This is a genomic window from Jiangella asiatica, from assembly GCF_004349065.1.
GTDB classification, from domain to species: domain Bacteria; phylum Actinomycetota; class Actinomycetes; order Jiangellales; family Jiangellaceae; genus Jiangella; species Jiangella asiatica.
Map to the genome: position 1 here is coordinate 1 of NZ_SMKZ01000004.1, position 115,343 is coordinate 115,343.

Here is a 115,343-nt window from a genome sequence, read left to right on the forward strand (position 1 = left end):
CACCGCGCCCCACCGCCCCCCATCCGGCCCTCGGGTCACCACGCCGGACGATCACAAGCCAACGAGGCGCTATGTCCGTAATGACTGATGCGCAGAGTCGGGAGTGGACATAGGCTCTGCGGGTAAGTGACAAGACCCGGCGCTGATCGGAACCTGAGCATCGAGTCGCACGTCGCACACTGCGAGACTGGTAGCGGGAATTCCGCGATCGGCCGAGGCACGTACGCCGACGAGGTCGGGGATCGAATGGAGGAAACGTGCCTGATTCGTTGACCCAGGGCAGGCATCCGCAGCCGGCCGACCACGTGTCGGAGCTCGCCCTGACCGACCTCGCCGACACCGCCGCCCGCATCCAGTCGGCCATCGGCTCGGTCGTGGAGGGCAAGCCGGAGGTCATCAAGCTCGCGCTGACCGTCCTGCTCGCCGAGGGCCACATCCTCATCGAGGACGTGCCCGGCGTCGGCAAGACCATGCTCGCCAAGTCCGTCGCGCGCGCCATCGACTGCACGGTGCGCCGCATCCAGTTCACGCCCGACCTGATGCCCAGCGACGTCACCGGTGTCTCCGTCTTCAACCAGGAGACCCGCGAGTTCGAGTTCAAGCCCGGCGGCGTCTTCGCCAACGTCGTCGTCGGCGACGAGATCAACCGCGCCTCGCCGAAGACGCAGTCCGCGCTGCTGGAGTGCATGGAGGAGCGGCAGGTCACCGTCGACGGCACCACCTACCAGCTCGAGGCGCCGTTCATGGTGGTGGCCACCCAGAACCCCATCGAGATGGAGGGCACCTACCCGCTGCCGGAGGCCCAGCGCGACCGCTTCATGATGCGGCTGTCCATGGGCTACCCCTCCACCCGCGACGAGATCGAGATGATCGACACGCACGGTGCCACGAGCGCGCTGGACCCGCTGGAGCCGGTCACCGACGCCGCGCACGTGCACAAGCTGGTCCGGCTGGTCCGCGGCGTCTACGTCGCCGATCCCATCAAGGAGTACGCCGTCGCCCTGACCAGCGCCACCCGCACCTCCCCCGACCTGCGCCTGGGCGCCTCGCCACGGGCGACGCTCCACCTCATCCGCGCGGCCAAGGCCTGGGCGGGTCTGGACGGGCGCGAGTACGTCCTGCCCGACGACCTCCAGGCGCTCGCCGTCCCGGTGCTCAGCCACCGGCTGCTGCCCACCGCCGAGGCGCAGATCGGCCGCCGTGACGCCGCCGGCATCGTGGCCGACCTCGTCCAGCGCGTGCCGCAGCCGGAACCGCGTCGATAGACCTACGGAGTCCTAGGTGAGCGATGCGCTGTCGGGCCTGACCCGCCGCGGCTGGGCCTTTCTGGCCGTCGGCGGCGGTGCGATCATCGCCGCCGTCCTGGCCGGACAGCGTGACGTGCTCCGTGCCGGCATCCTGCTGGTCGTGGTCCCGGCCATCAGCCTGGTGGTCGCACTGCGCAGCCGGGTGCGGCTGGCGGCGTCCCGGTCGATCGCGCCGCCTCGCGTATCGGTGGGCGAGCGGGCCACCGTCCACCTGGAGCTGGCCAACTCCGCCCGCATCCCCACCGGCGTCCTGCTGGTCGAGGACAGCATCCCGTTCACGCTCGGCGCACGGCCGCGGTTCGTGCTCGACCACGTGTGGTCGCGCTTCCGCCGCGACGTCACGTATGCCATCGACCCCGTCGTGCGCGGACGCTACAAGGTCGGCCCGCTCACGGTCCGGGTCACCGACCCGTTCGGCATGGTCGAGCTCAAACGCGCGTTCAGCGACGTCGGCACCCTGATCGTCACGCCGACGGTGCACCAGCTGCCCACGGTGCGGCTGGTCGGCGAGTGGAGCGGCAGCGGCGAGAGCCGGCCGCGGGCCATCGCCGCCGCCGGCGAGGAGGACGCCACCATCCGCGCCTACCGCATCGGCGACGACATGCGCCGCGTGCACTGGCGGGCCACCGCCCACCACGGCGACCTCATGGTCCGGCGCGAGGAGCAGCCCTGGCAGAGCCGGGCCACCATCCTCCTCGACACGCGCACCGCCGGCCACACCGGCGAGGGCATCGACTCCTCGCTGGAGTGGAGCGTCACGGCGGCGGCTTCCATCGGCGTCCACCTGGCCGAGCGCGGGTACGCCGTACGGCTGGCCACCGACCACGGCAGTTCGGTGTCCACGTCGTGGCACGACCCCGCCAGCGGTCCGGGCGACGCGAAGGTCTCGTTGCTGGACGCCCTGGCGGTGGTGCAGCCGCAGCGCGACGCCTCCGTCGGTCGCTGGCCGGACATCCTCAGTGGTGCGGAGTCGGCCACAGGGCTGCTGGTCGGCGTGTTCGGCCGGCTCGGCGAGCAGGAGGCGCGGGTCGTCGCGGCGCTGCGCCACGGCTCCACCGCCGCGCTCGCCGTCGTCCTCGACGTCGTGTCGTGGACCTCGCTCGGCGAGCACAGCCGCGAGCAGGTCCGTCTCGCCTCGAGCGTCCAGGTGCTGCGCAGCGCCGGCTGGAACGTCATCGTCGCCCGGCGTGGCGAGCACCTGTCCGCGCTGTGGGAGCGGCTGGGGCTGCAGCGGCCGGCAGCCGGCCCGGCGGCCGCCGCCGCCGACCCGACCGCGGGCGGCGGCTCGAAGGCGGGCGTGCCATGAGCGACGGGCGGACGCGGCGGTCCGTGGGGCGGGCCGGCGCCAGGGAGCGACCTGACAACCTGAACCGGGAAGGTGGGTAGCCGAATGTCGTCGCTGAGCTCGCGCGGGCGGTTGACGACCGTCGCCGCGGTCGCGTCCGTCCTATCGGTGCTGCCGCTGTTCGACATCACCGTCACTCGCGACTGGATCGTGGCCGCGACCATCGCCGTCGTCTTCGTCGCCGGCACCGGGTACATCCTGCGCAGGGTCGACGTGCCGGGTGTGCTCGTCCCGGTCGCGCAGCTCGCGGTCCTGGTGCTGTGGCTCGGCGTCCTCGTCGCCAGCGACGTCGCGATGCTCGGCTTCATACCCACCACCGACTGGGCCACCCGGCTCGTCGACGTGTTCCGCGAAGGCGTCGACGTCACCAACGCCTACGTCGCGCCGGTCCCGGTGCCGCGCGGCATCCTGCTCCTGCTGGTCGGCGGCGCCGGCCTGGTGGCCCTGCTGGTCGACGCCATCGCCGTCTGGCTGCGGCGGGTCCCGCTGGCCGGTGTGCCGTTGGCCGCGTGCTACGCCGTCACCGCGTCGGTCCTGGTCGACGGGCTCGACTGGTACTGGTTCATCCCGCCGGCCGCCGGCTTCCTGGCGCTGCTGGTCTCCGAGGGCCGTACCCGCGTGGCCGGGTGGGGCCGGTCCGCCACGCCGTCGGCGGCGCACAGCGGCATCCCCGAGACCGACTCGCTGGCCCGCAACGGCCGCCGGGTCGGCGCCGTCGCCCTTGCCGTCGCCGTCGCCGTACCGGGCCTCGCACCGGTGCTCACCGAAGGACTGCTCGGGCCCGGCCAAGGTGGCGGCAACGGCGGCGGGCAGACCATCCGCACCGACAACCCCATCGTCGACCTGCAGCGCAACCTGCAGCGCCGCGAGAACGTCGAGGTGCTCCGATACCGCAGCTCCGCCGACGAGCCCAACTACATCCGCATCGTCACGCTCGACGTGTTCGACGGCGAGGAGTGGAAGACCTCCGACCGGCCGGTGCCCGACTCCGTCGAGAACGGGCTGCCGTGGCCGCAGGGACTGCAGGAGGCCGAGTACCCCGTCGTCGACTACGACATCCGGGTCACCGAGAACCTCAGCTCCAGCTGGCTGCCGCTCCCCTACCCCACCCAGGCCATCGACATCGAGGGCGACTGGCGCTACCACGCGGAGACGCTTGACGTCGTCACCAACAGCGGCGACGTGCGGGCCCGCGAGTACTCCGCGCGCAGCCTGGCGCCCGAGCCCACCGTCGAGGCGCTGCGCTCGGCCGGCAGCCCCAACAGCGCGGTCGAGTCCTCTCTCGACCTGCCAGAGGAACTGCCCGAGATGGTCACCGACCTCGCCGACGAGGTCACCGAGGGCGCCACCGACGACTTCAGCCGCGCGGCCGCCCTGCAGGAGTGGTTCCGCGGCCCATCCGGCGGCTTCGTCTACGACATCGAGGCGCAGCCGGGACACTCGGCCACGGCGCTCGAGGACTTCCTGACCGAGCGGCGCGGCTACTGCGAGCAGTTCGCCGCGACCATGGCCATCATGGCCCGCTACCTCGGCATCCCGTCGCGGGTGGCGGTCGGCTTCACCCCTGGTGACTACCAGGGCGACGCCACCTGGCTGGTCCGCGCGCACGACATGCACGCCTGGCCGGAGCTGTACTTCGAGGGCCTGGGCTGGGTGCGTTTCGAGCCCACGCCCGCCTCGCGCTCCGGTGCGGCGCCGGACTGGACGGTCGTGCCGAGCGCCGACGACCCCAACACGCCGGCACCCGACCCGAGCCAGCCGTCGACGCAGCCGTCGCTGTCCGCGCCGGACGTGCCTCGCGAGGACGACACCGCCGGCGGCACCACGCTTCCCGGCGACGAGCCGCCGTCGCAGTGGCCGCTGGTACTCCTGGGTGTGCTGGCCGCGGCGGCGCTGATCGCCGCCCCGTCGCTGTACGCCAGGTTCGGCCGCGAGCTGCGCTGGCGCCAGGCCGGCGACGACCCCGCACTGACCGCCGAGGCCGCCTGGGCGGACCTGCGCGAGACCGTCCGTGAGGCCGGCCTGCCTTGGGACCCGGCCGCGACGCCTCGCGCCGCGGCCCGCGCCCTGGCCGAATCCGCATCGCTGGGGCAGGAGGACCGAGCGTTGCTGGACCACCTGGTCGGCGCGATCGAACAGGCCCGCTACGCCCGTCAGGCACAGCCGGTGGAGTCGCTGCGCGCGGACACCGCCCTGGTGCGACGCTCGATCACGCGCTCGGCGGATATGACCCAGCGAATCCGGGCACTCCTGGTACCGACCCGGTTGCGCGACGCGGCCGCGGCGGCCAACCAGACCCTGCTGGACGGCTTCGACTGGCTCGACGCCACCAGTGAGCGGCTGCGCGAGTCCGCACTGGCCGTCGGCCGCCGCCGCCCCTGACAGCTGTCGTAGTCGGCGCGCGCGGCGAGAGAGGTTGGGGCTTGGGGGTGCCGCGACATGCACGCGGGACGACCCGGACAGACGAAGTACGACTCCCCCGAAGCAGAAGGCCCCGGTGGTCGGGCCTTACTGGCCGAAGCCGCGCTCGCGGCGATTGCGCCAGCGCTGCTCCATGCGCTCCATGAAGGAACCGTTGTTCTTGGGCGCCTTGGGGCGCCGCTGCCGCCGGGGCGAACCGGGGCTGATATTGGGGACGTCGGGCGCGGCGTCGGCCGGCGGCACCCGCCGCCAGGATGTCACCGCGTAGAACGCCGAAGCGAGCATGACGAGGAATCCCGCCACGCCGAGTGCGATCACCTGGGTCACGGCGCCCGTCATGAGCATGACGACGCCAACCACGAAGACGAAGCCGGCCAGAACCGCGCGCCGCCGGTACCTACGCCGCAGATCCGCGCCGCGCATCGCGGTGGCGAACTTCGGATCCTCGGCGAGGAGCGCCTGCTCCATCTGCTCGAGCAGCCGCTGCTCATGATCGGAGAGTGGCACCGTTCCCCTCCAATGAACACGGAACTGTATGGGCACCTGCTGTAAGGACCAGCATATGCGGAGCAGGCCACGGACGAAAGCCAGGCGTTCGGCCGAAGCCGGGCGATGTCGTGCGCACCACACCGACCGCCAGATCGCTGCCCCGTTGGCTGGTCATCGACTCCTTACCCATCCCATCGAATCACAGACGGGGCCGGTTGGCCGGTGAGTTGGGCGAGGAGGTGTCACGAAGGGTCCAGCGGCTCGTCAGGCGGCCGGTTTCCGTGCCACGACGTGCAGGGCGGCGGCGACGGCGCGGAAGGCGGGGTGAGCGACGGCGGCCGCCTCGAGGTCGGCGAGGGCCGCGGCATCGGCCGGGTCGTCGACGACGGCGCCGGCGATGAGGTCGGTGAGGAATCGCACACCGTGCACGTCCAGCACCTCGAGCCCGCCGCCGGTGAGCAGCGCCGCGAGCCCAGGCTCGTCGAAGCGCCGCGGCAGCGGGTCGGAAGCGCCCCAGCGGCCGTCGGGGTCGTCGAGCAGCCGGCGGGCGTCGGCCAGATGGCCGGCCAGCGCCTTCGCGAGCACCGCCGCGTACCGCTGGGCGACGACGACGCTGGCCACGCCGCCCGGCCGGAGACAGGCCGCCAGACCCTCCACGGCGGCCGGTGGGTCATCGACGACCTCGAGGACGCCGTGGCAGACGACGACGTCGGCACTGGCCTGGCCGGCCACGGCCACCAGCCCGGCCGCGTCGCCCTGCAGGCCCGTGATCTGCACGCCCACCCCGGCGTCGGCGGCCCGGCGGGCCAGCGTGGCCAGCGCGTTCGGGCTGGGGTCGACGACGGTGACCCGGTGACCGATGCGGGCCAGCGGCACCGCGAACACACCGCTGCCGCCGCCGAGGTCGACGATGTCGAGCTCGCGCCGGCCGGTGGACGAGCTCAGCTCGGCCAGCGCCTGGTACAGCTGCGTCCAGATCGCCTCGGTGCGCGGGTTGCGCCGGACTCGCTCACTCACGCGTGGCTCGACCGGGCCCAGAGGTTGAGGCCGGCCTCGACGGCGTAGCGGTCGATCTCGGCGAGCTCGGACTCGGTGAAGTCGAGCCGCTCCAGCGAACCGAGGCTGTCCAGCAGCTGGTCGACGGTGCGGGCGCCGATGAGCACCGACGTCACCCGCTCGTCGCGCAGCGCCCACGACAGCGCCAGCTGCGCCAGAGTCTGCCCGCGCGCCTCGGCGATCGCGTTCAGCGCGCGCAGCCGCTGCACGACGTCGTCGGTGATGAGCTCCGGCGAGAACGAGCCGCCGCGCGCGGCCCGGGAGTCCTCGGGAACTCCGTCGATGTACTTGGCGGTGAGCAGCCCCTGCGCCAGCGGCGAGAAGGCGACGACACCCAGTCCGTGCTCGGCGACGGTGTCGAGCAGCCCGCCCTCGATCCAGCGGTTGAACATCGAGTACGAGGGCTGGTGGACGGCCAGCGGCGTGCCCAGCTGCTTCATGATCTGGACCGCCTCGGCCGTGCGCTCCGGCGAGTACGACGAGATGCCTGCGTACAGGGCCCGCCCGGAGCGCACGGCGGTGTCCAGCGCGCCCATCGTCTCCTCGAGCGGCGTGTCCGGGTCGAAGCGGTGGGAGTAGAAGATGTCGACGTAGTCCAGGCCCATGCGCTGCAGCGAGGCGTCCAGGCTGGCCAGCAGGTACTTGCGCGAGCCCCACTCGCCGTACGGGCCGGGCCACATGTCGTAGCCGGCCTTCGTGGAGACGATCAGCTCGTCGCGGTACGGCCGGAAGTCCTCGGTGAAGATGCGGCCGAAGTTCTTCTCCGCCGACCCCGGCGGCGGTCCGTAGTTGTTGGCCAGGTCGATGTGGGTGATCCCGCGGTCGAACGCGGTGCGCAGGATCGCCCGCTGGGTGGCCAGCGGCGACTCGTCGCCGAAGTTCTGCCACAGCCCCAGCGACACCGCCGGCAGCTTGAGCCCGGTCCGGCCGCTGCGGCGGTACGCGACGCCGTCGTACCGGCTCTCGTCGGCCAGGTACGGGGCACCGGCGTGGAGGTTCTTGGGAGGACGCTCAGCCATGCCGCGAACCTATCGCCTGCGGGCACCGGCTCCCACATCCGCCCGGGTGGGTGTGGGAGCCTGTCGGTCGTGCCCACCCCTCGACCCACCGGCAGACCGCGGCCCGAGCAGTACGCCGGCCAGCACGACATCGAGTCCGGCACCGCCGAGCTCGTCGCCGACCGGTCCGACCCCGGTGGCTGGTCGGTCCTGGTCAACGGCGCGAACAGCTCGTATGTCCACGTCGACGACCCCACCCGGCTGGACTTCGAGTACATGCAGTGGATCGGCACCGTCCTCGACGCCATCGGCGTGGACGGCGCGCCGATCAGCGCCGTCCAGGTCGGTGGCGCCGGCTGCACCCTGGCCCGATACGTCGCGGCGACCCGGCCCGGCTCCCGGCAGACGGTGTTCGAGGTCGACGCCGCGCTGGCGACGCTGATGCGGCAGGCGTTCGATCTCAAGTCCGTGCCAGGGCTGCGGCTGCGTGCCATGGACGGCCTGGTCGGGCTGCGCCGGCTGGACCCACGGCGCGCGGACGTGGTGATCCGGGACGCCTTCGACGGCGACCGGGTTCCGCCGCACCTGACGACGGTGCGCTTCTACCGGGAGGTGGCCCGGGTCCTGACCCCCGGCGGTGTCTACGTCGGCAACATCGCCGACACCGCCCAAGTCCGTGAGTCGCGGGTCGAGGCGGCGTCGGCGCTCGAGGTGTTCACGCACGTCGCGCTGGTGGCCGAGCCGACGCAGCTGCGCGGGCGCCGGTACGGCAACGTCGTCGTCGTGGCGTCGAACGCGCGGATCCCCGACGACGCCCTGGTGCGGCGCCTGGCCGGGGGCGCCGTGCGGGCCCGCTATGTGCCGACGGAGCGGGTCCGCGAGCTCGTCGCCGGTGTCAAACCCCGGCACGACGGGTCATGACGGCTCAGCGCAACGGGTCGAACGGCGCCAACGCCGCCGCGCGTTCACCGGTCGCCAAATACGACGCCAGCAGCATCCCGGTGGCCGGGCCGAGGGTGACGCCCCACATCCCGTGTCCGCCGGCGACGACGACCCGCGGGCTACGGGTGGGCCCGACGAGCGGCAACCCGTCGACGGTGCACGGGCGCGACCCGACCCACTCGTCGCGACGGTCGTCGAGCTCGACGCCGCGGACCAGCGGCCGGACGGCGTCGACGATGGAGGCGATGCGGCGCGGGTCGAGGGGGTCCTCGGGCCGGCGGAACTCCATCATCCCGGCCAGCCGCAGCCGTCCGGCCAGCGGCGTGCAGGCCACCCGCTGCGCCGGCAGGTACATCGGCCCGGTGGGCGCCCGCGAGACCGCGACGCTGAAGCTGTAGCCGCGTCCGGCCTGGACGACGGCCCGCACGCCGAACGGCCTGGCCAACGCACCGAGCCGGGCGCCGGTGGCCAGCACGACTGCATCGAACCGCTGCGGCCCGGCCGCGCCGGACACGACGACCCCGACGCCGTCCTCATGCACCCGCGTCACCTCGAGGCCGGTCAGGACGGTGCCCCCGCGGGCCCGTACGCTCTTGGCCAGCGCGGCGGTGAAGTGCGCCGGGTCGACGTAGCGCTGACCACCGATCAGGACCGCCGCGCCGATCGCATCGGACAGCAGCGGCACCCGTGCCGTCGCCTCGGCGCCGCTGACCATCGCGGCGGACACGTCGAGCCCATTCGCCCGCAGCGCGTCGACCTCGTGCAGCAAGGTCTGTGCTTCGGCCGGGGTCCGATAGGCGGCGACCAGCGGCGCGGCGTCCAGGACCGGCGAGTCCACGCCGCCCTTCATCAGCACGTCGTAGCCCTGGTACGCCGTGCGGCTCAGTTCGGCCAGCGACGACGCGGCCCGCCGCCAGCGCGCCGTCGTGCAGTTGCGCACGAACCGGGCAAGGAAGCGCAGCAACCCCAGATCGGCCCGCGGTGGCACATAGACCGGCGACGACGGCAGCAGCGCAGCACGCAGGCCGTACCGCAGCACCGCGGGCTCCGGCAGCGGCGCGGCCAGCCCCGGTGTCACCCACCCGGCGTTGCCCCAGGACGCCCCCGCGGCCACACCCGTGCTGTCGAGCACCGTCACCACGGCCCCGTGCTCCTGCAGGAACCACGCGGTGGACAGGCCGACTATGCCGGCGCCGACGACGGCGACCCGGTCCGGCCTCGTGCGACTCACCGGCCCTCCTCCGGTGTGAGCAGGTGGCATCGCGCGAACCCGTCGCCGACGGGGTACGCGGCAGGCTCCACCTCGTCGCAGACGGGGCCGATACGCACCGGGCAGCGGGTGTGGAACGGGCAGCCCGACGGCGGATCCTCCGGTCGCGGCGGGTCGCCCTGGAGCACGATCCGCGAGCGCCGCTCCGCCAGCCGGACCGCGGGGGCCGCGGACTCCAGCGCCTGCGCGTAGGGGTGTCGCGGCGTGGCGAACACGCGCTCGGTGGCACCTGACTCCATCACCTGGCCGAGGTAGAGCACGGCCACCCGCTCGCAGAAGAACCGGACAACGCCGAGGTCGTGGCTGATGAACAGGAACGCGGTGCCGAGCTCGTCGCGCAGGTCCTTCAGCAGGTTGAGGATCTGCGCCTGCACCGAGACGTCGAGGGCGCTGACCGGCTCGTCGGCGACGATGAGCCGAGGGCCGGCCGCGATGGCCCGAGCGATGCCGACGCGCTGGCACTGCCCGCCGGAGAGCTGGTGCGGGTACAGCTCGGCCACCCGGGCAGGCAGCCCGACGCGGTCGAGCAGGCGGGCCACCTCGGCGCGCCGGGCGGGCAGCCCATGGGTGCGCAGCGGCTCGGCGATGGTGCGGTGGATCGGCAGCCGCGGGTTCAGCGAGGCCCGCGGGTCCTGGAAGATCATTTGCACGTCCCGGGACAGCGCCCGGCGCCGCCGCTCGGAGGCGTCGGCGACCTCGCGGCCCAGCAGCCGCAGCGACCCGGCCGTCGGTCGGATCAGCCCGGCCACGATCCGGGCGAGGGTGGACTTGCCGCTGCCGCTCTCGCCGACGAGTCCGACCGAGGCGCCGGCGTCTACGGTGAGGTCGACGCCGCGCAGTGCCTGCACCTCGCCCTGTCCGCCGCGCAGCCGGAAGGTCCGGGTCAGCCCGGCCGCCGCCAGCACCGGTTCGGCCGGACCGGCCGAACCGGCCGAACCGGCTACCGCCGAGGCGCCCGCCGTCTCCCTCATCGTGTGCCCTCCGCCTGACCGGTCAGCCCGCTGCGCGCGTCCGGCAGCTCGCCGATCCGCAGGCAGGCCGCCTGCCCGCCGTCCGGGAGCGGTGCCAGCCGTGGATCGGTGGTACGACACGCGTCGACGGCGTACGGGCAACGAGGAGCGAAGCGGCAACCCGCCGGCATGGCGTCGGTTCCCGGCACGCTGCCCGGTACTGTTGCCAGCCGGTCCGCACCCTGGCCCATCGTGGCCAGGCAGTCGACCAGCGCCCGGGTGTAGGGGTGGTCGGGCCGCTCGAGCACCCGGCGCACCGTCCCGGTCTCCACGACTCGGCCGGCGTACATCACGTAGACGCGCTCGCAGAACTCCGCGACCAGACCGAGGTCGTGCGAGATGAACAGCATCGCCATGTCTTCGTCGTGGACCAGGTCACGCAACAGGTCCATGATCTGCGCCTGGACGGTGGTGTCGAGCGCGGTGGTGGGTTCGTCGGCCACCAGCAGCTTCGGCCGGCACGACAACGCCATCGCGATCAGCACCCGCTGGCGCATCCCGCCGGACAGCTCGAACGGGTAGGACCCGGCCACGCGGTCCGGCGCCGGGATGCCGACCCGCTCCAGCAGCTCCAGCACCCGCGAGCGCCGGCCCCGCCGGTGGAGGGCGGTGTGCACTCGCAGCACGTCCTCCAACTGCCGGCCGACCGGCATCACCGGGTTCAGGGCGGTCAGCGGGTCCTGGAAGATCATCGCGACGTCGCGGCCACGCAGTGGCCGCAACCGGTCGCCGTCGGCGAGGTCGTGCGCGGCGCCGTCCAGCGTGACCGTGCCGCGCGCGGCCAGCCCGGGCGCGAGCAGGCCGAGGAGCGAGTACGCCGTCACCGACTTGCCGCATCCGCTCTCCCCCACCAGTGCGACGGCCTCGCCGGGCGCCACCTCGACGTCGATGCCGTCGACGGCCCGCAGCGCGGGGTTCGAGCGGAGCGAGACGACAAGGTCGTCCAGCGCGAGCAGCGGTGCCGTCATCGCGACCTCCGCGGGTCGGCGACGTCGCGCAGCCCGTCGCCGGCGAACAGCAGCGCCATCAGCAACACCGCAATCGCCACGCCGGGCGCGATGGCCAGCATCGGTGCCTCCAGAGTGTAGTTCGCGCCCTCGGCGAGCATGTTGCCCAGGGACGCCGACGGCGGCTGGACGCCCAGCCCGACGAAGCTCAGCCCGGCCTCGCCGACGATCGCGAATGCGAAGATCAGCGTGAGCTGCACCGTCGTCGCGCCCAGCACGTTGGGCAGCACGTGCCGCAGCACGATGCGCCACGGCCGCACCCCGGTGACCCGGGCGCTCTCCACGTACTCCTCCTGCCGGACCTGCAGTACGACGCTGCGCACCACCCGAGCCAGGTACGGCGAGTACCCGACGATCAGCGCGATGACGGTGCTGCGCAGGCCCGCGCCCATTGCCGCGATCAGACCCAGCGCCAGGACCAGCGACGGCAGCGCGAGCCCGATGTCGATGGCGCGGGCGACGACGACGTCCAGGGCGCCGCGCGCGTACCCGGCCAGCAGGCCCACCGGCAGCCCGATGAGCGCCACCCCGAAAGTCGTCAGCACGCCGATCACCAGCGACGAGCGCAGCGCGTAGAACAGCCGGCTGAGCTGGTCGCGGCCGAAGTCGTCAGTGCCGAGCAGGTGGCCGCCGCCGGATGGCTGCAGCGTGTGGCGCAGGTCCTGCGCGTTCGGGTCGAACGGCGCGATCAGCGGTGCGGCCAGCGCCGCCAGCACGAACAGCGCGACGATCGTCCACGCGACCTTCTGACCGGTGGTCGCGAGCAGGCGGCGCTGGAACGACGCCCGCGGCGCGGCCACCGTCTCGGCGGCACCCGGCCCCGCGGTTTCAGGCCCTGCCACGCGATCGCCTCACTCTCGGGTCCACCAGCGCGTAGATGACGTCCATGAGCAGGTTGACCACCACGAAGATCACGACGATGACGAGGATGCAGGCCTGCACGACCGGGTAGTCCCGGGACAGCACGCCCTGCACGATCAGCCGGCCCATGCCGGGCAGCGCGAACGCGTTCTCGACCAGCAGCGCGCCGCTCATCAGGGCGCCGGCCTGGATGCCCATGATCGTCAGCGTCGGCAGGAACGCGTTGCGCAGTGCGTAGCGCCCGAACACTCGCCATTCCGGTATCCCGAATGCCCGCGCCGTGCGCACGTAGTCCGAGCCGAGGGTTTCGACCAGCCCGGCCCGGTTGGTCTCGAAGACCAGCGCGGCGAACCCGGCACCCAGCGCCACCGCGGGCAGGATCATGTGCACGACGTGGTCCACCAGGCTCTCCGACGCCGGCACGTAGCCGAAGATCGGCAGGTAGCCCTGGAACACGATGATCAGCAGCAGCGCCAGCCAGAAGCTCGGCACCGCGATGCCGGTCGAGCCGACCAGCCGGGCCGCCCGGTCCGCGGCCGCACCCTGCCAGCGGGCCGCGGCCACGCTGACCGGGATGGCCAGCGCGACGGCCAGCCAGAACGAGTACGCCGACAGCTGTGCGGTCACCACCAGCCGGTCACCCAGCAGGTCCGACACCGTTTCGCCGAGAACCAGGGAGGTGCCGAAGTCGCCGCGGGCTGCCGCGGTGATCCAGTCCCAGTACTGCACCGGCAGCGGGTCGTCCAGGCCAAGCTCCCGGCGCGTCATCGCTATCTGCTCCTCGGTGACGCTGCCCCCGGGACCGGCCAGGATGCGCGCCGGGTCGCCGGGGATCAGCCGCATCAGCAGGAAGACCGCCGACGTCGCGCCGACGGCGACCACCACGGCCTGCAGGAGGCTGAGCGCGACCCGGCCGGCCAACCGGCCGGACCGCGCCACCGGACCGTCTCGTCGCCGCGCGGCCCGCCGGCCACCATCGGCCGCCGGCACCGTCAGCTGGACAGCCAACACCCCTCCGCAGCGTGCGTGCCGCCTGCATAGAACGTCAGCCCCTTGACGTTCTGGCTGGCCGCGATGATCTCCTTCGGCCAGACGGTGAACGCGGCGTGGGCGTTCTCGGCGACGTTGCGGGCGATGTCGTGGTACATCTCGGCGCGGATGCCGGGGTCGGCCTCGACCCGGGCCTGGTCGAGCAGGGAGTCCAGCTCCGGGTCGGCCAAGCCGAAGACATTGAGGTCGCCGCCGGAGTGCACCATCGGGTAGATAACCTCGTCGGGGTCGACGGTGCGGGTGGTCTGCCCGCTGTTGAACATCGTGAAGTCCTTTGCCGTGTAGATGAGGTCGGCCCAGGATCCGAAGTCCTGCTTCTCCAACTGGACGTCGAGCCCGATCTCCTTCAGCTGCGCCGTCATGGCGTCGGCCTCCGAGCCCCAGGGGTCTTGCGTGAACGAGTCGAACCGCACGCCCGCGCCGAAGTCGAACCCGGCGCGCCGCAGCATCTCGCGCGCCTCGTCGGGCGAGTAGCTCTGCGCGACGACGTCGGACAGGTCCTCGTACGCCGCGCCGATGGCCGGCGAGAACGGGCCGCTGGCAGGCTCGGCGTAGCCGTTGTAGACACCCTGGGCGATGCCCTCCCGGTCCAGCGCCGCGGAGACGCCGCGGCGCACGTCGACGTTGTCGAACGGGGCCCGGCCCTGGTTGAACGTCAGGTAGTTGAACGTGTTGCCGACGAACTCGTGGATGACGACGCTCCGGTCGCGGGTGACCTGGTTGACCTGTGCCGGCACCACTCCGATGATGTCGAACTCGCCGTTCAGGAACGCCTGGATCTGGGTGCTGGTGGTGGGGATGATCGTGAACGTGATGGCGTCGAGGTAGTTGGTCTCGGCCCAGTAGCCGTCGAAGCGCTCCAGCACGATGCGATCGCCCGGCCGGTACTCGCGGAACACGTAGGGACCGGTGCCGACGGAGGCCTTGAACGGGTCGCTCTCCGCGTACTGCTCGACAGCGGTCGGCGACATCATCATCACCCGGCCACGGCGCAGCGAGGCGAGAAACGTCGCGGCCGGCTGCGCGAGCGTGAACTCCACCTGGTGGCTGCCGAGGACCGCCACCGACTCCAGGAACGGCGGCAGGTTGACCGCGGTGGAGTCCGGGGCCAGCAGCCGGTCGAAGTTGGCCTTGACCGCGGCGGCGTCGAACGGCGTGCCGTCGTGGAACTCCACGTCGCGGCGCAGCTCCAGCACGTACCGAGTGGGTCCGGACTGCTCCCACGACTCGGCCAGCTGCGGGACGATCTCGCCGTCGATCACCTCGACCAGCCCGTTGTAGGCCAGCGTCGAGATGCCCGCCGTGCCCACGGAGCCGGCCGCCTGGGTGCCCATGTCGAAGGCCGGCGCGATCGGTTCCTGGGTGAGCGGGATGCGCAGCTCGCCGCCGCGCTGCGGTGGGCCCTCGTCCGCGGGCACCCCGGACCTCGGCGAACCCGACTCGGCGCCCCGGCCGCACCCGGTCAGCGCGAGCGCGCCGGCGGCGGCCCCCGCGGCCAGGACCTGCCGTCTCGTGAGCGTGTGCTGGACCATCGGCGCCCCTCCTCGACACGTGCTCGACCCTTGCTCGGATGGGTTAGGTGTAATACCTTACGCCTAACATGTCAACGCCTTCACACAGGATTTACGGTGTACGCACCGGGACGGCCCCGGCGACGACCAGCGACTTCGGCAGAGGCGGTAGATGGCCACCGACACTCCTTCCCACGTGCACGTTCCGCAGTTCGACGTGCTACCGCGGACCAAGCTGCGCGACGCCGCAGCGGGCCAGATCAAGGCGCAGATCATCGCCGGCACCCTGGAGCCCGGGGAGCTCTACTCGATCAGCACCATCTCCGAGCAGCTGCGCGTGTCGGCGACTCCGGTCCGCGAGGCCGTGCTCGACCTGGCGAAGGACGGGCTGGTCGAGATGGTCCGCAACCGCGGCTTCCGGGTGCGGGTGCTCAGCGACAAGGACCTCGACGACATCGTCGAGCTGCGCCTGGTGCTCGAGATCCCGGCCATGGAGCGGCTGGCTGCGATGCGGCCGGCACCGCCGGTCGAGCCGCTGCGTCCGATGGCACGCGATCTGGTCCGCCTGGCAATCGAGGGCGACATGGTCGGCTTCGTCGCGGTGGACCGCCAGTTCCACCTCGCCGTCACCAGCCTGCTGGGAAACGAGCGCTACGTGAGCATGGTCGCCCTGCTGCGCGACCAGATGCGGCTGCTCGGCCTGTCAGGGCTCGAGGGCGACAGCGAGCTGGTCGCGTCCGCCCGCGAGCACGAGCAACTGCTCGACCTCATCGCCGCCGGCGACGTCCCCGGCACCCGGGCGCTGATGACGAAGCACCTGCAACACGCTCGAGGCCTGTGGGCCGGGCGCCCGGAGGACCCGGCCGATGCCTGACACCGTCGCCAGCACACGGCACCTCGATCCGCCGGCGGTGCGCGCCGGGCTGAGCATGGGCGAAGCCGTCGACGCCCTCGGCCCGGCCCTGGCGGCGGCCACGCGGGGCGAGATCGACCAGCCGCCGCGGCTAGTCCTCGACGACGGCAGGGTGCTGGTGATGGCCGCCACCCACGGCGGCACCGGCGACACCGTCGTCAAGACGGTCAGCGTCACGCTCGAGCACGGCGGCGCGGCTCCGGCCATCGTCGGCATCGTGCTCTGGCTGGACGGCGCCACCGGTCACGCCGCGTTCACCGCCGACGGCGCCGAGGTCACCGCGCTGCGCACCGGCGCGGTGTCCGGCCTGGCCACGTCACTGCTCGCGGCGGCCGACGCCCACCGGCTGACGGTGCTCGGCTCGGGGCGGCAGGCCGCCGCGCAGGTCGAGGCGATGCTGGCGGTCCGGCCCATCGACGACGTGACGGTGTTCAGCCGCACGCCGGCGCACGCCGTCGACTTCGCCGCCCGGCTGCTCCGACGCGCACCGCAGCTCACGGTGCGGACCGCCGACGACGCCGACACCGCGGTGGCCTCGGCCGACATCGTGTGCTGCGCCACCTCGTCGCGCGAGCCACTGTTCCGGACGTCGTCGCTGCCGGCCACCGTGCACGTCAACGCCGTCGGCTCCTTCCGCGCCGACATGAGCGAGCTGCCGCCGGACCTGCTGGCCGCCGCGTCCGCCGTCGTCGTCGACGACGTCGCCGGCTGCCTGGCGGAGTCCGGTGAGGTCGCCGCGGCGCTGCGTGACGGCCTGGACGCAGCCGCGCTACGCCCGCTGGGTGAGCTGGCGGCGGCCGGGTCGCCCGCCGGTGTGCCCCGGCGCACCGGGCGCACTGTGTTCAAGTCCGTCGGCTGTGCGGTCCTCGACTGGGCCATCGCCGCCCGACTGGCCGCCCGAACTCCCGCTCCGCTGTCCTGACCCCTGCCCCCGTACGGAGGTGTGCATGCCCGCGCGAGACCTGCACGACACCGCCGTCGTGGTCGACGGCACCTGTCCCGGCTATTACTGGATGCAGAACGTCGATGCGTGGCGCGCGGGAGGGGTCACCTGCTGCGTCGTCACCGTCGTCGCGTTCGAGGACGTCCGGCAGGCCGCCACCGCCATCGCCGGGCTCTTCCGGTTCCTGCGCGAGCGACGCGACCAGTTGGTGCTCGCCACCACCGTCGACGACATCCGTGCGGCCAAGGCGGCCGGCGAGCTGGCCGTCGTCCTGCAGTTCCAGGGCACCAGCGCGCTGGGCTACGAGGTCGACCTCGTCGAGTACTACTGGCGGCTGGGGGTGCGGGTCGTCCAGCTCACCTACAACCAGCGGGGACCGGTCGGCGACGGCTGCGAGGAACCCGGCGACGCTGGGCTGAGCGCGTTCGGCCGCAAAGTCGTGGCTGAGCTGAACCGGCTCGGCATGCTCGTGGACGTGTCGCACACCGGCGAGCGGACCAGCCTGGACGCCGTCGAGGTGTCGACCGCGCCGGTCGTGGCGTCGCACTCGAACCCGGCCGCGCTGCACCCGAGCGCACGCAACATCTCCGACGAGCTGATCGAGGCGCTGGCGGCCAGCGGCGGCCTGGTCGGCATCAACGGGTTCTCCGCGTTCCTCGGCGACGCCGACGGTGACGGCCCCGGCCTGGACAGGTTCGTCGACCACCTCGTCTACGTCGCGGACCTCGTCGGCATCGAGCACGTCGCTCTCGGGTTGGACTACACCATCCGCGACGCGCCGCGAGAGCTGTATGACCAGTACGTCCGCGACGGCATGTGGTCCGCCGACACCTATCCCCCGCCGCCATGGTCGTTCCCGAGCGGACTGGACACCGCCGCGGAGTTCCCCAAGCTCACCGAGCGCCTGCTCGAGCGCGGCTTCGGCGAGGCCGACGTCCGGGCGGTGCTCGGGGAGAACTGGTTGCGGGTGTTCGGCACGGTCTGGGGTTCCGGAGCCACTCAGGAGACACGATGAGCCACGTCATGAAGGAGATCGCGGCGGTGCTGGGCCGGGCCGGCACCAGCGCCGCGCTGCACGCGCGCCCGGTCGACGGGCCGGGCGAGGTGGCGCTGAACGCCGATTCCGTCAGCGTCGCCGCGTCCACCTACAAGATCTCCGTCCTGCTCGAGCTGGCCTGCCAAGCCGCCGAGGGCACGCTGTCGCTGACGTCGCGGCTGCGGGTACCGGCCGACCGGCGTAGCCTCGGCCCCACCGGCATCTCGGCCATGCTCGACGACGTCGAGCTCTCGCTGCGCGACCTGGCGCTGTTGATGATGCAGATCAGCGACAACACCGCCACGGACGTGGTCCAGGAGCTCGTCGGCACCGACCGGATCGCTGCCCGGCTGGCGGCACTCGGGCTGACGGGTACGTCGTTCCCGCACGACTGCGCCAGGCTCGTCGGCGACGTCCTGGACGACCTCGGCGCCTACCCGGACGAGCTGAGCCGCGACGAGTTGCGCCGCGCGCTCGACGCCAGCCCGTCCATCGCCGGCACAACCGGCAATATCACCACGCCGCGCGACATGACCACGCTCGTCAGCGCGATCTGGCGGGACGAGGCGGGCCCCGCCCAGGCGTGCGAGGAGGTCCGCCGGGTCATGCTCCAGCAGTACGCACCACACCGGCTGTCCACGGCGTACCGCGACGGGCCGGTGATCGCAGGAAAGACCGGGACGTTCCACGGCGGCATCCGCAACGAGGTCGGCGTCGTCGACTTCGGCGGCGGCGAGCGGTACGCCGTCGCCGTCTACCTGCGACAACACGAATACGATGTGCGTGACGGGCGCGCCGATGCCGCCATCGGCGAGGTCGCCCGGCTGGCCATCGACCACCTGCGAGGCGCGGCATGAGCGCGGAAGTGCTCCGGCTGGCCGAGCTGTCCTGGCCCCAGGTCCAGGCCGCGCTGGACGGCGGCTGCCGGACCGCGCTGTTCGCCGCCGGCTCGACCGAGCAGCACGGGCCGCACCTGCCGCTGCTGGCCGACACCCTGCTCGGCGACGCGCTCGTGCGGCGGCTGGCGCCACGGCTGGGCGACGTCGTCGTCGGGCCGACGGTGCCGTTCGGGGTCTCCATCCACCACATGGGCTTTCCCGGCACGGTGACGCTGGACACCGAGACATTCCAGGCGGTCGTGCTGCAGTACGTACGCAGCCTGGCCGCCCACGGGTTCGAGACGGTTCTGGTGGTGCCGAGCCATGGCGGCAACTTCAAGCCCTTGGCCCGGCTGCTGGAGTTCACCGGCGGTGTCGTCGACGGCGCCCGCTTCGTCCCGTACACCGACCTGCTCGCGTTCATCGCGGAGCTGGAGCGGGTCGGACGCGACGAGGGCATCCCGCCGGAGGTCAGCGGGTCGCACGCCGGCGAGTCCGAGACGTCGATCGTGCTGGCCGAGCGGCCGGAGCTGGTCGACATGAGCGTCGCCGCAGCCGGCTTCGACGGACTGTTCGACGACGAGACCGCTCGACGGCTGTTCGCCGGCGGCACCGCGGCACTGTCGGCGAACGGGATCCTCGGCGACGCCCGGCCCGCCGACCCCGCCCGCGGCGCCCGCTACCTCGACGCCCTGACCGACCTGCTGGAATCGTACTTCGCGCCGCTATTGGAGGGCCGACCGTGAAGACGACGTACGACCACATCGTCATCGGGGCCGGCGCGCTGGGCTCAGCCGCCGCCTACCGGCTGGCTCGCGGCGGGCATACGGACGTGCTCGTGCTGGAGCAGTACGAGCTCGGCCACACCCGCGGCGCCTCGGAGGACCACTCGCGGATCATCCGGCACACGTACCACTCCACCCTCTACACCGCGCTGACCCCGGCCGCGTACGACGCGTGGGACGAGGTCGAGGACGAGTCCGGCGTGCAGGTGGTGTTCCGGGTCGGCGGGCTGGACCTCGCCGTCATCGGCACCCCCGGCGAGAACGAGCTCGACGCGTACCGGGCGTCTCTCGAGCCGCTGGCCGACCGTGGCGTCACCTGGGAGGACCTCGACGCCACGGCGATCCGGACCCGCTGGCCGCAGTGGCGCATCGACGACGATGTCCGTGGCCTGTTCCAGCCCGACGGCGGCATCCTCGACGTCCGCAAGGCGACGGCCGCGCACATAGCGCTCGCCCGGGCCCGCGGCGTGGAGTTCAGCCCGGGCACGACGGTGCTGAAGCTTTCGACGTCGGACTCCCACGTCACCGTCTCGACCAGCCGGGGCGAGTTCACCGCCGGGTCGGTGGTGCTGTGCGCGGCGTCGTGGGCGCCGGTCCTGCTGTCGGGCCTCGACGTCGACTGGCCGATCACTCTCAGCCAGGAGCAGGTCAGCTACTTCGCCACCCCGAACCTGCGCGACTTCGCCGCGGACCGGTTCCCGATGTGGATCTGGCACGGCGACCCGTTCTTCTACGGCTTCCCCGTCTACGGCGAGGTCGCGGTGAAGGCCGCCCGCGACATGAGCGGCCGGTTCGTCACCCAGGAGACCCGCAGCTGGGACCCGTCACCGGAGGAGACGTCGCTGGTGGAGCGGTTCCTGAGCGAGAGGCTGCCCGGTGCCGTCGGTCCGGAGCTGCTCAGCAAGACGTGCGTCTACGACATGCCGCCGGACCGCGAGTTCATCCTGGACCGGGTGCCCGGCCACCCACGGATCGTCGCGGCCATCGGCGCCGGCCACGCCGCGAAGTTCGCCAGCCTGCTCGGCGAGATCCTGGCGTCGCTGGCCACGACCGGCAGCACCGAGCACCCGATCGAGGCGTTCCGCGCGGACCGGCCGGCCCTGACCGACCCGTCGTACGTGCCCTCCTTCCGGCTGGCCGGTGAGGCGTCGTGAGCGCCCGGTACGCGGCGCTGCTGCGCTGGGCGTACGACGGAGAGGTGTTCGGCGCGGGGTTCCTGCGGTCGCTGGTCGCCGGGCCCGCCCACGAGGCGAAGCGGGCGCAGCTCGAGGCGCTGCTGGAGCTGGAGACGCGGACGCTGGAGCTCGTGGCGCCGGTCGCGGTACGGACGCTGGGCGCGGTCGACGACACCGCGACGCTGGAACGCGCCTCGTCCTACGCCGCGCGGGTGGCGTCGGGGTCATGGGACGCGTTCCTCTCCGAGCTCGAGGACGGCGCCGACCGAACACTGCCGCGGTTCGAGGAACTGGTCGCGGTCAGCCCGGCCGTGGAGCGTGGGTTGTTCGAGCGGCTGGTCGAACACGAACGGGTGGTCGGCGAGTTCGCCAGGCTGGACCGGGCCGGCGCGACGGCGGCGGCGCTCGCGGTCGTCTCGGAGCACCTGGCATGACGGCGCCGGCACAGGCCGCGGGCGAGGCGGTGACCGGACCCCTGCGCTGTCACGCCCGGCCTCTCTCGGATCTGATCGCGTCACGCTGACGCCGACTGTTGCCACCAGCGTGACCCCGGTCCGACCTGGACTGACTCCCGCACCGCCCATCGGAACCCCTGGGTCCCGGCTGCCAGTCCAGCTCGCAGGCGGCGGGCGCCGCCGACCCTCCCCACCGTTCCGTCTCTTTCGATCTCGACGGGTAACGCTGCCGCAACAGTTGTCAGCAGCGTCACCCCAGCGCGCCGCGTGGCCCGCCCCAGCACCCACACCACATCGTCGCTCCCGAGCACCGACAACGCAGAACTTCTTGACAATTTTTCTTGTCGGTGACAGGCTCGTGCTCACCCACACCGGAACTCACGACAAGGACCACGGCCATGACCGCCTTCGCCGCCACCACCACCCACCCGACCGTCACGCCTCAGGCCGCGTCCGCCGGCCGTTCCCCGCGCCGGCTGCTCGCCGCCGGTGTCGTTGCGGGTCCGCTCTACGTCGCGACCGTGGCCGCTCAGTACTTCGTCCGCGACGGCTACGACCCGACGCGGCATGCGGCCAGCGTCCTGGCCAACGGCGAGCACGGCTGGGTGCAGATCGCGAACTTCGCGGTCGCCGCCCTCCTGACCATCGCGGCCGCGATCGGGATGCGCCGGTCCGGCCGAGCAGGCACATGGACGCCGCGGCTGGTGGGCGCGTTCGGCGCCTCGCTGGTGGGCGCCACGGTGTTCGTCGCCGACCCGGTCGAGGGCTTCCCGGCCGGCACCACAGCCGAGGCCGCGACGACGGTGAGCTGGCACGGCATGGCGCACCTGGGCGTCGGCACTGTCGGCTTCAGCTGCCTTGCCGTCGCCGCCATCGCCCTGGGCCGCCGGCTGCGCCGGAACGGTCAGCGCGCGGCCGGTACGTACGCCGTCGCCAGCGGCCTGCTGATCGTCGCCGGCTTCGTGGCGGTGTCGGGCAGCGGCGGCGCCAGCTGGGGCGTCGCCGCCTTCACCGCCGGCATTCTTGCCGGGTGGGCCTGGCTCGCCGTCACCTGCACCCGCCTCGCGCGGTGAGTGCACGTCCGAAGGCGCGACGCGGCCGCCGAGGATCGATCCCTCGGCGGCCGCGTCGTTGTCTGCGTGGTGTGGCGTCAGCTGCAGCCGCTGGTGGAGCCGCAGCCCTCGCAGACGTAGCAGCTACCCGCCGGGCGCATCTTCGTGCCGCAAGTGAAGCAGAGCGGCGCGTCGGTGCTGGTGCCCTGGATGACCTCGAGCAGCTCGGCCGAGGTGTGCGCCTCGACCGGGGCGGGGCGGGCCGAGGCGGCCGCCGCGGACTCCGTCGCCGCCGGCTTGGACGACTCCGGCTGCTGCACGACCGGGGCGGACTGCCGCAGCGTGTCGACGTCGACGTCGTCGTCCGGCGTGTACTCGCCGGTGTCGAGCTGGCGGGCCCGCTCCGTCGCCGTGTAGATGCCCAGCGCCGCGCGTGACTCGAACGGCAGGTGGTCCAGAGCGAGCCGGCGGAAGATGTAGTCGACCACGCTCTGCGCCATGCGCACGTCCGGGTCGTCGGTCATGCCCGACGGCTCGAACCGCATGTTGGTGAACTTCTCGACGTAGGTCTCCAGCGGCACGCCGTACTGCAGCGCGATGGAGATGGCGATCGAGAAGGCGTCCATGATGCCGGCCAGCGTGGAGCCCTGCTTGCCGAGCTTCAGGAAGACCTCGCCGAGGCCGTCGTCGGGGTAGGAACCGGCGGTCATGTAACCCTCGGCGCCGCCGACGGTGAACGACGTGGTGCGGCTCGGCCGGGTCTTCGGGAGCCGCTGACGGGTCGGCCGGTACTCGACGACGACCTCGCTGGCGGCCTTCTCCTTGTCCGCGGTCTTCGCCTTGGCGTCGGACAGCGGCTGGCCCACCTTGCAGTTGTCGCGGTAGACGGCCAGCGCCTTGAGGCCCAGCTTCCAGCCCTGGAGGTAGATCTCCTCGATCTCCTCGACGGTGGCCGACTCCGGCATGTTCACCGTCTTGGAGATGGCGCCGGACAGGAACGGCTGGACGGCGGCCATCATCCGCACGTGGCCCATCGGCTCGATGGCTCGCGGCTGCCCCGCGGCGCAGTCGAACACCTCGTAGTGCTCGGGCTTCAGGCCGGGTGCGTCGACGACGTTGCCGTGCTCGGCGATGTACTCGACGATCGCCTCGATGGTCTCGGTGGCGTAGCCGAGCTTCTCCAGCGCCCGCGGCACCGTCAGGTTGACGATCTGCATGGAGCCGCCGCCGACCAGCTTCTTGAACTTGACCAGCGAGAAGTCGGGCTCGATGCCGGTGGTGTCGCAGTCCATCATGAAGCCGATGGTGCCGGTGGGCGCCAGCAGCGAGGCCTGGGCGTTGCGCCAGCCGTTCCTCTCGCCGATCTTGTTGCCCTCGGCCCACACCTTCGTGGCCAGGCTGCGCACGTCGCCGTCGAGCGAGTGGACGGTGCGCAGGTCGTCGTTGGCGGCGGCGTGCTTGCGCATGACCCGGGCATGCGCCTCGGCGTTGCGCGCGAACCCGTCGTACGGCCCAACGACGCCGGCCAGCTCGGCCGAGCGCTTGTAGGCCGCACCGGTCATCAGGGAGGTGATGGCCGCGGCGAGCGCGCGCCCGCCCTCGGAGTCGTAAGCCAGGCCGGACGCCATCAGCAGCGCGCCGAGGTTGGCGTAGCCGATGCCCAGCTGCCGGTAGGCGCGGGTGGTCTCGGTGATCGCCTCGGTCGGGAAGTCGGCGAACGTGATCGAGATGTCCATCGCGGTGATGATCAGCTCGACCGCCTTGGCGAACGTGGCGCTGTCGAAGCTCCCGTCCTCCTTGAGGAACTTCATCAGGTTGAGGCTGGCCAGGTTGCAGCTGGAGTTGTCCAGGCTCATGTACTCCGAGCACGGGTTGGACGCGGTGATGCGGCCGGTCTCGGGGTTGGTGTGCCAGTCGTTGATGGTGCCGTCGTACTGGATGCCGGGGTCGGCGCACTCCCAGGCCGCCTGCGCCATGCCGCGGAACAGCTTGCGGGCGTCGATGGTCTCGATGACCTCGCCGGTCATGCGGGCACGCAGGCCGAACTCGCCGCCGGACTCGACCGCGCGCATGTACTCGTCGGAGACGCGCACGGAGTTGTTGGCGTTCTGGTACTGCACCGAGACGATGTCGGAGCCACCGAGGTCCATGTCGAAGCCGGCGTCACGCAGCGCGCGGATCTTGTCCTCCTCGCGCGCCTTCGTCTGGATGAACTCCTCGACGTCGGGGTGGTCGACATCCAGGACCACCATCTTCGCGGCACGCCGGGTGGCACCGCCGGACTTGATGGTTCCCGCCGAGGCGTCGGCGCCACGCATGAAGCTGACCGGGCCGGACGCCGTCCCGCCGGAGGAGAGCAGCTCCTTGCTGGAGCGGATGCGCGAGAGGTTCAGACCGGCGCCGGAGCCGCCCTTGAAGATCATGCCCTCTTCGCGGTACCAGTTCAGGATCGACTCCATGGAGTCGTCGACGGAGAGGATGAAGCAGGCCGACACCTGCTGCGGCGACTTCGTGCCGACGTTGAACCACACCGGGGAGTTGAAGCTGAACACCTGGTGCAGCAGCATCCAGGTGAGCTCGTGCTCGAAGACCTCGGCGTCCTCGGGGGTGGCGAAGTAGCCCTCGTCCTCGCCGGTGGTCCGGTACTTCCTCACCACCCGGTCGATGAGCTGGCGCAGGCTCCACTCGCGCACGTCGGTGCCCACAGCGCCGCGGAAGTACTTGGTGGTGACGATGGTGGACGCGTTGAGCGACCAGAAGTCGGGGAACTCCACGCCCTTCTGCTCGAAGACGGTCTCGCCCGTCTTCCAGTTCTGCTGGACGACGTCGCGCCGCTCCCAGGTGACCTCGTCGTACGGGTGCACGCCGGCAGTGGTGTAGATGCGCCCGACGCTCAGCCCTCGGGCCTTCTTCGACCTACCGGCCGGCTTGCTCCCGGCCCCTCGGCTCGGCCCGCTCACCGTCTCAGTCATGAACCTTCCTCACTTCCCCCGGCTTACCCGGCTCTCCCCCGGGCTGTCACTTCACTTCGTTCTGGCTGTACCTGTGATGCGTGGTGCGCGCGGTGGGCCGCGGCCCGTCACTGTCCGGCCTACGGTTCGGCGACGGTCAGCGTGGCGTCGGTCCGGTGCTCGCCGTCGCCGGCATCGGCGGGGTCCCGCCGGGCCTGCTCGCGATCGGCCCGCAGCGCGGCGATCTCGTTCTCGAAGTCGTCGAGGCTCTCGAAGTCGCGGTACACGCTGGCGAAGCGCAGGTACGCGACCTCGTCCAGCTCGCGCAGCGGGGTCAGGATGGCCAGACCCACCTCGCGGCTCGGGATCTCGGCACCTCCCGCCGCACGGAACTGCTCCTCGACCCGCTGGGCCAGCCGGGCCAGGGCGTCTTCACCGACACCTCGGCCCTGGCACGCCCGGCGCACCCCGGCGACGACCTTCTCGCGGCTGAACGGCTCGGTCACCCCTGAACGCTTCACTACCGCGAGCGTCAACTGCTCGACGGTGGTGAATCTGCGCTCACAGGCCAGGCACTGCCGCCGACGACGAATGACCGTGCCCTCGTCAGCGGTGCGGCTGTCCACCACACGACTGTCGGCGTGGCGGCAGAACGGACAGTGCACGCGCAGTCCCCCTTTCACGTGAGCCTGTGGACGAGATGGGGACAACCTGTGCACTCTCGACCACAACCTGTGGACAGCTTACAGCCGTGTAACTACTAGATATAGGGGTACGGTACGTCGGCCAACGGCGGTCCGCAACCGACATGACGACACTCGGTAAGGCCCGTTCCAAAGCCGCAGGTCACCACCCACGTCGATCACGGACGCCGGCGAGTCGCGAGAGGGTTTCGCGCAGAGCTGAACGCCGGGCCCGGCAGGCGGCGCGCCCTCGGAGTGCCCGCACGCGGCTCGACGGTGCCCGCACGTCACGAGAACCTTCCCGCTTCACCCACCGGGGCGCCGTCGCACTGCCCCTTGACGCGCGAAGCCACGCCATGAATCAAGACAACCGGACACGGCCGTACCTGCACATCACCAGGACTTCTAGCCCCTCACCAGGGACGCAAGCATGGTGACGCACCAGAAGTCCTAGTGATGTCGCCCATCGCATTTCTGCGACAGCATGCATCACGCCACCGAACCGCCGACCATTCCCGGCCGCCCCGATGGTCCTCCTCGAGGCGCAGGCGCGGGTCGCCCTGGTGCGTCCAGGTGCTCATGGCAAAAGCGCCGGGCACGGCGGTGTGTAAACGCCGGCAGCGGCGCGCTCGGCGCGACGCGCGGGCAACGCTCACCTGGGCCAACGGGCCCGCCCGGGGCTGACACAGGCAGGCAGCCCTCACTCGGGGCGATCCGCACTCGAGCACGGCGCTTGCTGGGCGGCGGAGGGACGCGGAGGCGGGGCGTCCCGGTATGCCCGGCAGGCCGCGGACGTCAGTGGGCGGCGGGCACGCGGAGGGTGTCGCCGGGGCGGATGTCGGTGGCCGAGCTGAGCCCGTTGAGCTCCATGATGGCCGCGACGGTCTCGCGCGGGTCGGCGGACGGGGCGATCTCGCTCGCGAGGGCCCATAGAGTGTCGCCGGCCTGGACGGCGACGGTGGTGGTGTCGGCGGCGGCCGGCGCCGCGCCGTCCCAGGGCCGGACGAACGCCATGGCGCCGGCGACGATCAGCACCAGCCAGGCCAGCCCCACCACGACGCGCCCGCGGCGGGTGAGCCGCGCACCATGCAGGCTCGGCTCGGACGAACCGGCGCACGCCGCCGGCACCGGGCGGTCCGTGGGCCGCCGGCGCGCGACGTGGCGCCTGGGCGCTTCGTCGACGCGCTCGGGCTCGATCACCACCCGCGCTCGCCCCTCGAACACCGGGATGTACGTCGTGCTCGCCATGTCAGCCTCCGGTCGAAGTCCGCACAACCGTTCGATAGAACGACTGTACGAATGGTTGTACACCCCGCCACTGACAAAGTCGAGACACGTTCGAACAGATGTTTGATCGTGTCGCTCCCGCCGGCTAGTCTGACCTCTGTAACCCGACCGTGCGGGGCGTTTTCGAACGAATGCCGGATCTCCCGCGCGTCATGACTCGACCTGGAGGTGGCGTGGTGGCCAATCAGGAGGACCCGGAGCGCGAAGGCGCGTCGGTCCATACGTTCCCGGAGACGCACGTGCATCCGGCCGACCTGACCGTGCGGCAGCGCAAGGTGCTGGAGGTCATCCGCGAGTCGGTCGGCCGCCGCGGCTACCCGCCCAGCATGCGCGAGATCGGCCAGGCCGCCGGCCTCTCCAGCCCATCCAGCGTGGCCCACCAGCTGGGCGTGCTCGAGGCCAAGGGCTACATCCGGCGCGACCCCCACCGCCCGCGCGCCCTCGAGGTGCTGCCCCCCGGCACCGCGCCCGGCGACTTCACCCGCGCGCACGAGCCGGAGGACGAGGCGTCGCTGCCCACGCCGTCGTACGTGCCGATGGTCGGGCGCATCGCCGCCGGCGGCCCGGTGCTCGCCGAGCAGGCGGTCGAGGACGTGTTCCCGCTCCCCCGCGAGCTCGTCGGCGAGGGGACGCTGTTCATGCTGCGGGTCGCCGGCGACTCCATGGTCGACGCCGCCATCTGCGACGGCGACTGGGTGGTCGTGCGCCAGCAGCCGGTGGCCGAGCAGGGCGAGATCGTCGCGGCCATGATCGACGGCGAGGCGACGGTCAAGACGTACAAGCAGCGCGACGGCCACATCTGGCTGCTCCCGCACAACCCCGCATACGAGCCCATCCCCGGCGACGACGCGGTCGTCCTCGGCCGCGTGGTCGCGGTCATGCGGCGCATCTAGCCCGACCCGGCCAGGCGCGTCAGCGCCCCGTTCACCACCGACCGGTCGGTGGTGAACCACATCGGCGGCAGCGACGCGCGCAGGTAGCTGCCGTACCGTGCGGTCACGAGGCGCGGGTCGAGAACGGCCACCACGCCGCGGTCGGTCGAGCGGCGGATCAGCCGGCCGGAGCCCTGCGCGAGCAGCAGCGCGGCGTGGTTGGCGGCCACCGTCATGAAGCCGTTGCCGCCGGCCTTCTCCACCGCTCGCTGCCGCGCCGAGGCCAGCGGCTCGTCCGGCCGCGGGAACGGGATGCGGTCGATCACCACCAGCTGGCAGGCCCCGCCCGGCACGTCGACGCCCTGCCACAGCGACAGCGTGCCGAAAAGGCTGGTCCGCTCGTCCGCGGCGAAATTGCGCAGCAGCGTCGCCACCACGTCGTCGCCCTGGCACAGCACCGGCATGGCGGGCAGCCGCTTGCGTACCGCCTCCGCGGCCTCGGTGGCCGCCCGCCGCGACGAGAACAACCCCAGCGTCCGGCCACCGGCCGCCGACATCAGCTCGACCAGCGCGTCCACCGCCTCCGGCCGCAGCCCGTCGCGGCCCGGCGTGGGCAGGTCGCGCGCGACGTAGAGGATGGCCTGCTTGCCGTAGTCGAACGGCGAGCCGACGTCCAGGGACCGCCACTGCGGCGCCTGCTCTCCCATCAGCCCGAACGCGCCGGCCGCGGCATCGAACGAGCCGCCGAGCTCCAGCGTCGCCGACGTCGCGACGACGGTGTTCTCGCCGAACAACCGCTCGCGCAGCAGCCCGGCCACCGACAGCGGGGCCACCCGCAGCGACCGGCCGCCGCGGTCGCGGTCCTCGACCCACACGACGTCGTGCTCGCTGCCAGCGACCATGCGCTCGGCCGTGCCGTACACGTCGTCGACCATGGTCTTGACTGCCCGGCGCGCGGCCTCGGCGTCGGCGGCGCGCTCCTCCCGCGCGCTGGCGGCGAACCCCGACTGCACCGCGCGGGCGGCGTCGCGCAGCTCGACCAGCGCCGTCAGCAGCCGCTCGGGCAGCGCGTCCAGCCGCCCGACCGGCGCGTCCAGCAGGGCCTGGCGCAGGTGCTCGCCCGCGGCGCGCAGCTCCTCGGCGTCGCCGTCGTCGACGTGCGAGCGCGACCGCACGGCCGTCCGGTCGACTACGCCCGGCCACAGGTCGGCGGTGGCGACGCTGGTGACCCGGGCGGCCAGCTCGTGCGCCTCGTCGACCACGACGACTTCGTGGTCGGGCAGCACCGGCAGGCCCTCGAGCGCATCGATGGCGAGCAGCGCGTGGTTGGTGACGACGACGTCCGCGCCGTCGGAGCGTGCCCTGGCCACCTCGGCGAAGCACTCCTGGCCGTACGGGCAGCGCGACGCACCCAGGCACTCGCGCGACGACACCGACACCTGCGCCCACGCGCGGTCGCTGACGCCGGGCTCGAGGCGGTCGCGGTCGCCGGAGCCACCGGAGGCGGCCTGCGACTCCGCCCACTCCCGCGCCCGCAGCACCTCCGCGCCCAGCGGCCCGGCCGACATCTCCTCCAGCGGCACCAGCTCGCCCTGGTCGTCCGGCGCGCCCTCACGGACCCGGTGCAGGCACGCGTAGTTGGCCCGGCCCTTGAGGGTGGCCCAGGTGGGCAGCCGGCGCAGCAGGGGTTCGGCGGCGCGGGCCAGCGCCGGCAGGTCGCGGTCGACCAGCTGCGCCTGCAGCGCGAGGGTGGCGGTGGCGATGATGACGGGTCCGTCGGTGGCGTCGGCGTGCAGCAGCGCGGGCACCAGATAGGCCAGCGACTTCCCGGTGCCGGTGCCGGCCTGGACCAGCAGGTGGTCGCCGTCGGCGACGGCTTGGGCGACGGCCTCGGCCATCTCGACCTGACCAGGGCGTTGGGTGCCGCCGACGGCCGCCACGGCTGCGCTGAGAAGCTTCTCCACCGTCACGTCGCCCTCGCCCACCGGCCCGAGACTACACGCATCGGAGATCGCCCGGCCCTTGTCCACAGGCCGCTGTTCGGGGATGTCCGGCCGCCATGATGGAATGCGGAGATGACGTATGCCGCCGTGCCGCTGATCCCCCGTGACGTGCTCTTCGGCAACCCCGAGCGCATGCTGCCCACGCTGTCGCCCGACGGTTCCCGTCTCGGGTTCGTCGCGCCGGACGAGGGCGTCCTCAACGTCTGGGTCGGCCCGGCCGACGACCCGTCCGCCGCCCGGCCCGTGACCCACGACCGGCACCGCGGCGTGCGCACGTTCATGTTCTGCCATGACGACCACACGCTGGTGTACCTGCAGGACACCGACGGCGACGAGGACTGGCGGCTCTACGCGCTGGACCTCGAGACCGCTGAGGTCACGTTGATCACGCCGCAGTCCGGCGTCACCGCGGGTGTCCTGGAGCACAACCGCTGGCACCCGACGTCCATGCTCGTCGCGCTCAACGCCGGCAACCCGCAGCTGCACGACGTGTACCGCCTCGACCTCGCCACGCGCGAGCTGGTGAAGGTCGAGACCAACCCCGGCTACGCGGGCTGGCTCGTGGACGCCGACCAGAACATCCGCGGCGGCGTCGCCATGACCGAGGAGGGTGGCGCGGTCATCTACCGACGCACCGACGGCGGTGCCGACGAGCCGTGGCTCGAGGTCGGCCCGGACGACGTGGTCACCACGGACGTCGCCGGGTTCAGCCGCGACGGCAAGACGGCGTACCTGCTCTCCAGCTCCGGCGTGAACGCGGCCCGGCTGCTGAAGGTCGACCTCGCCACCGGCGAGGAGACGGTCCTGGCCGAGGACTCCGAGTACGACGTCGCCGGCGTCGCCCGGCACCCGGAGACGCTCGAGCCCCAGGCCGTGACGTTCATCAAAGAGCGCAAGGTGTGGTCCTACCTCGACCCGGAATTCGGTGCCGAAGTCGACCGGTTGCGCGAGCGGCTGCACGGCGAGGTCGGCATCTCCCGCCCGGTCCGCGGCGACCGCACCTGGCTGGTCCACGACGTCCTGTCCGACGGCCCGATCCGCTACTACCGCTACGAGCGCGACTCCGGCGACCTCACGTTCCTCTTCTCGCACCGGCCGGACCTCGAGCAGTACGAGCTGGCCGAGATGGAGCCGTTCTCCTACACCGCGCGCGACGGCCTCACGGTCCACGGATACGTGACGTTCCCGCCCGGCGTCGCGCGCGAGTCGCTGCCGGCGGTGCTCAACGTCCACGGCGGCCCATGGGCCCGCGACACCTGGGGCTACGACCCCGAGGCACAGTGGTTCGCCAACCGCGGCTACGTCTGCGTGCAGGTCAACTTCCGCGGCTCCACCGGCTACGGCAAGGCGTTCGGCAACGCCGGCAACAAGCAGTGGGGCCGGGCCATGCACACCGACCTCCTCGACGCCGTCGACCACCTGGTCGGGCGCGGCCTGATCGACAAGGACCGCGTCGGCATCTACGGCGGGTCGTACGGCGGCTACGCGGCGCTGGCCGGCGCGGCCTTCACCCCGGACGTGTTCCGCTGTGCCGTCGACATCGTCGGGCCGTCGAACCTGCTCACGCTGCTGTCGTCGGTCCCGGAGTACTGGAAGCCGCAGATCGCGCTCATGCACACGCGGGTGGGCAACCCGGAGACCGAGCGCGACATGTTGTGGGAGCGCTCGCCGCTGTCGAAGGTCGACCAGATCACCATCCCGGTGCTGGTGGCGCAGGGCAAGAACGACCCCAGGGTCAAGATCGCCGAGGCTGAGCAGATCGTCGCCGCCCTGGTCGAGAAGGGCCTGGACCACGAGTACCTGCTGTTCGAGGACGAGGGCCACGGCCTGGCCAAGCCGGAGAACCGTGAGCGCTTCTACGCCGCCGCGGAGGCCTTCCTCGCCACCCACCTGGGAGGACGTACCCAGGCCTGAGCCGACGGCCCGTGACGTCGTTGCCGACTACTGGGTGGCGACGGCGTACGGCTCCAGCACCGCGGCCAGGCGCTCCGGCACGCGGGCGCGCACCCGGGTGCCGGCGGCCTCGTGCTCGATGGAGAGCACCTCGCCAACGGTGTGCACCCGCGCGACCAGCTCGCCGTGCTGGTACGGGACCAGGACGTCGACCTCGACCGGTGGCTGCGGCAGCTCGTTCTCGATGACCGACCGCAGCTTGTCGATGCCCTCGCCGGTGCGCGCGGACACCACGACGGCGTGCGGCTCGTTGCGCAGCAGGCGCGCCACCACGAGCGGGTCGGCGGCGTCGGCCTTGTTGACCGCGACGATCTCACGTACGCCACCGGCGCCGATGTCCGCCAGCACGGCTCGGACGGCGCTGAGCTGACCCTCGGGGTCGGGGTGCGAGCCGTCGACCACGTGCACGACGAGGTCGGCGTCGGCGACCTCCTCGAGGGTGGAGCGGAACGACTCGACCAGCTCGTGCGGCAGGTGCCGGACGAACCCGACGGTGTCGGCCAGCGTGTAGACGCGGCCCTCGGAGGTCTGTGCCCGCCGCACGGTCGGGTCCAGGGTGGCGAACAGGGCGTCCTCGACGAGTACGCCGGCACCGGTGAGCCGGTTGAGCAGCGACGACTTGCCCGCGTTGGTGTAGCCGGCGATGGAGACGGCCGGGACGGCGTTGCGCCGGCGGCCCGCGCGCTTGGTGTCGCGCGCGGTGCGCATGCCGGCGAGGTCGCGGCGGAGCTTGGCCATCCGGGTGCGGATGCGCCGCCGGTCGGTCTCGAGCTTCGTCTCACCGGGACCACGGGTGCCGACGCCGCCACCCGCGCCGCCGGCGCGACCGCCGGCCTGCCGGGACAGGCTCGCGCCCCACCCGCGCAGCCGCTGGGACAGGTACTCCAGCTGGGCCAGCTCGACTTGCGCCTTGCCCTCACGGCTCTTCGCGTGCTGGGCGAAGATGTCGAGGATCACCATGGTGCGGTCGACGACCTTGATGCCGACCTTGTCCTCCAGGTTGCGCAGCTGGGAGGCCGACAGCTCGCCGTCGACGACGACGGTGTCGGCGCCGGTGGTGAGCACGACATCGCGCAGCTCCTGGACCTTTCCGGAGCCGATGAACGTGGCGGGGTCTGGCTTCAGGCGGCGCTGTACCAGCCCTTCCAGCACCTGGGAGCCGGCCGTCTCGGCCAGCGCCGCCAGCTCGGCGAGGGAGTTCTCGGCGTCGACGAAGGACCCGCCGGGCCAGACGCCGACCAGCACGACCCGTTCGAGGCGCAGCCGCCGGTACTCGACCTCGGTGATGTCCTCGAGCTCGGTGGACAGCCCCGCGACCCGGCGCAGCGAGTGCCGATCATCCAGGTCGAAGTCCCCGGTCGTGGCGTCGTCGTCCACCAGGCCGTCGTGCTCCGGCAGGTCGTCCAGCCGGTCGGCGTCTTCGTAGGGGTTGTATGCGTGACCTGGACTGATGGTCGTCCTCCTGCCTTCACGGTGCGAATGTTCGCGTGCAGCCAGGATGACATGGATGCCGCTGTGCGGTCATCCGAGTTTCTGGTGCTCGCGAGCTCTACGATCGACCGTAGCTCGATCCGGTCGACGCTGCCCATCTGAGCTTCGCGGCCGCACGCAGCGTGGCCGCACGCCGGCCCGCCTTGCCGGTGGAGCGCACCTGCGCTCGCCGAGCTGCCTCCTGGAGCACGGCTTCGCGTCGTTGCCTCTGCGTTCCGCCCATCACACCGCCTCCCATCGGGGCGCGGCCGGCCTCGTTGCCGCCACGCTCACAACGTTAGGCCCCGCTCCCCGGCGATCGCGTCGACCGCGAGACTGACGTCGTGCTCGTCCTACTGAAGGAGACGTCCCCCAGAGGTGTCAGGATGCTGTGACGTGCGTCACACCGTCAACGTCGCCGGTCAGAGGTTCACCCGGCCACGCAGACCGAGCACGGCCGGGCCGGTGAGCAACAGCTCGCCGTCGGGGCGCTCGGTGACAGCGAGCTGCCCGCCGGGCACGTCGACGACGTAGCGCGCGCCGACGCCGGCCCCGTCGCGGCGCATCGCCACCCACGCCGCCGCGCAGACGCCGGTGCCGCAGGAGCGGGTCTCGCCGACCCCGCGCTCCCACACGCGCAGCGCGATGTGCTTGCGGCCGCGGTCGGCGACGAACTCGACGTTGGCCGACTCGGGGAACAGCGACGGCGGTCGCAGCTCCGGCGGCTCGACCAGGCGGCCGGGCTCGGCGAGGTCGTCGACGAAGACGACGGCATGCGGGTTCGGCACCCAGACCGGCGTGGCCTCCCACGTCCGGCCACCGGCGGCGACGAACGACAGCTGGCGGGTGGCCGCCGGCTTGGCGTGCCCCATCTCCACGGTGAGGGTGCCGTCGGGCTCGCCGTGGACGGTGCGCACCCCGCCGCGAGTGGCCAGCGCCAGCACCGGGCCCTCGACCAGGCGCTCCTCCCAGAGGTAGCGGGCCATGACGCGCACGCCGTTGCCGCACATCTCCGCGACGGACCCGTCGGCGTTGCGGTAGTCCATGAACCACTCGGCGTCGTCGGCGAGCCCACCGAACTCCGCCATCGTCTCGGTGCGGGTGACCCGGATGACGCCGTCGGCGCCGATCCCGGCGTGCCGGTCGGTCAGGCGGCGCACGACCTGCTCGTCGAGGCGGCCGGCGAGTGCGCCGTCGGCGTCGGGCACCAGCACGAAGTCGTTCTCGGTGCCGTGTCCCTTGATGAAGCTGATGCTCACGGGTGTCTCCGGGTCGGGCCGGCGGCTGTCGCGCCGGCGAGGTCACGACCGCCGATGGTAGGACAGCGCGCGATCGACCAGGTCGCCGGCATCGAACGGCAGCCACGCGACCCGCTCGTCCTTGCCGAACCAGGCGTGCTGGCGGCGCGCGAACCGCCGCGTGGCCTGCACCGTCTCCGTCCGGGCCGCCTCCTCGGTCGAGTCGCCGTCGAGAAAGGACAGCACCTGCGCGTAGCCCAGGGCCCGGCTGGCGGTGGGCCCGTCGCGCAGCCGCCCGCCTGCCAGTCGTCGCACCTCGTCGACCAGCCCGCGCTCCCACATGATGTCGACCCGGCGCTCGATGCGCGCGTCGAGCACGTCGCGCGGCACGTCCAGACCGAGCTGGAGGACGGGGTCGTAGGCGTAGCGCCGCGGCGGCAGCGTCGCGGCGAACGGCCGGCCGGTGAGCTCGATGACCTCCAGCGCCCGTACCACCCGCCGCCCGTTCGTCGGCAGGATGGCCGCGGCGGCGACGGGGTCGCGGACCGCCAGGCGGCTGTGCAGCTCGGGCGCGCCCACCTCGGCCAGCTCCGCCTCCAGCCGGCGGCGGACGACGGGGTCGGTGCCCGGGAACTCGAACTCGTCCAGCACCGCACGCACGTACAACGCGCTGCCGCCGACCAGCACCGGGACCACACCCCGTCGCCGGCAGTCGTCGATGGCGTCGCGGGCCAGCCGCTGGAACTCCGCGACGGTGGCCGGCTCGGTGACGTCGTAGATGTCGAGCAGGTGGTGCGGGACGCCGCGGCGCTCGGCGGGGGTGAGCTTCGCGGTGCCGATGTCCATGCCGCGGTAGAGCTGCATGGAGTCGGCGTTGACCACCTCGCCGCCCAGCCGCAGCGCCAGCTCGACGGCCAGGTCGCTCTTGCCGGCGGCCGTGGGCCCGACGACGGCGAGAACGGGGGTGTCACTGCCGGTCCGCACGGGTGCAAGTCTCCCACCGCCGCGGGAATGGGCACCGCGCGGCCCGCCGCCGCGCCGCCCTCAAGCCGCCGAACGTGCCGGGCCGAGGTCCAGACGGCCGACGATCTCGCGGGTCGCCGTGGACCGGTTCAGCGTGTAGAAGTGCACACCCGGCACGCCCTCGGCGAGCAGCCGTTCACAGGTCCGGGTCGTCATGTCCATGCCGGCTGCTCGGAACCCGGACGGGTCGTCGTCATACCGGGCGAGCCAGCCGGTCAGCTCCGGCGGCGCCGCCACTCCGGACAGCTCGACCGACTTCGTCAGCGTCCGCTTCGTCGTCAGGGGCATCACCCCTGGCAGCAGTGGCACGTCGCACCCACGCGCGGCGAGCCGGTCCCGCAGCCGCAGGAACTGCTCCGGCTCGAAGCAGATCTGCGCCACCGCGAACCTCGCCCCCGCCCGGATCTTCTCCACGAGCCGCTGGGTATCGGTGTCGAGGTCCGTGGAGTCCGGGTGTCCGTGCGGGAACGCCGCGACCCCGACGCAGAACGAGCCGAGCCCACCGACCAGGCGCACCATCTCCTCGGCATGGGTGATGCCGTCGGGGTGGGGTTCCCACACGCCGGCCGGTCCGCCCGGCGGGTCGCCCCGGATGGCCAGCACATTGCGGATGCCGTTCCCGGCGTACCAGCCGACCACGTTGCGTAGCTCCGCCCGCGAGTGGCCGACCCCGGTGAGGTGGGCGACCGGCACGAGGGTCGTCTCACCGGCGATGCGGGCGGTGGTCCGGATGGTTCGCCCCCGGCTGGAGCCCCCGGCGCCGTACGTCACCGACACGAAGGCCGGGTCCAGGGGTTCGAGCTGGCGGATCGCCGTCCACAACACCGCTTCTTCGGCGTCGTCGCGCGGCGGGAAGAACTCGACGGAGAAGACCGGCCGGCGTTCGGCGAGTCGGTCGAGCACGGTCGTCACGGCGTCACGTCCAGATCTCTCGGCGCCGCGGGTCAGTAGCGGTAGTGGTCGCTCTTGTACGGCCCCTCGACCGGCACGCCGAGGTAGTCCGCCTGGTCCTTGGTCATCTCGGTGAGCTTGCCGCCCAGCGCTTCCAGGTGGATGCGCGCGACCTTCTCGTCGAGGTGCTTGGGCAGCACGTACACCTGGCGTCCGTACTGCTCGGGCTTGGTGAACAGCTCGACCTGCGCGATGGTCTGGTCGGAGAACGAGTTGGACATGACGAACGACGGGTGCCCGGTCGCGTTGCCGAGGTTCAACAGCCGCCCCTCAGACAGGACGATGATCGAGTGCCCGTCGGGGAAGGTCCACTCGTCGACCTGCGGCTTGATGGTGGTGCGATCGACGCCGGGGTACCGCCCGAGCTCGGCCATCTGGATCTCGTTGTCGAAGTGACCGATGTTGCCGACGATCGCCTGGTGCTTCATCCGCGTCATGTGCCCGATCGTGATCACGTCCTTGTTGCCGGTGGTCGTGATGATGATGTCGGCGCGGTCGACGGCGTCGTCGAGGGTCGTGACCTCGTAGCCGTCCATGGCCGCCTGGAGGGCGCAGATGGGGTCGATCTCGGTGACGATCACCCGGGCGCCCTGGCCGCGCAGCGACTCCGCGCTGCCTTTGCCGACGTCACCGTAACCACACACGACGACGGTCTTGCCGCCGATCAGCACGTCGGTCGCGCGGTTGATGCCGTCGATCAGCGAGTGCCGGCACCCGTACTTGTTGTCGAACTTGGACTTGGTGACCGCGTCGTTGACGTTGATGGCCGGGAACAGCAGCTCGCCGGCCTCGGCGAGCTGGTAGAGGCGGTGCACGCCGGTGGTCGTCTCCTCGGTGACGCCACGGATGCCGGCCGCCACCATCGTCCACTTGGACGGGTCGGCCGCTACGGAGGTGCGCAACAGGTCGAGGACCACCGCCCACTCCGCCGAGTCCGTGTCGCTCGCCGACGGCACCGCGCCGGCCTTCTCGTACTCCGCCCCCTTGTGCACCAGCAGTGTCGCGTCACCACCGTCGTCGAGGATCATGTTCGGGCCCTCGAGCTCCGGCCACGTCAGCATTCGTTCGGTGCAGTGCCAGTACTCCTCCAGCGTCTCGCCCTTCCAGGCGAAGACGGGGACGCCCGCAGGAGCCGCCGGCGTGCCGGTGGGACCGACGACGACGGCCGCGGCGGCGTGGTCCTGGGTGGAGAAGATGTTGCACGACGCCCACCGCACCTCGGCGCCCAGCACGACCAGCGTCTCGATGAGCACCGCGGTCTGCACGGTCATGTGCAGCGAACCGGAGACCCGGGCACCCAGAAGGGGCTTGCTCTCGGCGTATTCGCGGCGCAACGCCATCAGGCCGGGCATCTCGTGCTCGGCCAGCCGGATCTCGTGCCGGCCGAACTCGGCGAGGCCCAGGTCGGCGACGGCGAAGTCGATGCCGTTGACGGTCTGGAAGTAGTTCGTGGTCATGTCCGCACCCACACTCCTCGTATCGATCAGGTGTTGAAGTAGCTGGCCTCGGGGTGGTGCACCACCAAGGCGTCGGTCGACTGTTCCGGGTGCAGTTGGTGTTCCTCCGACAGCCGGACCCCGATCCGGTCGGGCTCGAGCAGGGCGACGATCTTCTCCCGGTCGCTCAGGTCGGGGCAGGCCCCGTAGCCCAGCGAGTACCGCGCGCCCCGGTAGCCGAGCCGGAAGAAGTCCGTGACGTCGTCGGCGTCCTCGGCCGCGACCGCCACGCCACCGGCGAAGCGCAGCTCCTGGCGGACCCGCCGGTGCCAGTACTCGGCCAGCGCCTCGGTGAGCTGGACCCCCAGCCCGTGCACCTCCAGGTAGTCGCGGTACGAGTCCGCGGCGAACAGCTCGTTGGCGAAGTCGGCGATCGGCTGGCCCATCGTCACCAGCTGCAGCGGCAGGACGTCCACCGTGCTGTGCCGGACCGCGAGCTCGCGCGAACGGTAGTAGTCGGCCAGGCACAGCCGCCGGTCCCGCCGCTGCCGCGGGAAGCTGAAGCGGTAGCGCTCCCCCGCCTCCGGGGCCGGCGCGTCCAGCACGATCAGGTCGTCCCCGTCGGAGACGCAGGGGAAGTACCCGTACACGACCGCCGCGTGCGCGATCACGCCGCGAGTGGTCAGCTCGTCCAGCCAGTACCGCAGCCGCGGCCGGCCCTCGGTCTCGACGAGCTCCTCGTAGCTGGGCCCCTGACCGCCCTTCGCGCCGCGCAGCCCCCACTGCCCGAGGAAGGTCGCACGCTCGTCGAGCAGCGCAGCGTAATCGGCCAGCGCGACACCACGCACCACCTTCGTGCCCCAGAACGGCGGGGTGGGTACCGCGACGTCGGCGGCGACGTCGGACCTGCCGCCGGGCGGCGCGTCGCCGTCCCGCTGAGCTCGGCGGGCTTCGGCGAGCTTCTTCGACCGTTCCCGGCGGGCGCGTCGCTCGGCGCGTTTGGCCTCGGCGGCCGGATCGGCCTCGACGACCCCGCCCTGCTTGCGCTTCATGATGGAGTCCATGAGCCGCAGCCCTTCGAACGCGTCGCGAGCGTAGCTGACCTCCCCCTTGTAGACCTCGGCGAGATCGTCCTCGACGTACGTGCGGTTCAGCGCCGCGCCGCCCAGCAGCACCGGCCAGCTCTCGGCCACGCCGCGGGCGTTCATCTCCTCCAGGTTCTCCTTCATGATCACCGTGGACTTCACCAACAGCCCGGACATGCCGATGGCGTCGGCCCGGTGCTCGCCGGCCGCGTCGATGATCGCGCCGATCGGCTGCTTGATCCCGAGGTTGACCACCTGGTAACCGTTGTTCGACAGGATGATGTCGACGAGGTTCTTGCCGATGTCGTGGACGTCGCCCTTGACGGTGGCCAAGACGAGCTTGCCCTTGCCACCGGCATCGTCCTTGTCCATGTGTGGTTCCAGGTGCGCCACGGCGGCCTTCATCACCTCGGCCGACTGCAGGACGAAGGGCAGTTGCATCTGCCCGGACCCGAACAGCTCGCCGACGGTCTTCATGCCGGACAGCAACGTGTCGTTGATGATCTCGAGAGCAGGACGGGTCGACAACGCCTCGTCGAGGTCCGTTTCGAGCCCGTTGCGTTCCCCGTCGACGATGCGCCGCTCCAGCCGCTCTCCCAGTGGCAACGCGGCCAGCTCCTCGGCGCGGGTCTCCCGGTTCGACGACGCCGACGCGCCCTCGAACAGCTCCATGAACCGCTGCAGCGGGTCGTACCCGTCGCGGCGGCGGTCGTAGACGAGGTCCAGGGCCACCTCGCGCTGCTCGTCCGGGATCCGCGACATCGGCAGGATCTTCGAGGCGTGCACGATGGCCGTCGTCAGGCCGGCCCCGACGCATTCGTTCAGGAAGACGGAGTTGAGCACCTGCCGGGCGGCCGGGTTGAGCCCGAACGACACGTTCGACACCCCCAGCGTCGTCTGTACGGCCGGATATCGCGACGTCAGCTGCCGGATCGCCTCGATGGTCTCGACGGCGTCGCGGCGGACCTCCTCCTGCCCGGTCGAGATCGGGAACGTCAGGGTGTCGACGATGATGTCCTCGACACTCAGGCCCCAGTTCGTGGTGAGGTCGTTGATCAGGCGGACCGCGACCCGGACCTTCCAGTCGGCGGTGCGCGCCTGCCCCTCCTCGTCGATGCACAGCGCGACGACGGCGGCGCCGTGTTCGCCGGCGACGCGCATCGCCCGCTGGAACCTCGAGGCCGGCCCGTCGCCGTCCTCGTAGTTCACCGAGTTGATCACGCAACGGCCACCGATGCGCTCCAGTCCGGCCTGGATCACCGCCGGCTCGGTGGAGTCGAGCATGATCGGCAGCGTCGACGCCGTGGCCAGCCGGTACGCCAACGTGTCCATGTCCGTGGCACCGTCCCGCCCGACGTAGTCGACGCACAGGTCGATCAGGTGGGCGCCCTCCCGGGTCTGCGTCCGGGCGATCTCGACGCAGTCGTCCCACTGCTCCGCGGCCATGGCCTCACGGAACGCCTTTGAGCCGTTGGCGTTGGTCCGTTCCCCGATCATCAGCACGCTCGCGTCCTGGCGGAACGGCACGGCCTGATACATCGAGGCCACTCCGGCCTCCCGGTCGGGCGTGCGCTCGGCCGGACGCAGCTCGCTCACCGCGTCGACCACCGCGCGCAGGTGCTCCGGCGTCGTGCCGCAACAGCCGCCCACAAGGCTCGCGCCGTAGTCGCCGACGAATCCGGCCAACGCCTCGGCCAGCTCGTCCGGCCCAAGGGGGTACACCGCGCCGTTCGGGCCGAGCTCCGGCAGGCCGGCGTTCGGCATCACCGACAGCGGCACCCGGGCGTGCTGGGACAAGTACCTCAGGTGTTCGCCCATCTCGGCCGGGCCGGTCGCGCAGTTCATGCCGATCAGGTCGATGCCCAGCGGCTCCAGCGCCGTCACGGCCGCCCCGATCTCGCTGCCGACGAGCATGGTCCCGGTGGTCTCGACGGTTACCTGGGCGATGATCGGCACCGCATGCCCGGCGGCGCGCATCGCCCGCTTCGCGCCCAGGATCGCGGCCTTTGTCTGCAGCAGGTCCTGGCTGGTCTCCACGAGGACGACGTCGATGCCACCGGCCAGCATGCCGGCCACCTGCTCGGCGTAGGCGTCGCGGAGGTGCGCGTAGCGGACGTGCCCGAGCGTCGGCAGCTTCGTGCCCGGCCCGATCGATCCGAGCACGAAGCGCGGCCGCTCGGGAGTGGAGAACTCGTCGGCGGCCTCCCGCGCCAGCCGGGCACCTGCTTCGGCGAGCTCCCCGATCCGCTCGGCGATGTCGTACTCGGCCAGATTGGCCCAGTTGGCGCCGAACGTGTTCGTCTCGACCAGGTCCGACCCGGCCTCGAAGTAGGCGCGGTGCACCGACCGGACCACCTCGGGACGGGTGACGTTGAGGATCTCGTTGCACCCCTCCAGACCGGCGAAGTCGTCCAGGCTCAGGTCGTGGGCCTGCAGCATCGTGCCCATCGCACCGTCGGCCACGAGGACCCGGCGGTCCAGGGCGTCCAGGAAGGTGTCGGCGGACACGCCGTCTCCTCTCATGCGCCCGCCGGCAGGAACGGCTGGACCTGCGCCGCCGCGTCCTCGCCGTAGGCATCGGCCATGCGGCGCACGAAGACCGCCCGATCCAGCCGATACTCCTGCGGACCGCGTGCCTCCAGCACGATCGTGGCCAGCAGGCAGCCCGTCCGCATCGCCTGATCGGGCGCGACGCCCCACGAGATCGCGGCGAAGAAGCCGGCCCGGAACGCGTCGCCGATGCCGGTCGGATCGAGCTCCCGCTTGGCCGGCACACACGGCACCGTCACCGGTGCCGTCCCCGTCGTCTCCAGCCGCGCGCCGCCGCTGCCCAGCGTCGTCATCCAGCTGCCGACACGCGCCAGGACCTGCTCGTGGGACCAACCGGTCTTCTCCATCAGCAGGCCGGCCTCGTACTCGTTGGTGAACAGGTATCGCGCGCCGGGCACCAGCGAGGCCACCTCGTCACCGCTCATCCGGGCGATCTGCTGGGAGAAGTCCGCCGTGAACGGCAGCCCCAGCTCCCGGCACTGTTCGGTGTGCCGGACCATGCCCTCCGGGTCGCTGGCTCCGATGATCACGTGGTCGATCCCGCCGTCACGAGCGGCGACCTCGGCCAGGTCGATCTCACGGGTCTCGGCCATCGCGCCGGTGTAGAACGAGGCGATCTGGTTGTTCATGCTGTCCGACGTGCACAGGTAGCGCGCGGTGTGTCGCTCATCCGACACACGGACGGACGCGGTGTCCACGCCGTTCTCCTCCAACCAGGCGCGGTACTCCTCGAAGTCCTGGCCGACGGCACCGACCAGCACCGGCCGCAGACCCAGGGAGCCCAACCCGTAGGCGATGTTGGCCGCGACACCACCGCGGCGGACATCGAGGCGGTCGATGAGGAACGACAGGGACACCTGGTCGAGGCGGTCGGCGACGAGCTGGTCGGTGAACCTGCCGGGGAACACCATCAGGTAGTCGGTGGCGATCGATCCAGTCACAGCGAAACGCATGGGGCCTCCTCGGCTGCTGGGAACGGTGCGGACAGCGGTCAGAGGCGAGCCGCCACCCGCAACTCGTCCACCCGGTCCGTCCGCTCCCACGGAAGATCCAGGTCGGCTCGGCCGAAATGCCCGTACGAAGCCGTCGGCGCGTAGATCGGTCGCAGCAGGTCGAGGTCACGGATGATCGCCGCTGGGCGCAGGTCGAACACCTCCTCGACGGCCAGCTGGATCTTGGCAGGGTCCACCGCCTCCGTGCCGAACGTCTCGACGAACAGGCCCACCGGTGCCGCCTTGCCGATGGCGTAGGCCACCTGTACCTCGATACGCGCGGCCAGCCCGGCCGCCACCGCGTTCTTGGCCACCCAGCGCATCGCGTACGCGGCGGAGCGGTCCACCTTGGACGGGTCCTTGCCGGAGAAGGCGCCACCGCCGTGACGAGCCATCCCGCCGTAGGTGTCGACGATGATCTTCCGACCGGTCAGGCCGGCGTCGCCGACCGGACCGCCCACCACGAACCGGCCGGTCGGATTGACCAGCAGCCGGGCGTCGCCGACGTCGAGATCGACACCCTCCAGCACCGGCGCCATCACCTGCTCGCGAATATCCACGGCAAGCATCCGGTCCAGGTCGATGTCAGCGGCGTGCTGACTGGACACGACGACGGTGTCCAGCCGCACCGCCCGCTCGTCCTGGTACTCGACCGTGACCTGTGTCTTGCCGTCCGGGCGCAGGTACGGCAGCGTGCCGTCCTTGCGCGCCGTCGCCAGCCGGCGCGACAGCCGGTGCGCCAGCGCGATGGGTAGCGGCATCAGCTCGGGCGTGTCCGAGCACGCGTAGCCGAACATCAGCCCTTGGTCGCCCGCGCCCTGGCCGTCGATCGCATCGGTGGCGCCCTCGACCCGTGCTTCGTGCGCGGTGTCGACACCTTGCGCGATGTCGGCGGACTGCGCGTCGATCGCGACGTTCACCCCGCAGGACTCCCCGTCGAACCCCTTGACCGACGAGTCGTAGCCGATCTCGAGGATCCGATCGCGCACGATCGCCGGGATGTCGACGTAGCTGGTCGTCGTCACCTCGCCGGCCACGTGCACCTGACCGGTCGTGATCAGGGTCTCGACGGCCACCCGCGAGCGCGGGTCCTGCTCGAGCATCGCGTCCAGGATGGAGTCGCTGATCGCGTCCGCCATCTTGTCCGGATGGCCTTCGGTCACCGACTCACTCGTGAACAGACGTCGAAAGGTCATCTCTCAGCTCTTCTCACATCGTGGCCACCCGCTGGTGGCGGGCGGGCCGTCATGGGCAGGCGATGACACGCCGCGGGCGCGACGGCACGGCGGCGGTTGGTGGTTGAGCGACGCTGGGTGCGATCACACCCGCGCGACGAAGATCCCCCACGTGAGGTGCCCGGCCAGGCCGCCGTCGACCCAGTGCCGCAGGCCGGCCTTCATCCGGGTCAGGTACTCGTCGCTGACCAGGCCCCGCAGGTCTGGCCCGCGCCGTTCGGTCTCTTCGAGGACCCGCCGGTAGTGCCGGGCCAGGTCGGGCGTGCGATCGTGGAACTCCACGCTCGTCATGCCCAGCCGGTCCAGCTGGCTGGTGTAATACCGCGGCGAGGCCATGGACTCCAGGTGCAAGCGCCGCAGGATCGGGGCGAGCGCGTCGGGCGCGGCGTCGTCGGCACTCATCGGGTCGGTGAAGACGAGGACACCACCGGGCTTGAGCACGCGGCTGGCCTCGTCCAGGACCCGGGCCCGGTCGCCGCTGTGCAAGAACGCGTCCTGCGACCAGACCAGGCCGAACGAGCGGTCCTCGAACGGAAGGTCCTCGAACGATCCGTCGACGACGTCGACGAGGTCGTCCAGGCCCTGCTGACGGTTCAACCGCCGGTTGCGCTGGTTCTCGATCTCGCTCAGGTTCAGGCACGTGACCCTGCAGCCGAACGTCCGGGCCAGGTACCGGGCGGCGCCTCCGAAACCGGCACCGACGTCCAGGACCCTGGTGCCGGGGCCGACATCGACCAGCTCGGCCATCGTCGAGACGGTCCGCCTACTGGCCGTCGCGATGTCCTCGGCGGCGTCGTCATAGGTACCGACGTGTATGTCCTCGCCGCCCCAGATGGTGGCGTAGAAGTTGTCCGCGTCCGCGGAGTTGTAGTAGTCGCGGGCGGTGTGCACCGCCGACGAGTACATATCCGCCAATTCCTCGTCGGGTCGATAGTGCTTCTCGGCGACGTGGATGTAGAAGTCCGGCCGGTCGTCGGCGTAGGTCTGTTGGAAATCGCCGTAGGTGTCGACCTTCTGGAACCCGACCTCGCGCATCAACCGACGCACGTAGTCCTTTCGCAGCGGAAACATGTTCAGGTGGTACTCCGAGCCGTCGGAGAAGCGGTACCGGAACCGCGCCAGCCCTTCGTCGACGTGCTCGGGTTCGGCCGAGACGTCCTCGCCGCAGTAGTAGAAGGTGTGCTTGCTGGCGAAGCCGTCGTCGAGGATGGCGTCGTAGTTGCGCTGGTCGAGGATCAGTACGCCGTCGTGCTTGAGCATGGCGTAGAACTCCGCGAGCGCCTTGCGCCGGTCACGCTCGGAGAACAGGTGTGTGAACGAGTTGCCCAGGCACACGATCGCGTCGTACTCGCCGTGGACGTCACGGTTCAGCCAGCGCCAGTCGGCGTGCACGACCCGCAGGATGTGGCCGCCGTGGGACAGCCCGTTCGCGAACGCCTTGGCCAGCATCTGTGGGCTGCCATCCGCGCTGACGGTCTCGAACCCCTCTTCCAGCAGCCGCACCGAGTGGAAGCCGGTACCGGTGGCCACGTCCAAAACCTTGCGCACTCCCCGTGATCGGAGCTGGTCGATGAAGAAGCTGCCCTCGCTCTCGTAGCGTCTCTTCCAGTCGATCAGCTCATCCCATTTCTCGACGAAGCTGGTGACGTATTCTGCGGTGTAATGGTCGGTGGCGCGGACCTCGAGTGGATCGTTGCCGAAGTCCTGGCCGGGAGAGCACTCCGTACTCGACAAGGTCGTGGTATTCCGTCGGTCGCCGATCTGGTCACTTTCGGGCATGCAAAACTCCCACCAGTTTCTTGAGCGGCAAGTTCTCGAGACATCACCAACGCGCCATTGCGCCGGTATCGGCCCGCCAACACGTCGGAAATCCGCAGATCAAGCGCACGGCGCCGCGGGCGCCTGACGCGCCACACATCGACCCGACAATCGTCGACGACTCACTGGGGCCCAGCATCGGCACGTGCCCCGCTATTACGCCGCGGGCCGCCGTGCCTGCATCCAAGCTAGGGGGTTTGAATCGATATGGCAAGATCTCGGCAATCTTCACCGCTGACCAGCGGATTCATCGAGAGTTATCGCGAATTCGCGGACTATGATCACGCGAGCCACGGGGATGTGAAACCACCGTCCAGCCCATGCTGTATGGTTGGTTTGTTATCCAGGATTCATCCGGTGCCATTCCACTGTCGTCGCGTACAGCGACCGGCCCGGCCACGAGAATGCCGGAACGCGTTGCGTGGGCCATCCGAGCGGAGTAAGAAGGCGATCGGGTGCTCATCGCGCCGCACGGGGCGGCCGAGACGGCCCACTGTCACGAGGGGAAGTGCCGAACATGGGCTTCGACGAGATCAAGAACAAGATCACCGGCGCTGTGTCGGGCAACGCCGACAAGGTCGGCGACGGCGTCGACAAGGCGACCGACTTCATCGACGAGAAGACCGGCGGCAAGTACAGCGAGCACCTCGAGACCGCCGACGACAAGGCCCGCGACCTCCTGGAGGGCCTGGACGGCGACAAGGATCAGAACAACCCGGCCTGACGCGCCGCCAGCACGACCGTGGGAGCGACGCGCGCCTCAGCCGTGCCGCTCCCACACCCCTACCACGTAGCCGACGCCGTAGGGCGCCTCGTCGTACAGGACGTCGGCGTCGAACAGCTCGTCCGCGGCCGCGCCGGCCAGCACGCGCAGCGGATTGACCCCGCTCGAACCGACCGCAGCACCCAGCTCGCTGTCCAGTGCGAGCAGCTGCTGCGGGTCGCCGTCCAGGACCGCCCTCGCGACCGCGGCGTCGAACCCGGCGGCCTTCTCGCGGACCTGCGGCGGTGAGGTGTCGGCCCGCAGGGCGGACCCGTCGGCCATGACCAGCAGCGCGACGCGGTCGGCTTGACCGGCCAACCGCTCCCCCAGCCCGACGCAGTCCGCCGCCGAGCCGTCCGCGGCCACCGTCGCCGCGACCACCGTGCCGTCCCAGCCGTCGCGCTCCAGCAGCCACGCGCCCACGCACAACGACAGCGGCAGTACAGCACCGTCCGCCGCGGGCGGGCCACCACCCGGCAGCGCGACCTCGCGGTCGACGCCGTACGGCGCCAGGCTGCCGGCGCGCGGCGCGTCGCTCGTCGTCGTCGCACCGGTACCCACCACGACCAGCGTGTCCGGACTACCGGCGCGCAGCGCCTCGACCGCCGACCAGCAGGCCGAACGCAGCTGGTCGAGGCGGGCGTCGCGCGCGGGACCGAGGCCCGCCACCAGCAGCGGCGGATGGGGGCAGATGGCCGCGGAGATCAGCACAGGGCTCAGACTACGCGCAGCTCCCACTCGTCATGGGCGGCGGAAACGTGGTCGAATGACGCATATGTTCGACGCCGACCACAGCCTCCGCCTCGTCACGGCCGGGGTTGTCCTGCTGATCGGCATCGGCTGCTCGATCGCCTGGCTGCCCGCCACGCGACGCGACCCGGCAGGGCTGCCGTCGCGCGTGTTCGCCACCGTCGGCACGATCATGGCCATCGCCGACTGGGGTGGCGTCGGCAGCGTCCTGGGCATCTCACTGGCCGCGATGGGGGTGCTCGTCGGCTGGGAGGGCCAGCCGCCGCCGGAACTGCCCCGGCCACGCCGCGGCGGGCTGGTCACGGCCGCCGTCGTCGCCGGTGTCGCGACACTGGCGACCTTCGACGGGTGGGGCCCGCTCGAGCGGTTGCCGGAGGAGCTGCGCGCGGTGGCGACGCTCGTCGTCGCCGTCACCGGTGCGCTGGCCGCCCTGGCCATCGCCGACCGCTCCCGCATAGGTCTGCGTGAGGCGATCCGGCGCCGGTTCACACCGCTCCCCAAGCCCACGCCCTGATGCACACCGGACTCTTGACCGCCTCACCAACGTCCCGGTAACGTCGCCCAACACGAGGAAAGCGTTTTCCACTGGAGGCGCCATGCCCGCTGCCCCTGCGACGGCCCGGCTCGACGCGATAGAGCCCCGAGCGTGCTCGTGCGGGTCCACCCGCCGGGCGTTCGTCGACGTCGAGCCCGGTACCGCGAGCGTCCACCTCCTGGACGTCGACGCCGCGGTCACCCACTACCACCGCAAGGCCACGGAGATCTACGTCGTGCTCGAGGGCGAGGGGCGGGTGGAGCTCGACGGACGGTCCCACCTGGCCGGTCCGCTCAGCGCGTTCCTGATCCCGCCGGGTTGCCGGCACCGGGCCGTCGGCGAGCTGCGCGCACTCGTCATCGCCATCCCCGCCGCCGACGACACGGATGAGTACTTCGATGTCTGATCTTGCTTCCCACCCCGGGACCACGACCGCCTCCCCCGACGGCGACCACGACGACGAGCGGCCGGACCGGCGCCGCGCGGCCGAGCGGGCCCGCCAGGTGCTCTCCGCCACCTGGCGCCCCGGCCTGATCCTGGTGCTCCTGTGGGTCGGCTGGTGGATCGTCACCGCCGCCGAGGTCTTCCCCGCCTACCTGGTGCCGACGCCCGGCGACGTCTGGGCGACGCTGATCGAGGACTGGGAGATGCTCGCCGAGCACACCTGGGTGACCACCTACGAGACGGTGGTCGGCTTCGTCCTTGCCGCCGTGATCGGGATGCTCGCGGCCGTGCTCATCGTGTACTCGCCGACGCTGGAGAAGGCGCTCTACCCGCTCATCCTGTTCGCCCAGGTCATTCCGAAGATCGCGATTGCGCCGATCCTCGTCGTCTGGTTCGGGTTCGGGCCCATGCCCAAGGTGATCCTCGCCGTCCTGATCGCGTTCTTCCCGGTCGTGGTGTCCGGGGTGGCCGGGCTGCGCTCCACCGACCCCGAGCTGCTGGACCTCTCCGCGACCATGGGGGCCAGCCGCTGGAAGACGTTCCGCAAGATCAGGTTCCCCGGTGCGTTGCCGCACCTGCTGTCCGGCCTCAAGGTCGCCGTCACGCTGGCCGTGGTCGGCGCCGTCGTCGGCGAGTTCGTCGGCGCCGACGAGGGACTCGGCTACGTCTTACTGCTGGCCAGCGGCAACCTCAACTCCGCCCTGCTGTTCGCCGACCTGATCCTCATGTCCGCGCTCGGCGTGGTCCTCTTCATCCTCGTCGAGGCGGCCGAGGCGCTGCTCATCCCCTGGCACGCCAGCCGGCGCCAGGGCGTCCCACTGACCACCTCCTGACCGCGTCCGCCCCGTCTACATCCGCCCCGACACGTCCGCCATGAAAGGTGCCGCATCATGCGACGCAGCTTGTTGACCACCTCGGCGGTGGCCCTTCTCGTCCTCACCGCCTGCGGCGACGACGACCCGACCGCGTCCACCGGCGACGGTGAGATCACCGAGGTGACCCTGACCCTGAACTGGGTGCCCTACGGCGAGCACGCGCCGTTCTACTACGGCGTGGCCGAGGGCATCTACGAGGAGGAGGGCATCGACCTGGAGATCCGGCCGGGCAGCGGCTCGGGCACCACCGTGCAGCAGGTCGCCCAGTCACAGACCGACTTCGGCTGGGCCGACACGCCGCCGCTGCTCAACGGCATCACCGAGGGCATGCCGATCAAGAGCGTCGGCGTCTTCCTGCAGACCGGGCCGGCGTCGGTGGAGTTCTTCAGCGAGCAGGGCATCACCGAGCCGGCCGACCTCGTGGACAAGGTCGTCGCCGGCACCCCGGGCGACGCGATGTACGCGACGTTCCCCGCCTGGCTGGAGCTCAACGGCGTCAACCCCGAGGACGTCGAGGTGGTCAACGTCGACCCCGCAGGCAAGATCGCCGCGCTGGTCGAGGGCCGCGCCGACGCCATCATGGGCTTCTTCCACGACCAGGCGCCCACCATCGAGGACATCAGCGGCAAGCCCGTCGACGCCCTGCTCTACACCGACTGGGGCATGAACCTGCTGGGCACCGGCATCGTCGCGCACCAGAACACCATCGACGACGACCCCGAGCTGGTCGAGGCGTTCGTCCGGGCCACCGCGCGCTCGTGGGAGGCCGCCGCGGAGAACCCCGACGCCGCCGCGGCCGCCATGGAGGAAGGCGCCGACGAGACGCCGCCGGCGCAGGTGCTGCGCGCCCAGCTCGACGAGAGCATCGGGCTGCTCCGGCTGGACGAGGCCGGCGCGCCGGGCGTCAACAGCGAGGAACAGTGGCAGGAGACGATCGACCTGCTCTCCGAGCACGCCGAGCTCTCCGACCCGGGCGACCCGTCGACGTACTGGGACTCCTCGTTCAGCACGACGCAGTGACGACGGGGTTGAGGGCGACGTAGTGAGGGGAACGATGTCGGACACCATGACGACGAGCGCATCCGGGCAGCCCGCGGCGGCCGCCACCGAGACCACCATCGACATCCGCAACCTCAGCTGCACGTTCAGCTCGAAGCGGAAGCGGACGACGGCGCTGTCGGACGTGTCGCTGCGGGTACGGGCCGGAGAGTTCGTGAGCATCGTCGGCCCGTCCGGGTGCGGCAAGTCGACCCTGCTCAAGATCGTCGCCGGGCTGATGCCGCCGAGCGACGGCGAGGTCCACCTGCTCGGCACGGCGGTCACCGAGCCGCAGCGCGAGATCGGCTTCGCCTTCCAGCGGGCCGCGCTGCTGGAGTGGCGCGGCGTGCGGGCCAACATCCTGCTCCAGGCCGAGATGCGCGGCATGGACAAGCGACGCGCCGCCGAGCGGGCCGACCACCTCATCGAGCTGACCGGCCTCACCGGCTTCGAGACCGCGCTGCCCCACGAGCTCTCCGGCGGCATGCAGCAGCGGGTGGCGCTGTGCCGGGCGCTGCTGCACGAGCCGCCGGTGCTGCTCATGGACGAACCGTTCGGTGCCCTCGACGCGCTCACCCGCGAGCACATGAACGTCGAGATGCACCGCATCTGGCGCGAGACCGGCACCACCGTCGTCCTCGTCACCCACTCCATCGCCGAGGCCGTCTACCTCGGCCAGCGAGTGGTCGTGATGACGCCGCGACCGGGCCGGATCGACCGGGTGTACGACGTCGACCTGCCGGCGCAGCGCGACTACGGCGCCACCATGTCCAGCCCGGCGTTCGAGACGCTGGCGCGGGAGATCCGGACACTGCTCGGGGCCAGCGGCCACCACGGATGACGGCGGGCGGGCCGGCGCCGGGACCGGCGGGGTCAGCGGCGGAACGGCGGTGGTGGAACACCGCCGGCGCGTGGCTGGCCATCGGCACGTCGCCGGCGGCGCTGGTGCTCGGCGCCGGCGTGGCCGACCGGCACGACGGGCCGATGCCGCTGGTGGCGCTGCTGGCCGGTGGCGTGGCGATGACGGTCCTGCTCATCCTGCAGGGCCGGTTCGGGCTGCGTCCGCCGCACGGCGACGGCTGGGCGCTGGCCGACGTCCTCGACGCCTACCTCCCGCGGAGCGGCCGCACCCTCGTCGCGCTCATGATGGCACTGGCGATGGCCGGCTGGCTCGGGTTCAACGCGGGACTGGGCGGCGCCGCGCTGGCCTCCGTGGTGGGCACGCCGCGCTGGCTCGGCGTGGTGGTGCTCGGGCTGCCGCTGATGGCGCTCGCACTGGCCGGGCAGCACCGCTGGAACGCCCTGGCCATGGTGACGACGGCGGCCGCGCTGGCGCTCGTGGTCATGATCGCCGCCCGCGGCTCACCGGGCGACCAGCCGCCGGTGACCGCCGAGCTGGGGCAGGCCGGGCCCCTCCTCGCCGACGTCGCGGTCTTCGTCGGCTACGTGTCGGTGTTCGCTTTGCGCGCCCCGGACTTCACCGCCGGGCTGCGTGGCCGCTCCGACCTGTGGGCCTGCGCCGGCATCCTGGTGCTGCCGACGCTGGTCGCGGCCGCGGCCGGCACGACGATCGCCCTGCACAGCGGCTCGTCGGACCTCGTCGCCCACCTGCGGACCTCACAGGTCGGCACGGTGCTGGTGGTCGTGGCGGTGGTGGCGCCGTGCCTGACCGCGTTCCACTCCGGCGGTCTGGCGCTGCGTTCGGTCAGCGGGCTGTCCGGCCGGGCGGCGATGGTTCTGGTGGGTTCGGCGGGGCTGGTGCTCGCGGTCGGCGGGTTCGAGTCCGCGCTGCTCCCCTGGCTCACGGTCCTCGCCGCCGTGCTGCCGCCGCTGGTGGTGCCGCTGACCTGGGAGGCCTGGGCCCGACGGCGCCGGCATCGCGCACCGCGCCCCGTCATCTGGTCGATGTGGCTGCCCGCCGCCGGGCTCGGCATCGTCCTCACGGTCGCCGACGTACCCGGTGCACCGCTGGCCGGACTGGCGGCCGCCGCACTGTGCACCGGTGCGGCATACGCCCTGGCGACGCTCCGCGCCCGCGGGTGATCGTCCCACGCAGCCGCTGTCGCCGGTGACCGAAACGTTGACTCCGAGCGGCGGCCACCGTTAGCTTGGCTGAGCGGAAAGCGCTTGCCACCGTCAGAAGTTCACCGTCGAACCCCGGAAGGTGGAACTCACGATGCCCCGTCCCGTGCCCCTGAACCGCCGCACTTTCGTCCGCACCGCCCTCGCTTCGGCCGGCGCCGTCGCCCTCGGTCCGACCGTCGCCGCGGCCGCCTCGGAACCCACGCCAATGCGGATCATCCCCCGCCCGTCGATCGGGATGCACCTGTACACGATGCGCCGCTCCCTCGCCGTCGACTTCGCCGGCACGCTCCAGGCGCTCGCCGACATCGGCTACGCCACCGTCGGCGTCAGCGGACGGCACGGTCACAGCGCCGCGGCGATCCGCTCGATGATCGACGACACCGGGATGAGGGCCGTCCTCGAACACGTCGGCTACGACCGCCTCACGAACAACCTGGAGGGGGCCTGCGAGGACGTCGTCACGCTGGGCGGCCACTGGGTGGTGACCTCCAGCCTGCCCGGGTCGCTGTACACCGCCGACGGAATCCGCCAGGCGGCCGCCGAGTTCAACCGGGCCGGGGCGATCGCCGCGACGTACGGACTGAAGGTGCTGCACCACAATCACGATGCGGAGTTCCGCACCGACGGCGGCCGGGTGCTCTACGACATCCTGGTCGAGGAGACCGACCCCTACTACGTCGGCTTCGAGCTCGACGTCTACTGGGCGGCGAAGGGCGGTCACGACGCCGCCGACTACTTCGTCCGCTACCCCGCCCGCTTCCCCGCGCTTCACGTCAAGGACATGGCACCCGACGGCGGGTTCGCGGACGTAGGCTCCGGCGTGCTCGACTTCGCTACGATGTTCCAGGATGCCCGCCGCGGCGGAGTCCGCCAGTTCCTCGTCGAGCACGACAACCCGCAGGACGAGCTCAGCACCGCCCGCAACAGCTTCCACGCCCTGCGAACGTTGCGTTTCTGACCTCGAACCACCCTTCTTGTGTTGATCAAGGCCCAGGGCGTGGGCACAGGCTCGCGTTTGCTGTGCCCTTGATCATCAACGATCCGCTACATCACGAGGATCGCGTGTGCTCCACCATGGTCGTAACCCTGGTGAGGCGCGAGAACTCCTGGTGATTTCGGGACGGCGCGTTCCCACACCGTCGCTTCACCAGCCACCAGCGAACCCGCGCGAGCGGCCGGTCACGGCCAATCCGTGACATATGTCGTAACTCCACTTGATCCGCCCGTAACCCAGCCCTATGCTTCGCGGCAAGCGCTTTCCACCATTCCGGTAAGCGCTTGCACAGAACCACAGACCGAACGTCGCCGCCTGGCGCATCGGAGGTGCCGGTTCATGTACCGTCCAGCCCTGGTCACCGCGGTCGCCGTCGCTCTCTCGGCCGTCGTCCTGCCTGCCGCGGCCCTGTCCGCCGTCGCCGCGACGGGCACGATGCAGGCTCAACAGGCCGAGAGCTTCGACGCCCTGGTCTTCTCCAAGACCACGAACTTCTACCACGAGTCCATCCCGTACGGCGTCGCGGCCATCGAGGCTCTCGGCGAGGAGCACGGCTTCAACGTCGTGGTCTCCGACGACGCCGCCAACTTCACCGACGAGACGCTCGCCGAGTTCGAGGTGGTGATCTTCAACAACACCAACTCGACGCCGCAGGCGGGCAACCTGCTGAACGAGGAGCAGCGCGCGGCGTTCCAGCGCTACATCCAGGGTGGTGGCGGCTTCGTCGGCATCCACTCGGCGTCGGGCACCGAGCGGGACTGGGAGTGGTACGGCGAGCTGGTGGGCGCGTTCTTCCTGAGCCATCCGCCGATCCAGGAGGTGGAGGTCGAGGTCGACGACCCGGTGCACCCGTCGACGAGTCACCTGCCGCAGGAGTGGGTGCGCACCGAGGAACCGTACGACTTCGTCACCAACCCGCGCGGCGACGTGCACGTGCTGGCCAGCTTCGACTCGAAGTCCTACACGGGGCACAGGATGGGTGCGGACCACCCGATCACGTGGTGTCAGAACTTCGACGGCGGCCGCTCCTGGTACACGGGCATGGGCCACAACCCGTCGGCGTTCACCGACGAGCCGCTGTTCGTCCAGCACCTGCTGGGCGGCATCCAGTGGGCCGCGGGCGTCGTCGACGGCGACTGCGGCGCGACATCGAACCACAACTTCGAGAAGGTCCTGCTCGACGGCAACACCGACGACCCGCTGGCCATGGACATCGACGAGACCGGCCGGGTGTTCTACGTCCAGCGCGGCGGCGCGGTGAAGGTCTTCGACCCCACGACGGCGCAGACGGAGACGGTCGCGACCTTCGACGTCCTGGTGGAGCACACGCACGGGATGCATGGCATCGTGCTGGACCCGGACTTCGCCGAGAACCACTGGCTCTACCTCTACTACTCCCCCATCGACGACGAAGACACTGTCATCGCCCGCTTCACCTACGACGAGGCCACCGGGACCATCGACATGGCTTCGCGGCAGGTGCTGTTCGAGCTGCCGTCGCAGCGGGAGGTCAACGCGCACGAGGGCGGCGGCATGGACTTCGACGCCCAGGGCAACCTCTACGTCGCGACCGGCGACAACTCCTCCCCCTGCTGCAGCGGCTACGGCGCGACCGACGAGCGGCCGGGCTTCGAGTACAACGACGCCCAACGGTCGTCGGCCAACACCAACGACCTGCGCGGCAAGATCCTTCGGGTGCACCCGGAGGACGACGGCACGTACACGATCCCCGCGGGAAACCTGTTCCCGCCCGGCACGGCGAACACCCGGCCCGAGATCTACGTGATGGGCCTGCGCAACCCGTACCGCATCCACGTCGACGAGGAGACCGGCTGGCTGTACTGGGGCGACGTCGGCCCGGACGCCCGCGTCGACAGCGACACCCGGGGCAGCAAGGGCTTCGACGAGTGGAACCAGGCCCGGGCGGCGGGCAACTTCGGCTGGCCGCACTGCATCGGCGCCAACCAGGCGTACAACGACTTCGACTACGCCACCAGCGAGTCCGGCCCGTTGTACGACTGCGCCGGCGGCCCGGTCAACGACTCGCCGAACAACACCGGGCTGACGCAGCTGCCGCCGGCACAGCCGGCCTGGCTGCCCTACCCGTACGACGTGTCGCCGGAGTATCCGGAGCTCGGCAGCGGCGGCCGCCTGGCCATCGGCGGGCCGACCTACCACTTCGACCCCGACAACCCGTCGGAGGCGAAGTTCCCCGAGTACTACGACGACACCGTGCTCATCGCCGAGTGGACCCGCAACGCCATCTTCGAGGTGAAGCTCGACGAGGCCGGCCAGCCGGCGATCATCAACCCGTTCATGCCGGGTGTGGAGTTCCTGCGCCCGATCGACCTGCAGTTCGGCCCGGACGGCTCGCTGTACGTCATCGAGTGGGGCACCAACTACGGCGGCTCCGGGCGCGGTGACCCCAACACCGACTCCGGCATCTACAAGATCAACTACGCTCGTCCCGGTGAGAGGTCGCCCGTCGCCCGCGCGACCGCAACGCCGACGTCCGGCCAGCCGCCGCTGACGGTCGAGTTCTCCAGCGAGGGCTCCGGCGACCCCGACGAGCACCCGATCGAGTACGCGTGGGACTTCGAGTCCGACGGCACGGTCGACTCCACCGAGGCGAACCCCACGCACACCTACACCGAGCGCGGCAACGTCACCGCCCGGCTCACCGTGACCGACCCGACCGGGCGCACCGGCATCGTCAACCTGCCGATCAGCGTGGGCAACACCGCGCCGGAGGTCGAGATGATCGAGCCGGTGGACGGGCAGTTCTTCGACTTCGGCGAGCCGGTCGGCTTCGAGGTCGAGGTCGCCGATGCCGAGGACGGCACCTCCGGCGACGGCATCGACTGCCAGCAGGTGATCACCCAGCCCTACCTCGGGCACGATCAGCACGGGCACCCGTTGGAGCAGTACCACGGCTGCACCGGCGAGATCCAGACCATCGTCGACGACGGGCACGGCGAGCACGACAACATCTACTACATCGTCGACTCCACCTACACCGACCAAGGCGCCGACGGCGTCGAGCCGCTCACCGGCGGAGATTCCGCCATCCTGCAGCCGCGGCTCAAGCAGGCCGAGCACTGGACCAGCGCCAGCGACGTCGTCCTCTTCGACACCGAGGAGGGCACCGGCAACCGGATGGTCGGCCAGATCGGCCACGGTGACTACCTGTCGTTCGAACCGATCAACCTGCGCGGCGTCGACCAGGTCGACGTGCGGTACGCGTCGGCCGGCACGGGCGGCACGATCGAGCTGCGGGTGGACGCCGTCGACGGACCGCTCGTCGGCAGTGGCCGGCTGGAGCCGACCGGCGACTCGTACGCCTTCGAGAACGTCACCATCCCGGTGGAGGACCCCGGCGGCAGCCACGAGCTGTTCCTGGTCTTCACGAACAACCCCGGCGACACCTACCTGTTCAACCTCGACTCGCTGCGCTTCGGGCACACCGTGCTCGACGGCGTCCGCGCGGCCCACGCGCAGGTGCGGGCGCTGCGCGCGGCCGTCGCCGAGCACGGTGCCGCGCTGACCGACGAGCAGTCGGCATACCTGAACAGCACCGCGGACCGAATGGACGTGGAACTGGCCGGCGCGCTGGAAACCGCCAGCGACGACCCGGGCTTCGACCGGCACCTGGACCGGGCGCTGATGTTCGCCAACCAGGGCCGGCAATGGGTGCGCGGTCAGCAGCTCGACGGCGCGATGGCCGACGACGTCGCCGCCGGCCTGCTCGTCCCGCTCGACGCCGCCGCGACGGCGCTGCAGACGGCGCTGAGCCGGGCCGACGGGGTCAGCGCTGCGCTCGTGCCCGGCGACGGGGCGGTCACCGCGGGCGAGACGGTGCGCGTCGAGGCCAGTCTCACCAACGACGGCGACACTGAGCTGCGCGCGCCCGCGGTCGAGCTGACCGTGCCGGACGGCTGGCAGGCCGAGCCGGCGGGGCCGACGTCGGCCGCGTCGCTCGCGCCGGGCGCCACGCTGACCGGAGCGTGGGACGTGTCGGTGCCAGTCGGCGCCACGCTGGGCGAGGTGAGCCTGACCGGTGCGGCCGGCTACGCGCACATCGGTCGGGACCGCGTCGTCGTGTCGCTGTCGGCGCCGCTCACCGTCCGTCCGGCGGTGGAGGCGACGCAGGTCGCGGTCGCCGCGCCGGTGTTCAGCGGCCGGGAGACCACCGCGACGGTCACCGTCGCCAACCACCGCTCCGCCGCGGCGGCCGACGTGACGGCGACGGTGTCGGTGCCGGACGGCTGGACGGCTGGCAGCGCGACTGCGACGGTCGCGGCCGGTGAGACGGTGACGCTGGACGTGCCGGTGACCGCGCCCGCGGCCGGGCCGGCGGCCGGACAGCTGACCGAGGCGCAGCTCACGGCGACCGTGACCGCGCCGGGCGTCGTCGTCGGCGGCGCACCGGCCGCCGCGACGTACGCCGTCCCGCACGGCGACGACCTCGTGCTGGCGCTGGACGGTGGCTCGCCTACCAGCCCGGTACTGGAGTCGTACGCCCCGTTGTCACCGGACCACGCCTGGGACGAGGCCCGCGGCTACGGCTGGGTCACCGGCGCGCCGCTACAGCGCGACCGCGGCCATCCCGATGCCCTGCGCCGGGACTTCGTGCTGGACAACCGGGGCCCGGGCGTGCTGCGGCTGACCCTGCCGCCGGGCCAGCACGCGGTGTCGCTGCTGACCGGGGACCCGAACTTCTCCACCTCCGGGTTCGTCGTGGAAGCAGACGGCCAGGTGGTCGTCCCGGCTAGAGCCACGCTGCCGACCGGCACCTACGCGTGGGAGCAGTTCACCCTGGACGGCGGCACGGAGGGCCGCACCGTGGACCTGCGGCTGTCCAGCCCGACCGGCAACTACTGGCGCATCCTCGCCCTGCTGGTGGACGACACGGCGTAGCGATCAGAACTCGGCCGGCGGCGGGACGATCCGCAGCGTCCCGTCGCTGGCCTGCTTCACCACCACGATGGCGCCGACTATGGCAAGACGATGGTAGTCTGATGGTATGCGAACGACCATCGACAAGGCGGGCCGCCTGGTCCTTCCCAAGCAGCTGCGCGAACGCGTCGGCATGAGCGCTGGAGAGGTGGACGTTACGGTCGACGGAGCCGGGCTGCGTATCGAGCCCCTCGCCGGCGACGACCTCGACGAGCGGGGTGACCGACTGGTCGTGCCGCCGTCAGGCGTTGTGATCGACGACGAGCTCGTCCGGGCCCTGCGCGATGCCGACCAACGCTGAGCCCGACTTCCTCGTCGACACCAGCGTCGCCGTTCCCCTCGTCGTCGCGGATCATGAGCACCACGAGACCGTGACCGGGGCGCTGCGCGGCGCTCGCCTCGGGTTGTCCGGGCATGCCGCGTTCGAGGCCTTCTCGGTCCTGACCCGCCTCCCGCCGCCGGCGCGGCGCACCGCGCGCGCCGCGACCCAGCTGATCACCGTGAACTTCCCGCTCAGTCGCCACCTGAGCCCATCGGTCGCCGCCGAGCTCATCGATCGGCTCGCCGCAGCCGGCATCTCGGGCGGTGCCGTGTACGACGCCCTCGTGGGAGCCACGGCCCGGGAGCACCGAGTCGTCCTGTGCACCCGCGACCGCCGCGCCCTGGAGACGTACCGGGCACTCGACGTCGAGGTGAAGCTGATCGACTAGTTTCCGTTGCCATGCAGGGCTCGCCCGCCTGAAACCTCGCGGGCGGCGCGGGGCCTAGGCGTGGCCGCAGGCGGGTGCGGCGTCGGCGACGGGTTGCGGCGCGGGCGCGCCGACGGTCGGCATGCCCAGCAGCACCCCCGGCGCGGCCGGCGCGGACACCGTCGTCGTGGCCCGCTCGTAGGCGTCGCCGGCTCGGGTGCGGCGCAGCTCGTAGGTGGCGCCGTCGGCGACCAGGTGGTGCGGCGCGGCGTAGCTGACCTGCACCGTCACCATGTCGCCCGGCCGCGGCGACGGCGCGCCGGCCGGTACGGAGAAATGCACGAGCCGGTTGTCCTCCGCCCGACCCGACAGCCGGTGGGTCGCGCCGTCCTTGCGGCCCTCGCCCTCGGCCACCAGCACCTCGACGTCGCGGCCGACGAAGGCGCGACTCTCGTCCCACGCGACCTGCTCGACCAGCTCGGCCAGCCGCTGGTAGCGCTTCCGGACGACGTCGGCCGGCACCTGGTCGTCCATGGTGGCCGCCGGGGTGCCCGGGCGCTTGGAGTACTGGAACGTGAACGCCGAGGCGAACCGGGCCTCGCGGACCACGTGCAAGGTCTGCTCGAAGTCGTCGTCGGTCTCGCCCGGGAAGCCGACGATGATGTCGGTGGTGATGGCCGCGTGCGGCATGGCCTCGCGCACCTTCTCGACGATGCCGAGATAACGCTCCTGCCGGTACGAGCGGCGCATCGCCCGCAGCACGCGGTCGGACCCGGACTGTAGCGGCATGTGCAGCTGCGGCATCACCGTGGGCGTCTCGGCCATCGCGGCGATGACGTCGTCGGTGAAGTCGCGCGGGTGCGGGCTGGTGAAGCGGACCCGCTCCAGCCCGTCGACGGCGCCGACCGTGCGCAGCAGCTTGCCGAAGGCGTAGCGGTCGCCGAACTCCACGCCGTAGGCGTTCACGTTCTGGCCGAGCAGGGTGATCTCGATGACGCCCTCGGCGACCAGCGCCCGCACTTCGGCGAGGATGTCGCCCGGACGGCGGTCGCGCTCACGGCCGCGCAGCGCCGGAACGATGCAGAACGTGCAGGTGTTGTTGCAGCCGACGCTGATGGCCACCCAGGCCGCGTACGGGCTCTCGCGACGCGACGGCAGGTCCGACGGGAACGTCTCGAGCGCTTCGATGATCTCGACCTGCGCCTCGTCCTCGATGCGGGCACGGTCCAGCAGCGCCGGCAGCGACCCGACATTGTGCGTGCCGAAGACGACGTCGACCCACGGCGCCCGGCGCACGATCTCAGACCGGTCCTTCTGCGCCAGGCAGCCGCCGACGGCGATCTGCATGCCGTCGCGGCCGGCCTTGACCGACGCCAGATGCCCCAGGTTGCCGTACAGCTTGTTGTCGGCGTTCTCGCGCACCGCGCAAGTGTTGAGCACCACGACGTCGGCCGGTGCACCGCCCTCGGCCTTGGCATAGCCGGCGTCCTCCAGCAGCCCGGCCAGCCGCTCGGAGTCGTGGACGTTCATCTGGCACCCGTAGGTGCGGACCTCGTACGTACGCGCGTTCATGACGCATTCAGGATAAGGGCTCGCCCGGACAACCTCGTCCGGGCGAGTGCGCGCAGGAGGTGGCCGGTCGAGGGCGGGCGGCTTGTCACCGCACGCGGACGGGGAATCGTTTGGCGCTTTCTACGTGGCCTTTCACGTCTACGGAGATCCAGCGGAAGGTGAAATGATCTCACAGTGGGGTGTGACAGCGCACTCGTGGGGCGGATCGGGCCGACGTTGTCGCTTTGTTACCAACCAGTGACCGCAACCGCAGCTCAAAGGGCATGACAGCTGGTCATCTCCCCCATACCGTTGACGCTTGTCCCACGCATATCCGGTGAGGTGGTGGTGTGAGTCCCATGAGCTGTCTCGGCAAACCTGGCGCCGCCAGATGAGCGACGCCGCTGCCGGAGCGCCGCTGGTCGAGCTGCGCGGCGTCAACAAGCACTTCGGCGACCTCCATGTCCTGCGCGACATCAACCTCTCCGTCGACCGCGGTGAGGTCGTCGTGGTCATCGGGCCGTCCGGTTCGGGCAAGTCGACGCTGTGCCGCACCATCAATCGGCTGGAGACCATCGACGCCGGCACCATCAGGCTCGACGGCCAGCCGCTGCCGGCGGAAGGCAGGGCGCTGGCACGACTGCGCGCCGACGTCGGCATGGTGTTCCAGGCCTTCAACCTGTTCGCCCACAAGTCGGTGCTCCAGAACGTCACCCTTGGCCCGACCAGGGCGAAGGGCGTACGCAAGTCCGAGGCGGAGAAGCTGGCGATGGAGCTGCTCGACCGCGTCGGTGTCGCCGACCAGGCCGCGAAGCTGCCCGCCCAGCTCTCCGGAGGCCAGCAGCAGCGAGTGGCGATCGCCCGCGCCCTGGCCATGAAGCCGAAGGTGATGCTGTTCGACGAGCCCACGTCGGCCCTCGACCCGGAGATGATCAAAGAGGTCCTCGACGTCATGATCGACCTGGCCAAGGACGGCATGACGATGATGGTGATCACCCACGAGATGGGATTCGCCCGCCGGGCCGCCAACCGGGTGATATTCATGGACGCCGGCAGCATCGTCGAAGAAGCGACCCCGGAGGAGTTCTTCACCAATGCGCGCAGCGACCGGGCCCGGGACTTCCTCAGCAAGATCCTGACTCACTGAGCCTTCCGCACGTAGAGGAGCACGAGAAATGCGTACCCGATCGACATTGCGCCGCTACAGCGCCCTGACCGCCGCCGCGCTCGCAGCGACGCTGGTCCTTGCCGCCTGTGGTGACGACGACGGCGGCGACGGCGGCGGCGACGAGCCCACTGCCGAGGCCGGCGACTTCCCCGAGGGCAGCACGATGGCGGAGCTGGCCGAGGCCGGCGAGATCACCGTCGGCACCAAGTTCGACCAGCCGCTGTTCGGCCTGGTCGGCCCGGACGACGTGCCCGTCGGCTTCGACGTCGAGATCGCCAAGATCATCGCCACCGAGCTGGGCATCTCCGAGGACAACATCACCTGGGTCGAGACCATCTCGGCCAACCGCGAGTCGTTCATCCAGGAGGGCCAGGTCGACATCGTCGTGGCCACCTACACGATCAACGACGAGCGCAAGCAGCTGGTCGACTTCGCCGGACCGTACTACGTCGCCGGCCAGACGATCATGGTGCTGGAGGAGAACACCGACATCAACGGCCCGGACGACCTCGCCGGCCGCGCGGTCTGCTCCGTCGAGGGCTCGACGCCGGCGGAGAACATCCGCACCAACTACCCGGAGGCCGAGCTCTTCCCGACCGGCGCGTACTCCGACTGCCTCGAGCCCTTGCGCAACGGCCAGGTCGACGCCGTCACCACTGACAACGTCATCCTGTCCGGCTTCGTGGACCAGAACCCCGGCGAGTTCAAGCTCGTCGGTGAGACGTTCACGGAGGAGCCGTACGGCATCGGCCTGGAGCACGGCAACGCCGAGTTCCGCAACTGGATCAATGACGTCCTCGAGGCGTCCTACGAGGACGGCCGCTGGGAGGAGGCGTGGGAGAACACCGCCGGCGCCGTCCTGGACACCCCGGAGCCGCCGGAGGTCGACCGGTACTGACGGTTCTCGCGCGGGGTGGGCCGGCCGCCTGAGGCGGCGGCCCACCCCCGCACGCTCGACGCGCTCGACGTGTTCGGTCGCACGGCACTGGGAGGGTCTGCCTGATGGACGCCGTCATCGACGAGCTTCCGCTCTACTGGGATGGTTTCCTCACCACCCTGTCGCTCACGTTGCTCGCCGCCGCCATCGCGCTGGTGCTGGGCACCATCCTCGGCTCCTTCCGGGTCGCGCCGGTGCCGACGCTGCGCTGGTTCGGCACCGCGTACGTGGAGATCGTCCGCAACACGCCACTGACGTTGGTCTTCATCTTCTTCGTCTTCGTCGCGCCACAGCTGGGCTGGACGCCGGGCGGCTTCTTCGCGCCGGCCGTCGTCGCGCTGTCGGTCTACACCGCGGCGTTCGTCTGTGAGGCGGTGCGCTCGGGCATCAACAGCGTCGCCGTCGGCCAGGGCGAAGCGGCCCGCGCCATCGGCCTGACGTTCCCCCAGACGCTGCGGCTCATCGTGCTGCCGCAAGCGTTCCGTACCGTGATCCCGCCGTTGATCAACATTTTCATCGCGCTGACGAAGAACAGCTCGGTCGCCGGGGGCTTCTTCGTCGCCGAGCTGTTCGGCGTGGGCCGGCAGCTCTCCAACGCCCACCCCGGTGACGTCATCGCCGTCCTGCTCTTCGTCGGCGTCTTCTACCTGATCATCACCATCCCGGCCGGTCTCCTCGCCGGATACGTCGAGCGGAAGGTGGCGTTCGCGCGATGAGCTCGGTCCTGTACGACGTCGCCGGCCCGCGGGCCCGGCGCCGGACCATGCTGTGGTCGATCGTCGGCGCCCTGTTCGTCCTCGGCCTGCTGTACCTGGCCTACCGCCAGCTCGACGAGCGCGGACAGTGGGATCCCGAGCGGTGGCAGATCTTCACCGACCCGCCGATGGGCCAGACCGCCGAGGACGTGTGGAGCTCCCTGTTGATCGACGGGCTCGGCGCCACCCTGCGCGCGGCCGGCATCGCCGCCGCGATCGCTCTGGCGCTCGGGCTCGTCCTGGCCGTGCTGCGGATGTCGGCGTCACGATTGGTGCGCTGGCCGGTCACGACGGTCATCGAGTTCTTCCGCGGCCTGCCGGTCGTGCTGCTGATGTTCTTCGGCGTCATCGCGATGGGACTGCCCATCTTCTGGGGCGTCGTGTTCGGGCTGGTGGTCTACAACAGCGCGATCATCGCCGAGATCCTGCGAGCAGGCATCGTGTCGCTGCCGATAGGCCAGTCCGAGGCCGCGTACGCCGTCGGGCTGGGCCGGTGGCAGGCGCTGTTCACCGTGCTCCTCCCCCAGGCCGTGCGGCGCATGCTCCCGTCGCTGGTCAGCCAGCTCGTGGTGCTGCTGAAGGACACGTCGCTCGGCTTCATCATCGGCTACGCGGAGCTGCTGCGACGGCTGCAGCTGAACACCCAGTTCTTCGGCCAGCGCTACTGGTTCCAGTTCTTCGTGGTCGGCGCCGCCATCTACATCACGGTGAACTTCACCCTGTCGCGGCTGGCCGTCTACCTCGAGCGGCGCGGCACCAAGAAGGCCGCAGGCGGGGTTGCCAAGGCCGGCGAGGCTGTGGGCGGCAAGGTCGGCGGCGGGGCCGCCGACGGCGCCACCGCCATCTGATTCGGCGGCGGGCTCGGCGTCGGCCCCGGCCCCGTCCCGCGGTTCAGGGTCGAAGCGGGCGTGCCTGGAGGCTGACGAGGACCCGCGCTGGGTGTCAGCGGGCGAACTCGGTGGAGCGGGACTCGCGCACGACGGTGATGCGGATCTGGCCCGGGTAGGTCAGCTCCTCTTCGACCTGCTTGGCGATGTCGCGGGCCAGCACCTGCGCCTGGATGTCGTCGACGACGTCGGGCAGCACCATGACGCGGATCTCGCGGCCGGCCTGCATGGCGAAGACCTTCTCCACGCCGTCGTGGCTCATGGAGATCTCCTCCAGCCGCTCCAGCCGCTTGACGTAGGCCTCGAGCGACTCGCGGCGGGCGCCGGGGCGGCCACCGGAGATGGCGTCGGCGGCCTGGGTGAGGACGGCCTCGACCGTGCGCAGCTCGACCTCGTTGTGGTGGGCCTCGATGGCGTGGACGACGTCCTCGTTCTCACCGTAGCGGCGGGCGATCTCGGCACCGATCAGCGCGTGGCTGCCGTCGACCTCGTGAGTGAGTGCCTTGCCGATGTCGTGCAGCAGGGCGCAACGCTTGGTGAGCTTGATGTCGAGTCCGAGCTCGCCGGCCATCATGCCGGCCAGGTGTGCGGACTCGATGAGGTGCTTGAGCACGTTCTGCCCGTACGACGTGCGATAGCGCAGCCGGCCGAGCAGCGCAATGAGGTCCGCGTGCATGTCGGCGACGCCGACCTCGACCAGGGCGTCCTCGCCGGCGCGGACGCACAGCGCCTCGACCTCGGCCTTGCTCTTCTCGTACTGCTCCTCGATGCGGTGCGGGTGGATGCGCCCGTCGAGGACAAGCTCCTCGAGCGTCAGGCGGGCGACCTCGCGGCGCACCGGGTCAAAGCAGGAGAGCAGGACCGCCTCGGGGGTGTCATCGATGATCAGGTTGACGCCGGTGACCTGCTCGAAGGCGCGGATGTTGCGGCCCTCGCGGCCGATGATGCGGCCCTTCATCTCGTCGCCGGGCAGGTGCAACACGGACACGACGGACTCGGCGGTCTGCTCCGAGGCCAGCCGCTGGATGGCCAGCGTGATGATCTCGCGGGCACGGGCCTGGCCGTTCTCGTTGGCTTCGTTCTCGATGTCGCGGACCAGGATCGCGGCCTCGCGCTTGGCCTGCTCCTCGACGGCGGAGACGAGCTCGGCCTTGGCCTGCGCCGCGGTCAGCTCGGCTGTGCGCTCCAGGATGGCGCGCCGCTCGGCCTCGAGCGCGTCGAGCGCCGCGGTGCGCTCCGCGAGGGCGGCGGTCTGCGCCTCGACCTCCTGCAGCCGCTGGTCGAGCGCCTGGCTGTCGGCGGCGACGCGCTCCTCGCGCTCGGTGAGCCGCTGCTCGCGCCGCTCCAGATCGGCGCGCTGCTCACGCAGGTCGGCACCGACCTGGTCGGAGTGCACGCGGGCCTGCTCGGCCTCGGCGGTGGCGCGGGCGGCCAGCTCCCGGGCCTCGTCCTGTGCCGTGGACCGCAGCTCGTCTGCTTCGCGGCGGGCGGCCGCGCGCAGCTCGTCGGCTTCGGCCTGGGCGGTGGTTCGCAGCCGAACGGTGTCGGCCTCGACCTGGGCATACAGCTCCGACGACTGGGCGCGCGTGGTCTCCACACCCCGCAACCGGCTGAACAACACGAGCAGCGCCACCACCAGCAGCGCAACTATCACCAGTCCGACCAGCAGCGTTGCCGTTCCGGTGTCCATCGGCGGGCTCCCTCACATATCCGGCCTGGCAGGCAGGCCATCTGCTGGCGGGAACCGCACCACGACCGCGCTCACACCACGGACGGTGCGAGCCTCAACCACCAACGAAGATCACACGAGCGACAGGTGATGCCCCATCGTGCCGACGCGGTCCGCGCCACCTACGCGAGCCGAGCGTGCCCTAGTGACCCGCCCCGACCGGCCCTGCACCAGTCGCGACGGAGTTGCGGTGAGTCGTGCCATGTTCTCTATGTCCGATCCGCGGTCGCGGAGTTGTTCTCCACCTTTGGAGTTGAGGTTACGTAAGGGTGTACAGACGGTCAAGGTGACACGAGCCGAGGCTGCGGCGACGCCCGTTTGCCTCCCCCACGTCGGGGGAACGGACATGATGTCGTCACCGAAGGGCTATGGGATGCACAAGAATGTGTTCGTGTTGGGTCTGGACGAGCTCAACCGGGCCAACCTGCGCACCCTGCGCGATGCGCCCCGATATCGCTTCCACCAGCTGCTGACCATCGACGAGCTGCAGCACGGCGACACGATCCCGCTACCGGACCTGCTCGACAAGGCGCGGCGTCAGCTCGACGCGTTCGATGGCACGGTCGACGCCATCGTCGGCTACTGGGACTTCCCGGTCAGCCTGATGGTTCCCATCCTGTGCGAGGAGCGCGGCATGCCGTCGGCGCAGCTGACCTCTGTGGTCAAGTGCGAGCACAAGTACTGGTCCCGCCTCGAGCAGCAGAAGGTCATCGACGAGCACCCGAGATTCGGCCTCATCGACCTGGACGGCGACGACCCCGGCCTTCCGGACGGGCTCTCGTACCCGGTGTGGGTCAAACCGGTGAAGTCGGCGGCTTCCGAGGGCGCCTACCGGTGTGCCAACGACGGCGAGCTGCGCCGAAAGCTGGCGAAGGTCCGCGAGGAGGCCGGCCGCATGGGTGAGCCGTTCGCCTTCGTCCTGTCGCTGGTGGAACTGCCACCGGAGATCGCCGCCGTCGGCGGGACCGCCTGCTTGGTCGAGGAGGCCTCGCGCGGTCAGCAGATCACCGCCGAGGGGTACGTCCACGACGGTGACGTCACCGTCTACGGCGTCGTGGACTCCGTCCACTATCCCGGCACCACGAGCTTTCTCCGCTACGAGTACCCCTCGCGACTCCCTGACCAGGTCACGAAGCGGATCGCCGATGTCACGCGGCGAGTCATCGGCGCGGTCGGCCTGGACCGCTCGACCTTCAACATCGAGTACTTCTGGGACGCCGACTCCAGCCGGCTCGAGCTGCTCGAGATCAATCCCCGGCACTCGCAGTCCCACGCCAGGCTCTTCCAGCTCGTCGACGGCCTTCCCAACCATCAGTTCATGATCGATCTGGCGATGGGCGCCGACCCGGAGGTCCGCGCCGGCGAGGGACCCTACGACGTCGCCGCCAAGTGGTTCGTGCGCTGGTTCGCCGACGGTGTCGTCCGGGCGGTGCCGTCGCCGTCGGAGATCGCTCAGCTCGAGCAGGACGTGCCTGGCAGCACGATCGCGGTGACGGTCGAGGAGGGCGACCGGCTCTCGGACCTCCACGGAGAAGACTCCTACAGCTTCGTGCTCGCGCATCTGTACATCGGTGCAGCGAATGAGGACGACCTGGTCGACAAGTTCGAGAAGTGCGCGGGCGGCTTGCACTTCGAGATCGAAGAACACCCAGCCCGTGGGGGTTAGTCGCGCATGCGTACCGTCACGTCGTTGCCGCACGCCGTCACCGAGGACGAACACCTGTGGATCCCCATGTCCGACGGGGTCCGGCTGGCTGGGCGGCTCTGGCGCCCGGTGTCCTCCGACGACGAACCGGTGCCAGGTGTGTTGGAGCTCATCCCGTATCGCAAGCGGGACATGACCGCGTTCCGCGACTCCATCCACCACCCTTACCAGGCCGGCCACGGGTACGCGTGCCTGCGCGTCGATTTGCGCGGCAGCGGCGACTCCGAGGGTGTGCTCACCGACGAGTACCTCGAACAGGAGCTGCGGGACGCCGAGGAGATCCTGGCCTGGATGGCCGCGCAGCCCTGGTGCAGCGGCCGTACCGCAATGATGGGCATTTCGTGGGGCGGCTTCAATGCCTTGCAGGTGGCGGCGCGTCGGCCACCGAGCCTCGGGGCCATCGTCACCGTTTGCTCCTCCGATGACCGGTACGCCGACGACGTGCACTACATGGGCGGTTGCCTGCTGAGTGACAATCTGTCCTGGGCGTCGACGATGTTCGCCTACAACTCCTGCCCACCCGATCCGGCACTCGTGGGCGAGCGATGGCGGGACATGTGGCTCGATCGGCTGGAGAACAGCGGCCTGTGGCTGGACGAGTGGCTGCGCCATCAGCGGCGCGACGACTATTGGCGGCACGGCTCGGTGTGCGAGGACTACTCGGCGATCACCTGCCCTGTGTTCGCGGCCAGCGGCTGGGCCGACGGCTACTCCAACGCGGTCTTCCGCCTGCTCGCCGAGCTCGACGTGCCGCGCAAGGGGCTGATCGGCCCGTGGAGCCACAAGTATCCCCATCTCGGCGAACCCGGCCCGGCGATCGGTTTCCTCCAGGAGGTCGTGCGCTGGTGGGACCACTGGCTCAAGGACGACACCGACAACGGCGCCATGGACGGTCCCCAGCTGAGCATCTGGATGCAGGACAGCGTGCCGCCCTCGACCGCCTACACCGAACGGCCGGGCCGATGGGTCGGAGAAAAGCGATGGCCCAGCGACCGTGTGCTGCCGTCACGCCATCCGCTGGCACCACACCGAATCGCCGAACCGGGCGAGCGGGTCGACATCGCTGCGCTGACCGTGCAGTCGCCGCTCTCGGTCGGCCAGTTCGCCGGCAAGTGGTGCTCCTACAACGCTCCGCCGGACCTTCCCTACGACCAGCGGGAGGAGGACGGCGGCTCGTTGGTGTTCGACAGCGACGTGCTGACCGAAGGGCTGGAACTGCTGGGCGCGCCCGTGCTCGAACTCGACTTCACTGCCGACAAGCCGCTGGCCATGGTGGCGGTCCGGCTCTCCGACGTCGCGCCGGACGGAAAGGCGACCCGAGTCAGCTACGGCGTCGCGAACCTCACCCACCACCACAGCTCGACGGGTCCGCAGCGGCTTGAGCCGGGAGAGCGGTATCAGGTGACGGTGCAACTCAACGGCATGGCGCAGGCGTTTCCTGCCGGGCATCGGGTGCGCCTGTCGCTCTCGACGTCATACTGGCCCCTGGTGTGGCCGCCTCCGGAATCGGTGCGGATGACCGTTTTCGCGGGCAGCAGTCATCTCCTTCTCCCGGTCCGGGAGAACGGGCCGTCTGATCGCGAGAACGCGCCCTCCTTCGACGAACCCGAGGGCGCGCCACCCATCGCCGTGACATCGCTGCTGCCGGGTGAACACCGCTGGACCGTGACACGCGATCTCGCGCAGGACTCCTCGGCTCTCGAGGTAGTCAAGGACCTGGGTATCTCACACATCGACGACATCGACCTCGACATCACCAGGCGGGCATACGAGCGGTACAGCTTCGTCGGCGACGACTTCACCTCGCCACGCGGCGAGACCGATTGGCACATGGGATTCACTCGGGGTGACTGGGACGTCCATGCCACGACGCGGACCGTGCTGACGTCCACGGTCACCGAGTTCCATCTGCACGCCCAGCTGGACGCGTACGAGGGCGAGCGACGGATCGCATCCAAGAGCTGGACCCATCGCATTCCTCGTGGCCTCATCTGAAGGACCGTGCGCCTGAAGGACCGTGCGCCCCGCGGGCAGGGCGCTAGTCGTAGGGGATGTCGTCGGGCAGGTGCGCGGTCTGGACACCCTCCGCTTCCAGGGCCTCGCGCACCACGCGGAACGCCAGGCCCGCCGGGTAGCCCTTGCGGGCCAGCACGCCGGTGAGCCGGCGGGTACGAGCCGTCGGGTCCAGCCGGCGGGTGCCGGGCAGCCGCTGCGCCACCAGCTCCCGCGCGGTGCGTTCCTCCTGCTCCGGGTCGACCGCCTCGACCGCCTCGGCCACGACGTCGGCGTCGACCCCGCGGGTGCGTAGCTCGTGCCCGAGCGCGCGACGCGCCAGGCCGCGACCGGTGTGCCTGGACTCGACCCACGCCTGCGCGAACGCCGCGTCGTCGACCAGGCCGACGTCGGCGAAGCGCCCGAGGACCTCCTCGCGAACGTCCTCGGGCACGCCCTTGCGTGCCATGGCGGCGTCGAGCTGAGCCCTGGTCTGGGGCGCCACCGAGAGCCGCTTCAGCGCCACTGACCGAGCCACGGACTCGGGATCCGCGTCGGGCTCGGCTTCGGCGTCCTTTCGTCTGCTCACGTGCGACCCGCTCAGAAGTCGACCGGGACCTCTTCGACGGTCGCGTCGACCTTCGGCCCGACGCCGAGCTTCTCCTTGATCTTCTTCTCGATCTCGTCGGCGAGGTCGGGGTTGTCCTTGAGGAAGTTGCGGGCGTTCTCCTTGCCCTGGCCCAACTGGTCTCCCTCGTAGGTGTACCAGGCGCCGGACTTGCGCACGATGCTCTGCTCGACCCCGAGGTCGATCAGGCCGCCCTCGCGGCTGATGCCCTCGCCGTAGATGATGTCGAACTCGGCCTGCTTGAACGGCGGGGCGACCTTGTTCTTGACCACCTTGACACGGGTGCGGTTGCCGACCGCGTCGGTGCCGTCCTTGAGCGTCTCGATGCGGCGGACGTCGAGGCGGACGGAGGCGTAGAACTTCAGCGCCTTGCCGCCGCTGGTGGTCTCGGGCGACCCGAAGAACACGCCGACCTTCTCCCGCAGCTGGTTGATGAAGATCGCCGTGGTCTTGGACTGGTTCAGCGCACCGGCGATCTTCCGCAGCGCCTGGCTCATGAGCCGGGCCTGCAGGCCGACGTGGCTGTCGCCCATCTCGCCCTCGATCTCCGCCCGCGGCACCAGCGCCGCCACCGAGTCGATGACGATGACGTCCAGCGCACCGGAGCGGATCAGCGTGTCGGCGATCTCCAGCGCCTGCTCACCGGTGTCGGGCTGGGAGACCAGCAACGAATCGGTGTCGACCCCCAGCGCCTTGGCGTAGTCGGGGTCGAGCGCGTGCTCGGCGTCGATGAAGCCCGCGACGCCGCCGGCGCGCTGGGCGTTGGCCACCGCATGCAGGGCGACCGTGGTCTTGCCGGAGGACTCCGGGCCATAGATCTCGACCACCCGGCCGCGCGGCAGGCCGCCGATGCCGAGCGCGACGTCGAGCGAGATGGCCCCCGTGGGGATCACCTCGATGGGCACCCGGGCCTCTTCGCCCAGACGCATCACCGAGCCCTTGCCGAACGAGCGCTCGATCTGGGCGAGCGCGGCGTCCAGCGCCTTCTCACGATCCGCGGGAACAGCCATGGGCACCACCTGGGGTCGACGGGCCGGCGCACGGCCCTGCGTTTTCTTGGTCATCGCCGAAGACGTTACGCGGTGCCACCGACAGGTTCGAGGACGAATTCCGAGCCTGTGGACAACCCCGCCGCCCGCCTCACGTCGTGCGGTCGGGACGACTCTATGCCGAACGGGTGTTCGATAGCGAGCGACACGCCGGAACCAGCATCGTCGCGGCCGGTGCGACCAGCAGGACCGCCGCCGCGGCGTTGAGGACGCCGTACCCGTAGGAGCCGACGACGACACCCGCCAGCGCTCCCCCGCCGGCCGCCGCCAACCCCATGAACAGGTCGGACGCGCCCTGCACCGCGGGCCGGTCGTCCGGCGCGACGGCGTCGGTCAACAGCGTGGAGCCGGCGACCATGCAGGCCGACCAGCCCAGGCCCAGCAGGAACAGCCCGGCCGTCAGCGCCGGCGAGTGGCCTTCGTTCGTCGTTCCCGACAGGATCACCGCGGCCAGCAGGATCAGCACGCCACCGGAGATGACCGGGACCCGGCCGACGCGGTCGGCCAGCCACCCCATGACCGGCGACAGCGCGTACATGCCGGCGACGTGAACGCTGATGACGAAGCCGATGATCGAGATCGAGGCGCCGCCGTGCGTCATGTGCACCGGTGTCATGACCATGACGGTGACCATCACGGTGTGCCCCACCACGACCGAGACCAGGCCGAGCACCGCCGGCGGGCTGATGGCGATGGCTTTCCAGCCGACCCGCAGCACGCCCCGCCGGCGCACCGCGGCGACGGCGGTGCCCCGGCCGCGGGCGGTGAGCAGCGGGTCGGGTCGCAGCCCGGTCAGCACGATCAGCGTGCCGAGGCCCATGACGACGACTCCGATCAGGAACGGGCCGGCCAGCGGCTCGATGCCGACGGACTCGGCCACCCGCCCGGCGGGACCGGCCAGGTTGGGGCCGGCGACCGCACCGACCGTGGTGGACCAGACGACGACCGACAACGCCCGGCCGCGGCTGTGCACCGGAGCGAGGTCGGTGGCCGCGTACCGGGCCTGCAGGCCGGCCGCCGTCCCGCCGCCGAGCAGGGCCGTCCCGGCCAACAGCAGGACGAAGACCTGCGTCTGGGCGGCGACGACGGCGAGCAGTGCGCCGAGCGCGCCGAGTGCGTACGCGACGCCGAGACCGACCCGCCGCCCGTGCGACACCGCCAGCGACGCCGCCGGCATGGCCAGCAGCGCCGCGCCCAGCACCTGGGAGCTTTGCACCAGCCCGGACAGGTCCTCGCGGCCGAACAGCTCGGTGACGACGACGGCCCCGACCGCGATGGCCGCGGACACCCCGAGCCCGCCGGACACCTGGCTGGCCACCAAGGTGCGGACGGTGCGCCGCTGGACGGCCTCGATGCTGGGAACGGTCATCGCAGCAGCAGCCGCTCGATACGCCGGGCGGCGAGCACGAGGCCCACCAGGCCCATGACCGTCAGGTACAGCACGTGCCCCAGGATGCCCCAGCCGACGTCGCCGAGCATGAGGTCGCGGATCGTGGCGACCCCGTGGTAGAGCGGCGTGATCTGGACCACCCACCGGATCGACTCGTCGTACGTGGACAACGGGTAGAACGTCGCGGAGAACAGGAACATGGGCAGCAGCGCGAGCTGGACGTAGTCGAAGTCCTGCCAGCTGCGCATGTACGTGGTGACGGTCATGCCGACGGCGGCGAAGGCCAGCCCGATGAGGCTGGCCGCGGGCAGCGCCAGCAGCGCCCACCAGGAGCCGACGACTCCGGCGGCCGCGGCGACCGCGAGAAAGGCCGTCGAGTAGAGCAGGCCGCGCAGCAGCGCCCAGGTGATCTCGCCTACGGCGACGTCGCGCGGCCCGAGCGGGGTGGCCAGCACGGAGTCGTAGAGCCTGGCGTACTTGAGCTTGAAGAAAAGGTTGAACGTGGAGTCGAAGACCGCCCCGTTCATGGCCGCCGCCGCCATCATGGCCGGTGCGACGAACGCGGCGTAGTCGATCATGCGTCCGTCGCCGGCGTCGATGTCGCCGATCAGCGCGCCCAGGCCCACCCCGAGCGAGAACAGGTAGAGCACCGGCTCGAAGAAACCGCTGACCAGCGTGACCCAGCCGTGCCGGAACGCGCGGGCGTTGCGCTCGACCAGAGTCCGCGCCATGCCCGCGCCGGCCGGGATGGGCAACGCCCTGGCCAGGGCGCTCACCGCGCTCACGTGACCAGCCGCTTCCGGAAGCCGGCGAACGCCAGCCACAGCCCGCCGGCGACCCACAGGGTGAGGTATCCGGCGTGCCCCAGCGAGCCGGCCAACGTTGCCGTCTCGGTGACCAGGCCGCGGCACAGCTCGACACCGTGCCACAGCGGCGTGGCCCACGCGACCAGCTCGAGCGCCACCGGCAGCTGCTCGACGGGGAAGAACGTGCCGGAGAACAGGAACATCGGCATGACGATGAACCGGAACAGGACGTTGAACCCGCCGTCGTTGTCCTGACTGACGGAGAACGCGAACACCGGCGTGGTGAACGCCAGCCCGGTCAGCACCGCCGCGGGCACCGCGAGCAGTACCCACCACGAGCCGATGGCGCCCAGGGCCACCGCGACGACGGCGAACGCCACGCTGGTGATGGTGATCCTCATGGCCACGAACGCCACGTGACCCAGCACGATGTCGGCGATGCCCAGCGGCGTGGCGAGCATCGCGTCGTAGAGCCGGTGCCACTTCACCGCACCCATCACGGGGAACGTCGACTCGCCGACGGCGGTCTGCATGGCCTGCGCCGCCAGGATGCCCGGCGCGATGAACTGCACGTAGTCCAGGCCGCGCACGCCGCCGGCGACGCCGTCGTCGACCAGTGCACCCAGGCCGAAGCCCATGGCGACCAGGAAGAACAGCGGGCTGAGGAAGCCGCTGATGATGGTGCCGCGCCACACCCGCCGGTAGTCGGTGAGCCAGAACGCGAACGCCCGGCCCGCCATCCGCCCCTCGGCCGGCTGCGCCGGGCGCGTGCCCGACGCCGTCGTCGTCGCGGCACTCATCAGTCCACCAGCGTCCGGCCGGTGAGGTGCAGGAAGACGTCCTCCAACGTGGAGCGTCGAGCCAGCACCGACAGCGGCGCGAGCCCACGGTCGTGCACCGCGGCGGCGGTGGCGTCGCCGTCCTCGGTGTAGAGGAGCAGCCGGTCGGGCAGGACCTCGACGCGCTGGGCGAGGTCGGTGAGCTTGGCCGCGTACGGCGCGTGGTCGTCGGCGGGGAAGCGCAGCTCGAGCACCTCGCGGGTGGAGTGCAGCGCGATCAGTTCGCGCGGCGACCCCTCGGCGACGATGCGCCCGCCGTCCATGACGACCAGCCGGTCGCACAGCTGCTCGGCCTCGTCCATGTAATGGGTGGTGAGCACCAGCGTGACGCCGGAGCGCTTGAGCCGGAACAGCCGGTCCCACAGCACGTGCCGGGCCTGGGGGTCCAGCCCGGTGGTGGGCTCGTCCAGCAGCAGCAGCTCGGGGTCGTTGACCAGGGACCGGGCGATGGTGAGCCGCCGCTTCATGCCGCCGGACAACGGCTCGACGACGCTGTTGGCCCGCTCGGTGAGCTGGGCGAACTCCAGCAGCTCGTCGGCCTTCTCGTTCACCACCCGGCGGGGCATTCCGAAGTAGCGGCCGTAGACGAGGATGTTCTCGCGGACGGTGAGCTCCTCGTCCAGCGAGTCGCGCTGCGGCACCACCCCGAGGCGGCCGCGGATGGCCGGACCGTCGGTGGCCGGGTCCATGCCGAGGATGCGCAGCGCGCCGCCGCTGGGCGGCGAGACACAGCCGATCATGCGCATGGTGGAGGACTTGCCGGCGCCGTTGGGCCCGAGGAAGCCGAACGCCTCACCCCGGCGCACCTCGACGTCGATGGCGTCGACGGCGGTGAAGTCGCCGAAGCGCTTGGTCAGCTGGTGGGCACTGATCATAGGAGCGTCGGCGGGCGGGTCTGTCACGTTTCGAGACGCTACCTCCCCGGTCCGACAGCCGGCATCCGAGTTTCCGACCGGACGGGGTCCGCTCAGCGCTCGCCGGGCGGCAGGCGCAGTGCGTCGCAGACGGCACGCCACACGACCTTGGTGTCCTCGCCGGCCGCCAGCGCCTGGTGCACCGTCCGCCCGCCGAGCGCCTCGATGACGTAATCGCGCGCCCACGAGTCGGCATAGGTGGAGCCGAGGTGGCGTTCCATGCGCTCCCAGAAGTCCGTCAACCGCACGTCGCCAGTATCCCTCACACGCCCATTCACCCCAATCACACCCGTTGATCTCGGCGGGCGCCCGGGTACCTCGGCGGACGTTGTCGGTGTGGCGAGTCATGATGGGAGGCGTGAGTGATGTGCTGGAGCTGTTCGGCCCGGCCACGCGAGCGTGGTTCGCCGGGTCGTTCGCCGCGCCCACGTCCGCTCAGGAGGGCGCCTGGCGAGCGGTGTCGGCCGATCGCAGCGCCCTGGTGGTCGCGCCCACCGGGTCGGGCAAGACGCTGGCGGCGTTCCTGTGGGCGCTGGACCGGCTGGCCACCGAGCCGGTGCCGGAGGACCCCATGCATCGCTGCCGGGTCCTCTACGTCTCCCCGCTCAAGGCGTTGACCGTCGACGTCGAGCGCAACCTGCGCGCCCCGCTGGCCGGCATCGGGCATGCAGCGGCCCGACTGGGGCTGCCGCCGCCGGACATCTCCGTCGGTGTGCGCTCCGGCGACACCCCGGCCGACGAGCGCCGCCGGTTCAACCGCAGGCCACCCGACATCCTCATCACCACGCCGGAGTCGCTGTTCCTCCTGCTGACGTCGCAGGCGCGGGAGTCGCTGCGGCACGTCCAGACGGTCATCGTCGACGAGGTGCACGCCGTGGCCGGCAGCAAGCGGGGCGCGCACCTGGCGCTCTCGCTCGAGCGGCTGGACGCGCTGCTGCCCGGTCCGGCACAGCGCATCGGGCTGTCGGCGACCGTCCGGCCGGTCGACGAGGTGGCCCGGTTCCTCGGCGGGTCCCGGCCGGTCGAGGTGGTGTCGCCGGCGTCGGTGAAGAGCTGGGACCTCCGGGTCGTCGTTCCCGTGCCCGATCTCGAGGAGCTGGACGCGGCGCCCACGCCGGAGCCCGGCGGCACCCCGGCGACGGCTTCGGTCTGGCCGCACGTCGAGCAGCGGGTGGTCGACCTCGTCGAGGAGCACTCGTCCACCATCGTGTTCGCCAACTCACGGCGGCTCGCCGAGCGGCTGACCGCCCGGCTCAACGAGATCGCCGCCGAGCGCGACGGTGCCGGCCCAGCGCCGGACCACCCGCCGCCCGCGCAGCTCATGGCGCAGGCCGGCAGCACTCGCGGCGGCACCGGGGCCATTGCCCGCGCCCACCACGGCTCGGTCAGCAAGGAGCAGCGCGCCCTGATCGAGGACGACCTCAAGTCCGGCCGGCTGCCGGCGGTCGTCGCCACGAGCAGCCTGGAGCTGGGCATCGACATGGGCGCGGTCGACCTCGTCGTGCAGGTCGAGTCGCCGCCGTCGGTGGCCAGCGGTCTGCAGCGGGTCGGCCGCGCGGGGCACCAGGTCGGCGCGGTCTCCAGCGGCGTGCTGTTCCCGAAGTACCGCGGCGACCTCGTGCAGACGGCGGTCGTCGCCGAGCGCATGCGGTCGGGGCAGATCGAGGAGCTGGCCGTCCCGCGCAACCCGCTCGACGTGCTCGCCCAGCAGATCGTCGCCATCGTCGCGATGGACGACTGGCCGGTCGACGATCTCCTGGCCATGGTCCGTCGCGCGCACCCGTTCGCCACGCTGCCGCAGTCGTCGTTCGACGCGGTCCTCGACATGCTGGCCGGGCGGTACCCGTCCGACGAGTTCGCCGAGCTGCGCCCGCGGCTGGTGTGGGACCGCACCGCGGGCGTGCTGCGCGGCCGTCCCGGCGCTCAGCGGCTCGCCGTCACCAGCGGCGGCACCATCCCCGACCGTGGGCTGTTCGGCGTCTTCCTCGTCGGCTCCGATCCACGCCGGGGCGGCGCCCGGGTCGGCGAGCTGGACGAGGAGATGGTGTACGAGTCGCGGGTCGGCGACGTCTTCGCGCTCGGCGCCACCAGCTGGCGCATCGAGGACATCACCCACGACCGCGTCATGGTGTCCCCCGCACCCGGCCAGCCGGGCAAGCTGCCGTTCTGGCACGGCGACACCCTAGGCCGGCCGGCCGAGCTTGGTGCCGCGCTCGGTGCGTTCGTGCGCGAGATCGACCGGCTCCCCGACGACCGGGCGCGCGATCGGGCCGCGGGCGCCGGCCTGGACGCGTGGGCCGTCGACAACCTCCTGGCCTACGTCCGCGAACAGCGCGGCGTCACCGGGCATGTCCCGGACGACCGCACGCTCGTGGTCGAGCGGTTCCGCGACGAGCTCGGCGACTGGCGGCTGATCGTCCATTCCCCCTACGGCGCCCGGGTACACGCGCCCTGGGCGCTGGCCATCGGGGCCCGGCTGCGCGAGCGCTACGGGGTCGATGTCCAGGCCGCCCACGCCGACGACGGCATCGTCCTGCGCATCCCCGACACCCTCGACGGCTTCGACGGCGCCGGCGACTTGCTGGCCGATGCCGCCGATGCCACCACCGGGGCGGACGGCAACGGCGCACCGGACGCCCGGCTCGTCGTCCTCGACCCCGACGAGCTGGACGAGATCGTCACCACCGAGGTCGGCGGCTCGGCGCTGTTCGCCTCCCGGTTCCGCGAGTGTGCGGCGCGGGCGCTGCTGCTGCCCCGTCGCACCCCGGGCCGGCGCTCGCCGCTGTGGCAGCAGCGCCAGCGCTCGGCTCAGCTGCTGGAGGTGGCGTCGAAGTACGGCTCGTTCCCGATGCTGCTGGAGACCATGCGCGAGTGCCTCCAGGACGTCTACGACCTGGACGGGCTGCGCGACATCATGCGTCGCATCGCCAGCCGGTCCATCAAGGTCGTCGAGGTCGAGACCGGGCAGCCCTCGCCGTTCGCCCGGTCGCTGCTGTTCGGCTACGTCGCGGCGTTCATGTACGAGGGCGACTCCCCGCTGGCGGAGCGGCGTGCGCAGGCGTTGACCCTGGACTCCGCGCTGCTGGCCGAGCTGCTCGGGCAGACCGAGCTGCGTGAGCTACTCGACCTCGAGGTCGTCGAGCGCACCGAGGCCGAGCTGCAACGGCTCGTTCCCGAGCGGCAGGCCCAGAGCGTCGAGGCGGTCGCCGACCTGCTGCGGTTGCTCGGCCCGCTGTCGACGGCGGAGGTGGCGGCGCGGTGCGCCGAGGGCGAGGACGCCTCGGCCCACCTAGACGAGCTGGTCCGCCAGCGGCGGGTCATCGCGGTCCGGGTCGCCGGGCAGGACGTCTGGGCCGCGGTCGAGGATGCCGCCCGGTTGCGCGACGCACTCGGTGTTGCGTTGCCCGGCGGGGTGCACGAGGCGTTCGCGGCGCCGGTGCCGGACCCGCTCGGCGACATCGTCAGCCGCTACGCCCGCACGCACGGGCCGTTCCACGCCGCCGGCGTCGCCACCCGGTTCGGGTTGGGTGTCGCGGTCGTCACCTCGACCCTGCGCCGGCTGGCGGCGGAGGGCCGTGTCGTCGAGGGCGAGCTGCGGCCGGGCAGCACCGGCACCGAGTGGTGCGACGCCGAGGTGCTGCGGCTGCTGCGCCGCAGGTCGCTGGCGGCGCTGCGCAAGGAGGCCGAGCCGGTGGACGCGGCCACGCTCGGCCGGTTCCTGCCGGCCTGGCAGTCCGTCCGCAGCTCGCTGCGCGGTCCCGACGGCGTGCTGCGGGTGGTCGAGCAGCTCGGCGGCGCCGCGGTGCCCGCCAGCGCCCTGGAGAGCCTGGTCCTGCCCGCGCGAGTGGCCGGGTACACCCCGGCCTGGCTGGACGAGCTGACCGTGGCCGGCGAGGTCGTGTGGTCCGGGCACGGCACGCTGCCGGGGTCGGACGGCTGGGTGTCGTTGCACCTGGCCGACACCGCGCACCTGACCCTGCCCGACCTGGACGCCGCCGAGGCCGACGCTGCCCTGCACGCGGCCGTCCTGGAGACGTTGGCCGGCGGCGGCGCGTACTTCTTCCGCCAGCTCAGCGACGCGGTCGCCGCGCGCGTCGACGCCCCGCCGGACGATCCCGCCCTGGTCACGGCGCTGTGGGACCTCATCTGGGCCGGTCAGGTCACCAACGACACGTTGGCGCCGCTGCGCTCGCTGCTGGCGGGGACCCGGGCGACGCACCGCTCGCGTCCGGCCCGGCCGCGCTCCCGGTACGCGCGCGGCCGGCCGGCGATGCCCTCCCGCTCGGGTCCACCGGCGGCCGCCGGGCGCTGGTCGTTGCTGCCCGAGCGAGACGCCGACGCCACCCGCCGCGCCCATGCGGCCGCGGAGGCGCTGCTCGACCGGCACGGCGTGGTCACCCGCGGCGCGGTCATGGCCGAGCGGCTACCGGGCGGGTTCGCCGCGGCGTACCGGGTGCTGTCCGCCTTCGAGGACACCGGCCGGGCCCGGCGCGGCTACTTCATCGCCGGCCTGGGTGCGGCCCAGTTCGGTACACCGGGCGCGGTCGACCGGCTCCGCTCGTTCGTCCGCCTCGACGACACCGGGTCACGCGCCTCCGACGGTGCGCTGGTGCTGGCCGCCACCGACCCGGCCAACCCGTACGGCGCGGCCCTCCCCTGGCCCGAGCGCGGCGAACGCGGCGAGCCCGGCACCGCAGGGCACCGTCCCGGGCGCAAGGCCGGGGCGCTGGTCGTGCTGGTCGACGGCGAGTTGGCGCTGTACGTCGAGCGCGGCGGCCGGACCCTGCTGTCCTGGACCGACACCCCCGACCGGTTGGGCGCCAGCGCCGACGCCCTGGCGCTCGCGGTCCGCGAGGGTGCGCTGGGGTCGCTGCGGGTCGAGCGCGCCGACGGCGAGCAGGTCACCACCACGGCCCTGGGTGCGGCGCTGACCGAGGCCGGCTTCCACGTCACCCCGCGCGGCCTGCGCTTGCGCGGCTGACGCCACCGCCGGCCTGGATACGCTGACCGCGTGATCCTCGCGACGACCGGCGGCTACGAGGTGGACGACGACCAGAGCCGGCTGGACATCGACGTCATCGCCGACTTCCTGAGCACGGCGTACTGGAGCGCGCACCGGCCACGCGAGACCATCGAGCGGGCGATCGCCAGGTCGATGGGCGTGGGGCTCTACGGGGCCGACGGCGCCCAGGTGGGCTTTGCCCGGGTGGTCACCGATGCCACGACGTTCGCGTACCTGGCCGACGTGTTCGTGGTGCCGGAGCATCGCGGCCACGGCCTGGCGCGGGTCCTGGTGCGAGCGGTGCTCCAGCACCCGGAGCTCGCCGGCGTCGAGCGGTGGATGCTGGCCACGGCCGACGCGCACGGCGTCTACGAGCCGCTCGGGTTCGCCGCCATCGACGACCCGGACCGGTTCATGATCCGCGGTGCCACGCGCGAAGCGATCAGCTGACGGGGTCGCCCGGCGGGTAGTAGCCGCGGTCGACGTGGACCAGGGGAACCTCACCGGTCACGTCGGAGGCCACCCGCACCACCCGGCCGATCACGATGGTGTGATCGCCGGCGTCGACCAGCTCGTTCGGGACGCATTCGACGGCCGCGACCCCGCCGGTGAAGATCAGTTCGCCGTGGCCGGCCCGGCGACCGGGCCAGCGGGCGAAGTCGTCGCGGGCGCCGGGGTGCCGGTCGCGGGCGCCGTAGTGGGCCAGCTCCAGCTGGTCGGCGGCCAGGAACGTCATCGACCAGCCGTCGGCGACGAAGAGGGTGTCGTGCATGAAGCGGTCCTTCATGACGCACACCAGCACCAGTGGCGGCTCAAGCGACAGAGACGACACGGCCGTGACCGTCAGGCCGCAGTCGCGCCCGACCGGGTCGAGGACCGTGAGCAACGCCACACCGCTGGCGAGCCGCGCCATTGCGTCGCGGAACGCCGGAGCGGGCGCGGCCCTGGACTCGGGCCGCGCCTGAATCAGCCGACCTTGACGACGTCACGCGGCCGGGTGCTCTCGCGCGGCCGCAGCTCGGTGAGTGCGCCGACCGCCGCCGCCTCCACCCGCATCATCTCGTCACTGACCTCGCGCAGGACCTCCGACATGGGAAGATCGAGCGCTTCGCAGATGGCCGCGAGCAGCTCAGACGAGGCTTCCTTGCGACCGCGCTCCACCTCCGACAGATACCCGAGGCTGACCCGCGCCGCCGCCGAGATCTCGCGGAGGGTGCGACCCTGCTCGATCCGGCGACGCCTCAAGACATCGCCGACGAGCCGTCTGATGAGGATCATCGGCTACCCCTCTCGCGATTCGTCTCGACTGTGCTGCCTCCACCGTACCTTCTGATTCGTGCGTTTGCGCTCCCAGCCTCGCCGGGGCGTCGTGGTGATAAACAGACCGTCATCGTGAGGTTGAAACGCCTCAGCAGGCCGTCGGATTCCCGGGCTCTGATACGGCGGCTCATAGCTCGGACAGCAACTCCAGCGCGGCGCGCACGGTCGCGTCGCGCACCTCGGCCCGGCCGCCGGGCAGCACGTCGTCGCCGGCGTAGGAGCGCAGCGTCGTGCCGGCCGGCGACGCCACGGCGACGTGGACGGTGCCCGGCGGGTGGCCGTCCTGCCCGTCCGGCCCGGCGACACCCGTGGTAGCGACGCCGACGTCGGCGCCCAGCCGCGACCGGACCCCGCGGGCCATGGCCGCGGCGACCTCCGCCCCGACCGGGCCGAGGCGGTCCAGCAGGTCGTCGGGCACCCCGGCCAGCGACGCCTTGAGCTCGGTCGCGTAGACCACGACCCCGCCACGCACGACGGCGGACGAGCCCGGCACCGACGTCAGCACCGCGCAGACCAGTCCGCCGGTGAGCGACTCGGCGGTCGCGACCGTGAGGCCCGCCGCTGCCAGTGACCGGACGGCGTCGGCCGCCGCCGCGTTCACGCCGGGCCCGAGGTGGCGTCGCGGCGCAGCCGGATCGCCGACAGCACGTAGTCGACACCGGTGACGACGGTGACGATGACGGCGACGGCCATGCACACCGCCTGCACCGGCTCGAACGCCGACGGCAACGGCAGGATGTACAGCCCGAGCGCCAGCGCCTGCAGGGCCGTCTTCAGCTTGCCGCCGCGGCTGGCCGGGATGATGCCGTAACGGATGACGGCGAACCGCAGCAGCGTGATGCCCCACTCGCGGACCAGCACCACGACCGTGACCCACCACGGCAGCTCGTCCAGCAGCGACAGCCCGACGAAGGCCATGCCGGTCAGTGCCTTGTCGGCGATCGGGTCGGCGATCTTGCCGAGGTCGGTGACCAGCCCGCGGCGGCGGGCTAGGTCGCCGTCGAGCCGGTCGGTGAGCATGGCCAGCCCGAAGACGAAGAACGCCACCACCCGGGACGGGTCGTGGTCACCGCCGTCGCGCAGCAGCAACCAGCCGAACAGGGGCACCAGCACGAGGCGCAGCGCGGTCAGCGCGTTCGCGATGTTCCACGGGCTCGGTGGCGCGGTCGACGGTTCGGGCACGGCCCAAGGCTATGGCTTGGCGGGGCCGGCCACTACCGGCGCGGCGACGGCGGCGAGGTCGGCGCCGTCGCTGCCGGTGACGACGGCCTCGATCAGGTCGCCTACCGCGGCGTGCACGCCGGAGACCGTCGTCGTTCCGTCGACCTCGGGACCCTGATGGGCGGCCCGGCCCTCGACGACGCCGTCCCCGACGGACTCCACCAGCACCGACACAGTCTCGCCGACGCGGTCCTCGGCCCGCTGGGCGACCAGCTCCTCGACCAGGTCGCCGACCCGCTCGACCCGCTCGGCGATCTCGTCGGCGTCCAGCTTGCCGTCGAACGACGCCGCCTCGGTGCCGTCCTCGTCGGAGTAGCCGAAGACGCCCACGACGTCGAGGCGCGCTTGAGTGAGGAACGACTCCAGCTCGGCGACGTCGTCCTCGGTCTCGCCGGGGAAGCCGACGATGACGTTGGAACGGATGCCGGCCGACGGCACCCGATCGCGAACCGACGCGATCAGGTCGAGGAACGACGACGTCCCGCCGAATCGCCGCATCCGGCGCAGCAGCGGCGTGCTGGCGTGCTGGAACGACAGGTCGAAGTACGGCACGACGCCCGGCGTGGACAGCATCGCGTCGACCAGCGTCGGCCGCATCTCGGCCGGCTGCAGGTAGGAGACCCGCACCCGCTCGATGCCCTGCACCGAAGCCAGCTCCGGCAGCAGCGTCTCCAACAGCCGGAGGTCGCCGAGGTCCTTCCCGTACGACGTGGAGTTCTCGCTGACCAGGAAAAGCTCGCGGACGCCCTGGTCGGCCAGCCAGCGCGCGTCGGCAAGCACGTCGGACGGGCGCCGGGACAGGAAGGCGCCGCGGAACATCGGGATGGCGCAGAACGTGCAGGCGCGGTCGCATCCGCTGGCCAGCTTCAGCGGCGCCATCGGGCCGCCGTCCAGGCGCCGCCGCACCGACCGCGGTCCCGACGCCGGCGCCATCCCGGCCGGCAGGTCCGGTGTGGCGTACGCCGCGGCCTGCCGTTCGACCGGGGTGACGGGTAGCAGCGTGCGCCGGTCGCGAGGCACGTGCGGCACATGCGGCGTCCCGTCGAGGATGCCGCGCAGCCGCTCGCCGATGGCCGTGTAGTCGTCGAAGCCCAGCACGGCGTCAGCTTCTGGAAGTTCGTCAGCGAGTTCAGCTCCGTACCGCTCGGCCATGCACCCGACGGCGACGACGGCTTTGGTGGCGCCGGAGTCCTTGAGGTCCGCGGCGGCCAGCAGGGAGTCGACGGAGTCCTTCTTCGCCTGCTCGACGAAGCCGCACGTGTTGACCAGGATGGTCTCGGCGGCGGCGGGGTCGTCGACGAGCTGGAAGCCGTCGGCGTCGAGGCGGCCGGCCAGCTCCTCGGAGTCGACCTCGTTGCGGCTGCAGCCCAGGGTGACGATCGCGACGGAGTGCTTGCTCATGAGGGCTGCAACTCTACCGTTTCCGGTCAGCGGCCCCGGCGCGGCGATCGCCACGCGCGCCGGCTACGTTGTCCAGAACGGCCGACCGGGAGCGGAACTTGCCTGACCACGACACGCCAGACCTGATCCCGCTGCCGCTGGTCCACCGGCGGCAGCCGGGCATGTTCGCCATCGACGCGGGCACCGCCATCGGAGCCGACGGTGACGCCCGGCCGGCCGCCTGGGTGCTGCACGACGCGCTGGCCGGCACGGGGACCCGTCCGCCGGTCGTGGCCGCCGGCGATCCCGCCGCGTCGATCGTGCTCCGCACGGACCCGGCGGCGTCGGACCGTCCCGAGGGCTACACGCTGATGGTGAGGCCGGAGCGCGTCGAGCTCGCGGGCAGCACCCCCGAGGCACTGTCCCGGGCCGTGCAGACGTTCCGACAGCTGCTGCCGCCGGCGGCGCTGCGCCGCTCGCCCGTCGCCGCCGCGCCCACCGTCATCGGGTGCTGCCGCATCGAGGACGCGCCCCGGTACTCCTGGCGCGGCGTGCACCTCGACGTCGCGCGACACTTCATGCCGGTGTCCTTCGTCCTGCGGATGATCGACCTGGCCGCGCTGCACCGCCTGAACGTGCTGCACCTGCACCTGACCGACGACCAGGGATGGCGGATCGCCGTCCCGTCGCACCCGCGGCTCACCGAGGTGAGCGCCTGGCGGGCCGAGACCGTCATCGGCCGCACCGACGCCTTCGACGGTACGCCGCACGGCGGCTTCTACACGCTCGACGACCTCCGGGAGATCGTCGGGTACGCCGCCGCGCGGTCGGTCACCGTCGTGCCGGAGATCGACCTGCCCGGCCACGTCCAGGCCGTGCTCGCCGCCTACCCGGAGCTCGGCAACACCGGCCGGCCGGTTGACGTGCGCCGCACCTGGGGTGTCTCCACGAACGTGCTGGCGCCGACCGACGAGGCGCTCGGCTTCGCGCGGGACGTCCTCGACACCGTCCTGGACGTGTTCCCCGGGCCGTGGGTCCACCTCGGCGGCGACGAGTGCCCGCGCACCGAGTGGAGGGCCAGCCCCGCCGCGGCCATCCGAGCCGCCGAGCTGGGTCTCGGCTCCGTCGACGAGCTGCAGAGCTGGTTCCTGCGCCAACTGCACGGGCACGTGACGGCGCGGGGGCGGCGCGTCGTCGGCTGGGACGAGGTGGCCGACGACGGCGGCATGCCGGTGGACACCGTCGTGATGGCGTGGCGCGACAGCGACAGGGGCGTCGCCGCGATCAAGGCGGGCCACGACGTCGTCATGTGCCCGGAGCAGGTGACGTACTTCGACCACTACCAGTCCGACGGCCAGGACGAGCCGCTCGCCATCGGCGGGCTGACCACTGTGGAGGACGTCGCCGCCTGGACGCCGCCGAACGGCGACGGGCCCGGTCGCGTCCTGGGCGTGCAGGGCCAGCACTGGAGCGAGTACCTGCCGACGCCCGCGGCGGTCGAGTACGCGGCCTTTCCGCGGCTGAGCGCGCTGGCGGAGGTCGGCTGGACCGCACCGGAGCGCCGCGACGCCGGCGACCTGCTCCGGCGGCTGCCGGCCCACCTGCGCCGCCTGGACGCGCTGGGGGTGAACTACCGTCCGCTGGAAGGGCCGCGGCCGGGCCAGCGCGGCGGCACGGGTCGCCGTCGCCGCCGCTGACGATTCACCCGCCGGTCAGCCGCCGCGCAGGGTGTCGAGCACCTCGTCGAGGTCGTCGGGCTTGATGAGCACGTCGCGCGCCTTGGACCCCTCGGATGGGCCGACGATGCCGCGGCTCTCCATGAGGTCCATGAGCCGGCCGGCCTTGGCGAACCCGACCCGCAGCTTGCGCTGCAGCATGGACGTCGACCCGAACTGGGTGTTGATGACCAGCTCGGCGGCCTGGCAGAGCAGGTCGAGGTCGTCGCCGATGTCCTCGTCGATCTCGCGCTTGGCGGCGGCCGGCGCGGTGACGTCCTCGCGGTAGGTGGGCTCGAGCTGTTCCTTGCAGTGACCGACGACGGAGGCGATCTCGGTCTCGGTGACCCATGCGCCCTGGACCCGGATCGGCTTGCTCGCGCCCATCGGCAGGAACAGGCCGTCACCCTGACCGACCAGCTTCTCCGCACCCGGCTGGTCGAGGATGACGCGGGAGTCGGCCAGCGACGACGTCGCGAACGCCAGCCGCGACGGCACGTTCGCCTTGATCAGGCCGGTGACGACGTCGACGGACGGGCGCTGGGTGGCCAGCACCAGGTGGATGCCCGCGGCCCGGGCCAGCTGGGTGATGCGCACGACGGAGTCCTCGACGTCGCGCGGCGCCACCATCATGAGGTCGGCCAGCTCGTCCACGATGACCAGCAGGTACGGGTAGGGCGACAGCGTGCGTTCGCTGCCCTCCGGCGCCTTCACCTTGCCGGTGCGGACGGCCTTGTTGAAGTCGTCGACGTGCCGGAAGCCGAAGTTGGCGAGGTCGTCGTAGCGCATGTCCATCTCGCGCACGACCCACTGCAGTGCCTCGGCTGCCTTCTTCGGGCTGGTGATGATCGGCGTGATGAGGTGCGGGATTCCCTCGTAGGCCGACAGTTCGACCCGCTTGGGGTCGACCATGATCAGCCGCACCTCGTCGGGCGTGGCCCGCATGAGCACCGACGTGATCATCGAGTTGATGAAGCTGGACTTGCCGGAGCCGGTCGCGCCGGCCACCAGGAGGTGCGGCATCTTCGCCAGGTTGGTGACGACGAAGCCGCCCTCGACGTCCTTGCCCAGGCCGGCCACCATCGGGTGGTGGTCCTTTCGGGCCGCCGAGGACCGCATGACGTCGCCGAGGCTGACGATCTCCTTGTCGGTGTTCGGGATCTCGATGCCGATGGCCGACTTGCCCGGGATGGGTGACAGGATGCGAACCTCGGCGCTGGCCACCGCGTACGAGATGTTCTTCGACAGCGCGGTCACCCGCTCGACCTTGACCGCGGTGCCCAGCTCGACCTCGTAGCGGGTGACGGTCGGGCCGCGGGTGTAGCCGGTCACGACGGCGTCGATGTTGAACTGGTCGAACACGCCCATGAGCGAGTCGACCACCTGGTCCGACGCTTTCGACCTGGCCTTGTGCGGGCTGCCCTGGCGCAGCAGATCGCTGGACGGCAGCGTGTAGGTGATGTCGCCGGACAGTGCCAGCTGCTCGACCCGCTGCGGGATCGGCGTGTGCGGCGGCGGGTCGGCGGGACCGTCGGCGGCGCCCTTCTTCTTCCTGCGCAGCTCCCTTTCGACGACGGCGGGCTCGGTCGGCCTCCCGTCCTCGTCGTCGCCGAGGCCACCGAGCTCGGCGGTGTCGGCGTCGTCGGCGTCGTTCTTGCGCTTGCGTTTGGGCTTCTCGCGCAGCACCGGGGAGTCGTACGGCTCGTCGTCGGTTGGCGCGAGGCGGTCGTCGCGTCCCCGCGGCCGCCCGTCGCGCTCGTCGGCATCGGCTCGGCGCAAGCCCAGCCAGCCGCCCACCGTCAGCGCGGCCGCGCGCAGCTGGTCGGTGACCTCGTACAGCGGGATGCCGGTGATGACCAGCACGCCGAACAGCGTCAGCAGGCCCAGCAGCGGGCCGGCGACCCAGACCGTCAGCAGGTCGGCCAGGATGGTCGAGGAGACATAGCCGATCGCGCCGCCGGCGCGTTCCATGGCGGCCTGCCCGTCCACCGGGCGCGGCATGCCGCCGGCGATGTGCGCAAGGCCCAGCGTGCCCAGCGCCAGGCACACCCAGCCGATGACCTGCCGTCCGCCCGGTCCGTTGCGGTCGGGGTGGCGCAGCGTCCGCAAGGCGGCCATGAGCAGCAGGATCGGCGTCACGTAGGCACCGGTGCCGACGGCACCGGCCAGGCCCTGGTACACCGCGTCGTAGACGACGCCGTCCAGTGCCCACCACACCGACGCCGCGGTGACGAACGCGGTGCCGATGAGGAACAGGCCGACGCCGTCGCGGCGCTGTTCGGCCTCCAGGCTCGTGGCGGTGCGCCCGACGCTGCGCGCCATGCCGCCGACCAGGTGGGCGATGCCCATCCAGATGCCGGCGAACATCCGGCCGATGCCGCCGAAGAACTTGGCGACGAGAGTCGGCTCCGGCGGTGGCGGCGGAGGCGGCTCGGGGGCGCGACGTTTCCGGCCGCGAGCCGGGGCACGCCGCGTGGACGTACCCGACGAGCTTCGCGACCGGGACGGAGCTGTTCGGGTCGCCATGGAGATCACATTACAACCGCCACACTCGTATCGTCAGTCACAGATGTCCCGGCGCGTCGGGCGATCTGTCCGCTTTTGAACGCCCGCAGGCTATTCACTTTGCGTATACTCCGCGTGTATAGTTCAGTCCGTGAGTACCTCGACCACTCTGCTGGCGCTGCTCGAACCCGGTCCGGCGCACGGCTACACCCTGAAGCGCAACTTCGACCAGTGGTTCGGCCGGCGTCGGCCCTTGGCCTTCGGCCAGGTGTACTCGACGCTGGCCCGCCTCACCCGGGACGGCCTGGCCGACCAGATCGAGGTCGAGGCCGGCCACGGCCCGGACCGCCGCCTGTACCGCATCACCCCGGACGGCGCGGCCGCCGTCGACGACTGGGTGTTCACGCCACAGCCGGCGGAGGTATTCGCCACCAGCACGCTGTACGCGCGGGTCACCGTGGCGCTGCTCTCCGGCCGCGACGTGACCGACGTCCTGGCCCGGCAACGGGAGGCCCACCTGCGACGAATGCGCGAACTCCAGGCCGCGCGCCGGCAGGCGACCGGGGCGGTCCTGCTGGCGGTCACCTACGAGCTGGCGCACCTGGACGCCGACCTGCGCTGGATCGAGGAGTCGGGCACCCGGCTGGACACCGTCCGCCGGCACCTCGACCGCACCGGAGGCGGACATGCTTGAGGCACTCGGAATCGGACTGTCCTACGGCGCCACCCCCGCGCTGCGTCGTATCGATCTGACGCTCGCGGCCGGCTCGCGGACGGCGCTCATGGGCCCGTCGGGCTCGGGCAAGTCGAGCCTGCTGCACTGCCTCGCCGGCATCCTGGTGCCCGACCGCGGACGGGTGATGTTCGACGGACAGGACTTGACCGGGCTCAGCGACCGGGAGCGCAGCGCGCTGCGGCTGCGTCACATGGGCGTGGTCTTCCAGTTCGGCGATCTGGTGCCGGAGCTGACGTTGATCGAGAACGTGATGTTGCCGTTGCAGCTGCTGGGCGTCAAGCGGGCCGCCGCCCGCGCCAGCGCGCGGGATCTCCTGGGTGAGCTCGGCGTGGCCGACGTCGCCGACTCCCGCACCGGAGCCGTCTCGGGCGGGCAGGCCCAGCGGGCGGCCGTCGCGCGAGCGCTCGTGCACGAGCCCAGGGTCGTGCTCGCCGACGAGCCCACCGGGTCGCTGGACACTGTCAACGCCGAGGCCGTGCTCGACGCGATGGTCGCACTGAGCACGCGGATGGGTGTCGCCCTCGTGGTGGTGACGCACGACAATCTGGTCGCGTCGCATCTCGACGATCTGGTGGTGCTGCGCGACGGCATGCTGGACCTCTCCGCCCGCGAGGCGGTCGGATGATCGCGGCAGTGGCGCTCGGCGTCAGGCTCGCGTGGGGTTCGCCGGGCCGGCGGGTCCGGTCCCTGTCGGTGCTGGCGGCAAGCGCCGTCGGCACCTCGGTCCTCCTGGCCGTCTGGGCCATCGCGACGAGCCGGGTCGGCTCGACCGGGGCCTTCAGCGACCAGGAGGTCGGCCGGCTCATCGCCGGTGTCGTCGCCGCCGTCGCGTTGCCGGTCGTCGTGCTGGCCGCCACGGTCGGGCGGCTGTCGGCGCAGCTGCGTGACCGGCAGCTGGCGAACCTGCGGCTGCTGGGACTCAGCGCCGCCCAGACCCGCACGGTGGCGGCCGCCGAGGCCGGCCTGGTCGCGGTCGTGGGCACCGCGCTCGGAGCGGCGCTGACGGTCGCGCTGGCATGGGTCAGAGGAACCGATCTCGTGCCGTCACCGGCGGCCTGTGCGGCTGTCATCCTGGGTCTGCCCGCCGTCACGGTCGCTGTCGCCGTCCTACCGCAACGGCTGGACCTGCGGCGGGCGCTGGACCGGGCCCGCAAGTCCGACGTGCGGCGACCCTCGCCGTGGCGGGCGGCACCGCTGGGCGTCGGTCTGGTGCTCTGCCTGCTGGCCCGGCGCGCGAACAACGACTTCATGATCACCGGAAGTGAGGTCGCGACGGTGTTCGCCGGGCTCGCGCTGGTGAGCCTGGGCATCATCCTGGTCGTCCCGGTCTTCGTCCGGCTCCTCGCCGACCTGTTGGCGCGTGGCTTCTCCGGGCCGACGGCCATGGTCGCCGCGCGCCGGTTGCAGGCGCAGCCGGCCGCGACGACCCGCGTGATCGCCGCCCTCATGGTGGGCCTGTTCCTGCTGGTCGGCGCCCGCTCGGTCGTGGTGGCGTTCGAGGAGACGCCGCAGTACGCCGCTGCCGCGGATCACATCGAGAACGGCCAGCGCGCCGCCGTGACGGTGCCCGCCGGCGGCCTAGACGCGGCGCGCCGGGACGTCCTGGCGCTGCCGGGGGTGCGCGACACGTTTGCCTTCCCCGTCCTGACCGGTGAGGTCACGCTCGGCGCTCCCGGCGACCCGGTGGAACGAGTGCCCGTCGCGGCGCTGGTCGCCGGCTGCGACGAGCTGCGGCGGTTCGCGCCTGCCGTCGACGGCTGCGTGGACGGGGTGGTGTCCTCGCTGACACCGAGGTGGGTGCCCCGAGAGCTCGGCGGCACCGGCGCCCCGGACACCGCGGCGCTGTGGAGCGGCACGGCGGACGCACCCGCCGCCGGAGCGGTCGAGGTGCCCATCTCCGAGGCCCGGATCACCGGCACCGGCGAGGGGTCGTTGGACGAGCCCACCTGGGACATCCGCCCACTCTGGGCCGACCTGCTGGTCCCGCCCGGCACGCCCGGCGTCGAGTCGCTGACCACACGGGCCGACACCACGCTGGTCGTCGTCGCCGGCCCTGGGCGCGACCTCTACCAGCAGCTGGACGCGCTCGGCCTGACGGCCACGACGCGGGAGGACATCGAGTACTACGACTTCGTCGCCGGCATGCGGACGGTCATCTGGACCCTGGCGGCGGTGGTCCTGTCCATCGGCCTGCTGACCTTCGCCGTGGCCGCCGGCGACCGGGCGGTCGCGCGGCGTCGCGAACTCACGTCGCTGCTCCTGGTCGGCACGCCGCCAACCCTGCTGCGACGGGCCCAATGGCTCGAGGCCGCGCTGCCCACCGCCCTGGGGTGTGTCGCCGCCATCGTGAGCGGCCTCTTCGCCGGCAGCACCTACCTGCAGCTCGGCTCGGACATGGGCGACCCCCCGTGGCAGCAGAGTGCCCTGCTCCTGGGTATCGCCGTCCTGGCGTCAGCGGCCGTGGCCGGCGTGACCGTGATCGGCGTCGGCAGCCGCCTCAAGGCCGAGCACATCCGCGCGGAGTGACGCCGGCGACCGCCGCGCGCCTCACGACTCCACGACGACTGGGATGATCATGGGCCGCCGCCGCAGCCGCCCGCCGACCCAGCGGCCGATGGTGCGCCGGATGGTCTGCTGGAGCTGGTAGGTGTCGGCGTTGCCGCCCTCGGCCGCCTTCTCGACCGCGGCCACGAGCTCGGGACGGATGTCGTCGAAGACGCTGTCGTCCTCGGCGAACCCGCGGGCGTGGATCTCCGGGCCGCCGGTGACCTTGCCGGTGACGGAGTCGACCACGATCACGACGGAGATGAAGCCCTCCTCGCCGAGGATGCGCCGGTCCTTGAGCGACGCCTCTGCGACCCCGCCGACGTTGGAGCCGTCGACGTAGACGTAGCCGCACGGCACCGCGCCGACCACCTGGGCGACCCCGTCGACCAGGTCGACGACGACACCGTCCTCGGCAAGCGCGACTCGGTCGCGCGGCACACCCGCGCTGACGGCGATGTCGGCGTTGGCGTACAGGTGCCGGGTCTCGCCGTGGATGGGCATGACGTTGCGCGGCTTGACGAGGTTGTAGGCGTACAGCAGTTCGCCGGCGGCCGCGTGCCCGGAGGTGTGCACCTTGGCGTTGCCCTTGTGCACCACGGTGGCGCCCTCGCGGGTCAGCCCGTTGATGACCCGGGAGACGGCGTTCTCGTTGCCCGGGATCAGCGACGACGCGAGCACGACGACGTCGCCGTCCTCGATGCGGATGGCCGGATGGTCGCGGTTGGCGATGCGCGACAGCGCGGCCATCGGCTCGCCTTGCGAGCCCGTCGACATCAGGACGACCTCTTCGGGCGGCAGGTTGTCGAGGCTCTTGAGGTCGACAAGGGTGCCGCCGGGCACGGTGAGGTAGCCGAGGTCGCGGGCGATGCCCATGTTGCGGACCATGGACCGGCCGACGAACGCGACCTTGCGGCCGTGCGCGACCGCGACGTCGAGCACCTGCTGGACGCGGTGCACGTGGCTGGCGAACGAGGCGACGATGACGCGCCGCGGCGCCCGCGCGAAGACCCCGTCCAGGACGTCGGCGATCTCGCGCTCGTGCGGGGTGAACCCGGGCACCTCGGCGTTGGTGGAGTCGACCATGAACAGGTCGACGCCGGCGTCGCCGAGCCGGGCGAAGCCGTTGAGGTCGGTGAGCCGGCCGTCCAGCGGCAGCTGGTCCATCTTGAAGTCGCCGGTGTGCAGCACCAGGCCGGCGGGGGTGTCGATGGCCAGCGCCAACGCGTCCGGGATGGAGTGGTTGACGGCCAGGAACTCAACCGCGAACGGCCCGAACCGCTCCGACTGGCCCTCCCGGACCTGCAGCTGGTATGCGTCGATGCGGTGCTCCTTGAGCTTCGCCTCGACCAGGGCGAGGGTCAGCCGGGAGCCGACGACGGGGATGTCGGCCTTCTCGCGCAGCAGGAACGGCACCGCCCCGATGTGGTCCTCGTGACCGTGCGTGAGCACGATCGCCTCGACGTCGTCGAGGCGGTCCCGGATGTACTCGAAGTCGGGCAGGATGAGGTCGACGCCGGGCTGGTTGTCCTCGGGGAACAGCACGCCGCAGTCGACGACGAGCAGCCGTCCGCCGTACTCGAACACCGTCATGTTGCGGCCCACCTCGCCCAGCCCGCCGAGCGGCACGACACGCAGCGCGTTCGGCTCGAGGGACGGGGGCGAGGGAAGTTCGGGATGCGGATGACTCATGCGAGCCCCGCCTCGGAGAGGTCGGCGCGCAGCAGCGCGACCTGCTCGTCGGTGGCGGGGATGAGGGGTGAGCGGACAGTCCGGTTCTGGATGGCGCCGAGCAGCTGGACTGCGGCCTTCGCCATGATGGCTCCTTGAGTTCGGTTCATGATGCCGCGCACGGCGGGAATGAGACGACGGTGCAGATCGAGGGCCCGCCGCAGGTCGCCGGAGTCGACGGCGCGGATCATCTGCGCGTACTCACCGGCCGCGACGTGCGACACGACGCTGACCACGCCCACCGCGCCGTGCGTGAGCAGCGCGAGGTTGAGGGAGTCGTCGCCGGAGTAGTACGCCAGGCTGGTGCGGGCCATGACCTCGGACGAGGCGAACACGTCGCCCTTGGCGTCCTTGACCGCGACGATCCGGTCGTGCTCGGCCAGCCGGACCAGCGTCTCGGTCTCGATGGCCGCGCCGGTGCGTCCGGGGATGTCGTAGAGCATCACCGGCAGGTCGGTGGCCGACGCGACGGCGGTGAAGTGCTGGAACAGCGCCTCCTGCGGCGGCTTGCTGTAGTACGGCGTCACGACGAGCAGACCGTGGGCGCCGGCCTTCTGCGCGATCTGGGCCAGCTCGCTGGTGTGTCGGGTGTCGTTGGTGCCGACGCCCGCGACCACCCGGGCGCGGGAACCGACCGCGTCGAGCACGGTGCGCAGGATGAGCTCCTTCTCCGCGTCCGACGTGGTGGGGCTCTCACCCGTCGTGCCGCTGAGCACCAGGCCGTCGCAGCCGTCGGCCACGAGCTTCTCCGCCAGCGCGGCCGTCCCCTCGACATCGAGGCCACCGTCGTCGAGGAACGGGGTGACCATCGCGGTCAGGACGCGTCCGAACGGTGCGGACGCGGGCGCGCCGGAGGTGGCGGCGGCGAGGGTGAACAGCTCGTCAGGCATGGGTGAAGGCTACCGTGACGTCAGCCCCACGGCCTTCGAGCGGGTCTCGGTGACGGCTTGGAGCAGTTCGGCCCGCCACGCGTCGGCGTACTCGACGTCGAGGCCGTGCTCGATGCGGCTGTAGAGGAACGCCAGCTCGGTCACCGCGATCTGGTAGTCGCGCACCGCGCGGGCCGCCGACCGGCCGTAGGACTGGCGCATCGCCTTGGTCCAGCGGCGCCGGCTGCGCATGGTCGACAGCAGGTCGACCTCGTACCACGGGATCCAGCCGGCGTCGAGGAAGCGCGGCAGGGCCGCGGCCACCACCCGCTGCTCGCGCCGGCGCTGCCACAGCGCGATGGCGGTCATCGCCGCGAACAGCGGCACCATGACCACGATGTAGACGGCGATGAACCCCTGTCCTTCGTCCCACAGCGCGGAGGCGTTCCACAACGCGTGCAGCGCGACGGCCAGCAGGTACCCCACGACCGGCAGGAGTACCCGGGACGCGGCGTCGCGCCGGCGGGCCGCGATGCCCACCGCGATGCCGATGAACACCGTGAACAGCGGGTGCGCGAACGGCGAGACCAGGCCACGCACCAGGAACACGGTGTACCCGTCGATCGCGGTGACGTCGAACGCCCGCCCCAGGTACAGGATGTTCTCCACGAAAGCGAACCCGGCCGCCACCAGGCCGGCGTACACGATGCCGTCGACGACGCCGTCGAGCTCGTGCCGTTGCCGCCACAGCAGCACCACCAGGAACGCGCCCTTGAGCGCCTCCTCGGCGAACGGCGCGGACACCACCGACGACGTGTACTCGCCATACGTCACCGCGACCAGCGAGTTCACCAGCAACGCGCCGAGCGTGGCGACGCCGCCGCCCCACAGGAACGCCGCGATCATGGTTCGGCCGGGCTCGGGCTCCCAACGGTCCAGCCACAGGAACGCGCCGACCACCACCACGACCGGCAGCAGCGCGAACAAGGTGGCGATGGCGACGGTGTCCGCCGCCAGGTCGCCGACGGCGAGCCAGATGACGACGACGGCGCAGATGGACGCCAGCACCAGGCCGACGACGGGCCAGAGCACCTGGCGCCGCTGCTGGCGGCTCCAGGGCTGGTGGCGGGCGTCGGCTTTCAGCGGCACGGGCAAAGACTCTAGCGGGCCGGGTCAGGCGTCGTAGTCGACCTCGAGCCTCGGCGTCGTCGGATGCGACTGGCAGGTGAGGACGTACCCGGCGGCGATTTCGCCGTCCTCCAGCGCGTAGTGCCGCTCCATGGTCACCTCGCCGTCGAGCACCTTGGCCCGGCAGGTGCCGCAGACCCCGCCCTTGCAGGCGAACGGCGCGTCGTTGCGGGCCCGCAGCACCGCCTCGAGGACAGTCTCGTCCGGGTCGTCGAGCACGACCTCGCTGCGCCGCCCGTCGAGGACGGCGGTGACGGCGCAGTGCACCGGGACCGGCGCGGACTCGGTGCGCGGCGCCGGTGGTGCGTCGCCGACGTGGTACAGCTCGGCATGTACGTGTGAGCGGTCGACCCCGCGCCCGGCCAGCACCGAGCGCGCCGCGGTGATCATTTCGTACGGGCCGCACAAGTACCAGTCGTCGACGGTGTCCGGCGGCAGCAGGGTGTCCAGCACCCGGCCCAGCCGCTGCGCGTCCAGCCGGCCGGAGAGCAGCTCCGTCGTGCCGGGCTCGCGGGACAGCACGTGCACCAGCTGGAGCCGGCCGGGATGGCGGTCCTTCAGGTCGGCGAGCTCGTCCAGGAACATCACCGAGGACGACGTGCGGTTGCCGTACAGCACCATGACCCGGCTGCCGGGCTCGGTGGCCAGCGCCGTCGCGACGATCGACATGATCGGCGTGATGCCACTGCCGGCCGCGACGGCGGCGTAGTGACGGGCGCGCGCCGGGTCGAACGACGGGGTGAACCGGCCGGCCGGCGTCATGACGTCCAGCTCGTCGCCGGGGGCCAACCTGCTCAACGCGTGCTCGGAGAACGCGCCGCCGGGCAGCCGCTTGACCGCGATGCGCAGCTCGCCGGACCCGGCCGGCGAGCAGATCGAGTAGCTGCGCCGCACGCCGTCGCCGCCCGGCAGCTCCACGTTGACGTGCTGTCCGGCGGCGAACTCGTACTCGGCCGTCAGCTCGGCGGGGACGGCGAGGGTGACCGCGACCGCGTCGTCGGTGAGCCGCTCGACCCGCGCGACCCGCAGCCGGTGGACGACGGAGTGCCGGCGCCCGGTGGGCCGCGCCGGCGTGGTGGCCGTCGTCATAGCGCCTTCACGTGGTCGAACGGCTCCTGGCAGGCGCGGCAGGCCCACAGGGACTTGCACGCCGTCGAGCCGAAGCGGGACAGCTCGCGGGTGTCCGGCGACCCGCAGTGCGGGCAGCGGACGGCGAGGGTGAGCGCGACCGGGCCCGGCCGCTCGGAGCCGGCGGAGTGCGGCGGCGCGATGCCGTTGTCGCGCAGCGCCCGGCGGCCGGCCGGGGTGATCCAGTCGGTGGTCCACGCCGGTGCCAGCACGAGCCGGACCTCGACGTCGTCGACGCCGTCCGCGCCGAGGGCGGCCACGATGTCGGCGCGGATGGCGTCCATGGCCGGGCAGCCGGAGTACGTCGGCGTGATGTCGACGGTGACCCGGCCGGTCTCGGCGACACGGATGTCGCGCAGGATGCCGAGCTGCTCGATGGTGACCATCGGCAGCTCCGGGTCCGGTACGGCCGCGACGACCGCCCGGACGTCGGCGGCGGTCCGGGGGCGCGCCGGCGTCGCGGTCACCATGTCGCGCCCGGGTGGGATCGGTGCAGGTGCTGCAGTTCGGCGAGCAGGTGGCCCAGGTGCTCGGTGTGCAGACCCTGCCGGCCGCCGCGGCGGGCCGGCACGTCGTCTGGCGGTTCCAGCCCGGCCTCGGCCAGCACGGCGCCGACGTAGGCCTGCCACGGGTCGCGGAGCTCGGCGGGGTCGACGGCGATCGGGGCGGTGCCCGCGCTCAGCGCGGCGGTGAGGTCGTCGGCGTCGAAGAGCTCGTCGACGTACGGCCAGACGGTGTCCAGGCCGGCCCGCATGCGCCGGTGGCTCTCCTCGGTGCCGTCGCCGAGCCGGAGCACCCACTGGGTGGCGTGGTCGCGGTGGTAGTGGACCTCCTTGACCGCCTTGCCGGCGATGGCCGCGAGCGTCTGGTCCGCGCTGGAGCGCAGCCGCTCGTACAGCTCGTACTGGTAGGCGGCGAAGACCAGCTGGCGGGCCGTCGTCACCGCGAAGTCGCCGCCCGGAGCCTCCACCAGCAGGGCGTTGCGGAAGTCGCGGTCGTCGCGCCAGTAGGCCAGGGCGTCCTCGTCGCGGCCGGCGCCCTCGACCTCGCCGGCGTAGGTCAGCAGCGCCCGGGCCTGGCCGAGCAGGTCCAGCGCGACGTTGGCCATTGCGACGTCCTCCTCCAGCTCCGGCGCGCGGGCCACCCACTCCCCCAGCCGCTGGGCCAGCACCAGTGCGTCGTCGCCGAGCCGCAGTGCGTACTCGACGAGCTGGCTCTGCTCGCTCACAGGTGCTTCACCTCCGCCGGGACCTCGTAGAACGTCGGGTGCCGGTAGACCTTGTCCGCGGCCGGGTCGAAGAAGGCGTCCTTCTCCTCGGGGCTGCTCGCGGTGATCCGCTCGGACGGCACCACCCAGATCGAGACGCCTTCGTTGCGGCGGGTGTAGACGTCGCGGGCGTTGCGCAGCGCCATCTCGGCGTCGGGCGCGTGCAGGCTGCCGACGTGCACGTGCGACAGGCCGCGCCGGGCCCGCACGAACACCTCCCACAGGGGCCACTCAGCGCTCATGCGGCCGCCTCCGCCCGCTTGGCGCGCTTGGCCGCGTAGGCCGCGGCGGCCTCGCGGACCCAGGCGCCCTCGGTGTGCGCGGCGACCCGGTGCTCCATGCGCTGCCGGTTGCACGGCCCGTCACCGGAGATGACCCGGAACAGCTCGTCGAAGTCGGGCTGGGTGAAGTCGTAGTGGCCACGCTCGTCGTTCCAGCGCAGGTCCGGATCGGGGATGGTGAGGCCCAGGACGTCGGCCTGGGGCGCGGTCATGTCGACGAACCGCTGCCGGAGCTCGTCGTTGCCGAAGCGCTTGATGCCCCAGCGCATGGACTGGTCGGAGTGCGTGGACTCGCGGTCCGGCGGGCCGAACATCGCCAGGCTCGGGTACCACCACCGGTCCAGCGCGTCCTGCGCCATGGCCTTCTGCCGCGCCGAGCCGCGGGTGAGCGTGAGCAGCGCCTCGAACCCCTGCCGCTGGTGGAAGGACTCCTCCTTGCAGATGCGCACCATGGCCCGCGCGTACGGGCCGTAGGAGCAGCGGGTCAGCGGCACCTGGTTGGTGATGGCCGCGCCGTCGACCAGCCAGCCGATCGCGCCGACGTCGGCCCACGTCAGCGTCGGGTAGTTGAAGATGGACGAGTACTTCTGCTGGTGCGTGTGCAGGAGCTCCAGCAAGTGGTCACGCGACACTCCGAGCGTCTCGGCCGCGGCGTAGAGGTACAGCCCGTGTCCGGCCTCGTCCTGCACCTTGGCCAGCAGGATCGCCTTGCGGCGCAGGCTCGGGGCACGGCTGATCCAGTTGCCCTCCGGCTGCATGCCGATGATCTCCGAGTGCGCGTGCTGCGCCATCTGCCGGATCAGCGTCTTGCGGTACGCCTCCGGCATCGCGTCGCGCGGCTCGATGCGTCCGTCGGAGTCGACGATCGCGTAGAACGCCGCTTCCTGCTCGTCGGTACCCGCCATGGTTCCAGGCTAGGCCGCACATGTGACAGATGTCCAGCAATAGTGTCGTAGTTGTGTAACACCCAGGCGGGCAGCAGCATTCAGGGCGCGGGCATCAGCATCGCAACCCGGTCGACGCCGATCCCGCCGATGAGCAGGCACTCCTTGCGGTCGCTGAGCAGCTCCCGGGTCCAGCCGACGAAGCCGCCGTCGCCACGTCGTCGAAGCCGGGGTCCAGGACGGTGAGGCGGACCTGCACGCCGTGCGCACCGAGCGCCAGCAGCGCCCGCGCGGCGACCGTCAGCTGCTCGGCCCGGCGCAACCGCGGGAACGGGACCGTCGCCGCCACCGTGAAGCGATCGGTGCGATACCGCTCCAGCACCCGGGCCGGCGACACCTCGGCCGCGCGCCGGCGCATGAGCTCCAGCTGCAGCGTCGTGAGGTCCGTTCCGGACAGCGATGCCAGCGCTTCCAGGAGCTGCTCGCCGCCGGCCGTTCGAAGCACCCGACCCAGCGCCGACCTGGAACCGTCCGTCGTCTCGACCATCCTCCATCCCTATCCGCGGCCAGCGCGGCCGGTCCAGCGATTTTCGGCCGCGCGCCGGCTCCTCGACGTCCGATTCACGGATTCTCGACCGGTCCGCATCGATTGACCGGAACGGCAGATTTCGCCGTCCGGTCTCTGAGATCATCCGTGACGGTGCGTCATCTTTCTCGGCATGCCGACTTGGGCAGGGGGTCGATATGCCGATTTTGCCCGTTTCCCGCACCTGCGACATCGGAGGAGCTGACCTGTGCCGACCGACGGAACGCACCGCCATCCGGGCCTTCCGGACGTACCGATCCACTCCGTCGATCTCAGCGAAGCCGAGGAGTTCTTCCGACTCCACGCCGCCGAGAATCCCCACGCTGCGGACCCTGGGGAGCGCTTCAGCCAGGCGTTGATCGAGTTCGGCAGGCGTGGCAGCTTCAGCCACACCATCGAGGAGCTGGAGTTCGGCGCCAAGGTGGCCTGGCGCAACGCGAACCGGTGCATCGGCCGGCTCTACTGGCGCAGCCTCGTCGTCCGCGACCGGCGGCACGTCCGCGACGCCGACGGTGTGGCCGCCGAGTGCGTCGAGCACCTGCGGATCGCCACGAACGCGGGGCGCGTCCGTGCGGTGATCACGCTCTTCGCCCCCGACCAGCCCGGCCGTCCGGCGCCCCGGCTGCGCAACACCCAGCTGGTCCGCTACGCCGGCTATCGCGGGCTGCGCTCCGTCGTCGGCGACCCCGCCCAGGCCGACTTCACCCGCTGGGTCGAGAGCCTGGGCTGGACCGGGAAGGGCACCGACTTCGATGTCCTGCCGCTGGCCGTCGAGACACCGGACGAGGGCGTGCGGCTTTTCGACATCCCCGATGACGCCGTCCTCGAGGTCGAGCTGACCCACCCCGAGCTCCCCTGGTTCGCCGACCTCGAGCTGCGCTGGCATGCCGTGCCGGCCATCTCCTCCATGCCGCTGCGCATCGGCGGCGTCACGTATCCGACGGCGCCGTTCAACGGCTGGTACCTGGGGACGGAGATCGGCTCGCGCAACCTCGTCGACGCCGACCGCTACGACAAGATGACCACGGTCGGGCAGCTGCTCGGGCTCGACGTCGACGACGACCGCTCGCTGTGGAAGGACCGGGTGCTCGTCGAGGTGAACCGCGCGGTGTTGCACTCGTTCGACCGGGCCGGGGTGAAGATCGCCGACCACCACCAGGAGTCGTCGATGTTCATGGCCTTCGCCGACAAGGAGCGGCGAGCCGGCCGGGTCCCGCATGCCGAGTGGTCCTGGGTGGTGCCGCCGATGTCCAGTTCGGCGCTGCCGGTCTACCACCAGTACTACGACGAGTCGGTGCAGCTGCCGGGCTTCCTGCCCAGCGCCGGCTGGACGCCGCCGGACGACCGGCCGGACAGCGAGCCGACCGGGTGCCCGCACCACGCCCGCACCGGTGCGTAGCGAGCACGTACAGTTGTCCGGGTGTCCGAGCAGCCCGTCGCCGATCGCAGTGTCCGCCTCGCCTGGGCCGCCGACACCGAGGCGGTCGGCGAGGTCCAGGCTCGCGCCTGGCGCGGGTCCTACGCCGAGCTGCTGCCGGCCGCCGTCCTCGACGACATCGACGCGGCGGCGTTCGGCGCGGCTTGGCGTCGGGCCGTCGTCAGCCCGCCCACGGCGCGGCACCGGGTGTTGGTGGCGCTCGAGGCGGGCCGGGTCGTCGGGTTCGCCGCGACCGCGCCGTCCGAGGATCCCGATGCCCACCCGACCGACGGCGAGGTCGTCGCGTTCCACATCGACCCCGAGGCGCTCGGTGAGGGCCACGGCTCGCGGCTCATGGCCGCGGTCGCCGACACGTTGCGCGCCGACGGGTTCACCCGCGGCCGCATCTGGCTGGTCGTCGGCGACGACGCACTGCGCGGCTTCCTCGAGCCGGCCGGGTGGGCGCCCGACACCGCACACCGCACGCTCGACCTCACCGGCGACGGCACCACCACGCTGCGCCAGGTGCGGCTGCACACCGACCTGACCAGCGACCCGGCCGAGGAGGCGCCATGACGTTCGCCGGTATCCCGGTCGAGGCGCTCGACTTCTACGAGGACCTCGAGAACGACAACACCAAGTCGTTCTGGGCCGCGCACAAGGACGTCTACGAGCAGTCGGTCCGCGACCCCATGCGGGCCCTGGCCGACGAGCTGACCACCGAGTTCGGCTCGATCCGCTTCTTCCGGCCGTACCGCGACGTGCGCTTCTCCCACGACAAGAGCCCTTACAAGACGCAGCAGGGCGTCTCCGTCGGCGGCCATTACGTGCACGTCAGCGCCGCAGGGCTGTTCGTCGCGGTCGGCTACTACCAGATGGCGCCGGACCAGGTGAACCGCTTCCGGGCCGCCGTCGACGACGACCGCCGCGGCTCGGCGCTGGTGACGGTGGTCGACGACGTGCGCGCGAAGGGCTATGTCGTCGGCGGCGAGGCGCTGAAGACCCGCCCGCGCGGTTACTCCCACGACCATCCGCGGATCGAGCTGCTACGGCACAAGGCGCTGGTCGCCTGGCAGGAGGTCGGTGCGCCGCAGTGGCTGCACACGCCGTCGGCCGTCCAGCACATCGCGACCGCCTGGCGGGAGATGGGACCGATCAAGGCCTGGCTGGACGACCACGTCGGGCCGTCGGACCAGCCGCGTCGCTGACGGGTTCAGTCCCGGGTCGCATCGAGGTAGGCGCGCCCGCGCGGCGACAGCCGGTAGCCCACCGGGAAGCTCTCGGTCAGGCCGAGGTTCTTGAGCTTGCGCACGTCCAGCTTGAACGGCGCCCGCTCGCGGCCGACCATGTCGGCGAGATCACCGGCGCGGCGTTCCGGGTGCTCCTCGACCAGCCGCAGCGTCTCGCGGGTCCAGGCTCCGTACGAGGACGCGCGGTCCAGCCGGTCGAGCCGGGTCGTGATGCGCGCGATCTCGGCCGGGTCCAGCTCGGCGCTGGCGGCGAGCTCGGCGCGCGGGTCCGGGCCGGCGGCGCGGCGGAACGCGATCCGGTACGTCGGGTTCGCCGGGTCGCCCGGAAGGTCGGCGACGAGGCTGACGGCGTCGGGGTGGCCGGCCGCGCGGGCGTCGTCGTCGGAGATGGTCGCGGGATCGACCACGGTCACGTCGGTGACGTCGATGATGCCGGCGGCGGTCCGGTACGGCCGGCCGGGCAGGACCTGCTGGCGCCCCCAGCGCCGGAACGCGAGCGTGACCGAGCCGTCGGCGATGCCCAGCCAGAACCGTTTCTGGAACAGCACGGACTCAGCCTAGACGGCGGGGCCGTCCGGAATGTGGAACCGCACTCCATCAGTGTCAGAGCCTTTGACTACTGTCTGCTCGATGAGTGAGGATTCGCGGTCGCCGATCCGCCGCGACGCGGCCGCCATCGCCGCGTATGCCGGGGCGTTCGGCGCCTCGTTCGGCGCGGTCTCGGTGGCGTCTGGGCTGACCATCGCCCAGACCATGGTGCTCAGCCTGGTGATGTTCAGCGGCGCGTCCCAGTTCGCCCTCGTCGGGGTGATCGGTGGCGGCGGTGCCGGGCTGGCGGCCGTCCCGACGGCGTTGCTGCTGGGCGTGCGCAACATGTTCTACGGCGTGCCGATCGCCGGGATCCTGGGCCGGCGCGGCCGGTCCGGCCCGCGGCGGCTGGTCGCCGCTCAGCTGGTCATCGACGAGACGACGGCGATGGCGGTGGGCCGCGACGTGCCGGCCGAGCAGCGGTACGCGTTCTGGGCCACCGGCGTGATGGGTTTCCTGCTGTGGAACTGCGGCACCCTGGCCGGCGCGCTGGGCGGCTCCGCCATCGGCGACCCCGCCACCCTGGGCCTGGACGCGATGGCGCCGGCGTCGTTCCTGGCGCTGGTGTGGCCGCGGCTGCGCAGCGCGGAGGCGCGCTGGGTCGGCGCCGGAGGCGCACTGGTCGCGACGGCACTGATCCCGCTGGTGCCGGCGGGCGTGCCGGTCCTGGCGGCCGCGCCGATCGCCGTCGTCACCGGGCTGTTTCCGCGCCGGGGAGCGACGGCCGAAGGTGGGCAACGATGATCTGGGTCGCCGTCGTCGTCGCCTCGGTGGGCTGCTACTTGCTCAAGCTGGCCGGCATGTCGTTGCCGGCCTCGGTCCTGGAGCGCCCGGACGTGCGCCGCGTCGCCCTGCTGCTGCCGGTGGCCATGCTCTCCGCACTGGTGGCCGTCGAGCTGTTCGACGGCGGCGGCGTGCTCGGTGTGGACCCGTGGCTGCTCGCAGGGGTCGGTGCCGCCGTCGTCGCCCTCCTGCTCCGGCAGTCGTTCATCGTCGTGATCGTCGTCGCCGCGGCGACGACGGCCGTGCTGCGGGCGCTGACCTAGGGACGCGGCCAGCGCTGCGGAATCAGGACCCCGGCGCTCCCGCCGCCGCGGCGGACCGGCTCCGCGGCCGCCTGCAGCAGCTTGCGGTCGAGGACCTCGATGCCGGTGGCGGCGCCGATCTCGGCCGTCCGGACGAGGGTGTGGCCGAAGCCCACCAGGGCGTCGCCGAGCAGCCCGTCGGTGATGGCGGGCTCGGCCGACGTGTTGCGGCTGTTGGGCTGCGTGAGCCGGGCGGCCGCGATGGCGCCGGGCAGGTCCATGCCGCGGTCGATCCGGTTGATCAGCGTCTGCAGCACGGTCCCGATGATGGTGGCGCCACCCGGGCTGCCCACGGCCAGGAACGGCTCGCCGTCGTCGAGCACGATGGTGGGCGCCATCGACGAGCGCGGCCGCTTGTTCGGGCCGGGCAGGTTCGGGTCCGGCGCGCTGCCCTGCGTCGGCACGAAGTTGAAGTCGGTCAGCTCGTTGTTGAGCAGGAAGCCGCGGCCGGGCACGGTGATGCCGCTGCCGCCGGTCTGCTCGATGGTCAGCGTGTACGCGACGACGTTGCCCCAGCGGTCGGCCGTGGTGAGGTGGGTGGTCGAGCCGGCATCGTCGACGGCGTGCGCGTCGGCGGCGGCTGGGGCGCAGCCGGCGTAGTCGCCATCGGGCATGCCCGGCGCGACCGGCTTCACAGCGGCGGCGGCGGAGTCGAGCAGGCAGACCCGCTCGTCGGCGAAGCCCTGCGACAGCAGCTCCTCCAGCGGCACGTCGACGGCGTCGGGGTCGCCGACGTAACGGTTGCGATCGGCGAAGGCCAGCGCGCTCGCCTCGAGGTAGTGGTGGAGCGCGGTCGCCTCGTCCATGGCCGCGAGGTCGAACGACTCCAGGATGTTCAGCGCCTCACCCACGGTGGACCCGCCCGAGGACGGCGGCGGCATGCCGTAGACCTGCAGGCCCCGGTACTCGACCATGGTCGGGTCCCGCTCGACGACCTCGTAGCCGGCGAGGTCGTCGGTGGTGAGGTCGCCGGGCCGGACGACCCGGGTGGCGTCGTCGCCGAGGGGCGGCTCCTGCACGGTCGCGACGATGTCGTCGGCGATCGGTCCTTCGTAGAACACGTCGACGCCGTGCCGGGCGATGACGCGGTAGGTGTCGGCGAGATCCGGGTTGGTCAGGGTGGTGCCGACGGCCGGCGGCGCTCCGCCAGGCAGGTACAGCTCGGCCGTGGCCGGGAAGTCGGCGAAGATGGCGATGTTTGCCTCGACCTGCGACCGGAACGTCTCGTCGACGACGAACCCGTCCTCGGCCAGCTCGACGGCCGGCCGCAGGTTGCGCGCCAGCGAGTGCCGACCCCAACGTTCCAGCGCCTCCTCCCAGGTGGCGAGGGAGCCCGGCGTGCCGACCGACAGCCCGCTCACCCGGGCGTCGAGGAAGCCCAGCGGCTCCTCCGTATCAGGGTCGACGAACAGCTGGTCGGTCGCGCTGGCCGGCGCCGTCTCGCGGCCGTCGAGCGTCTCGACCTTCCCGGTACGAGCGTCGTAGTGGACGAAGAACCCTCCCCCGCCGATACCGGAGGAGAACGGCTCCGTCACGCCCAGCGCGGCGGCCGCGGCCACCGCCGCGTCGGCCGCGGTGCCGCCTCGCCGCAGCATCTCCAGCCCGGCCGCGGTCGCGTCGGCGTCGACGGTCGCGACCGCACCACCGTGGCCCGTGGCCACGGGCATCTTCGGTGGCGGCTCGGACGGCTTGACGTGATCGGCCGCGGCGGGACCGGCCGCGCCCGCCAGCCCGGCTCCGCTCACCGCCAGCGTCCCGATGAGGCCAACAACTGCTGCCCGGCGCGTCATCCGCACGGCCATCACCCGTCTCTCGGCTCCCACCCCCCGTTTCCGCACCTACCCTTCCCGATTTCGGACCGCCTGAGAAGGCCATGCAGCCCAATTCAGAAGAGGGCGATCGCCTTGCGGGCGGCTTGGCGGGCACGGCCGCGGTCACCGGCATCGTCGTAGGCGAGGGCCAGCCGGAACCAGACCCGCCAGTCGTCCGGGCTGGCTTCGGCCTCGGCCCGTCGCCGTTCGAAGAGCTCGTCCGCCGCCGCGCGATCGGCTCGCCCGCTCGGCCGGCGCGGCAGCTCGTCGACCGGCAGGCCGCCCTGGCTCTCCAGCTCGCGGGCCAGCCGCTGCATCCACATGCCGAACCGGACTGACCGCCACAGCACCCACGCCCCGAGCACCGCGATGACCGCGACCGCCACGCCGATCGCCGCACCGGCCGCCGAGCCGGAACGGATCAGCAGCACACCGCGCCAGATCACCAGTACCAGCAGCGCGCCCACCAGGACCGCCATGCCCACGGCCCAGGCACGGTCACGTCGCGCGGTGATCACAGGTCGAGGTACTCCTCGAGCCCGACAGACAGACCCGGATGGCCCGCCACCCCGCGAATGCCCGTGAGGACGCCCGACATGAACGAGGAGCGGTCGAACGAGTCGTGCCGGATGGTCAGCGTCTCACCCACCGCGCCCAGCAGGACCTCCTCGTGGGCGACCAGGCCGCGCAACCGGACCGCGTGGACCGGCACGCCGTCGACTCGCGCGCCTCGCGCGCCGTCCAGCCCGGACTTCGTCGCGTCGGGCGCAGTGGGCGTGCCTGCCTCCTGCCGGGCTGCCGCGATCAGCTGCGCCGTCCGGATCGCCGTGCCGCTCGGCGCGTCGACCTTGTCCGGGTGGTGCAGCTCGATGACCTCGACCGACTCGTAGAACCGGGCCGCCTGGGCGGCGAAGCGCATGGTTAGCACGGCGCCGATGGCGAAGTTGGGCGCGATGATCACGCCGACCCCCGGCTGCACGGCCAGCGCCGCGCGCACCTGGTTGAGCGACTCGTCGGTCCACCCCGTGGTGCCGACGACGGCGTGCACACCCTGAGCGACGCAGTGCAGCACATTGCCCAGCGTCGCGTCGGGCACGGTGAAGTCGACCGCCACCTCGGCCCCGGCCAGGTCGCCGAGCTCGTCGCCGGCGTCGAACCGGCCAACCAGCTCCAGGTCGTCGGCCTCGCCGACCGCCCGGCACACCTGCTGACCCATCCGACCGGCAGCGCCGATCACCGCAACCCGCAGACTCATGCCGCACAGTCTCTCGTACCAGTGGTCCGGCACCACCTGCAGGTCCGTGCCACGAGGGGCATCGGGACGGCCCGCCACCACGCCCTGATACCAGGGCTCCCTTGCTCCCCGCACCCGCCGTGGATCGTGTTCTCCGGTTTCTGGGCGGCCCATCACCGGGCAAGCGCCGGCACCGCGGCCGCAGCGCGCGGGCAAGACTCCGGGCAAGCGTCTCCGACCAGCGTGGACGGTGCCTCACCCCGGAGGGAGCCACCATGTCCACCGCAGACGCCACGGCCACGGCGACCGCGCCGCCGACCACACCGCGCCGCACCGATGCCAGCCTGGTAGGGCAGCTCAATGCCGAATGGGCCCGCCTGTGTGCCGATCCGGCCACCCTGGCCGCCGTCGCGGCGTGGGGACGGCACGAGGCGGGCCTGGCCGGATGCGTGGGCCTGGCCGACGTCGAGCGAGCCACCCGGGCCCGCCCCGACGCCGTCCTGGCGGCGCTGCTGCGCCTCGGCCACGGCGGCGACCGGCTCGCGCTGCGGACGGTGTTCCAGCTGATGCTCGGCAAGGCCGTCCGCATCGCGGCCACCCACACCGGGCGCGACTCCCGGGCCAGCTTGGAGCACGCCGCGGTCACAGCGTTGTGGACCGTCGTCGCGACCTATCCGGTGCAGCGCCGGCCGGTGAAGGTGGCCGCCAACATCGCCATGGACACGCTGCGGCTCACAGTCGGCGAGCTGGCGCACCAGCGGCACGAGACACCGGCCGCGCCGCGGGACCTGCGCCCCTGCCGGCCCGCCGCGCCCCACTCCCCCGCCGATCTCGAGCTGATCGAGCTACTCGCCTGGGCCGTCGACGGTGGGGTGATCACTACCGAGGACGCCACCCTCGTCGTCGACATCTACGCGCCAGCGCCGGGACTGGCAGGCGGCAGCGCCGCGGCCGCGCGCCATGGCCTGAGCTGGCCGGCGGCCCGGCAGCGGGCCAGCCGCGCGACGCGCCGCATCGCCGAGGCAGTGCGCGCGGACGCGTCGGCGTCGCGGTCGCGGACCCACCCCGCGGGGCCGTGCACGAAGCCCGCCTCCACTCGCTCAGCCGGGTGACCGCACCGCCGCCGGGCCACGCCGAATCGCCAGCGACATCGCCGCCGCCATGGCGCACAGGGCACCGGCACCGATCCAGGCCAGGTCGTAGCTGCCGAGGTGGTCGCGGGTCAGCCCGGCGCCGAATGCCACCATCGCCGCGCCGATCTGGTGCGACGCCAGCACCCAGCCGAACACGATCGGCCCGGAGCCGCCGAAGTGCTCCCGGCACAGCGCGATGGTCGGCGGAACCGTCGCCACCCAGTCCAGCCCGTAGAAGACGATGAAGAACAGCATCGGCGGATGCACCTGGTCGGCCAGCAGCAGCGGCAACACCATCAGCGACAACCCCCGCAGCGCGTAGTACACGCCGAGCAGGAGCCGGGGGTCGAACCGGTCGGTCAGCCAGCCCGAAGCGACCGTGCCGACCAGGTCGAAGATGCCGACCACCGCGAGCAGGCCGGCCGCCGTCGTCACCGGCATGCCGTGGTCGTGCGCCGCCGGCACGAAATGGGTGCCCACCAGTCCGTTGGTCGACGCGCCGCAGATCGCGAACGTCCCGGCCAGCAGCCAGAACGTGCCGCTGCGCGCCGCCGAGGTCAGTGCCGTCGTCGCCCGCCGGGCCGCGCCCGTCGCCGGGACGGGGTCGGCGGGCGCCAGCGGCCCGGCCGCGCCGTACGCCGTCGTCCCCACGTCCTCGGGCCGGTCGCGCAGCAGCAGCACCACCAGCGGCACCGCCGCCATAGCGACGCACGACACCGTCAGCGACGCCGGGCGCCAGCCGTGGTCCTCGACGACGACCGCCAGCAGCGGCAGGAAGACCAGCTGGCCGGTCGCCGTGCCGGCCGTGAGGATGCCCGACACCAGCCCGCGCCGCGCCACGAACCACCGGTCGGTCACCGTCGCGACGAACGCCAGCGCCATCGAACCCGTCCCGAGGCCGACCAGCAAGCCCCAGCACAGCACGAGCTGCCAGCTCGCGGACATGAACACCGTCAGCCCGCTGCCGGCCGACACCAGCGCCAACGCACCGGCCACGACCCGGCGTATCCCGAACCGCTCCATCAGTGCGGCGGCGAATGGTGATGTCAGCCCGTAGAGCATGATGTTCACCGAGATCGCGAACGAGATGGTGCCGTGCGACCAGCCGAACTCGTCGTGGAACGGCTCGATCATCACGCTCGGCGTCGCGCGGAAGGCGGCCGCGCCCACCAGCGCGACGAACGCGACCAGCGCCACCCACCACGCCCGGTGGATACGCGGGAAACGCCCCGCGTGCAGGGGACGATCAGGGACTGTCTGGGTCACTCGACGATCCTGTTGCACCGGGTTCGCCGATCGCCAGTGGCCGGAGTGCCACGCTGTGCAAGAATCTGGCCATGGTCCACCGCGTCGCCGTGCTCGCTCGCCCCGGCGTCATCCCGTTCGAGCTCTCCATCCCGGCACGCATCTTCGGCATCGCCCGCGGCGGCACCGGCTCGCGCCTCTATGACGTCCTCACCTGGGCCACCACACCCGGCACGGTGCGCACCGAGGCCGACTTCGACGTCGTCGTCCGGCACGGCCCCGAGGCGCTGGAGCGCGCCGACACCGTCGTCGTCCCCGCCTCGTACCAGACCACCAGCATCTCGCGGCACGGTGCACTGCCCGACGACCTCGCCGCGGCGTTCGAGCGCATCCGGCCCGGCACCCGGCTGGTGTCCATCTGCACCGGCGCGTTCGCGCTGGCGGCGGCGGGCCTGCTCGACGGCCGCCCGGCCACCACGCACTGGCGCAGCACCGACCGCTTCCGTGAGCTGTTCCCGCAGGTCAAGCTCGACGCCGACGTGCTGTACACCGACGACGGCGACATCCTCACGTCCGCGGGGGTGGCCGCGGGCATCGACCTGTGCCTGCACATCCTGCGGCGCGACCACGGCAGTGCGGTGGCCAACCGAGCGGCCCGGCGCTGCGTCGTACCGCCGTGGCGAGACGGCGGCCAGGCCCAGTACGTCGACCTGCCGGTGCCGGAGCCGGCCGCACCCAGCACCGCCGAGGCCCGCAACTGGGCGCTGGCCAACCTCGAGCGGCCGCTGACACTGCGCGACCTCGCCTCCCGGCAGGCGATGAGCGTGCGCACGTTCACCCGGCGGTTCCGGCAGGAGGTCGGGGTCAGCCCGGGCCAGTGGCTGATCCAGCAGCGCGTCGACCGGGCCCGGCACCTGCTGGAGGCGACCGACCTGGCCGTCGACGAGGTCGCCCGCCGCTCCGGCTTCGGCACGTCCGCCTCGATGCGCCAGCACTTGCGCGCCACGCTGGGCGTGTCGCCGTCGGGTTACCGCCGGACGTTCCGGAGCTGAGCCGTACGCTCGCAGGCGTGTTCCACGTCGTCTTCCACGAGCCGCGCATCCCGCCCAACACCGGCAACGCGATCCGGATGGTCGCGGCCACCGGCGCCCACCTGCACCTGGTCCGGCCGCTGGGCTTCGACCTCCACGACGCCAAGCTGCGCCGCGCCGGCCTGGACTACCACGACCTGGCTACCGTCACCGTGCACGACGACCTCGGCGCGGCCTGGGCGGCGCTGCTGCCGGCCCGGGTCTACGCGTTCGCCACGAGCGGCACCGTCCGGCACAGCGACATCGCCTACCGGCCCGGCGACGTGCTGCTGTTCGGCACCGAACCGACCGGCCTGCCCGACGAGGTGCTGGACGATCCCACCGTCACCGAGCGGGTGCGCATCCCGATGCTGCCCGGCCGACGCTCGCTCAACCTGTCCAACTCCGCGGCCGTCGCCGTCTACGAGGCCTGGCGCCAGCACGGATACCCCGGCGTCTGAGCCTGACTAGAGGCCTCTTCCGCTCACCCGGCCGATCACACGCTGGCCGGTGTAACGTCGCGCCATGCAGCGACCCGAACCTCTGACCGACCTGGACTGGTCGAGCGAGCGGGCGACGGAGTTCGGCCGGGCCACCATGGAGCTGTGGGCCGAGTACCTGCGCCGGCTCCCCGACCTGCCGGTCATGCACCCGCACACGCCCGCGCAGACGCGCGCGGCCGTCCTCGACCGCGACGTGCCCGACAAGCCCGCCGGCGACGACGAGATCCTCACCCATCTGCGCGACGTCGTGTTCAACCACGGGACGCAGACCGGGCACGGCGGCTTCATGGCGTTCATCAGCGGCGCCGGCACCGTTCCGGGCGCGCCGGCCTCGCTGCTGGCCGCGGGCATCAACCAGAACCTCGGCGGCTGGCCGCTGGGCCCGGCCGCCACGGAGATCGAGAACCACGTGCTCGCCTGGTTCGCGGAGCGGCTGGGGCTGCCGCCGCAGGCCTCCGGCGCGTTCGTCACCGGCGGCGCGACCGCCAACCTCATGGCCCTCGCCGTCGCCCGCGACGCCCTGGCCGGCTGGGACGTGCGCCGCGACGGGGTCGCGGCCGGGCCGCCGCTGGCCGTCTACGCCTCCGACGACGTGCACGAGACGGTCGACCGCGCCGCCGACCTGCTCGGGCTCGGGACGGCGGCGGTACGGCGCATCGCCACCGACGACCGGCTGCGGGTGCGGCCGGACGCGGTGTCGGCGGCTATCGAGCGCGACCTCGCCGACGGCGTCAAGCCGCTGTGCGTGGTCGGCACGGCCGGGACCACGGAGCTGGGCGCCATCGACCCGCTGTCCGCGCTGGCCGAGATCGCGCAGCGGTACGGCTGCTGGTTCCACGTCGACGCCGCGTACGGCGGACCGGCGGCGATGGTCGACGAGCTGCGCCCGCTCTTCGCCGGCATCGAGCGGGCCGACTCCGTCACCTGCGACCCGCACAAGTGGATGAACATGCCCATCTCGGCCAGTGTCGTGCTGTTCCGCGACCCGGCCCGGCACGTCGCGGCGTTCACCCTGCAACCGGACTACACCAAGCTCGACGCCGAGGTCGAGAGCGACATGGTGCTGCGGTACCAGTGGACGCCCCAATTCACCCGGCCGTTCGACGCGCTGCCGGTGTGGGTGTCGCTGCTCGCGCACGGCTGGGACGCCTACTCCCGGCGCATCCGCCACGACGTCGACATCGCCCGCTGGCTGCACCACCTGGTGACGGCCCACGACGAGCTGGAGCCGCTGGCCGACCCCGAGCTGTCGATCGTCTGCTTCCGCTACGTGCCGCCGGCGCTGCGATCGTCGCTGTCCGATCCCGCCGTTGCGGACTATGTCGACGAGCTGAACGAGCGGATCCTCTACGCCGTCCAGCGCGCCGGGCACGTCTACCCGTCCAACGCCGTCGTCGGCGGCCGGTACGCCATCCGCGCGTGCCTGATCAGCTACCGCACCGAGGCCAACCACGTCGAGACGCTCGCCGACGAGGTCGTCCGGCACGGCCGCCGTCTGCACGCGGAGCTCCACAACCCGTGACCGTTCCATCGCCCACTGATCGTCGCGGGGTCGCCGCCCACCCGCGGGGCCGGTTCGCCGAGTCGCTGTTCCATCGGTCGCGCCGGACGTTGTCGGTGGGTGCGGATAGAATAGTTCACATGTTCGAGAAAGGTGATCTGAGTGCTGATTCGTGGGTTTCTCGTGACCCGCGCACCGGTGTGTGGGTCACGTTTGATCCGTGGGAGCTTCCCGACGACACCGATCGGGTGCAGGTGCTGCCCGATGGGCTGATCGACGACGATCTGACCACCCTGCTGGACGACGGTGTCCGCGACGCCGCCGGCGAGCCGCTGCCTGTGGAGGGGGTGCCGACCGGTCCCGGCTTGGCGGCCGTGCTGGCCGGTCTCGATGTCCCAGCGGTGTCAGCGTACGAGGTGGTGGAGGCCGCCGCCGGGTGGGCACGGTTGATCTCGTGGGCGCAGGCCGAACAGGCGCGGGTGCTGGCCGAGCTGGCGTCGCGGCCGGAACTGCGCCCGGCTGACACCGGCTACCGGTCGGTGAACCCGATCACCAACACCGCCCTGGAGGTGGCTGCCCGCACGGTCACGACGACCCGGCAGGCCGAGAACCTGGTCGGGCACGCCGTCCAACTCACCGAGGATTTCCCCGCCACCCACGGGGCACTCCACGCCGGATTGATCGACGAACGCCGCGTGAAAGTGATCACCGGCGAGTTGGGTGGCCAGGACCCGGCCATACGGGCCCGGGTCGAGGCAGCCGTCCTCCCAGCCGCGCCGGCCATGGACACCGTCGTGCTGCGCCGCCGCATCAAGGAACTGTTGCACGAGCTCGCCCCGGTCACGACCGAGCAGCGCTGCCAGAACGCGAGGGAACGCCGCGACGTGACCGTCACCCCCGCCGACGACGGGATGGCCTACCTGGAGGCATTCCTGCCCGCCGAGGACGCGGTCGCGGTGCACACAGTCCTGGACGCCGCCGCACGCACCCTCAAACGCGACGACGCCACCACCGGGCAGGCGCCACGTACCGCCGCGCAGCGCCGCGCCGACGCCCTCGCTGCCCTGGCTTGGACCGGACTGACCACCGGCCGCATCGGTGGAACCGGCCACGCCACCACCACCCACCGGCCCGGTTGCCCCTGCACTTGCACGAGCCCCGGTCACCGCGGCCACGCCACTGACGGCAGCGACGCGATCCCGGCGCCGGTCCCGCTCGCGGCCGCGCACGGCCGGCCGGTCACCGTGCAGGTCACCGTCCCGTTCACCGCCCTGATCGGGCTGGACGACCAGCCCGCCGATCTGCTCGGCTACGGGCCGATCCCGGCCCACGTCGCGCGGCACCTTTCCGCGGGCGGGATATGGCGATGGGTCGGCACCGAACCGGCCACGGGCCGCTACCTCAACCACGGCACCACCACCTACCGGCCCACCCAGGCGCTCATCGACCACGTCATTCTCCGCGATCGCACCTGCCGGACGCCTGGGTGTCACCGCCCGGCGATCCGCTGCGACATCGACCACCGCATCGCCCACGCCGACGGCGGACCGACCAGCGCGTGCAACTGCCAACCGCTGTGCCGGCAACATCATCTGCTCAAACACCGCGGCGGCTGGCACATCAGCGTGATACCCGACGGGGCCACCATCTGGGCCAGCCCGACCGGCCACCGCTACCTCAAGCGGCCCGAACCCATCGGCCCCACCCTGAAACCCCCACCTTGCCCCGACGACCCACCACCGTTCTGAGTCAGCGCACCGCGGGGGCCCGGCGCCGGTGGCTGAAGGCGCGCAGCGCGCGGAGGAAGTCGGCCTGGCCGAACCCGGGCCAGTAGACGTCGCAGAAGTACAGCTCCGACTGGACGGACTGCCAGAGCAGGAAGCCCGACAGCCGCCGCTCCCCGCTGGTGCGGATGACGAGGTCGGGCTCCGGGCGGCCGTCGTAGCCGATGGCGACCGTGAGCTCCGGCCCGTCGATCCGGCCCGCCGTCGCCGCGACCGCGGCGGTCAGGATGTCGCGGGTGGAGTCCAGCAGCAGGTCCGTCCGGCCGGCCACGTGCAGCCGCCACCGGTGCTCGGGCCGCAGCAACCGCGTCTGGACGGCCTCCTCGACCATCCCCATCAAGAACGCCACCTCGGCCGAGTCCCGCTTGCGCAGGTTGTCCACGGAGGCGGCAGAACCGACAACGCTCAGGCCAGAGCGGCTTCGAACCGGGCGGCCTCGTCGAACGGGCCGACGACGGCGAGCGTCGGCGAGGCCGGCAGCAGCGCCTGGGCCAGCGCGGCGACGTCGTCCATGGTGACGCGGTCGACCCTGGCGATCAGTTCGTCGACGCTGGGCAGCTCGTCGTAGACCAGCTCGGCCTTGGCCAGCCGGCTCATCCGGGCGCTGGTGTCCTCCAGCCCGAGCACCAGGCCGCCGCGGGCCTGGCCCTTGCCGCGTTCGAGCTCCTCGGCGGTGATGCCGCCGCGGACCACCTCGGCCAGCACGGTCCGGCACAGCTCGAGCACCTGGTCGACCTTCTTCGGCTGGCATCCGACGTACACGCCGAGCAGACCGGCAGCGGCGTGCTGGGCGGCGTAGGAGTACACCGAGTACGCCAGCCCGCGCCGCTCGCGG

The 115,343-nt window shown here is 71.8% G+C and carries 100 protein-coding genes and 1 pseudogene (1 of these 101 running past the window's edge); 47 read left to right on the forward strand and 54 right to left on the reverse strand.

Annotation, left to right across the window (positions count from 1 at the left end; all coding sequences use genetic code 11):
* Positions 1–257 precede the first annotated feature (257 nt).
* The 3 genes from E1269_RS04305 (at position 258) to E1269_RS04315 (ending at position 5,034) form a co-directional block, all read left to right on the forward strand.
* A complete protein-coding gene (locus E1269_RS04305) occupies positions 258–1,265 on the forward strand; it encodes an AAA family ATPase (RefSeq protein ID WP_239000765.1) in 1,008 nt (335 codons plus the stop codon).
* Between the two features lie 16 nt (positions 1,266–1,281).
* The gene (locus tag E1269_RS04310; RefSeq protein ID WP_131891751.1) at positions 1,282–2,613 is read left to right on the forward strand and encodes a DUF58 domain-containing protein; all 1,332 of its coding nucleotides are present in this window, start codon (positions 1,282–1,284) and stop codon (positions 2,611–2,613) included.
* A gap of 84 nt (positions 2,614–2,697) precedes the next feature.
* Positions 2,698–5,034 carry a transglutaminase TgpA family protein gene (locus E1269_RS04315; RefSeq protein WP_131891754.1) on the forward strand — a complete coding sequence of 779 codons (2,337 nt, stop codon included), beginning with the start codon at positions 2,698–2,700 and terminating at the stop codon, positions 5,032–5,034.
* Between the two features lie 126 nt (positions 5,035–5,160).
* Here the strand turns inward: E1269_RS04315 and E1269_RS04320 are convergent, their stop codons facing one another.
* The 3 genes from E1269_RS04320 to mgrA form a co-directional block, all read right to left on the reverse strand.
* Positions 5,161–5,580: a DUF3040 domain-containing protein gene (locus E1269_RS04320; protein WP_131891757.1), complete on the reverse strand. Its 420-nt coding sequence runs from the start codon at positions 5,578–5,580 to the stop codon at positions 5,161–5,163.
* Positions 5,581–5,826: 246 nt separating this feature from the next.
* A complete protein-coding gene (locus E1269_RS04325) occupies positions 5,827–6,579 on the reverse strand; it encodes a class I SAM-dependent methyltransferase (RefSeq protein WP_131891759.1) in 753 nt (250 codons plus the stop codon).
* Complete coding sequence (gene mgrA, locus E1269_RS04330; protein ID WP_131891761.1) at positions 6,576–7,637, reverse strand: L-glyceraldehyde 3-phosphate reductase; 1,062 nt, start codon at positions 7,635–7,637, stop codon at positions 6,576–6,578. The genes E1269_RS04325 and mgrA overlap by 4 nt, the downstream gene beginning before the upstream one ends.
* Positions 7,638–7,706: 69 nt before the next feature.
* Between mgrA and E1269_RS04335 the strand changes: the two genes are divergently transcribed.
* Complete coding sequence (locus E1269_RS04335) at positions 7,707–8,537, forward strand: spermidine synthase (protein WP_131891763.1); 831 nt, start codon at positions 7,707–7,709, stop codon at positions 8,535–8,537.
* Between the two features lie 4 nt (positions 8,538–8,541).
* Here the strand turns inward: E1269_RS04335 and E1269_RS04340 are convergent, their stop codons facing one another.
* Genes E1269_RS04340 through E1269_RS04365 form a run of 6 tightly spaced genes read right to left on the reverse strand, consistent with a single transcriptional unit; the run spans position 8,542 to position 15,288 of the window.
* Positions 8,542–9,819 carry an NAD(P)/FAD-dependent oxidoreductase gene (locus E1269_RS04340; RefSeq protein ID WP_131891765.1) on the reverse strand — a complete coding sequence of 426 codons (1,278 nt, stop codon included), beginning with the start codon at positions 9,817–9,819 and terminating at the stop codon, positions 8,542–8,544.
* Complete coding sequence (locus tag E1269_RS04345; protein WP_131891767.1) at positions 9,786–10,799, reverse strand: ABC transporter ATP-binding protein; 1,014 nt, start codon at positions 10,797–10,799, stop codon at positions 9,786–9,788. The genes E1269_RS04340 and E1269_RS04345 overlap by 34 nt, the downstream gene beginning before the upstream one ends.
* A complete protein-coding gene (locus E1269_RS04350) occupies positions 10,796–11,806 on the reverse strand; it encodes an ABC transporter ATP-binding protein (RefSeq protein ID WP_131891769.1) in 1,011 nt (336 codons plus the stop codon). Before E1269_RS04350 ends, E1269_RS04345 begins: the two co-directional genes overlap by 4 nt.
* Entirely contained in the window at positions 11,803–12,687 is an 885-nt protein-coding gene (locus E1269_RS04355; RefSeq protein ID WP_131891771.1) for an ABC transporter permease, read from the reverse strand. Before E1269_RS04355 ends, E1269_RS04350 begins: the two co-directional genes overlap by 4 nt.
* The gene (locus tag E1269_RS04360) at positions 12,674–13,714 is read right to left on the reverse strand and encodes an ABC transporter permease (protein WP_131891773.1); all 1,041 of its coding nucleotides are present in this window, start codon (positions 13,712–13,714) and stop codon (positions 12,674–12,676) included. Before E1269_RS04360 ends, E1269_RS04355 begins: the two co-directional genes overlap by 14 nt.
* Entirely contained in the window at positions 13,699–15,288 is a 1,590-nt protein-coding gene (locus tag E1269_RS04365) for an ABC transporter substrate-binding protein (RefSeq protein ID WP_131891775.1), read from the reverse strand. Before E1269_RS04365 ends, E1269_RS04360 begins: the two co-directional genes overlap by 16 nt.
* A 175-nt stretch (positions 15,289–15,463) precedes the next feature.
* Here E1269_RS04365 and E1269_RS04370 point away from each other — a divergent pair, with 175 nt between their 5' ends.
* From E1269_RS04370 to E1269_RS04405, 8 genes are all read left to right on the forward strand, one after another.
* Positions 15,464–16,141, forward strand: coding sequence for a GntR family transcriptional regulator (locus E1269_RS04370; protein ID WP_203432886.1), 678 nt, complete (start codon positions 15,464–15,466; stop codon positions 16,139–16,141).
* Positions 16,134–17,102, forward strand: a complete 969-nt coding sequence (locus tag E1269_RS04375) for an ornithine cyclodeaminase family protein (RefSeq protein WP_131891779.1) — start codon at positions 16,134–16,136, stop codon at positions 17,100–17,102. The genes E1269_RS04370 and E1269_RS04375 overlap by 8 nt, the downstream gene beginning before the upstream one ends.
* Before the next feature lie 25 nt (positions 17,103–17,127).
* Positions 17,128–18,138: a dipeptidase gene (locus tag E1269_RS04380; protein ID WP_131891781.1), complete on the forward strand. Its 1,011-nt coding sequence runs from the start codon at positions 17,128–17,130 to the stop codon at positions 18,136–18,138.
* Positions 18,135–19,016, forward strand: a complete 882-nt coding sequence (locus E1269_RS04385) for a serine hydrolase (protein WP_131891783.1) — start codon at positions 18,135–18,137, stop codon at positions 19,014–19,016. Before E1269_RS04380 ends, E1269_RS04385 begins: the two co-directional genes overlap by 4 nt.
* A complete protein-coding gene (locus tag E1269_RS04390) occupies positions 19,013–19,783 on the forward strand; it encodes a creatininase family protein (RefSeq protein ID WP_131891785.1) in 771 nt (256 codons plus the stop codon). The genes E1269_RS04385 and E1269_RS04390 overlap by 4 nt, the downstream gene beginning before the upstream one ends.
* Entirely contained in the window at positions 19,780–20,976 is a 1,197-nt protein-coding gene (gene solA / locus E1269_RS04395) for an N-methyl-L-tryptophan oxidase (protein ID WP_162606235.1), read from the forward strand. The genes E1269_RS04390 and solA overlap by 4 nt, the downstream gene beginning before the upstream one ends.
* Positions 20,973–21,431, forward strand: a complete 459-nt coding sequence (locus E1269_RS32100) for a hypothetical protein (RefSeq protein ID WP_162606236.1) — start codon at positions 20,973–20,975, stop codon at positions 21,429–21,431. The genes solA and E1269_RS32100 overlap by 4 nt, the downstream gene beginning before the upstream one ends.
* A gap of 419 nt (positions 21,432–21,850) precedes the next feature.
* Positions 21,851–22,525 (forward strand): DUF998 domain-containing protein, encoded by a 675-nt coding sequence (locus tag E1269_RS04405; RefSeq protein ID WP_131891789.1) that lies wholly within the window; start codon positions 21,851–21,853, stop codon positions 22,523–22,525.
* 77 nt (positions 22,526–22,602) lie between these two features.
* Here the strand turns inward: E1269_RS04405 and E1269_RS04410 are convergent, their stop codons facing one another.
* The 3 genes from E1269_RS04410 to E1269_RS04420 form a co-directional block, all read right to left on the reverse strand.
* On the reverse strand, positions 22,603–25,476 hold the full coding sequence (locus E1269_RS04410; RefSeq protein ID WP_131891790.1) for a vitamin B12-dependent ribonucleotide reductase: 2,874 nt from the start codon (positions 25,474–25,476) through the stop codon (positions 22,603–22,605).
* 119 nt (positions 25,477–25,595) lie between these two features.
* On the reverse strand, positions 25,596–26,120 hold the full coding sequence (gene nrdR / locus E1269_RS04415) for a transcriptional regulator NrdR (protein ID WP_131892055.1): 525 nt from the start codon (positions 26,118–26,120) through the stop codon (positions 25,596–25,598).
* Positions 26,121–26,933: 813 nt separating this feature from the next.
* On the reverse strand, positions 26,934–27,386 hold the full coding sequence (locus tag E1269_RS04420; RefSeq protein WP_131891792.1) for a LysM peptidoglycan-binding domain-containing protein: 453 nt from the start codon (positions 27,384–27,386) through the stop codon (positions 26,934–26,936).
* Positions 27,387–27,577: 191 nt separating this feature from the next.
* On the opposite strand from E1269_RS04420, the gene lexA reads away from it, so the two are divergent.
* Positions 27,578–28,318, forward strand: coding sequence for a transcriptional repressor LexA (gene lexA / locus E1269_RS04425; protein ID WP_131891794.1), 741 nt, complete (start codon positions 27,578–27,580; stop codon positions 28,316–28,318).
* On the opposite strand, the gene E1269_RS04430 is transcribed toward lexA, so the two are convergent.
* Positions 28,315–30,282, reverse strand: coding sequence for an ATP-dependent DNA helicase (locus E1269_RS04430; RefSeq protein WP_239000769.1), 1,968 nt, complete (start codon positions 30,280–30,282; stop codon positions 28,315–28,317). The two genes, lexA and E1269_RS04430, sit on opposite strands and share 4 nt — an antisense overlap.
* A gap of 90 nt (positions 30,283–30,372) precedes the next feature.
* Here E1269_RS04430 and E1269_RS04435 point away from each other — a divergent pair, with 90 nt between their 5' ends.
* Positions 30,373–32,214 carry a S9 family peptidase gene (locus E1269_RS04435; protein WP_131891796.1) on the forward strand — a complete coding sequence of 614 codons (1,842 nt, stop codon included), beginning with the start codon at positions 30,373–30,375 and terminating at the stop codon, positions 32,212–32,214.
* Positions 32,215–32,241: 27 nt separating this feature from the next.
* On the opposite strand, the gene hflX is transcribed toward E1269_RS04435, so the two are convergent.
* From hflX to E1269_RS04480, 9 genes are all read right to left on the reverse strand, one after another.
* Entirely contained in the window at positions 32,242–33,630 is a 1,389-nt protein-coding gene (hflX, locus tag E1269_RS04440) for a GTPase HflX (protein WP_239000770.1), read from the reverse strand.
* A 515-nt stretch (positions 33,631–34,145) separates the two neighbouring features.
* Complete coding sequence (gene dapF / locus E1269_RS04445; protein ID WP_131891800.1) at positions 34,146–34,982, reverse strand: diaminopimelate epimerase; 837 nt, start codon at positions 34,980–34,982, stop codon at positions 34,146–34,148.
* 42 nt (positions 34,983–35,024) lie between these two features.
* On the reverse strand, positions 35,025–35,945 hold the full coding sequence (gene miaA / locus E1269_RS04450) for a tRNA (adenosine(37)-N6)-dimethylallyltransferase MiaA (protein ID WP_131891802.1): 921 nt from the start codon (positions 35,943–35,945) through the stop codon (positions 35,025–35,027).
* A 60-nt stretch (positions 35,946–36,005) separates the two neighbouring features.
* Positions 36,006–36,896 carry a methylenetetrahydrofolate reductase gene (locus tag E1269_RS04455; protein WP_131891804.1) on the reverse strand — a complete coding sequence of 297 codons (891 nt, stop codon included), beginning with the start codon at positions 36,894–36,896 and terminating at the stop codon, positions 36,006–36,008.
* A 32-nt stretch (positions 36,897–36,928) separates the two neighbouring features.
* Positions 36,929–38,392 (reverse strand): adenosylhomocysteinase, encoded by a 1,464-nt coding sequence (ahcY, locus tag E1269_RS04460; RefSeq protein ID WP_131891806.1) that lies wholly within the window; start codon positions 38,390–38,392, stop codon positions 36,929–36,931.
* Between the two features lie 26 nt (positions 38,393–38,418).
* A complete protein-coding gene (gene metH, locus E1269_RS04465; RefSeq protein ID WP_239000771.1) occupies positions 38,419–41,964 on the reverse strand; it encodes a methionine synthase in 3,546 nt (1,181 codons plus the stop codon).
* An 11-nt stretch (positions 41,965–41,975) separates the two neighbouring features.
* Positions 41,976–42,959 carry a carbohydrate kinase family protein gene (locus E1269_RS04470; protein WP_131891810.1) on the reverse strand — a complete coding sequence of 328 codons (984 nt, stop codon included), beginning with the start codon at positions 42,957–42,959 and terminating at the stop codon, positions 41,976–41,978.
* 38 nt (positions 42,960–42,997) lie between these two features.
* On the reverse strand, positions 42,998–44,194 hold the full coding sequence (metK, locus tag E1269_RS04475) for a methionine adenosyltransferase (RefSeq protein WP_131891812.1): 1,197 nt from the start codon (positions 44,192–44,194) through the stop codon (positions 42,998–43,000).
* A gap of 123 nt (positions 44,195–44,317) precedes the next feature.
* The gene (locus E1269_RS04480; protein ID WP_203432888.1) at positions 44,318–45,967 is read right to left on the reverse strand and encodes a glycine/sarcosine N-methyltransferase; all 1,650 of its coding nucleotides are present in this window, start codon (positions 45,965–45,967) and stop codon (positions 44,318–44,320) included.
* A 601-nt stretch (positions 45,968–46,568) separates the two neighbouring features.
* On the opposite strand from E1269_RS04480, the gene E1269_RS04485 reads away from it, so the two are divergent.
* The gene (locus E1269_RS04485; RefSeq protein ID WP_131891816.1) at positions 46,569–46,775 is read left to right on the forward strand and encodes an antitoxin; all 207 of its coding nucleotides are present in this window, start codon (positions 46,569–46,571) and stop codon (positions 46,773–46,775) included.
* Between the two features lie 36 nt (positions 46,776–46,811).
* On the opposite strand, the gene E1269_RS04490 is transcribed toward E1269_RS04485, so the two are convergent.
* On the reverse strand, positions 46,812–47,525 hold the full coding sequence (locus tag E1269_RS04490; RefSeq protein ID WP_131891818.1) for a class III extradiol ring-cleavage dioxygenase family protein: 714 nt from the start codon (positions 47,523–47,525) through the stop codon (positions 46,812–46,814).
* A gap of 55 nt (positions 47,526–47,580) precedes the next feature.
* On the opposite strand from E1269_RS04490, the gene E1269_RS04495 reads away from it, so the two are divergent.
* From E1269_RS04495 to E1269_RS04540, 10 genes are all read left to right on the forward strand, one after another.
* The gene (locus E1269_RS04495; protein ID WP_131891820.1) at positions 47,581–48,078 is read left to right on the forward strand and encodes a hypothetical protein; all 498 of its coding nucleotides are present in this window, start codon (positions 47,581–47,583) and stop codon (positions 48,076–48,078) included.
* An 82-nt stretch (positions 48,079–48,160) separates the two neighbouring features.
* Positions 48,161–48,505, forward strand: coding sequence for a cupin domain-containing protein (locus tag E1269_RS04500; RefSeq protein ID WP_131891822.1), 345 nt, complete (start codon positions 48,161–48,163; stop codon positions 48,503–48,505).
* A complete protein-coding gene (locus E1269_RS04505; RefSeq protein ID WP_131891824.1) occupies positions 48,498–49,376 on the forward strand; it encodes an ABC transporter permease in 879 nt (292 codons plus the stop codon). The genes E1269_RS04500 and E1269_RS04505 overlap by 8 nt, the downstream gene beginning before the upstream one ends.
* A gap of 57 nt (positions 49,377–49,433) precedes the next feature.
* Positions 49,434–50,438 carry an ABC transporter substrate-binding protein gene (locus E1269_RS04510; RefSeq protein ID WP_131891826.1) on the forward strand — a complete coding sequence of 335 codons (1,005 nt, stop codon included), beginning with the start codon at positions 49,434–49,436 and terminating at the stop codon, positions 50,436–50,438.
* Positions 50,439–50,484: 46 nt separating this feature from the next.
* Positions 50,485–51,297 (forward strand): ABC transporter ATP-binding protein, encoded by an 813-nt coding sequence (locus tag E1269_RS04515; RefSeq protein ID WP_131891828.1) that lies wholly within the window; start codon positions 50,485–50,487, stop codon positions 51,295–51,297.
* Complete coding sequence (locus tag E1269_RS04520; RefSeq protein ID WP_131891830.1) at positions 51,294–52,499, forward strand: purine-cytosine permease family protein; 1,206 nt, start codon at positions 51,294–51,296, stop codon at positions 52,497–52,499. Before E1269_RS04515 ends, E1269_RS04520 begins: the two co-directional genes overlap by 4 nt.
* A 133-nt stretch (positions 52,500–52,632) precedes the next feature.
* Entirely contained in the window at positions 52,633–53,499 is an 867-nt protein-coding gene (locus E1269_RS04525) for a sugar phosphate isomerase/epimerase family protein (protein ID WP_131891832.1), read from the forward strand.
* A 375-nt stretch (positions 53,500–53,874) separates the two neighbouring features.
* Positions 53,875–58,452 carry a ThuA domain-containing protein gene (locus E1269_RS04530; protein ID WP_131891834.1) on the forward strand — a complete coding sequence of 1,526 codons (4,578 nt, stop codon included), beginning with the start codon at positions 53,875–53,877 and terminating at the stop codon, positions 58,450–58,452.
* 106 nt (positions 58,453–58,558) lie between these two features.
* Positions 58,559–58,792, forward strand: a complete 234-nt coding sequence (locus E1269_RS04535; protein ID WP_131891836.1) for an AbrB/MazE/SpoVT family DNA-binding domain-containing protein — start codon at positions 58,559–58,561, stop codon at positions 58,790–58,792.
* The gene (locus E1269_RS04540) at positions 58,776–59,201 is read left to right on the forward strand and encodes a type II toxin-antitoxin system VapC family toxin (RefSeq protein ID WP_131891839.1); all 426 of its coding nucleotides are present in this window, start codon (positions 58,776–58,778) and stop codon (positions 59,199–59,201) included. Before E1269_RS04535 ends, E1269_RS04540 begins: the two co-directional genes overlap by 17 nt.
* Before the next feature lie 54 nt (positions 59,202–59,255).
* Here the strand turns inward: E1269_RS04540 and miaB are convergent, their stop codons facing one another.
* Positions 59,256–60,752: a tRNA (N6-isopentenyl adenosine(37)-C2)-methylthiotransferase MiaB gene (miaB, locus tag E1269_RS04545; protein ID WP_131891841.1), complete on the reverse strand. Its 1,497-nt coding sequence runs from the start codon at positions 60,750–60,752 to the stop codon at positions 59,256–59,258.
* A 370-nt stretch (positions 60,753–61,122) separates the two neighbouring features.
* On the opposite strand from miaB, the gene E1269_RS04550 reads away from it, so the two are divergent.
* The 4 genes from E1269_RS04550 (at position 61,123) to E1269_RS04565 (ending at position 64,439) form a co-directional block, all read left to right on the forward strand.
* Positions 61,123–61,878 (forward strand): amino acid ABC transporter ATP-binding protein, encoded by a 756-nt coding sequence (locus E1269_RS04550; protein WP_131891843.1) that lies wholly within the window; start codon positions 61,123–61,125, stop codon positions 61,876–61,878.
* Positions 61,879–61,906: 28 nt separating this feature from the next.
* Complete coding sequence (locus E1269_RS04555) at positions 61,907–62,797, forward strand: glutamate ABC transporter substrate-binding protein (RefSeq protein ID WP_131891845.1); 891 nt, start codon at positions 61,907–61,909, stop codon at positions 62,795–62,797.
* Positions 62,798–62,901: 104 nt separating this feature from the next.
* Positions 62,902–63,552 (forward strand): amino acid ABC transporter permease, encoded by a 651-nt coding sequence (locus tag E1269_RS04560; RefSeq protein WP_131891847.1) that lies wholly within the window; start codon positions 62,902–62,904, stop codon positions 63,550–63,552.
* Positions 63,549–64,439: an amino acid ABC transporter permease gene (locus E1269_RS04565; protein WP_131891849.1), complete on the forward strand. Its 891-nt coding sequence runs from the start codon at positions 63,549–63,551 to the stop codon at positions 64,437–64,439. Before E1269_RS04560 ends, E1269_RS04565 begins: the two co-directional genes overlap by 4 nt.
* A gap of 94 nt (positions 64,440–64,533) precedes the next feature.
* Here the strand turns inward: E1269_RS04565 and rny are convergent, their stop codons facing one another.
* Positions 64,534–66,168: a ribonuclease Y gene (rny, locus tag E1269_RS04570; protein WP_131891851.1), complete on the reverse strand. Its 1,635-nt coding sequence runs from the start codon at positions 66,166–66,168 to the stop codon at positions 64,534–64,536.
* A gap of 412 nt (positions 66,169–66,580) precedes the next feature.
* On the opposite strand from rny, the gene E1269_RS04575 reads away from it, so the two are divergent.
* Positions 66,581–67,873, forward strand: coding sequence for an ATP-grasp domain-containing protein (locus tag E1269_RS04575; protein WP_131891853.1), 1,293 nt, complete (start codon positions 66,581–66,583; stop codon positions 67,871–67,873).
* A gap of 6 nt (positions 67,874–67,879) precedes the next feature.
* Positions 67,880–69,907 (forward strand): CocE/NonD family hydrolase, encoded by a 2,028-nt coding sequence (locus tag E1269_RS04580; RefSeq protein ID WP_131891855.1) that lies wholly within the window; start codon positions 67,880–67,882, stop codon positions 69,905–69,907.
* Positions 69,908–69,950: 43 nt separating this feature from the next.
* Here E1269_RS04580 and E1269_RS04585 read toward each other — a convergent pair whose 3' ends face one another.
* The 7 genes from E1269_RS04585 to E1269_RS04615 form a co-directional block, all read right to left on the reverse strand.
* Positions 69,951–70,493, reverse strand: coding sequence for a regulatory protein RecX (locus E1269_RS04585; protein ID WP_203432902.1), 543 nt, complete (start codon positions 70,491–70,493; stop codon positions 69,951–69,953).
* An 11-nt stretch (positions 70,494–70,504) separates the two neighbouring features.
* Positions 70,505–71,542, reverse strand: a complete 1,038-nt coding sequence (recA, locus tag E1269_RS04590) for a recombinase RecA (protein ID WP_131891857.1) — start codon at positions 71,540–71,542, stop codon at positions 70,505–70,507.
* Positions 71,543–71,696: 154 nt separating this feature from the next.
* On the reverse strand, positions 71,697–72,950 hold the full coding sequence (locus tag E1269_RS04595) for an MFS transporter (protein ID WP_131891859.1): 1,254 nt from the start codon (positions 72,948–72,950) through the stop codon (positions 71,697–71,699).
* The gene (locus E1269_RS04600; protein WP_203432904.1) at positions 72,947–73,756 is read right to left on the reverse strand and encodes an ABC transporter permease; all 810 of its coding nucleotides are present in this window, start codon (positions 73,754–73,756) and stop codon (positions 72,947–72,949) included. Before E1269_RS04600 ends, E1269_RS04595 begins: the two co-directional genes overlap by 4 nt.
* Entirely contained in the window at positions 73,753–74,577 is an 825-nt protein-coding gene (locus E1269_RS04605; protein WP_203432906.1) for an ABC transporter permease, read from the reverse strand. The genes E1269_RS04600 and E1269_RS04605 overlap by 4 nt, the downstream gene beginning before the upstream one ends.
* On the reverse strand, positions 74,577–75,491 hold the full coding sequence (locus E1269_RS04610) for an ABC transporter ATP-binding protein (RefSeq protein WP_131892065.1): 915 nt from the start codon (positions 75,489–75,491) through the stop codon (positions 74,577–74,579). Before E1269_RS04610 ends, E1269_RS04605 begins: the two co-directional genes overlap by 1 nt.
* A 92-nt stretch (positions 75,492–75,583) precedes the next feature.
* Positions 75,584–75,778 (reverse strand): DUF3046 domain-containing protein, encoded by a 195-nt coding sequence (locus E1269_RS04615; RefSeq protein WP_131891861.1) that lies wholly within the window; start codon positions 75,776–75,778, stop codon positions 75,584–75,586.
* 101 nt (positions 75,779–75,879) lie between these two features.
* On the opposite strand from E1269_RS04615, the gene E1269_RS04620 reads away from it, so the two are divergent.
* Positions 75,880–80,511, forward strand: coding sequence for an ATP-dependent helicase (locus tag E1269_RS04620; RefSeq protein ID WP_131891863.1), 4,632 nt, complete (start codon positions 75,880–75,882; stop codon positions 80,509–80,511).
* 30 nt (positions 80,512–80,541) lie between these two features.
* Positions 80,542–80,982: a GNAT family N-acetyltransferase gene (locus tag E1269_RS04625; protein WP_239000774.1), complete on the forward strand. Its 441-nt coding sequence runs from the start codon at positions 80,542–80,544 to the stop codon at positions 80,980–80,982.
* On the opposite strand, the gene E1269_RS04630 is transcribed toward E1269_RS04625, so the two are convergent.
* The 5 genes and pseudogenes from E1269_RS04630 to rimO all read right to left on the reverse strand — a co-directional run bounded on the left by E1269_RS04630 (position 80,975) and on the right by rimO (position 84,474).
* Positions 80,975–81,445, reverse strand: coding sequence for a flavin reductase family protein (locus E1269_RS04630; RefSeq protein WP_131891865.1), 471 nt, complete (start codon positions 81,443–81,445; stop codon positions 80,975–80,977). The two genes, E1269_RS04625 and E1269_RS04630, sit on opposite strands and share 8 nt — an antisense overlap.
* A gap of 95 nt (positions 81,446–81,540) precedes the next feature.
* Positions 81,541–81,810, reverse strand: a pseudogene (locus tag E1269_RS04635) (helix-turn-helix domain-containing protein); the annotation flags it as partial.
* A gap of 169 nt (positions 81,811–81,979) precedes the next feature.
* Positions 81,980–82,453, reverse strand: coding sequence for a CinA family protein (locus E1269_RS04640; protein ID WP_131891869.1), 474 nt, complete (start codon positions 82,451–82,453; stop codon positions 81,980–81,982).
* The gene (pgsA, locus tag E1269_RS04645; RefSeq protein ID WP_131891871.1) at positions 82,450–83,034 is read right to left on the reverse strand and encodes a CDP-diacylglycerol--glycerol-3-phosphate 3-phosphatidyltransferase; all 585 of its coding nucleotides are present in this window, start codon (positions 83,032–83,034) and stop codon (positions 82,450–82,452) included. Before pgsA ends, E1269_RS04640 begins: the two co-directional genes overlap by 4 nt.
* A 9-nt stretch (positions 83,035–83,043) precedes the next feature.
* On the reverse strand, positions 83,044–84,474 hold the full coding sequence (gene rimO, locus E1269_RS04650; RefSeq protein WP_131891873.1) for a 30S ribosomal protein S12 methylthiotransferase RimO: 1,431 nt from the start codon (positions 84,472–84,474) through the stop codon (positions 83,044–83,046).
* A 98-nt stretch (positions 84,475–84,572) separates the two neighbouring features.
* Here rimO and E1269_RS04655 point away from each other — a divergent pair, with 98 nt between their 5' ends.
* Entirely contained in the window at positions 84,573–86,150 is a 1,578-nt protein-coding gene (locus tag E1269_RS04655; RefSeq protein ID WP_203432908.1) for a beta-N-acetylhexosaminidase, read from the forward strand.
* Positions 86,151–86,165: 15 nt separating this feature from the next.
* Here E1269_RS04655 and E1269_RS04660 read toward each other — a convergent pair whose 3' ends face one another.
* Positions 86,166–88,694: an FtsK/SpoIIIE family DNA translocase gene (locus tag E1269_RS04660; RefSeq protein WP_131891875.1), complete on the reverse strand. Its 2,529-nt coding sequence runs from the start codon at positions 88,692–88,694 to the stop codon at positions 86,166–86,168.
* 130 nt (positions 88,695–88,824) lie between these two features.
* Here E1269_RS04660 and E1269_RS04665 point away from each other — a divergent pair, with 130 nt between their 5' ends.
* Genes E1269_RS04665 through E1269_RS04675 form a run of 3 tightly spaced genes read left to right on the forward strand, consistent with a single transcriptional unit; the run spans position 88,825 to position 91,935 of the window.
* Positions 88,825–89,367 carry a PadR family transcriptional regulator gene (locus E1269_RS04665; protein ID WP_131891877.1) on the forward strand — a complete coding sequence of 181 codons (543 nt, stop codon included), beginning with the start codon at positions 88,825–88,827 and terminating at the stop codon, positions 89,365–89,367.
* The gene (locus E1269_RS04670; RefSeq protein ID WP_131891879.1) at positions 89,360–90,034 is read left to right on the forward strand and encodes an ABC transporter ATP-binding protein; all 675 of its coding nucleotides are present in this window, start codon (positions 89,360–89,362) and stop codon (positions 90,032–90,034) included. Before E1269_RS04665 ends, E1269_RS04670 begins: the two co-directional genes overlap by 8 nt.
* Entirely contained in the window at positions 90,031–91,935 is a 1,905-nt protein-coding gene (locus E1269_RS04675; protein ID WP_131891881.1) for an FtsX-like permease family protein, read from the forward strand. Before E1269_RS04670 ends, E1269_RS04675 begins: the two co-directional genes overlap by 4 nt.
* A 21-nt stretch (positions 91,936–91,956) precedes the next feature.
* Here E1269_RS04675 and E1269_RS04680 read toward each other — a convergent pair whose 3' ends face one another.
* The 9 genes from E1269_RS04680 to E1269_RS04720 form a co-directional block, all read right to left on the reverse strand.
* Positions 91,957–93,645 carry a ribonuclease J gene (locus E1269_RS04680; protein ID WP_131891883.1) on the reverse strand — a complete coding sequence of 563 codons (1,689 nt, stop codon included), beginning with the start codon at positions 93,643–93,645 and terminating at the stop codon, positions 91,957–91,959.
* Positions 93,642–94,574, reverse strand: a complete 933-nt coding sequence (gene dapA / locus E1269_RS04685) for a 4-hydroxy-tetrahydrodipicolinate synthase (protein ID WP_131891885.1) — start codon at positions 94,572–94,574, stop codon at positions 93,642–93,644. Before dapA ends, E1269_RS04680 begins: the two co-directional genes overlap by 4 nt.
* 9 nt (positions 94,575–94,583) lie before the next feature.
* Positions 94,584–95,702, reverse strand: coding sequence for a PrsW family intramembrane metalloprotease (locus tag E1269_RS04690; protein ID WP_203432910.1), 1,119 nt, complete (start codon positions 95,700–95,702; stop codon positions 94,584–94,586).
* Positions 95,703–95,726: 24 nt separating this feature from the next.
* Entirely contained in the window at positions 95,727–96,830 is a 1,104-nt protein-coding gene (gene paaE, locus E1269_RS04695) for a 1,2-phenylacetyl-CoA epoxidase subunit PaaE (protein WP_131891887.1), read from the reverse strand.
* Entirely contained in the window at positions 96,827–97,339 is a 513-nt protein-coding gene (gene paaD / locus E1269_RS04700) for a 1,2-phenylacetyl-CoA epoxidase subunit PaaD (RefSeq protein ID WP_131891889.1), read from the reverse strand. Before paaD ends, paaE begins: the two co-directional genes overlap by 4 nt.
* Positions 97,333–98,097, reverse strand: a complete 765-nt coding sequence (gene paaC / locus E1269_RS04705) for a 1,2-phenylacetyl-CoA epoxidase subunit PaaC (protein WP_131891891.1) — start codon at positions 98,095–98,097, stop codon at positions 97,333–97,335. The genes paaD and paaC overlap by 7 nt, the downstream gene beginning before the upstream one ends.
* Positions 98,094–98,378, reverse strand: coding sequence for a 1,2-phenylacetyl-CoA epoxidase subunit PaaB (paaB, locus tag E1269_RS04710; protein WP_131891893.1), 285 nt, complete (start codon positions 98,376–98,378; stop codon positions 98,094–98,096). The genes paaC and paaB overlap by 4 nt, the downstream gene beginning before the upstream one ends.
* Complete coding sequence (gene paaA, locus E1269_RS04715) at positions 98,375–99,322, reverse strand: 1,2-phenylacetyl-CoA epoxidase subunit PaaA (RefSeq protein ID WP_131891895.1); 948 nt, start codon at positions 99,320–99,322, stop codon at positions 98,375–98,377. Before paaA ends, paaB begins: the two co-directional genes overlap by 4 nt.
* Before the next feature lie 94 nt (positions 99,323–99,416).
* Positions 99,417–99,848, reverse strand: a complete 432-nt coding sequence (locus E1269_RS04720; RefSeq protein ID WP_131891897.1) for a hypothetical protein — start codon at positions 99,846–99,848, stop codon at positions 99,417–99,419.
* Between the two features lie 247 nt (positions 99,849–100,095).
* On the opposite strand from E1269_RS04720, the gene E1269_RS04725 reads away from it, so the two are divergent.
* The 3 genes from E1269_RS04725 to E1269_RS04735 are packed head-to-tail and all read left to right on the forward strand — an operon-like array spanning position 100,096 to position 102,512.
* Complete coding sequence (locus E1269_RS04725; protein WP_203432912.1) at positions 100,096–101,286, forward strand: nitric oxide synthase oxygenase; 1,191 nt, start codon at positions 100,096–100,098, stop codon at positions 101,284–101,286.
* A gap of 21 nt (positions 101,287–101,307) precedes the next feature.
* Entirely contained in the window at positions 101,308–101,880 is a 573-nt protein-coding gene (locus tag E1269_RS04730) for a GNAT family N-acetyltransferase (protein WP_131891899.1), read from the forward strand.
* Positions 101,877–102,512, forward strand: coding sequence for a DUF2461 domain-containing protein (locus E1269_RS04735; protein WP_131891901.1), 636 nt, complete (start codon positions 101,877–101,879; stop codon positions 102,510–102,512). Before E1269_RS04730 ends, E1269_RS04735 begins: the two co-directional genes overlap by 4 nt.
* Positions 102,513–102,517: 5 nt before the next feature.
* On the opposite strand, the gene E1269_RS04740 is transcribed toward E1269_RS04735, so the two are convergent.
* On the reverse strand, positions 102,518–103,102 hold the full coding sequence (locus E1269_RS04740) for an ASCH domain-containing protein (protein ID WP_131891903.1): 585 nt from the start codon (positions 103,100–103,102) through the stop codon (positions 102,518–102,520).
* Between the two features lie 82 nt (positions 103,103–103,184).
* Between E1269_RS04740 and E1269_RS04745 the strand changes: the two genes are divergently transcribed.
* A complete protein-coding gene (locus tag E1269_RS04745) occupies positions 103,185–103,886 on the forward strand; it encodes an AzlC family ABC transporter permease (protein WP_131891905.1) in 702 nt (233 codons plus the stop codon).
* The gene (locus tag E1269_RS04750) at positions 103,883–104,188 is read left to right on the forward strand and encodes an AzlD domain-containing protein (protein WP_131891907.1); all 306 of its coding nucleotides are present in this window, start codon (positions 103,883–103,885) and stop codon (positions 104,186–104,188) included. Before E1269_RS04745 ends, E1269_RS04750 begins: the two co-directional genes overlap by 4 nt.
* Here E1269_RS04750 and ggt read toward each other — a convergent pair.
* From ggt to dapB, 3 genes are all read right to left on the reverse strand, one after another.
* Positions 104,185–106,017 carry a gamma-glutamyltransferase gene (gene ggt, locus E1269_RS04755; protein ID WP_239000782.1) on the reverse strand — a complete coding sequence of 611 codons (1,833 nt, stop codon included), beginning with the start codon at positions 106,015–106,017 and terminating at the stop codon, positions 104,185–104,187. The two genes, E1269_RS04750 and ggt, sit on opposite strands and share 4 nt — an antisense overlap.
* 95 nt (positions 106,018–106,112) lie before the next feature.
* Complete coding sequence (locus E1269_RS04760; RefSeq protein WP_131892077.1) at positions 106,113–106,517, reverse strand: hypothetical protein; 405 nt, start codon at positions 106,515–106,517, stop codon at positions 106,113–106,115.
* A 35-nt stretch (positions 106,518–106,552) separates the two neighbouring features.
* Positions 106,553–107,293: a 4-hydroxy-tetrahydrodipicolinate reductase gene (dapB, locus tag E1269_RS04765; RefSeq protein ID WP_131891909.1), complete on the reverse strand. Its 741-nt coding sequence runs from the start codon at positions 107,291–107,293 to the stop codon at positions 106,553–106,555.
* Positions 107,294–107,547: 254 nt separating this feature from the next.
* Between dapB and E1269_RS04770 the strand changes: the two genes are divergently transcribed.
* The gene (locus E1269_RS04770) at positions 107,548–108,384 is read left to right on the forward strand and encodes a hypothetical protein (RefSeq protein WP_131891911.1); all 837 of its coding nucleotides are present in this window, start codon (positions 107,548–107,550) and stop codon (positions 108,382–108,384) included.
* On the opposite strand, the gene E1269_RS04775 is transcribed toward E1269_RS04770, so the two are convergent.
* Positions 108,373–109,671, reverse strand: a complete 1,299-nt coding sequence (locus E1269_RS04775) for an MFS transporter (protein WP_131891913.1) — start codon at positions 109,669–109,671, stop codon at positions 108,373–108,375. The genes E1269_RS04770 and E1269_RS04775 overlap by 12 nt on opposite strands.
* A gap of 71 nt (positions 109,672–109,742) precedes the next feature.
* Here E1269_RS04775 and E1269_RS04780 point away from each other — a divergent pair, with 71 nt between their 5' ends.
* The 4 genes from E1269_RS04780 to E1269_RS04795 all read left to right on the forward strand — a co-directional run bounded on the left by E1269_RS04780 (position 109,743) and on the right by E1269_RS04795 (position 114,472).
* Entirely contained in the window at positions 109,743–110,702 is a 960-nt protein-coding gene (locus E1269_RS04780) for a GlxA family transcriptional regulator (protein ID WP_131891915.1), read from the forward strand.
* A gap of 17 nt (positions 110,703–110,719) precedes the next feature.
* Positions 110,720–111,181 (forward strand): tRNA (cytidine(34)-2'-O)-methyltransferase, encoded by a 462-nt coding sequence (locus E1269_RS04785; RefSeq protein ID WP_131891917.1) that lies wholly within the window; start codon positions 110,720–110,722, stop codon positions 111,179–111,181.
* 64 nt (positions 111,182–111,245) lie between these two features.
* On the forward strand, positions 111,246–112,745 hold the full coding sequence (locus E1269_RS04790) for a pyridoxal phosphate-dependent decarboxylase family protein (protein ID WP_131891919.1): 1,500 nt from the start codon (positions 111,246–111,248) through the stop codon (positions 112,743–112,745).
* Positions 112,742–114,472, forward strand: coding sequence for an HNH endonuclease signature motif containing protein (locus tag E1269_RS04795; protein ID WP_131891921.1), 1,731 nt, complete (start codon positions 112,742–112,744; stop codon positions 114,470–114,472). Before E1269_RS04790 ends, E1269_RS04795 begins: the two co-directional genes overlap by 4 nt.
* Position 114,473: 1 nt before the next feature.
* Here the strand turns inward: E1269_RS04795 and E1269_RS04800 are convergent, their stop codons facing one another.
* A complete protein-coding gene (locus tag E1269_RS04800) occupies positions 114,474–114,890 on the reverse strand; it encodes an undecaprenyl diphosphate synthase family protein (protein WP_239000776.1) in 417 nt (138 codons plus the stop codon).
* Positions 114,891–114,913: 23 nt separating this feature from the next.
* Positions 114,914–115,343, reverse strand: the 3' end of a protein-coding gene (locus tag E1269_RS04805) for a M16 family metallopeptidase (protein ID WP_131891923.1). 923 nt of this gene lie beyond the right edge of the window; only the last 430 of its 1,353 coding nucleotides appear in the window; its start codon lies off the right edge, out of view — the gene reads right to left on this strand; it ends in the stop codon at positions 114,914–114,916.

Bases quoted from the DNA above. Each gene is read 5' to 3' on its own strand.
- E1269_RS04315 (WP_131891754.1), top strand. From the start codon at position 2,698: ATGTCGTCGCTGAGCTCGCGCGGGCGGTTGACGACCGTCGCCGCGGTC.
- mgrA (WP_131891761.1), bottom strand. From the start codon at position 7,637: ATGGCTGAGCGTCCTCCCAAGAACCTCCACGCCGGTGCCCCGTACCTG.
- E1269_RS04340 (WP_131891765.1), bottom strand. From the start codon at position 9,819: ATGCCACCTGCTCACACCGGAGGAGGGCCGGTGAGTCGCACGAGGCCG.
- E1269_RS04345 (WP_131891767.1), bottom strand. From the start codon at position 10,799: ATGAGGGAGACGGCGGGCGCCTCGGCGGTAGCCGGTTCGGCCGGTTCG.
- E1269_RS04350 (WP_131891769.1), bottom strand. From the start codon at position 11,806: ATGACGGCACCGCTGCTCGCGCTGGACGACCTTGTCGTCTCGCTCCGC.
- E1269_RS04365 (WP_131891775.1), bottom strand. From the start codon at position 15,288: ATGGTCCAGCACACGCTCACGAGACGGCAGGTCCTGGCCGCGGGGGCC.
- E1269_RS04375 (WP_131891779.1), top strand. From the start codon at position 16,134: ATGCCTGACACCGTCGCCAGCACACGGCACCTCGATCCGCCGGCGGTG.
- E1269_RS04380 (WP_131891781.1), top strand. From the start codon at position 17,128: ATGCCCGCGCGAGACCTGCACGACACCGCCGTCGTGGTCGACGGCACC.
- E1269_RS04385 (WP_131891783.1), top strand. From the start codon at position 18,135: ATGAGCCACGTCATGAAGGAGATCGCGGCGGTGCTGGGCCGGGCCGGC.
- E1269_RS04390 (WP_131891785.1), top strand. From the start codon at position 19,013: ATGAGCGCGGAAGTGCTCCGGCTGGCCGAGCTGTCCTGGCCCCAGGTC.
- E1269_RS04405 (WP_131891789.1), top strand. From the start codon at position 21,851: ATGACCGCCTTCGCCGCCACCACCACCCACCCGACCGTCACGCCTCAG.
- E1269_RS04410 (WP_131891790.1), bottom strand. From the start codon at position 25,476: ATGACTGAGACGGTGAGCGGGCCGAGCCGAGGGGCCGGGAGCAAGCCG.
- E1269_RS04420 (WP_131891792.1), bottom strand. From the start codon at position 27,386: ATGGCGAGCACGACGTACATCCCGGTGTTCGAGGGGCGAGCGCGGGTG.
- lexA (WP_131891794.1), top strand. From the start codon at position 27,578: ATGACTCGACCTGGAGGTGGCGTGGTGGCCAATCAGGAGGACCCGGAG.
- E1269_RS04435 (WP_131891796.1), top strand. From the start codon at position 30,373: ATGACGTATGCCGCCGTGCCGCTGATCCCCCGTGACGTGCTCTTCGGC.
- ahcY (WP_131891806.1), bottom strand. From the start codon at position 38,392: ATGACCACGAACTACTTCCAGACCGTCAACGGCATCGACTTCGCCGTC.
- E1269_RS04470 (WP_131891810.1), bottom strand. From the start codon at position 42,959: ATGCGTTTCGCTGTGACTGGATCGATCGCCACCGACTACCTGATGGTG.
- metK (WP_131891812.1), bottom strand. From the start codon at position 44,194: ATGACCTTTCGACGTCTGTTCACGAGTGAGTCGGTGACCGAAGGCCAT.
- E1269_RS04485 (WP_131891816.1), top strand. From the start codon at position 46,569: ATGGGCTTCGACGAGATCAAGAACAAGATCACCGGCGCTGTGTCGGGC.
- E1269_RS04495 (WP_131891820.1), top strand. From the start codon at position 47,581: ATGACGCATATGTTCGACGCCGACCACAGCCTCCGCCTCGTCACGGCC.
- E1269_RS04500 (WP_131891822.1), top strand. From the start codon at position 48,161: ATGCCCGCTGCCCCTGCGACGGCCCGGCTCGACGCGATAGAGCCCCGA.
- E1269_RS04505 (WP_131891824.1), top strand. From the start codon at position 48,498: ATGTCTGATCTTGCTTCCCACCCCGGGACCACGACCGCCTCCCCCGAC.
- E1269_RS04510 (WP_131891826.1), top strand. From the start codon at position 49,434: ATGCGACGCAGCTTGTTGACCACCTCGGCGGTGGCCCTTCTCGTCCTC.
- E1269_RS04515 (WP_131891828.1), top strand. From the start codon at position 50,485: ATGACGACGAGCGCATCCGGGCAGCCCGCGGCGGCCGCCACCGAGACC.
- E1269_RS04520 (WP_131891830.1), top strand. From the start codon at position 51,294: ATGACGGCGGGCGGGCCGGCGCCGGGACCGGCGGGGTCAGCGGCGGAA.
- E1269_RS04525 (WP_131891832.1), top strand. From the start codon at position 52,633: ATGCCCCGTCCCGTGCCCCTGAACCGCCGCACTTTCGTCCGCACCGCC.
- E1269_RS04530 (WP_131891834.1), top strand. From the start codon at position 53,875: ATGTACCGTCCAGCCCTGGTCACCGCGGTCGCCGTCGCTCTCTCGGCC.
- E1269_RS04535 (WP_131891836.1), top strand. From the start codon at position 58,559: ATGCGAACGACCATCGACAAGGCGGGCCGCCTGGTCCTTCCCAAGCAG.
- E1269_RS04540 (WP_131891839.1), top strand. From the start codon at position 58,776: ATGCCGACCAACGCTGAGCCCGACTTCCTCGTCGACACCAGCGTCGCC.
- miaB (WP_131891841.1), bottom strand. From the start codon at position 60,752: ATGAACGCGCGTACGTACGAGGTCCGCACCTACGGGTGCCAGATGAAC.
- E1269_RS04550 (WP_131891843.1), top strand. From the start codon at position 61,123: ATGAGCGACGCCGCTGCCGGAGCGCCGCTGGTCGAGCTGCGCGGCGTC.
- E1269_RS04555 (WP_131891845.1), top strand. From the start codon at position 61,907: ATGCGTACCCGATCGACATTGCGCCGCTACAGCGCCCTGACCGCCGCC.
- E1269_RS04560 (WP_131891847.1), top strand. From the start codon at position 62,902: ATGGACGCCGTCATCGACGAGCTTCCGCTCTACTGGGATGGTTTCCTC.
- E1269_RS04565 (WP_131891849.1), top strand. From the start codon at position 63,549: ATGAGCTCGGTCCTGTACGACGTCGCCGGCCCGCGGGCCCGGCGCCGG.
- rny (WP_131891851.1), bottom strand. From the start codon at position 66,168: ATGGACACCGGAACGGCAACGCTGCTGGTCGGACTGGTGATAGTTGCG.
- E1269_RS04575 (WP_131891853.1), top strand. From the start codon at position 66,581: ATGCACAAGAATGTGTTCGTGTTGGGTCTGGACGAGCTCAACCGGGCC.
- E1269_RS04580 (WP_131891855.1), top strand. From the start codon at position 67,880: ATGCGTACCGTCACGTCGTTGCCGCACGCCGTCACCGAGGACGAACAC.
- recA (WP_131891857.1), bottom strand. From the start codon at position 71,542: ATGGCTGTTCCCGCGGATCGTGAGAAGGCGCTGGACGCCGCGCTCGCC.
- E1269_RS04595 (WP_131891859.1), bottom strand. From the start codon at position 72,950: ATGACCGTTCCCAGCATCGAGGCCGTCCAGCGGCGCACCGTCCGCACC.
- E1269_RS04605 (WP_203432906.1), bottom strand. From the start codon at position 74,577: ATGAGTGCCGCGACGACGACGGCGTCGGGCACGCGCCCGGCGCAGCCG.
- E1269_RS04610 (WP_131892065.1), bottom strand. From the start codon at position 75,491: ATGATCAGTGCCCACCAGCTGACCAAGCGCTTCGGCGACTTCACCGCC.
- E1269_RS04620 (WP_131891863.1), top strand. From the start codon at position 75,880: ATGGGAGGCGTGAGTGATGTGCTGGAGCTGTTCGGCCCGGCCACGCGA.
- E1269_RS04630 (WP_131891865.1), bottom strand. From the start codon at position 81,445: ATGGCGCGGCTCGCCAGCGGTGTGGCGTTGCTCACGGTCCTCGACCCG.
- rimO (WP_131891873.1), bottom strand. From the start codon at position 84,474: ATGAGCAAGCACTCCGTCGCGATCGTCACCCTGGGCTGCAGCCGCAAC.
- E1269_RS04660 (WP_131891875.1), bottom strand. From the start codon at position 88,694: ATGGCGACCCGAACAGCTCCGTCCCGGTCGCGAAGCTCGTCGGGTACG.
- E1269_RS04670 (WP_131891879.1), top strand. From the start codon at position 89,360: ATGCTTGAGGCACTCGGAATCGGACTGTCCTACGGCGCCACCCCCGCG.
- E1269_RS04675 (WP_131891881.1), top strand. From the start codon at position 90,031: ATGATCGCGGCAGTGGCGCTCGGCGTCAGGCTCGCGTGGGGTTCGCCG.
- E1269_RS04680 (WP_131891883.1), bottom strand. From the start codon at position 93,645: ATGAGTCATCCGCATCCCGAACTTCCCTCGCCCCCGTCCCTCGAGCCG.
- dapA (WP_131891885.1), bottom strand. From the start codon at position 94,574: ATGCCTGACGAGCTGTTCACCCTCGCCGCCGCCACCTCCGGCGCGCCC.
- paaE (WP_131891887.1), bottom strand. From the start codon at position 96,830: ATGACGACGGCCACCACGCCGGCGCGGCCCACCGGGCGCCGGCACTCC.
- paaD (WP_131891889.1), bottom strand. From the start codon at position 97,339: ATGGTGACCGCGACGCCGGCGCGCCCCCGGACCGCCGCCGACGTCCGG.
- paaB (WP_131891893.1), bottom strand. From the start codon at position 98,378: ATGAGCGCTGAGTGGCCCCTGTGGGAGGTGTTCGTGCGGGCCCGGCGC.
- paaA (WP_131891895.1), bottom strand. From the start codon at position 99,322: ATGGCGGGTACCGACGAGCAGGAAGCGGCGTTCTACGCGATCGTCGAC.
- E1269_RS04720 (WP_131891897.1), bottom strand. From the start codon at position 99,848: ATGGTCGAGACGACGGACGGTTCCAGGTCGGCGCTGGGTCGGGTGCTT.
- E1269_RS04735 (WP_131891901.1), top strand. From the start codon at position 101,877: ATGACGTTCGCCGGTATCCCGGTCGAGGCGCTCGACTTCTACGAGGAC.
- E1269_RS04745 (WP_131891905.1), top strand. From the start codon at position 103,185: ATGAGTGAGGATTCGCGGTCGCCGATCCGCCGCGACGCGGCCGCCATC.
- E1269_RS04750 (WP_131891907.1), top strand. From the start codon at position 103,883: ATGATCTGGGTCGCCGTCGTCGTCGCCTCGGTGGGCTGCTACTTGCTC.
- ggt (WP_239000782.1), bottom strand. From the start codon at position 106,017: ATGACGCGCCGGGCAGCAGTTGTTGGCCTCATCGGGACGCTGGCGGTG.
- E1269_RS04760 (WP_131892077.1), bottom strand. From the start codon at position 106,517: ATGGCGGTCCTGGTGGGCGCGCTGCTGGTACTGGTGATCTGGCGCGGT.
- dapB (WP_131891909.1), bottom strand. From the start codon at position 107,293: ATGAGTCTGCGGGTTGCGGTGATCGGCGCTGCCGGTCGGATGGGTCAG.
- E1269_RS04770 (WP_131891911.1), top strand. From the start codon at position 107,548: ATGTCCACCGCAGACGCCACGGCCACGGCGACCGCGCCGCCGACCACA.
- E1269_RS04780 (WP_131891915.1), top strand. From the start codon at position 109,743: ATGGTCCACCGCGTCGCCGTGCTCGCTCGCCCCGGCGTCATCCCGTTC.
- E1269_RS04790 (WP_131891919.1), top strand. From the start codon at position 111,246: ATGCAGCGACCCGAACCTCTGACCGACCTGGACTGGTCGAGCGAGCGG.